Raw genomic sequence first — 98,448 nt, forward strand, 5'->3', positions numbered from 1 at the left:
CGCGCACCATCGAACTGCTCGGCAGCGAGGTCGCGCCGCGGGTTCGCGAGTTGCTGGCAAAGGAGCCCACCAATGTCTGACCTTCTGTTCGGCCTCGACACGTTCGGCGACGTACCGCAGGACGACTCCGGCAAGCTCGTCTCCCACGCCGCGGCGATCCGGCAGGTCGTCGACGAGGCGGTGCTCGCCGACGAACTCGGCGTCGACGTCATCGCCCTGGGCGAGCACCACCGGCCGGAGTATTCGGTGTCGACACCGGAGACCGTGCTGGCCGGCATCGCCACCCGTACCTCCCGGATCCGGCTGGCCTCCGGCGTGACCGTGCTGAGTTCGGACGATCCGGTCCGGGTGTTCCAGCGCTTCGCCACCGTCGACGCGCTGTCGAACGGCCGGGCGGAGGTCATCCTCGGTCGCGGCTCGTTCACCGAGTCGTTCCCGCTCTTCGGCTACGACCTGCGCGACTACGACACGCTGTTCGAGGAGAAGATCGAACTGTTCGTGAAGTTGCTGGACGAGAAGCCGGTGACCTGGAGCGGCACCCTGCGGGCGCCGCTGGAGAACGCCGACGTCTTCCCGAAGACCGAGTCGGGCCATCTGAGCACCTGGGTCGGCGTCGGTGGCTCGCCGCAGTCGGTCGTCCGCACCGCCCAGTACGGCCTTCCGCTCATGCTCGCCATCATCGGTGGCGCCCCCGAGCGGTTCGCGCCCTACATCGACCTGTACCGCCGGGCTGCCGACCAGCTCGGTACGACCGCGCACCCGGTCGGGATGCACTCGCCCGGCTTCATCGCCGACACCGACGAGGAGGCCAAGGAGATCTTCTGGCCGCACTACCGGATCATGCGGGACCGGATCGGCAAACTGCGGGGTTGGCCGCCGATCCGCCGCCAGGAGTTCGACTCCGAGGTGGAGAACGGTTCCCTCTACATCGGTTCCCCGGAGACCGTGGCCCGCCGGATGGCCCGTGCGATCCGCAGCCTCGGCGTCGGCCGGTTCGACCTCATCTACTCGGCCGGAGCACAACCGGCGAGCGCCCGGATGCGCGCCGTGGAGCTGTACGGCTCCAAGGTGATCCCCATGGTCCGCGACATCCTGGCCTGATCAGACCAATCAGCACCGAGAGGACGACATGAACGACAACGACCGGAGCCGGCCTGTGACCCTTGGCGTCCTCGGGGCCGGCAAGGTGGGAACGGTGCTGGCCCGGCTCGCCGTCGCCGCCGGCTACCGGGTGTTGGTAGCCGGCTCCGGCAACCCTGCCAAGATCGCGCTCACCGTCGAGGTCCTCGCCCCGGGGGCGGAGGCCACCACGGCGGTCGACGCGGCGGCACGTGCCGACGTCGTCATCCTCGCCCTGCCGCTGGGCAAGTACCGCAGCGTCCCCGTCGACGCTCTGCGCGGCAAGCTCGTCGTCGACGCCATGAACTACTGGTGGGAGATCGACGGTGTTCGCGACGACCTCACCGACCCGCGTACCTCATCGAGCGAGGTCGTCCAGGCCTTCCTGTCCGGCTCACGCCTCGTCAAGGCGTTCAACCACATGGGCTACCACGATCTCGAGGACGAGGCCCGGCCGGCGGGCACGACCGACCGCAAGGCCATCGTGATCGCTGGTGACGACACCACCGACGTCAGCGCTGTCGCGTCCCTGGTGGACGCGCTCGGCTTCGACCCGGTCGTCGCCGGCGCGCTGGGCGAGGGGGTACGGCTCGAACCGGGCAGCGAGTTGTTCGGCGCGAACGTGAGCGCCGACGACGCGCGCGCCATGCTCGACCGCTTTCCCGAGTCGGAGCGTGGGCGGATCATCGCCGCCGCCCGAAAGCCGTCCCAGTAGTCCAGCGGCACGTCGCCAAGATCCACGCGACATCAGGGATGTGGGTGTCTCCCGCATGTCGGAGGCAGCAACATCCGGGCGGTTGCGCGGCTCTTGGAGTGGGCGCAGCACGGACGGGCGGCCAGGGGTTCGCCTGCGGTCAGCGTTCGTCGTACCCGAAGGCCGTCTTCGGTTCGAGGCGCTGGCCCACGGCGTACTCCTCGTCGAACGCGGCGGGGCCGAGCGCCTCGGTCGCGGCGGCCCTCATCCTGGCGAGATCGGCCGCGTCGTCCGGGTCCGGCACCTGGCCGACAGCCGCGAACGCGGCGTCCGCGACACCGATCATCCGCGCCGCCCGCGAGTGGTCGCCCTCGGCCGACGCGAGCGCGGCGCCGGCGACGCAGACGTACGGCACGAAGTCGGCCCAGGCGTTGCGGAACACCCGATCGCGGTTCTCGGCGAACAGTGTCCTCGCCGCGTCGAGGTTGCCCAGCCCCAGCTCGCAGAACGCCAGGTTGTGATACTCGGAGTTGACCGTCTCGGGTTGGCCGAGCGCCTCGTTGAGCGCGATGCTCTCCCAATACAGGTCCCGAGCGCGAAACAGGTCGCCGGACATACGCGCGACGGCGGCCAGCACGTGCCGCGGCCGCTCCTCGAGGCTGCGGTCGCCGGAGCGCTGCGCCACCTCGAGTGCCTCCCGCGCCCGGGCTTCCCCGCCCGCCAGGTCACCGCCGCGAATGGCGACCCGGGCGAGGCTGTACCGGGCCTCCACCTCACCTGCCGGATCGCCGGCCGCCTGCGCCCGCTTGATCTCGGCCTCGCTCATGCGCACCACGGCGTCGGTCTCGCTCCGCCGGAAGGCCGAACGCACGTTCTCACTGAAGCCCATGGCCCTCTCCTCCATCAGGAATCGGTCGGTCGCGCCGTCACCGTGCCGCGAGCATGGTCCAGGTGTCCACGAGTACGAAGCCCATCGACTCGTAGAGCGGCCGGCCCATCGGGCTGCTGTGCAGGTAGGCGGCGTCCGCGCCGGCCGCGATGCCGTCACGCAGCACCGCCTCGGTGAGCGCCCGGCCGAGGCCACGACCCCGGGCGGACGGTACGACACCGATGTTGAACACGCCGATCACGCCGGGGGTCCGCAGTCCGAGGGCGGTGCCGACGGGACGGTCGGACTCCTCGGCCAGGTAGCCGGTCATGCCGTCGGTGTCGAGCACCGCACCGCCCATCAACGAGCCGAACGCGCCGTCGGGCGTCTCGAAGCTCTCGGTGAGAGCGTTGGTGTACCTGTCGTTCTCGGCGGCGCCAACCCGGCGTACCAGGGTCCGCTGGGTCGAGCCGGACCGGAACACGATGTCGTCCGTGGCGCAGGCCAGAAACGGTAGGACGCTGCGTTCGCGCAGCCCGTGCCGGGCCGCGAGGTCGACGACCGCGGCGCTGGCCGCACCCCGAACCATGATCGACCAGTGCGGCACCTGCCGGGCGACCTCGGTCGCCAACTCGTCGAGCGCGCCGAGATCCGGGTCGGTGGTCAGGTCGAAGGCCGCGTTGAGCGACGCGACGCCGGCGTGGGTGATCCCCGCACGAGCGGTGCCCCGTTCGGCGTACCAACCCTTCGGGGTCACCCGGCAGAGTGCCTCGATGGCGTCGACGTACGCCGTCGCCAACCGGTCGGCGGTCGTGCTCATGTCTGCTCTCCCCCGTGGAACGGTCGTCCTGCCAGAGACGTCAACCTAGTCAGCGACCTGTACGTGCGCAAACGTGACGATTCGGGCAGCCGGCGGTGCTCCGCACCGATCAGGAATCGAGAAGCCCCGGGACCGGCGTCCGGCCTAGCCTTTTCCCAGGTAGCCGGCAGCACGCCGAGCCTGACGAGAGGGAGCCGGAACATGTCCGCGAAGACCACCACCAACACCGAGTCCGACGGCTTCAGCGCCGAAGAGCGGGCCGCGATGAAGGAGCGGGCCAACGAGCTACGCGCCGAGGGCAAGAAGGGCGCCAAGAAGGCCGACGGCCTGCAGGCTGTCCTCGACCGGATCGCGCAGATGGAACCTGAAGATCGCGCGCTCGCCGAGCGCGTGCACGTGACGGTGACCGCCGCCGCCCCGGACCTGTCGCCCAAGACCTGGTACGGGATGCCCGCCTACGCGAACGCGGACGGCAAGATCGTCGTCTTCTTCCAGGACTCCGGGAAGTTCAACTACCGGTACTCGACGCTGGGCTTCCAGGACGCGGCCAACCTCGACGACGGAGACCTGTGGCCGGTGGCGTACGCGCTGCAGAAGTGGAGCCCCGCGGTGGAGAAGAAGATCACCGCCCTGGTGCAGGCAGCGGTTTCCTGACCTCCCGCCGCCACACATCGGGCCCAGGTTCTCCCTGGCACGGCCGGCCTGAGGTGAGCGATGATCGGGATCGGAGCTGAGGGAGGCGCACAGTGCGGACAACGTGGCGCAGGCGAACGGTGAGACGAGTCGCGCGGTGACGGCCAGGGCAGGTCAGGCGTTCGACACCGGTCGGACGGTGTCCGACATCGAGTCGCTGCTCGCCGCCGAGTTGCCCACGGCCGGCGATCCGGTCAGCGAGGGAGACCCGGCCACCGGGGAGTGGACCGGCACCCGGGGGGCAGGCTTTCGGATCATTCCGCTGTGGGAGGGCGACGACCTCACGGGTGTGTACGGCACCGAATGGAACGAGGCCGAGGAAGCCGCCATGGCGAACCTGGCCCTTGTCGTCGGCGAGGTGGACCGCCGCTGGGGCCCGCACCGCACGGTGTCCATGCACGTACCGCTGTTCCGGAAGCAGGCCGGCACGGCCATGCCGGCGCTGTTCCAATCTCTGAGCGACATGGACTGCTACGGCGACCTCACGGTCTGGGGACCGACGGCGGCCGAAGGCCGGTGGGTCGCGGTCTCGGTCAACCAGTGCGACGGCGACGCCCCGATGATCATGACAGCGGTCGTCAGTCAGTTCGCGATCACCGAACTGCCGGAGTGACGAGTGCCCATCACCGATCATGCCTTGGCCATCGCGGCGGCGGAGGCCGGTGCCACGGTCGTCCGCGCTCGATACGGGTCATCGTTGACACGCTTCACGAAGGTCGGAAACGACTTCGCCACCTCCGCCGACATCGAGGCGGAGCAGGCCATCCTCGACGTCCTGCGCGAGGCGCGTCCGAAGGACGTCATGGTGGGCGAGGAGAGCGGACGCACGGGCACGGGCGAAAACGGACGCACCTGGCTGGTCGACCCGCTCTGCGGCACGTTGAACTACGCCGCCGGCACCATGCTGGCCTCGGTCAACGTCGCGCTTCACACCGGGACGGACATCGCCGTGGCCGCGTCGGCGGATCCGTTCAGCGGTGAGGTGTTCTGGACCGACGGCAGCGCCGCGTACGTCCGCTGCGCGGGCACGGACGAGCGACTTGTCCCGTCGGCCGAGTCGAAGCTGGTCGACGTCAACCTCGACCCGCCGTTTCCCAGCAAGGATGTCTTCCGGGCCGCCCGGATGCTCGCCGACGAGGACTTCACCGAACAGTTCCACCCACGAGTGGTCTCCACCAGCCTGGCCGTGGCGTGGGTCGCCGCCGGTCGCCGCGCCGCCTACCTGACAGACCGCCACGACCTGGGCCGCAGCGTCCACTTCGCGGCCGGAATCGCTCTCTGCCAAGCAGCCGGTTGCGTGGTCACCGGACTCGAGGGCCAACCACTGCACACCGGTGGGAATGGTCTCGTGGTCGCCGCCGACCAGCTGACACACGCCGCCCTGCTGACCCTCGTCCGGAAGCAACACCGAGCAACGGCGCGACCCTTGACATGAAGTCCGGTTGAGGTCTTAACCTCCCGTCCGTCACCACAGCCTGCTGTCGGAGGGAATCTGATGCACCTGCCCCGCCTTCTCCGCCCACGTACCGTCGCGAGCGCACACTGCGACCTGCCCTGCGGCGTCTACGACCCGGCCCAGGCCCGGATCGAGGCCGAGTCGATCAAGGCGATCTCCGAGAAGTACCAGGCCAGCGACGATCCGGAGTTCCGGACCCGAGCGTTGATCATCAAGGAACAGCGCGCCGAGCTGGTCAAGCACCACCTCTGGGTCCTCTGGACCGACTACTTCAAGGCACCGCACTTCGAGAAGTACCCCCAGCTGCACGGTCTCTTCAACGAGGCCACCAAGCTGGCCGGCGCCGGTGGCGCGAAGGGTGCCGCCGACCCGGCGGTCGCCGAGCAACTGCTCGTGAAGATCGAGGAGATCTCGAAGATCTTCTGGGAGACCAAGCAGAGCTGACCGAGCGGAACCGGGTGGCACCGGCCACCCGGTTCGGCGCACCGCGATCTCAGGAGGACCACATGGCGTCGCGCACCGACCTCGTCGAAGAGTTGATGGGCCGATTTCCCCACGTGCCACGCGAGGCGGTCATCAAGGAGGACCTGCTGCGCGGTGGCCTCGCCTTCGACGACGCGGCGCTGACCGACAACGAGAACGGCAGCGTCAAGCCGAAGTCGTACTTCATCTTCTCCTTCGACCACCGCACGCTTCCGGAGTTGGGGACGGCCGCGCTACGTCGGCCGCCCGAGGAGATCGTGCTCACCGGGGGTCCGTACGAGCTGCGTCGTACCGTCGTGTCGGTCCGTACCAACCCCAGCTCGCCGTACCGCGTGGGAACCGACAGTGACGGTCGGCTGCGCCTGTTCCTCGATGGACGGGCGATCGCCGACGTCGGGCTACCACCGATGCCGGCCTACTACCGCCACACGCTCACCAACGGAAAGTCGGTGATGGAGGTCGCCCCGACCATCCAGTGGGGCTATCTGATCTATCTCACCGCGTTCCGGGTGTGCCAGTACTTCGGCGCGAAGGAGGAGTGCCAGTACTGCGACATCAACCACAACTGGCGGCAACACAAACAAGCTGGCAGGCCCTACACCGGCGTCAAACCCGTCGACGAGGTGCTGGAAGCCCTGGAGATCATCGACCGGCACGACACCGACCGCGCCTCGCAGGCGTACACGCTTACCGGCGGCAGCATCACCTCGCAGGTCAACGGGCTGGCCGAGGCGGACTTCTACGGCCGGTACGCGCAGGCGATCGAGGAGCGGTTTCCGGGCCGGTGGATCGGCAAGGTCGTCGCCCAGGCGCTGCCCCGGGCCGACGTGCAACGCTTCCGCGACTACGGGATCCGCATCTACCACCCCAACTACGAGGTGTGGGACAAGCGGCTGTTCGAGTTGTACTGCCCGGGCAAGGAGCGCTACGTCGGCCGGGAGGAGTGGCATCGTCGCATCCTCGACTCCGCCGAGGTGTTCGGCCCGCGCAACGTGATCCCGAACTTCGTCGCGGGCGTCGAGATGGCCGCCCCGCACGGCTTCACGAGCGTGGGCGAGGCGATCGACTCCACCGCCGAAGGGCTTGAGTACTTCATGTCGCGCGGGATCACGCCGAGGTTCACCACCTGGTGCCCGGAGCCCACCACGCCGCTCGGCCGGGCCAACCCCGAAGGCGCACCGCTCGAATACCACGTCCGCCTACTGGAGGTCTACCGGGCGACCATGGACGCCCACGGCCTGTCCAGCCCACCCGGGTACGGCCCGGCCGGACCCGGCCGAGCCGTCTTCTCGGTCAGCTCCTTCATGGACACCCTGCCAACCGAGGCATCCTGAAACACCTGGACGAGTAAGGCCGAAGTCTGGTCAGTAGTCGTAAGTCCTGACTCAAGTCGGGGCTGCGGGCGCAGCGAAGGCACCAGCCATCCGCTGCGGCTGGCCCATGCCGATGTGCTGGTGAGCGATATACCTCAGCGTCATAGTTATGACTCTGAGGTATATCGCTCACTGTCGCATCCGCTTCCAGGCAGGTGACCGACGGTCACCGTGGGCCGCCAACAGCCCGAGCCAGGGTGGAGGACCTACTCGCCTAGCTGGCGTACGTCTCGAACTCGGCGACCCGTGGCGTACCACCGGAGCTGTTGATCTTGAAATTGATCTTGCTCAACGTGGCCGCGGAGAAGGTGATCGAGCCCGCCCCGCTGCCGGAGGCCAGGACGGCCCCGTTGTCGTTGTTGACCAGTTGCCAGGACCCGATCGAGCCCTGCGTGCCGGATGGCTCCCGGATGACCACTCGGGACACCCGGGTGGCGGAGCCCCATTTGATCGAGATCGTGCCGGTCGATCCGGCCGGCGACCAGTAGGTGTCGATGTCGCCGTCGCGCACGTTGCCGTAGCTCGTTCCGCTGGCCTTGCTGGAGCCGTCGGCACCGGCGCCGAGGCTGAGGTTGGTGCCGCCGGAAGGCGGGGGCGTGGTCGGCGGGGGCGTGGTCGGCGGGGGCGTCGTGGGCGGCGGAGTGGTGGGCGGCGGAGTCTGCGGCGAGCAGCTGCCGTTCGACACCCGCAGACCCGTGTTGGCGCCCACCGTCTGCCGGACGATGTCCGGGACGCAACTCGCTCCGTCGAGGCTGTACGGGTACGGGATGCCGACGGTGGTGGTGGACGTCAGGTTGGGGCCGGCGGGATAGTTCTCGCTGCCGGCGCTGGACCAGGTCACATTGTCAAGGATGTTGCCGCTGACCTGCCAGAACCCGCGCTCGCTGGTGTAGAAGGTGCCGAGGACGTCCTTGGAGTCGCGGAAGTAGTTGTTCTCCACCTTGGCCTTGGCCCCGGCCCGGGAGTTGATCCCGGACTCGTGCAGGCTCACGTAGTGGTTGTTGTAGATGTGCGCCGTGCCACCGCGCAGCAGCGGCGTGCGGGAGTCGATGTTCTCGTAGAGGTTGTGGTGGTAGGTGATGAAGCCGTTGGACAGGTCGCTCTCGCTGGACCCGACGAGGCCGCCCCGACCGGAGTTGCGCAGGATGCTGTAGGACAGCGTCACGTACTGGGTGTTGTCCTTCATGTCGAAGAGTCCGTCGTACCCCTCCGACTCCCCACCCGAGGCTTCCAGGGTCACGTGGTCGACCCAGACGTTGCGGACCGAGCTCTCCATGCCGATGGCATCTCCACCGTTCGAGGTGGGCGAGCCCGACTTCTTGACGTTCCGGATGGTGACGTTCTGGATGATGATGTTGCTGGAGTCACGGATGTGGATGCCGAGCTGATCGAAGACGGCTCCGCTGCCGACCCCGATGATGGTGACGTTGCTGATCTGCTTGAGCTCGATCACGCCCGCCGCGGTGTTGCAGCTCGACCCGGACACCTTGCTGGTGTTGCCGTGGTTGATGGTTCCGGTGACCTCGATGACGATCGGGGTGCTGCTGCTGGCCCGCCCACACAGCGCGGCATGGATCGCCGTCCCCGTGGTGGCCCGCACCGTCTGCCCGCCCGCGCCGCCGGTGGTCCCACCGTTCTGGGTGGCGTAACCGGTGGCACTGCCGGCTGCCGCCGATGCCTGCGGGGTGGGCAGTGCCACCCCGATCGCGATGCCCACGGCTGCCGTGGCCAGCGCCGCCTGAAATCTCCACGCAACTGGTCGTCTCATCTCGCCTCGCTTCACATTTGTCTGACCCTCGGGACGCAAAGCGACGACCGTCGCGACCGGCCGCACCACGCGCGTCTCTGCAATTGACGGCAGTCAATTACTGCGCCGCCTTCGACACTCACGAGACCCTGGTGGGCGCGGTGGAGCGTCGCACATTCGCCACCCACTGGCGGCATGCACGAAATGCGATCATCCGGCCTCATGAATGAAACATCGATGTGACGCAATGGTAGGAAAGCGGTTTCCCTCGAGGCAAGGGTTGGCGCTTGCAGGTTTGTTGCAGTGCCGAGCGAGGCGGCAGCCGAGTGGGCCAGGGCGACACAGCCGCCCACCTCCGGCCAGTCGGGCGGCCGGTATTGACACGACAGGGCCCGACGTCGATGCTCTGCTAAATCAGTTTAGCGACCCTCTCCGTCCCGCTACGAGATCGCTGGCTGAGCGCACCACCACCGAGAAAGGACTCGCATGAGACTCCGAAACGGACTGATCCCGCTCGCCGCCACCCTCGTGCTGGCCAGCGCCTCCGGCACGGCGTACGGCAGCGCGAGCGGCAAGCCCGGCACCGCGGACGGAATCCGCAGCATCACCCCGATCACCACCGTCTACACGTACGGCCAGAAGGTCTCGGCGGTCGCGATCGAGTACGGGGCAACGGTCAATCCCCGCACCCTCGACACCGACACGTTCTCGGTGAGCGACACCGTCTACAACTTCCGCTTCAACCCCATCGAGGACCTGCCGAAGCTGGCCGACCGGACCGTCACCCACACCTACACCAACGGGGTGCCCGGCACGCGGACCGACCACCGGTCGGCACCGGGCAGGTACGTCATCGTCGAACTCGACCCCGCCGACACCGGTGGCTCGACGGTCATCGTCTCCAAGTGCCCGACCTTCCTCTGCACGGTGAAGGTCAACCCGGAGCTGCCCACCCGGGTGGTGCAACGCAAGGACGTGCACGCCCAGCCCGGCCGAGGGTCCGGCAAGGGGCCGGTACTCGCCCGGGCCACTCCGCGCGAGTCCCGTCCGGTCACCGAGAAGCCGGCCAACGGGCTGGTCGACGAGTTCACCTACGGCTCGTACCTGAGTGGCGGGATGGTGCTGCCGTACCACTACCACCTGCCGAAGAACTACCAGCCCGGCCGCAGGTACCCGCTGATGGTCGTCCTGCCCGGTCACGGAATGGGCTGGGACGGTGACAACCTCGGTGTCCAGCTCGCCGCCGACATCCCGGCGACCGCCTGGCTGCAACCGCAGTGGACCGGCACCTCCGAGGACGTCATCGTCCTGGCACCACAGCACCAGCGGGTCGGCGGGGCCGCCGAGGCGGATCTGCTGATCAAGCTGCTCGACCAGTTCGTCGGCCAGTTCGCGGTGGACACCCGCCGGGTGTACGCGACCACTGTCTCGTACGGCTCCCAACTGCTCTGGGCGGCGTTCGCCAAGCGGCCGGACCTGTTCGCCGGCGGGCTGGTGACCGGTGGCTTCCCGGTCAACGCCACGCAGGCGACCGCCATCGCAACGGCCGAGGTGCCGGTGTGGATCACGCACGGCGAGCACGACCACCTGCTCAACGTCTCGGGCGCGCGCAACTCCACGACGCTGCTGCGGCAGGCGTACGAGGCCCGGGGTAAGAGCCCCGAGCAGGCCGCCGATGTCGTGCGCTACACCGAGTACGCCGACGCCGCGTTCTCGTTGCCGGACTACCACGCGGCGTTCGGGCCGACCTACGAGGACGCCAGCATCCTGCGCTGGCTGCTGGCCCAGTCCAAGCCCTGAGGCCGCGGACCGGGCGACGCCTCGCCGCGATCCGCCAGCGCGACTCCCCCGCGCCGACGGATTACCGGCGGGCGTCGCCCGCGTCGGGCTCGACAGCAGCGGGCGCGCCCCCGACGAGCACGGACTCCTGACCCTCCTGCCGGCCCTCCTGCCTCGCGCGGGCGAGCAGCCCGGCCAGCCGACGCCGCCGGTGCCGGACCATCGCCCGCAGGCCCAGGAGCAGAGCGGCGAGAAGACACAGGAGCGCGAGCTGCGCCCACGGCACGGCCCAGGTGGTGACGGTGGCGGACGCCTGTCGCAACTCGGCGCCGGCCTGAGCGTCACCGAGCAGGGTCGGTGACGTGCTGACGGTCGTCCGGACGCGGCCCAACGCCCAGACGCCGTCGGCGCGGGTCTCGATCTGCCGCCTACCGCCCGGAAGTAACTCCTCGACCTGGGCGGTGGCGTCGTGGTTGGTCCGGCCGAGCGGGTCGGACACCGCGACGCGGCTCGTCCCGCTGACCCAGACATTGCCGTCGTTCTCCACCGTGTAACGGACCCGGACGGTGCCGCCGGCGAAGGGGTTCCACGACGAGGTGTACGTGGCGCTGAGGTCTCGGACGGCCAGCGCGGCCTGAGCGGTCCCGTTGACCCGCACCATGACCCGGAACCCGACCCTGCTCTCGACGTTGACCGTGCCCCCGGTGCTGGTGACGGTCGCGGCGATGCCGGCCGGGTGGTCGCCCGGCGTGGCGCCGGTGGGCACCGTGATCGTGAACGGCACCACCCGCGTCTCGTTGGGGCCGACGGTGACCCTCTCCTGGACGCCGATCCAGGTGCCACCGTCGACCGAGGGTCGGTCCGACGACAGCATGTTGAAGCGGCCCTTGTCGGTGAGGTAGCCGTCGGCGGCCTTCAGCGAGAACGCGACAGCGCTGCGGCTGAAGTTGCGGACCGCCAGGTGCTCGGTCACGGTCTGCCCCGGGTCGAGGCTGGCGTTGACCCACCGGCGTTGGTCCGGCCCGGTCGGGCTGGCCGGCTGCACCGTCCAGGTCAGGGCCTTCGGGTCCGGCTCGGCCACCGCCGGCACGGCCGGCGTGGCCGCCACCGTGAGGGTCGCGACGGCGAGGACGGTGAGCGCCCGGCGCAGCGGGGTGACGGTCATGGCGACGGCCCTTCGGCACGGGGATGGCGGGGGCCTGGTCCAGGCCCCCGCCACACCACTATTCGAACAGTGAGAGCGTGAGCGTGGAGCTGTACTCGCCGGCGGCGACCTCCGCGGGGGTCCGCAGATACAGGTCGGCGTTGACGGAGTACGAATCGCTGGCGACCGCCTCGGAGTCGAAGGCCGAGACCAGCAACTCCTGGTCGACGAGACCGACGTTGTTGCCCGGCTGGGTTGCCTCGTCCAGGCTGGTCACCACTTCCTCGCCCTCGGTGACCAGGCCGGTCTCCCCGCCGTCGAGCAGTCGGGGCTTCCAACCGAAGTGGTCGGCGGTGATCGGCGCCTGACCGGAGTCACCCGTGAAGGCGGTCGCGCTGCCGAGCACCGCCCAACTGGCACCGTCGGGCACCTCGTCGGCGACGCGGGTGTCGGTGACCGTCACCGTCGGCAGCGTACCGACGAACTGGCGTACCAGCAGGGTCGAGCCGTCCTCGGACAGCGCGATGGCGTCCCCGGCGATCGACAGGGCGAGTACGCCCGGTTCCCTGATCTCGTCGATGTCGACGGTGACCCGCACGCTGGCGTCGTCTCCGGGCTCCGCCACGGCGGGCGACGGTAGCACCGCGGCCCCGCCCAGGACGGCGCCGACCGCACCGGCCGCGAGCATCTGCCGCCGTTTGTATGTGTTCATCTGATCTCCGTTCTCATTCGTGAGGGGTTAGCCACCGCAGGTGCCGGCGGGGTGTTGCACGGTGCGGACGGTCGTCACGTCCTGTCCGCCGATCGCCCCGGTCACCCGGACCGTCGCCGAACCCGCCGGCACCGACGCGGCGCGCGTGTTGAACGACTGGTAGGCGCTCGCCCCTGGCGCGACCGCCGCGAACGACCGCTGTCCGTACGAGGTCTCCAGGGCGATGCCCACCGGCGCGTCGTGGTCGTTGCGTGCCTGCACGGCCACGTACGCCTTGCCACCCACGCACCGCGTCGACGCGGTGACCGTGACGGGCAGTTCGGGCTGGGTGGCCGCTGTGAAGGCCCAGTTGTCGATCTCGAAGAGGTCGACACCGGACGGGCCGCTGTAGGTGAAGTAGACGTCGTGCACACCGCTGACGCCGTCGAGTTGGGCGGTCACCTCGGCCCACTGGCCGACGGGGGTGTCGACGGCGACCGTGCCGACGACGGGACCGGCGACGTCGTCCAGCCGGACCTGGACCTGACCGCCGGCGGCGAGGGCTCGCACCCGTGCCGTCACGCTCTGCGCGCCGTTGTCGCCGAAGTCCACCGACGACAACGCCGTCCAGTCGCCGTTGTCGATGTCGCGGACCGCCAGGTTCGGCGTGGTGTCGCCGAACTGGGCGGAGCTGCCGTCGATCTGCACGGTCGCGACGCCCTTGCTCCAGCCGAAGGTCTCGGCCTCGAAGACGCGGTACGGGTCGAAGTCGCGGACCTGGTTGACACCGGCGTACGTGCCGACGACCTGCTGGATGGTGCCGTCCGGGTTGAAGGCCAGTTCCTGGATGTGCGGGCTGCGGTACCCCTGGGTGGTGTTGCCGTTGATGCGCTTGTTCAACGTCGGGGCGTGGTAGGTGAAGTAGTACTTGCCCTCGAACTCGAACACCGACTGGTGGTTGTTACCACCGGTGCCGCTGCCGAAGAACTGCGACTGGTTCGGGAAGAGCACACCGGCGTAGGTCTCCTTCGGCCACGACATCGGGCCGTCGGAGATCATGTAGCCGATCTGGCCGCCGCCGGGGTAGCCGGGGAGCGGCTGCTGGCTGCCACCGAAGTCGTTCCCGCCGAAGTGCGACGAGTACGAGAAGTAGTACTTGCCCTGGCGCTTGAAGACGTGGCCCGCCTCGAAGGCGACCGGGGCGTCCACCACCGCGGCCGTTCCCTCGGTCGAGACCATGTCGTCGCCGAGTTCGATGGACCGGATGTTCTTCGGGTTGTTGAAGCGCTCGGCCGGCGGCATGCTCGTCGCCGCGGGACCACCACCGAAGTAGAGGTACGGCTGGCCGTCGTCGTCGACGAACGGGGCCGGGTCGAACTTCCACGCGACGGCCTCAGCACCGGGGGTGCGGCCGTCGATCAGCGTGCTGGTGCGCTCGCTGGTCCACGGCCCGAGCGGCGACGCACCGGTGATCACGTTGCTGGAGCCACCGCCGTTGGCGTAGTAGAGGAAGAACTTCTCCACGCCGTTCACCACCTTCTTGGTGATGCCCGGAGCCCACGAGTTGGCGGTGAATGGGGCCACCCCGTTCGGGCCGGCGACCTGGATCTCACCGTGGTCGGTCCAGTTCACGAGGTCCTCCGAGGAGATCACCGTGATCTGGTTGATGTCGCCGTAGTTGATCCCCGGCGAGACACCCGTGCTCGGGTTCGGGGCGTACCCCTGGGTGTCGTTGGTCAGGTACATGTAGACCCGGCCGTCGTGCACGAAGCCGAAGCCGTCGGCACCGAACTTGTGCCCGATCAACGGGTTGTGCTCCCCGGGCAGCTTTCCGACGACCTCGATGGTCTTGGAGGCCGGCGCGGGCGGGGCGGCGCCGACCACCGAGACGTCGTCGAGCTTGAAGTCCATCAGGTGCAGGTCCGGGTCGGTGGACGGGGTGCTGGTCCAGGGCGTCTCGAAGAACAGGCGAGCCGTCGACACGCTCTGCGTCGACGGGATGGTGAACGTGCCGTTGAACTGCGCCCACTGGCCCTTCGTCGCCGTGACGCTGACGAGGTTGGTGTAGGTGCCGCCGCCGTAGTGCATGGTGGCGAAGAACTGCTTCGTCGCCGGGCCGCTCGCGTTCTCGTACTTGATCCGGGCGGTGAGGGTGTACGCCTGGCCGGCCTGCACCTTGCCGCTGAGGTCCTGCATCGGCCCGGACCCGGTGGTGGCCCGGCTGGTGACGAGGACGGCGTTCGTTCCGGAGTAGGCGTCCGACGTGGCCGTGAGCTGGGCACCGTCGGTGGCGTTTCCGTTGTTGACGAACCAGCTGGCCAGGCCGTCCTCGAACCCGCCGTTGACGACGAGATTCGTGTCGGCGGCCTGGACCGGTGCGGCCGCGGTGCCGAGCCCGGCGGCCAGCATCAGGCCGACCGTCGCGAGCGCCGCGACCCGACCTCGGGTCGCTCGTCGCATTCGTTGTTCCACGAAACGTCCTCCTTCATCTCTGACGTGCGGTCATCGGTGTACGGGGGATCGATGGGTGCGCTTCCGTGGGTGGTCCGGACATCGGGGGCCGACTGCCGCCACCGGTCCGACCGCTGGCCCGGCGGCGCGGGACGGATCCGCTGTTCCGCGCCGCCCGGCCGGTCGCCGCTGGTGCTGGTCGGTGAGCCGAGGGCTCGTGGTGGGGTTATCCGCCGCAGGCGTTGGCGGGGTGCTGGGCGGCGTGGACGGTGGTCACGTCCCGGCCGGCGACCGCCCCGGTGACCCGGACCGTCGCCGACCCGGCCGCCACCGACGACGCGCGGGTGTTGAACGACTGGTAGACATTCGCCCCCGGCGCGACGGCCGCGAACGACCGGTTCCCATAGGGGGTCTCCATGGTGATGTCGACCGGCTCGGCCGAGTCGTTGCGCGCCTGCACCGCCACGTACGTCCTGCCGGCGAGGCAGCGCACCTGGGCGGTGGCCGTCACCGGCAACGCCGCGAGCACTCCGAGGCGGGCCAGTTGGTAGCTCAGTGCCCGCTCCGGCGCGTCGATCTCGTTCTGGGTGCCCAACTGTCCGGCCCGTGCCGACGTCGCCGCGGCGAGGGCGGACTGCGTCGTCGCCCAGGCGTCGGCCGGGTAGTGCCGTGCGTCGAGTGTCCGCGCGTGGGCGATGGCCGCGTCCAGAGCGGTGGTGTCGAACGGCCGGGCCTGCGCGGTCAGCACGTCACTGAGCAGGTAGTCGTCGAAGTCGACACGTCCGCCGGTCTCCTGTGTCGCGTAGTTGAACAGGCCGACCCGGTGACCCATGAAGTGCGCGAGGCTGCCGTCCAGCGTCTGCGGGCCGACGCGGTCGCCCAACCGGGTCCACTGCACGCCGTCCAGGCTGTAGTAGAACGTCGTCCACAACTGGCCGACCGGCGAGGCGAAGTCGAGGTCCGCCTTCACCTGCACCTCGGTCGCGTCCCCGAGCGCCACGGTCGTGCCCGGCAGGAAGTTCTCCAGCGTCGACTGGTCGAGGTCGACCGCGAAGGGCTGCGACCGGTTGACGACGCCGAGGGTGTTGACGCCGTCGACACGCTTGACGGCCACGTACGAGAAGCCACGGTTGTAGGCCGCCAGGCCCGCGACGTCGCCGTTGCGCATCCCGGAGATGTCCATCCGCGTCTGCACCGACTGCCGTGGCCCGAACGTCCGTTGCGAGAGCGTGTTGCGGGCCTCCTCGAACCAGGCCAACTCGGCCCGGTTGGACAGCTTCGTGTAGACGTACTGGCCGGTGACCACCTTGCCGGTCGTCAACCGCAGCCAACCCTCGCGGTCGGTGAGCGACCAGTACCTGTTGTCCGGGGCGTGGTTCCACTCCCACGCCAGGTCCAGCCGCGAACCGTTGGGCGCGACCTCCGCTGGGTCGAGCGGCGCCGGAACCGTCCACTGCTCGTCCTGGTACGCCCTGTGCGGCGCGTCGTTGGCGAAGTCGTCCGAGGCGACGATGCTCTTCTGTCGCTCGAACGCCTCCTCCGCCGGGCTGAGTTGGATCGGCTTGTCGAACAGGCCGTTGACCGGCACGACCCCGTTGGTGCCGAAGGTCGGCCACCCGTTCTGCCAGGTGGCGGGGATGAGCGCCGGGATCCGCCCGATCGGGAACGTGTCGCGGAAGAACATGCCGTGCCAGTCGGTCCGGCCGTCCTCGCGACTGATCGGCACCAGGCTGCCCTGCGCGAAACCGTTCGAGTTGAGCACCCCGCGCGCCTCGTAGGTGTTCACCCCACCGGCCGAGGTGTAACGCCCGAGCAGGTCCTTCGAGCGGAACATGACGACCTGGCGGCCCTGCCCGGACGGCCAGGTGATGATGACGGCGTAGTACCAGCCGTCGATGTGGTAGAACTGCGCGCCCTCGAACAGACCGCCGATGAACGGCTGTCCGGCGTAGTTGCTCGCCGTGAAGATGTTCGGGTAGTCCTGCTCGATCGCCGTCAGGTTGGCGTTGAGGCGTACGGCGCTGGTGCCGCCGGAGCCGTAGAAGATGTACGGAGTGCCGTCGACGTCGAAGAAGAGCGAAGGGTCGTGCAGGCCACGGCCGAGGGACGTCCGCTGCCACGCGCCGTTCTCGATGTCGTCGGTGCGGTAGAGGTAGGCCCCGTTGAGGTTGTTGGTGTTGAAGGCGACGTAGAACATGCCGTCGTGGTAGCGCAGCGACGACGCCCACTGGCCCTGGCCGTACGAGTTCTGGCCGTTACGCAGCGAGAAGGAGTCACCGATGCTCGCGCGGTCGAAGACGTAGTTGACGATCTCCCAGTTGACGAGGTCGTACGACTTCATGATCGGCGCGCCCGGGCTCAGGTGCATCGTCGTGCTGATCATGTAGTAGATGTCGCGGCCCTCGTCGTTCTCGGCGGCCGGCACACGCTCGACGCTGATGTCCGGCACGTCGGCGTTGAGCAGCGGCACCGAGTACGTGCCGGCGCCGGTGTCGGTCGAGGTGTACGACGAGCGGGGCGACCACCCGTCGGCGGCGTACGCGGCGGCGGGCGCGACCACCAGGCTCGCGCCGACGAGGAGGGCCGATGCGAACGCGCACAGTGGACGCGAGCGGCTCACGACCACTGTGGACAGCATCCGGGGCAGGGTGCTCGCCACGTGCTGAGCGACTTCGTTCAGGCTGTTCACAGTGAGTCTTCGGGCGGAGTTCAGGACACGCGAGCGGACCGACACGGCCAAGGCGAGCTCCAAACACGAGAGCGGCGTGAAAGCCATCGTGTTATCGCTAACAAAGCCTGTCAAGACCATCGATGAAACCTGCCCGAAGTGTCCCCGTAACACCGCCGCCACTCCACAGTGGACAGTCCTGCCCAGCTCCTACCCCAGCTCCCACCCCGGTGATCATGAGGTTGTCGTCACCGATCCCGGCGTGTCGGGGCGACAACCTCATGATCACCGGGGTGGGTCCGGCCCGGACCAGGCTGGCGGTCGATTCAGTTGGGCAGGCAGGTGCGGAGCGCGGCGGTCAGGCGGTTGGCGCGCTCGTCGCCCATCCCGCGCATCTGGTTGACCACGTACCCGAACCCGACCTGGTGCTGCGCGTCGGCGAAGGCCAGGTTCCCGCCCGCGCCGTCGTGGCCGAAGCTGCGCTCACCCAGCAGTGGCCGGGCCGGTGGTGAGTGCAGCAGGAAGCCGCTGCCCCAGCGCTGCCCGGTGTCCGGCGGGCCGTGCCGCTGCTGGCCCCGCGAACGGACGGTGACCGCGTCGTCCACCGATGCGGCCGTCAGCAAGGGTCCACGCTGGACGTCCGACACGCAGGCCGCGTAGAGACGCGCCAGGCCGTCCGCGGTGCTCACCGCGCCCGCGCCGGGAACGCCGGCGGCCCGGATGGCCGGGTCGTTGAAGCTGACCAGACCATCGTCGTCGGCGGGGAAGGCGAAGGCTCCTCCCATGGTGATTCCACGTTCGGCGACCGGATCCACGAACGGGTCGGCGTCCGGAGGTGGCGCCAGCCCCCAGGCGACGGTGTCGCTCTCGGCGGCGGGAAGCCCGAGCCAGGTGTGCAGACCGAGCGGCTCCGCGACGGTGTCGCGGAAGTACGCGCCGGGGAGCTGACCGGTGACGCGACGGATCACCTCGCCGACCAGCCAGCCGTAGGTCATCGAGTGGTAGCCGTGCGCGGTGCCCGGCTGCCACAACGGGGTCTGCGCCTCGATCGCCTTGATGACCGGATCCCACGCCAGGACCTCGTCGAGGGTCAGGGGCCGGTCCAACGCGGGCAGGCCGGCCTGGTGCGTGAGCAGCCAGCGCACGGGGATGTCCGCCTTGCCGTGCTGCCCGAACTCCGGCCAGTAGCGCGTCACCGGAGCATCGAGGTCGAGCCGGCCCTGCTGGACCAGGAGGTAGGCGCAGATCGCCAGGATTCCCTTGGTACACGAGAAGACGACGACCGGCGTGTGCGCGTCCCAGGGCCGCCCGGTGCGGGTGTCGGCCACCCCGCCGTACAGGTCGACGACCTTGCGACCCCGTACGTAGACGGTGGCCGCGGCGCCGACCTCACCCTGGGAGGCGAAGTTGTCGCGGAACACGTCGGCGACGCGGCCGTAGCCTTCGTCGGCATGGCCGTGGATCTTCGGCTGTGTGACCACTGCCTACCCCTTCACTGATCCCTGGATCAGGGCCTTGATGAACTGTCGCTGGAAGATCAGGAACACGATGAGCGTGGGCGTGAGGATCAGCAGCGATCCGGCGCAGAGCAGCACCAGGTCGGTGCCCCACTGACCCTGGAACGCGCCGAGCGCTCCGGCCATGGTGCGTTTGGTGGCATCGTCGACGAGGACGATGGCCAGGAGGAACTGGTTCCACGTCCAGAGGAACATCAGGATCGTCAGCGAGGCGATGGCCGGCCGGGCCAGCGGCACCTGGACCCGCCAGAACATCTGCCACGTGCTGCTGCCGTCCACCCGGGCCGCCTCGGACAGCTCGACCGGCACGTTGGTGAAGTGCGCCCGCATCCAGAACACCGCGAACGGCATGTAGAGGCCGATCAGCGGCAGGATGATGGCCCAGCGGGTGTTGAGCAGGCCGAGATCCTGCATCTGATAGTAGAGCGGGGTGACCACGGCCTCGAACGGCAACGTCAGCCCGAGCAGGAAGAGGCCGAAGACGAGTCGTCCGCCGGGCACCCGCAGCTGACCGAGCCCGAACCCGGCCATGGTGGCGATGAGCACGGACACCGGCACGACACCGGCCACGATGATCAGGCTGGAGCGCAGCAGGGCACCCATGTTGGCGGCGGTGAAGGCGTCGGCGAAGTTCCCCCACTGCGGGTCGGACGGCCAGGCCAGACCGGTGGGCACCGTGCCGCGTGGCTGCAACGCCGCCGAGAGCATGCTCACGAACGGCAACAGGGTGACGAGGATCAGGGCGATCAGGAAGACACGACCGGTCACCTGTTCACGGCGGCTCAGGTTCACGGCTTCTCCCCTCGGGTCAGTCGCTGGATCGGCAGCACACAGGCCAGCACCAGCAGCATGAGCACGACGGCGAGCGCGGAGGCGAGCCCGACCTGACGCTGCGAGAAGGCCAGCCGGTAGATCTCCAGGCCCGGGACGGTGGTCTGGAGGCCGGGACCGCCGCTGGTGGAGATGTAGACGATGTCGAAGCTGGCCAGGGCGGCGATGATCGTCACGGTGAGGCAGACACCGATCTCCTGGCGCAGGCTGGGCAGGGTCACGGCGAGGAACTCACGGACCGGGCCCGCGCCGTCCAGCCGGGCGGCCTCGTAGAGCGCTGGATCGATCTTGCTCATGCCGGTGACCAGGAGGATCGTGCAGAGGCCGAGCAGGACCCAGGCCCCGATCACGCCCACGGCGGGCAGCGCCGTGTCGAAGTCGCCGAGCCACGCGCGGGCGACGCCACCCAGACCGACCGCACGCAGCACCTGGTTGACCAGACCGTTCGACGAGAGCAGCCAGCTCCACGCGATGCCGGCCGCCACCAGGGGAATGACCTGCGGCAGGAACAGGATGGTCCGCACGACCGTGCCGAACGCGCCGGTGGTGATCCGACGAACCATGCTCGCCACCAACAGACCGAGCGAGACGGGGATGAAGCTGAAGAAGACGATCAGGATGACGGCGTTGCCGATGATCTTGAGCAGGTCGCTGTCGGTGAACACGGTGACGTAGTTGTCCAGACCCGCCCAGCGGGCCACCCCGATCCCGTTCCAGTCGTAGAGCGAGTACTGCAGCGTCAGCACGAGCGGGCGGAGGACGAACACCGCGTACATCACCAGGGCGGGCAGGACGTACAACCAGCCGGTCCCGGCCGCGCGGGCCCACCGAAGTCGGTGGGCCCGCGTGGGGGTCGGACGGGCGCGACGATCGTCCCGCCCGGTTGGTGCGCTGCCGAGGGCAGACGTCATCGGGACAGTTCCTTCGCGTACTCGGCCTGGACGGCCTTCACGTACCCCTCGGGAGTCTGCTGCCCGGCGACCAGCTTCTGCATCTCCGGGGTGATCGCGGCGGCGAAGATGCCACCGGTGGCGTTCGCGGTGAAGTCCACCGCGCCGTTCTCCGCGCCGAGTTGCTGCGACGCCTTGAGGGTCTCGGCCAGGACCGTGTTCGGGGCGGCGGCCGGCACCGGAAGGTCACTCGGGCCGCCCGGGCTGGAGCCCCCGACCGTGACCGCGATCTCGCGCGCCTTCGCGTTGGTGTGGACCCAGTTCAGGAAGAAGGCGGCGGCGTCGGGGTTCTTGGCCTTGGCCGAGACGCCGAAGGTGTTCGGGGCCGACATGGCGACGTGCTTGCCGCCGGGGGCCTCCGTCGGGAACAGGAAGAAGCCCACGTTGCCGGGCATCCCCTTGTCCAGGTTGGCCGACTCCCAGTCGCCGTTGAACATGAACAGGCCGTTGCCCTTCTGGAACTCCCCCACCATGCCCGCGTAGTCGATGGCGTTGGCGTCCTTGGGGAAGTAGCCGGCCTGCGCCCACTTCTGGATGGTCTGGGTGGCCTTCAGCGCGGCCGGGGTGTCGAACGTGGCCCCCGGCTTCTGGAAGATCCAGTCAGCGACCTGGGTCGGGTCGCCGAACTGGTTCTGCAGCGCCTGGTGCGGGAAGTTGATGCCCGCCGTGTTCTTGTTGAACTGCATGATCGGCTGGACCCCGGCGGTCTTCGCCTTCGCCAACAACTGCTCGAAATCGGCGACGGTGGCCGGCGGCTGGGTCATGCCGATCTGGGTGGCCAACTTCTTGTTGTAGAAGACGCCGGTGACGCTGTAGCCGAGCCCCATGCCGTACAGCGACCCGGTGCCCCGGGTGTTGTCGCCGACGCGCAACTGCATGAGCTGCGAGGCCGGGAACTTGTCCCAGCCGTACGCGGTGAAGTACGGGTCGAGGTTCTTGAGCAGGTCGTCCTTGACCAGGTCGACCATGGTCGGGAGCCGGATGATGTCGGGCGAGTTGTCCGACGCCATCACCCGCGGCGCGTTCTCCACGATCACCGTGAACTGGTCCTCACGGATGTTGAACGTGACATTGGAGTGCTGCTTGGAGAACTCGTCGGCCAGCGCCTTGGCCAGGGGGAAGCCGGTCTCCGCGTACATCTCCAGGGTGATCGGTGCGGTCCCGAGATCGGTCTTGACGGCGGCGTCGGACTTCGGGCTCGACGACCGGTCCTCCCCTGGCGCGCTGCAGGCCGTCGCGGCCATCCCGACCGCCAGCAGCGACGCGAGGAGCACAGTTCTCCGTCGCGGGAAAGTTGTCAGCAATTCTGCCATTTCATGACTCCTCGACTATTCACCCGCCCCGCGGCCCACGACCGCGCGACGGCCCCACCGGAACCACCGCGCCGGACTGACGGCCGTGGCGTGTGCGTCGCGACCGGTGGACCGAGCACGACACCCGCGCCCGTCACCACGAGGCCCGGCACGGCCACCGAAGGCGCCTCTGGATGCACCAGAAGTGGTCGCTAAACTGATTTAGCAGAGCATGCGCGTGGCACGGGAAGCTGTCAAGGACAACCTGGCAACAGGGCGGAAACGTCGGGTTCACACCACTCCCGGCGTGACCGACGCGAGATCTCGGGCGGCGACGCATCATGATGGGCAGGAGCAGCGCCTATGGCACCGCGCCTGTGGCACCGCGCCTGATTCGGAGGACTGATGGGCAGCAACAGAGCAACACTCGCCGACGTCGCGCGGAGAGCCGGGCTGTCCAAGACCGCCGCGTCGATGGTGCTCAACGGCCGGGAGGGCACCCGACTCTCGGCCGAGGCGCACCAGCGCGTGTTCGCCGCTGCGGAGGAACTCGGCTACCGGCCCAACCTCGCCGCGCGCAGCCTGCGTACCCGCAAGACCGCCACCATCGCGTTCGTCTCCGACATCGTCGCCACCACCCGGTTCGCCGGCGACCTCATCCGTGGCGCGCTCGACGCGGCCCGCGAGCGGGACCACGTGCTGCTCATCACCGAGACGCAGGGCGACGCCACCTTCGAGCAGTACGCCATCGAGGCCGTGCTCGACCGGCAGGTCGACGGGGTGATCTACGCGGCGATGGCCACCCGACGACTGACGGTGCCCCCGGCCATCCTCGGCGGTCCGGTCGTGCTGCTCAACGCCACCAGCTCCGACGGCCTGCCCAGCGTGCTCCCGGACGACGACCGGGCCGGCCGCACCGCCGCCAACACCCTGCTCGAACTCGGCCACCGCGACGCGATCGCGCTCATCGGCCGCAACCGACTGAAGGAGGACGACCCCGAGGTCTCGCTCGCCGCCCGGGCGCGTCTGCACGGCATCCGGCAGGCGCTCGGCGACGCCGACGTCTCCCTCCTGGCCGAGTGCTTCTGCACGGAGTGGTTGCCCGAGCACGGGTACGCCGCGATGCGCGGCCTACTGGGCCGGTCCACGCGACCCAGCGCGGTCATCTGCATGAACGACCGGCTGGCCTTCGGCGCCTACCAGGCACTCGGCGAGGCGGGGCTGACGGTCCCGGAGGACATCTCGGTGATCTCGTTCGACGACGACCCGATCGCCGCGTGGCTGCGCCCCGGCCTCGCCACCACGGCACTGCCACACGAACAGATGGGGCGGCGCGCGGTCGAGCTGCTGTTGGACGGCGGCGTCACCGAGCCGTCGCTCGTGCCGATGCCCCTGCGCCGCCGAAAGTCCCTCGCCCCTCCGGCGCAATGACCACGAGCCCGCCGAGTCATCGACTCCTGGGTCGTCAGAGCACCGCGCCGGACCTGCCCAGGCCGACGCTAAAACGGTTTAGTGCTAGGTTTCCCGCCATGCTTCGTCTACCCGACCACTGGGTGTGGGACAGCTGGTACGCGCGGGACGACAACGGCCTCTGGCACGTGTTCTTCCTCCGCGCCTCCCGTGCCCTGCACGACCCGCACCGCCGCCACCGCCGCGCCACGATCGGCCACGCCGTCTCGGCGGACCTGCACTCGTGGCGCCTGGTCGCCGATGCCGTGGTCCCCGCCGACACTCCCGGTTGGGACGACCTGGCGACCTGGACCGGCTGCACGGTCCGCGGCCCGGACGGACGCTGGTACCTGTTCTACACCGGGGTCAGCCGCGCCGAGGACGGCCTCGTCCAACGCATCGGCCTGGCCGTCTCCGACGACCTGACCACCTGGCACCGGCACGGCACCGAACCCGTCGTCCAGGCCGACCCGACCTGGTACGAACTGCTCGACACAGACCTGTGGTACGAGCAGGCCTGGCGTGACCCGTGGGTCTTCCCCGACCCGGACGGCGAGGGCTGGCACATGCTCGTCACCGCCCGCGCCAACACCGGACCGACGAACACCCGTGGCGTCGTCGGCCACGCCACCTCCACCGACCTCGTCAGCTGGACCGTCCAGCCGCCGCTGTCGACACCGGCCGGCTTCGGCCACCTGGAGGTGCCGCAGGTCGCGGTGATCGACGGGCAGCCCCTGCTGTTGTTCTCCACCGACGCGACCAGTAGCGCTCGACGCGACGACCACCGGATCTGGGTGGCGACCGGCGAGACCGTCCGCGGCCCGTGGGACATCGCGTCCGCCCGGCCGTTCACGCACCCGCACCTGTACGCGCCCCGGCTGGTCCCCGGACCCGGCGACGACTGGTCACTCATCGGTTTCCTCGACCACGTCGACGAGACGTTCGTCGGGGAACTCACCGACCCCATCCCGGTACGGTACGACGCCTCGACCGGGCTGGTCGTGGACCCGGCGCGGACGCTCACCGCGAGGTGACGGCGATCCCGCGCGTGGAGAACGCCGTGCTCCGGCCCCGTCCCCCGCACCGGGTGGGGTCGGCCGACGAGCGCTGACCCGCGCAGGTCCGGGCTGGGGCGGTACCGCCCCAGCCCGGACCGTGGACAGCGCGCTGTCCGGCTCGCTACGTCAGCTCCGCACCTGCCACTGCTGGTTGGTACCACCGTTGCAGGACCAGAGGATCAACTTCGTGCCGTTCGCCGTCGCGGCGGCGTTGGCGTCCAGGCAGAGACCCGACTGCACGCCCGTGATGGTGCCGTTGGCGTTGATGTTCCACTGCTGGTTGGCCTGACCGTTGCAGTCCCAGATCACCACGGTGGTGCCGTTGGCGGTGCCCTGGCCGGAGGCGTCCAGGCACTTGGTGCCGTAGACCATGAGCTGCCGGCTGGCGGTGTGGGTCCACCGCTGGTTGGCGGCGCCACTGATGCAGTCCCAGATCTGGGCCTGCGTGCCGTTGGTCGTGCTGGAGTTGCCGATCTCGGCACAGCGGCCCGACTGGACGCCCACGATCTGCACGTTCTGCGGGTTGGTGCTGCCGCCGCTCTGCACACCGGCGGCGTTGATCACCGTCTGCGCGCCGGACGGCCAGTTGCCTCCGGAGACCGTGACGTTGCCGTTGACCACGTTGCCGCGATCACCGTTGGTCACGTTCGTGCTGTTGTTGGTCGACCAGTTGTTGGTGACCGTGTAGTTGCCCATGTTCTCCGCGTACCAGTAGTTGGCGGTGGCCCAGGTGCCGGTGGAGGAGAACACGTTGTTGCGGGCGGTGTAGTAGCGCGAACCCTCGTCGAAGTAGAGCCCGAACCAGCCGTTGGTCCGCAGGCAGTAGTTCTCGTTGATGGTCCCGCCCGGGTTCGCCGACAACGTGTAGATGCACCCGCCGTCGGTCATCTGCTGCATCACGTCGTGCACGTAGTTGCCGATGACCTGGTTGTTCGCCGCGACCGTCGCCGTCGTGTAGCGCGGCTGGTAGTTGTAGAGGCCCCGGTTCGCGTAGTGCTGGCTGCCGCCGGCGTCGTTGGCGCCCCAGCCGTAGCCGACCGACAGACCGGTGTACGGCATGTTGTAGACCTCGTTGTGCGAGATCAGCGCCGTGTTCACGTAGGTGGTCAGGATCGAGACCACACCCCGGTACTCCAGACCCAGATCGTGAACGCGGTTGTTGCTCACCGTGATGTTGCGGTTGACCATCCGCTGGTCGCTGGGGTGGTGGGCGTCGGCGCGTACGCCGCCGACCACGATGCCCCCGGCGGAGTTGCGGGCGATCTCGGAGCGGGTGACGGTGATGTTGCTGGCGCCCAGGCCGACACCGCTGGCGTGGGCGTTGGCGTCGTTGCCGATACCGATGGCCGTCTGCCCGAGGTTGACGAACTGGGAGTCGCTGAAGGTGATGGTGTTGGCGGCCGAGACCTGCACGGCGGCCGGCATCTGGTTCCAGTTCGGCCGGGTGGCCTCGAACTGGGGGCAACCGGCCTGGCAGGAGGTCAACGCGTCGGACGGACGGGACCAGGTGCCGGTGATGTGCGCGCCGGTCTGCTGGTCCGCGAAGCCGTTGCTGCTGCTCGGGCCGAGCCAACTGGTGCCGGTGAAGGTGATCCCGCTGAACGAGATGTGGTGGGCCGGCGCGTCGTAGCTGCCGCCGACGTTGACCAGGGACTGGAGCTGCGGCAACTCCACGCTGACGGAGCTCATGTTCTGCCCCGAGAGCGGGATGTAGTTGAGCTGGCCGTTGCTCGGGTTGAGGTACCACTCCCCCGGCGAGTCCAGGAACTCGTACGCGTTGGTCAGGTAGAAGGGGCCGGCGCGGTGCGGGCTGGAGAGGGTGTCGAACCCGAAGGTGTTGTTGTTCCACGCGGGCTGCTGCATGGTCAGGAAGTTCCCGCTGATGCTCTGCACCGGCGAGTACCGGTCGGTGAACGAGCCGACGCTCTCCACCTCGACCCGGTTCTGGTTGCCGAGGTTGTTGAGGTAGTTGAGCGCGCTGTTGCTGAACCGCATGCCGCTCGTGGTGAAGGTGAAGTCGGCGCGGTTCACGGCGGCGCGCGCCCGCGTCGCGACGGCCCCGTTGACGTAGAGCTGACGGGAGTCGAGGCCGGCGCCGACGTTGGCCCGCCAGATGTTCTTCCCGGAGTCCACGAGCGACCACCCGGTGACCGCCCGAGCCCCGGTGATCGTCGGCCGGGCGCCGGTGGCGGCCCGCCAGATCACCTGGTAGCCGTTGTTGCCCGAGTCGGCCGCGGTGAATCGCATCGGCGACGAGAGCCGGTAGGTGCCGTTGGCCAGCTCCACGACGATGTCACCGGACATCGCGCTGTTCTGGGCCCGGACGGCGGTCTGGGCCGCGGTCAGCGAACACGGCTGGCTGGCCGTGCAACTGCTGCCGGTGCCCGAGGGCGACGCGTAGAGGGTGGTGGTGGCCGCGGCGGCCGGGGACGCCGAGGCGGCGACCGCGACCAGCGCGGTCAACGCGGTCGCGGCGGCGCCGGCCAGCAGCCGGCGTGGCGACGGAGGTGACGAGGACACGGGACGGTGCTCCTAACAAGAGGGGGTGGGTGGTTGCGCTGTGCCTCGACGGACGCGGGCCACGCGGTTATCCGAGGATCTCCCGGAGGTAGCGCAGGCCGTCCGTGGCGAGGCGGTCCTGCGACGGTGCCAACGGACGCCAGATCGCCGCGGCGGTGGCGATGGTCTCGTTCTCCGCCGTGAACGACTCGATGCAGATCGCACCCTGGTAACCGGTGTCCCGCAGGACGGTGAAGAACCGGGGCCAGTCGAAGTGGTCAGCACCGGGGGCGCCCCGGTTGGTGCCGCTGACCTGGACGTGCTTGATGTGCCGGCCGGCGACGGCGAGAGCCGCGTAGGGGTCGGCCTCCTCGATGTTCATGTGGTACGTGTCGATCATGATGCCGACGCTCGGGGGTAGACCGTCGATCAGCTCGACCGTCTGCTCGATCGTGTTGACGACGCTGGTCTCGTAGCGGTTCAACGCCTCGACACCGATGCTCACCCCGCACTTGCCCGCCTGCTCCGCGACCGGCGCCAGGGCACGCCGGAAGTCCGCGTAGCAGGCGGCGCGAGCCGTCGGCGACATCCGCCAGGTGCGACCGACCGAGGCGTACACGGGACCGCCGACGCACGGAGCGCCGACGGCCGCCGCGTTCGCCACACAGCCCTTGAGGTACGCCACCGTCGACTCGACGACCGCTGGCGCGGCGTCCACCAGGTCCCGCCCGGGCGGGGTGACCGCGCAGACGCCGGCGGCGACGAGACCGTGCTCCGCCAGCAGGTCCCGGGTGCGGACCGGATCCCAGTCACCGGGCTGCTCGATCGGCAACTCGACCGCGTCGAAGCCGAACGACGCGATCCGCGGGATCAGCTCGGCCAGGGCCTTGTCGTCGACCGGCGAGGCCCACACCCACGGGTTGACGCCGATGGCGTACATCGGAACCTACTTCCAGCGCTGCGGGTAGCCGGGCAGGTCGGTGCAGCCGCACATCGCGTAGTGCAGGGGCGGCATGCTCGTGTCGAGGTACCTGTCCAGGTTGTCCTGCGTGACGGTCGGCTGCGGCAGCTTCCACGGGTTGGACACCTGCTCGCCGTCGAGGATCCGCAGCGCCGCGATGATCGGCGTACGCCACTGGTAGGTCGGGTAGGTGGGCGCGATCGCGGTGAGGTTCTTGTCCTTCCAGATCTTCAGGAAGTCGAGCTGGTCCTCGCCGTTCATCGGCGGGACGGGCTTACCCGCGTCCTGGAACGCCTCGACCGCCGCGACGGCCACCGCGCCGGCGTCCATCCAGACACCGTCGATGGTGCCGTACCGCTGGATGTAGTCGTCGACGATCTTCTTGGTCTTGGCCGGGTCGCCATCGGTGAACTCGACACCCACGACGTCGACCTTCGCCTTGTCGAACGCCACCTTCGCCGCCGACCAACGGGTCTCCAGGACGTCGACGCCGGGCAGGATCCGCAGGGCGAGGACCTTGCCACCGGGCTTCATCTTCTGACTGACGAACTCGGCTCCGACGTGACCGAACCCGTAACCGCCGATCGGGTTGATGAACGTCACCGGGCACTTCGTGTTGACGCCGCGGTCGAAGACGACGACCGGCAGCCCGGCCTGGCAGGCCGCCTCGACGGCCGGGGTGAGCGTGGCGGTGGTGTTCGGCGAGACGATGAGCGCGTCGCAGCCCTTGCCGAGCAGGTCGTTGATGTCCGCGATCTGCTTCTGGTCCTTGCCTTCGGCGTCGACGTGCACGAACTCCTCGATGCGGCTCTTCTGCGCCTCGACCTCGGCCTGCATGGTCTTGAACCCGACCTGCCGCCACGGATTGTTCAGGGCCGCGTTGGAGAAGCAGATCTTGTGCGGTCCGCTCTTCTTGAACTTGGCGGTGTCCACCATCTTCGGGTTGAGCACCTGTTCCCACGGCTTGTCGGCCGGGCCGGTGGCAGCCGCGTCGAGCAGCGCCAGCTCGGCGTCGTAGTCGGCCTGCACGAAGAACTTCGACTGCTCCCCGGTGCCCGAGCCGGCGGCGGAGGCGCTGCCGGACGGGCTCGCGGTCGGCTCGTCGGTCGCACAGGCGGTGAGGGACAGCAGGGTGACAGCGGCCAGCGCCGCTATGGAACGTCGCACTATGGCTCCTCTTTATCTCGACGAAGAACGCGTTGCGGAGACCGCCACGGCGAGCAGGATGATCCCGCCCTGGACGGCCGACCTGAGGGCGCCGGAGACGCCGTAGAAATTCATCAGGGCGAACAGCAGTTCGAGGGTCAGCGCGCCGAGCATCGCGCCGACGACCGCGCCGCGCCCTCCGCCCAGAGCGACGCCGCCGAGGACGACCGCGGTGATGGCGCCGAACTCCAGGCCCGCGCCGGCCTGGAACGACACCCCGCTGTAGCCGCCCAGGAGGATCGCCGCCACCGCCGCCGCGAGCCCGCTGAGGACGAAGGCGATCGTCCGGGTACGCCAGACGCGTACTCCGCTCAGCTCGGCGGTACGCGGGTTGTCGCCGACGGCGACCAGGGTCCGCCCGAAGTCGGAGCGCATCAGCAGCACTGCCACCACCGCCAGGACCAGCAGGACCAGCAGCGCGTACGGCACGCGGCCGAGCAGCGGCACGTCCTCGAAGGCGCGTCGGCCGAACCGGCGGAACTCCTCGGAGAGACCGCCCTTCGGGGCCCCGTCGGACCAGAGGTAGACCGCTCCGACCAGGATCAGGAACATGCCGAGCGTGGTGATGAACGACGGCACCCGCAGCCGTGTCGTGACGAGGCCGTTGACCAGCCCGACGAGTGCTCCGAAGGCGAGCAGGAGCAGCACCACCGGCCAGGTGCGACCCGGGTCGCTGTCGATCAGCCGGGCGGCGACGACGACCTGCGCGGTCACCAGGGAGCCGACGGAGAGGTCGAACTCGCCGGCGACGATCACGAAGTACTGGCCGGCGGCGAGCAGGATGATCGGCGCCGAACGACCGAGGAACGACATCAGCGACGGCGGGGACAGGAAGTCGGGCTGTCGAATGCCGACGAGCACCAACAGCACCGCGAGGATCGCGAGGATCGGCAGGATGCCACCGGGACGCACCCGGGGGAGCCGCAGCGGCAGCGAACGGGACTGGACGGTCTGCATGGTTAGGACGCCTTTCGCAGGGCCCTGCGGGCGTAGACGGCGACCGCGGCGATGATGATGACGCCCCGGATCACCTGCTTGAAGAAGGCGTCGACCTCGAGCTGGTTGAAGATGGCGTCGATGCTGGCGAGCAGCAGCACCCCACCGACCGTGCCGATCACGCCGCCGCGACCACCGGCGAGGGCGGTCCCGCCGATCACCACCGCGGCGATCGACTCCAGGTCGTAGAGGCCCTCGGTGCCCACCCGGGGCGCGCCGGAGCCGAGTCGACTGGCGAGGTAGATGCCGGCCAGCCCCGCGCACATCGAGCAGAGCACGTGTGCGGTGACGAGGATCCGGTCGTTGCGGACGCCGGAGAGCCGGGCCACCTCCGGGTCACCGCCGACCGCGATCAGGTGATGCCCGAAGCGGGTCCGCGAGAGCGCGAACCAGGCCGCGGCGGTCACGGCGATGAGCAGCAGGAACGACACCGGCACCGGGCCGATGCGCTGGTACCCGAGGGACTGCACGAGTGTGGGCGAAGTGGTGCCGGCCGGGCCGTCGTAGCCGTTGTCGAGGTATCCCTTGAGCAGTAGCCCGACGCCGAGCGTCGCGATGAACGCGTTGACCCGGAACTTGGTGACGAGCAGCCCGTTGAGCAGCCCGACGCCCGCGCTGACGGCGAGCGCCAGGCCGATGGCCGGCACCAGCGCGCCATCGCTGCCGTTCATCGTCTCGGCGGCGACGAGGGTGCTGAGGCTGATCACGTACGCCACCGACAGGTCGAGCGAGCCGCCCAGGATGACCAGGGTCTGACCGACGGCGACGAGCCCGAGCCCGGCGGCGACGTGCAGCAGACTCACTGTCGTGGACTGGTTGAAGAGCTGACCGCCGTCGACGAGGACGACCAGCCAACCGATCGCCAGGGTGAGGGTCAGGGCCACGAAGACGCCCGGTACGGGACGCCGGGCCGGCAGGAGCGACAGGGCACTCATGCGGCAGCCTCCCGCGTGGTCCCGACCGCCAGGGCGACGACGTCCTCCTCGCTCGCGCCGGCGGGCAGTTCGCCCGCGACGCGGCCGTCCCGCATGACCACGATCCGATCACTCATCCCCAACAGCTCCGGCAGGTCGGACGAGATCATCAGTACGGCGGCGCCGTCACGTGCGAGGCGTCGGACGAGGTCGTGGATGGCTGACTTCGCGCCCACGTCGATGCCCCGGGTGGGCTCGTCGAAGAGCAGGATCCGCGGGTTGAGCGCCAGCCACCGGGCCAGCACGACCTTCTGCTGGTTTCCCCCGGACAGGTAGCGGATCTCCTGGTCGTCGCCGGCGCCGCGGACCTCCACGGCGGCGAGCAGCTCGCGCGCCCGGACGGTACGGGCGGCATGCCCGGAGCGAATCGCGAACACGGCTCGGCTGGCGAGCAGCGCGTTGTCGAGCACCGACTGCCGGGGGACGATCCCCTCGCCCTTGCGGTCCTCGGTGACGTAGGCGATGCCGGCGCGCATCGCGGTGCGCGGTGAGCGCAGCCGGACCGGCCGGTCGTCGAGCGTGACGTCACCGGTCGTGAACGGGGACACCCCGAAGATCGCGCGGGCCAGCGCCGAGCGGCCGGAGCCCTGTAGGCCGCCGATGCCGAGCACCTCACCGGCGCGCAACTGGAGGTTGACGTCACGCAGCTTCCGGTTTCCCACATCGCGAAGGTTGAGCCGCACCGGACCGCGGTCCTCGGGGGCGGCCCGGTCCGGGTAGTAGCTGGACAGCTCCCGCCCGACCATGTGCCGCACCAGCTGGTCGGCGGTGGTGTCCGCGGTGTCGACAGTGGTCACGCGCCGGCCGTCCTTGAGGACGGTGATCCGGCTGGACAGGTCGAAGACCTCGGCGAGCCGGTGTGAGACGTAGAGCAGGCCGATGCCTCGCTCCTGCAGTCGCCGCACCAGCCCGTAGAGCAGCTCGACCTCGTGGTCGGCCAGCGCGGCGGTCGGTTCGTCCATGATGAGGAGTCGGGCGTCCAGGGCGAGCGCCTTGGCGATCTCGACGACCTGCTGCTGGGCGACGCCGAGCTGGCCCACCCGGGCGTCCGCCGGCAACGTGGTCTCCCCGATCGAGGCGAGTAGTCGGCTGGTGCGGTCGAGCATCGCCCGACGGTCGACCAGACCGCGGCGGACCGGCTCGTGCCCCAGGTAGACGTTCTCGGCGACGGTGCGCTCCGGGAGAAGGTTGAACTCCTGGTGGATGATGCCGACGCCGGCCCGCTGCGCGTCGCGCGGACCACGGAACGTGCGGGGTTCACCGGCGAACTCGACGGTGCCCTCGTCCGGGGCGTAGCCGCCCGAGACGATCTTCATGAGGGTCGACTTCCCGGCGCCGTTCTCACCGACGACGGCGTGCACCTCGCCCGGTGCCACGTCGAGGTCGACACCGTCGAGAACGCGTACGCCGAGGAAGGACTTGCCGATGCCCCGGAGGGTGAGTAACGGCACCGGCCGCGGGTCTGACATTCCGAAAGCCCTCACAGACAGTAGTCATCAACAAGGTTCGATCAAACGCTACGGTGGCTTCGAGGTGTCAGCCATCGAACTTTCGTAGGTAGCGGCGGATGTTTACGTTCTTCTATCGCGAACATTCTCTTGACATCGACGAAACATCACACGTATGAAGATAGATGTTTGGATGCTGGTCCGCAATCCTCGACCGGGGCCGATTGCCAAGGCCGGCAGCCAGATCGGCAGCGATGCCGCAGCGAGGAAGCCGATGGCGGCCGTCGTCAACCGGGCAGGACGTCGGACGTCACTCCATTAATTGACAGTCATGGATCTCTAGCTCATCCTGACCTCGTGGACCACGGGGCGGGAACCACCGCCACCGTCACACTGAGTGACGTCCTGCGGGTCTGACTGCCGTTTCGGCGGACGGCATGAGGACAGGCCAGAACAGTCGTGCCCACCAACGCGTCCAGGCACAACCTGACGCAGCGTGGTGCCCGTGGTCACACCCCCCACGCCCGCCCAACCTAGGAGACGGCATGCGCCGCAACACATTGCTCATCTCAGTGATCGCCGGCCTGTTGCTGGCGCTCGGACTCGCTCCACCCGCCTCAGCGGCCCCGGCCTTCCGCGCCCTGTTGTTCACCAAGACCGCCGGCTACCGGCACGACTCGATCCCCGCCGGGATCAGCATGTTCCAGCAGCAGGCCGCCGCGAACAACTTCGAGCTGGTGGCGACCGAGGACTCGAGCGTCTTCACCGCCGCCAACCTGGCGACCTTCGACGTCATCATCATGTTCCAGACCTCCGGCATGGTCTGGACCTCGGCGGCCCAGCGCCAGGCGGTGGAGGGTTATCTCGCCAGCGGCAAGGGCATCGTCGGCATCCACAACGCCACCGACATGGGCATCGAGTCCGAGTACCCGTGGTGGGACCAGACCATCAACGGCGGCGCCCACATGCCCGAGCACTCCCCCGGCGTGCTGCCCGGCACCGCCATCGTCGCCGACAAGCAGCACCCGTCGACGGCCGGTCTGCCGGATCGGTGGAACCGCAGCGAAGAGTGGTACAACTTCGACACCAACCCGCGCGGCAACGTACACGTGCTGGTGACCGCCGACGAGCGCACGTACAACCCGGGATCCCGGGCGATGGGCCCGGATCATCCGATCTCCTGGTGCCGCAACGCCGGCGGCGGGCGGGTGTGGGCCACCGCGATGGGCCACGCCATCGCCTCCTACAGCGAGACGAACTTCCGCAACCACGTCCTCGGCGGTGTCCAGTGGGCCGCTGGCAACGCGCCCGGAGACTGCGGCGGCACGGTCTGGGGCAACTTCGAGAAGCGCACCCTCGACGACAACACCGTCGACCCGATGGCGATGGGTGTGGCCCCGGACGGCCGCGTCTTCTACGTCCAGCGCGGCGGCCAGGTGAAGATCTTCAAGCCCTCCACCAACAGCACCGTCACCGCCGGCACGCTCAGCGTCTACACCGGCGGCGAGGACGGCCTCACCGGCATGGCGCTGGACCCCAACTTCGCCAGCAACGGGTACATCTACCTGTACCACTCGCCGGCCAGCAGCAGCACCGACGTCAACCGGGTCTCCCGCTACACGGTCAGCGGTGACACGCTGAACACGTCCAGCGGTGTGACGATCATCGACATCCCTGCGTACCGGGACCGCACCTTCCCCGAGCCCGGCCACACCGGCGGGTACATCAAGTTCGGTCCGGACGGCAACCTCTACATCGGCACCGGCGACGACACGCCGCCGAACCTCGACCCCAACTGGCAGGGCTACGCCCCGCTGGACTGGCGCTCGGGCAAGTCCAACCTCGACGCCGCCCGCAGCGCCGGCAACACCAACGACCTGCGCGGCAAACTGCTGCGCATCCGGCCCTCGGCCAGCGGGGGCTACACCATCCCGACCGGCAACCTCTACGCCCAGGGCACCGCGCAGACCAAGCCGGAAATCTACGCGATGGGCTTCCGCAACCCGTTCCGCTTCTCGATCGACCCGGCCAACGGCTGGGTCTACCTCGCCGACTACGGGCCGGACCGGAACCCGCCCACCACCAACCGGGGCCCCGAGGGCCTGGTCGAGCTCAACGTGATCAAGCAGGCCGGCAACTACGGCTGGCCGTTCTGCCACGGTGACAACCAGGCGTACGCGCCGTTCAACCCGGACACCGGCGTCGTCGGCTCGAAGTTCAACTGCAACGCGCCGGTCAACAACTCACCCAACAACACCGGCCTGACCAGCCTTCGCCCCGTCGTCGCACCCAACATCTGGTACGGCTACGGCACCTCGCCGACCTTCCCGGAGCTGGGCTCCGGCGGCTCGGCGCCGATGGGTGGACCGATCTACCGGTACGACCCGGCGAACACCTCCGCGACGAAGTTCCCGCCCTACTACGACGGCGTGCACTTCTTCTACGAGTGGGCGCGTAACTACATCAAGGAGGTGCACTTCGACTCGTCCTCGGCGGTGACCCGGACCAACCCGTTCCTGCCCGGCACGCGGTTCAACAAGCCGATGGACATGGAGTTCGGCAAGGACGGCTCGCTCTACCTGCTGGAGTGGGGCACCAACTTCGGTGGCGGCAACAGCGACTCCGGGCTCTACCGGATCGACTACATCCAGGGCGGCCGGTCGCCGATCGCCAAGGCCACCGGCACGCCGACCAGTGGTAGCGCGCCGCTCACCGTCCAGTTCAGCAGCGCGGGCACGGCCGACCCGGACCCGGGCAACACGCTGAGCTACCAGTGGACGTTCGGCGACGGGACCACCTCCACCGCGGCCAACCCGTCGAAGGTGTACACCGCCAACGGCAACTACACGGCGCAGCTGAAGGTCACCGACAACACCGGTAAGACCGGCTTCGCCAACGTCCAGATCACCGTCGGCAACAGCGCCCCCGTGGTCACCATCACCACCCCGCCCAACGGGGGCATGCTCACCTTCGGTGACCGGGTGCCCTACCAGATCACCGTGACCGACCCGGACGGCGGCACTGTCGACTGCTCGAAGGTGTTCCTCAACCCGGCGCTCGGTCACGACGACCACGCCCACGAGACCACCGAGTATCCGGGCTGCTCGGGCACCATCTCCACGGACCTGCTCGGTGGGCACCCCGACGGCGCGAACCTGTTCTACGTGCTGAACGCCCGGTACACCGACAGCGGCGGTGCGGGGGGCGCGGCCCCGCTGACCGGCACCGCGCAGGCGATCCTGCAACCGAAGCACAAGCAGTCCGAGTACTTCAGCGGCCAGTCCGGCATCCGGGTCGTCGACCAGGCCGCCGCGGAGAGCACCAAGCGCGTCGGTGACATCTCCAACAACGACTGGATCTCGTTCAGCCCGATGAGCCTGTCCGGCATCTCGACCGTCAGCTACCGGCTGTCGTCGCCGTCGGGTGGCGGCACGATCGAGCTGCGGTCCGGCTCGCCCACCGGGACGCTGCTGGCCACCACACCGGTGCCCAGCACCGGTGGCTGGGACAACTACCAGTCCACGGCGCCGGTGAGCGTCGCCTCCAGCAGTGGCACGCAGACGCTCTACATGGTGTTCAAGGGCAGCGGCAACAACTGGTTCGACCTGGACTCGCACACCTTCGGCGGGAACGGCGTCGGGACACCCACCAACGGCGGCGGGGGTCTGGCGGGCAAGACCTACACGGTCACCGCGCAGCACAGCGGCAAGCTGATGGATGTCAGCGGGGTCTCCACCGCCGACGGCGCCCAGATCACCCAGTGGGCCTCCACCGGCGGCAACAACCAGAAGTGGCAGGCCGTCGACGCCGGTAGCGGTGCGGTCTACCTCAAGGCGGTACACAGCGGCAAGTGCGTCGAGGTGGTCGGCAGCTCGACCGCGGCGGGTGCCTTCCTCCAGCAGGCCACCTGCAACAACGGCAACCAGCAGAAGTTCACCGCGACCGCGACCGGAACCTCCGGCGTGTACACGGTGCGCAACGTGCTGAGCGGCCTCTGCGTGGACGTCAACGGCGCCGCCACCGCGGACGGTGCCCGTCTGTTGCAGTGGACCTGCCACAGTGCGGCCAACCAGCAGTGGCGCTTCACCGCGCTGTGACCCGCGGCTTGTCGCGGTAACGAATGACGTCCCGGTCGGGACCGGTGTCCGATGAACGGAGCCGGTCCCGACCGGGACGTCTTCTTGTCAGCCGCGTCCGGCGGCGTCGTACTGGCCCGGCTACGCGGCGAGCAGCCCCGCTGTCGCCAACGCGTCCCAGAGCTCGTCGGGCACGGCGGTCTCGAACCGCTGCACCGTCTCGGTCACCTGCGCGCCGTTGCGCACACCGACGACCGTCGACACCACTGCCGGGTGCCTGCGCACGAAGGCGAGCGCCGCCTGCGGCAGGGTCACGCCGTACGTCTCGCAGACCGCCGCGATCCGTCGCGCCCGCTCGATCAGGTCTGCGGGAGCCTGCTGGTAGTTGTAGACGGCGTCGGCCGGTGGCCGCTCCCGTGACAGCAGCCCCGAGTTGTAGACGCCCGCGATGACCACGCCCACCCCCCGGCTCTCGGCGACCGGCAACAGGTCGTCCGCCGCGCCCTGCTCCAGCAGGGTGTACCGCCCGGCGCACATCAGCACGTCGACGTCGGTCTCCCGCACGAACCGCGCCAGCATGGCCGACTGGTTCATGCCGGCGCCGATCGCGCCCACGACGCCCTGGTCACGCAGCTCGACCAGGGCGGGTACGGCTTCGCGTGCCGCCTGCTCCCAGTGGTCGTCCGGGTCGTGCAGGTAGACCACGTCGACCCGGTCCAGCCCGGTACGGTCCAGGCTGGCCTCGATCGAGCGGAGAACGCCGTCGCGGCTGAAGTCCCAGACCCGCCGGTGGCTGGCCGGGACGTCGAACCCGCCGGAGTCCCGCAGGTGCGCGTTCTGCGGCGACGGCACCAGGAGTCGGCCGACCTTCGTCGACACCACGTACTCGTCACGTGGCCGCTCACGCAGGGCAGCGCCGAGCCGACGCTCGGACAACCCCAGCCCGTAGTGCGGCGCGGTGTCGTAGTACCGGACACCCGCCTCCCACGCCGTGTCGACCGCCGACGCGAACTCCTCGTCCGTCGTCGTCCGGTACAGGTTGCCGCCCTGGGCCGCGCCGAAGCCCAGCTCGGTGAGGCGTACCTCCGGTCGGAGCGCCAGTGCCCGCGCCCTCACGCCGCCTCCAGCCCGTAGACCCGGCGTGCCGTGTCGCCCCAGACCGCCGCCTGGCCGGCCGTGTCGTGGTCTCCCAGCAGCTCCGCCAGCGCCTCGACCCACCGAGCGTACGAGCTGGCGAGCAGGCAGACCGGCCAGTCCGAGCCGTACATCAGTCGGTCCGGCCCGAACGCGTCGAGCGCGTCCTCGACGGCCGGTCGGAGGTCTCCCGGCGTCCAGGACGCCCCATCCACCTCCGTCACCAGCCCGGAGATCTTCGCCGTCGTGTTGGGCGCGTCCGCCAACGCCCGCAGGTCGCGGGTCCACTCCGTCATCTCCGGACGGCCCAGCGCGGGCTTGCCCAGGTGGTCGAGGACGAAGCTCACCTCCGGCAGGTCGTGCGCCAGGCGCGCGGCCATCGGTAGCTGGTGCTGGCGGACCAGCAGGTCGAACACCAGACCCGCCGCACCCACCGCGGCGATCCCTCGCCGGACGTCCGGACGGTCCAGGTACGCCGGGTCGGTCTCGCTCTGCACGAGATGACGGATGCCGACGAGGCGTTCCCCGCCCGGTGCCGCCCGCAGCCGGTCGATGCGGGCGGCGACGTCGGCGGCGGTCAGGTCCACCCAGCCGACGACCCCACGGACGAGGGTGTCCTCGGCCGCGATGCCCAGCAGGTCCACCGTCTCCGCCTCCGACGCGATGGACTGCACCACCACGGTCGCGGTGACCCCGGCGGCCCGGGCCAGCGGCGCGAGATCGGCGGGCTCGAAGTCGGCGTCGATGGCCGCCATCGTCACCGGGTCGATCCACGACTGTGGGTGCCGTGCGCGGACCCAGAGGTGGTGGTGCGCGTCGACGATCCCGGCTCGCCCGGGCCCCTGTCCGCCGGTCATCGGCCCAGCCAACCGCCGTCGACGGGCAGCACGATCCCGTTGACGTAGTCGGACGCGGCCGAGGCCAGGAACACCGTGGCACCGCCGAGATCGTCGGCCCGACCCCACCGGGCGGCCGGAATCCGACCGAGGATCGCCTGGTTACGGTCGGGATCGTCGCGCAGCGCCTGGGTGTTGTCGGTGGCGATGTAGCCCGGGGCGATCGCGTTGACGTTCACCCCGTGGGCCGCCCACTCGTTGGCCAGTGCCTTGGTGAGGCCGGCCACGCCCGACTTCGACGCGGCGTAGCCGGGGACGGTGATACCGCCCTGGAAACTCAGCAGCGACGCCGTGAAAATGATCTTCCCTCGGCCGCGCTCGACCATCGTCCGGCCGATCTCCCGGCTCAGGACGAACTGGCTGCTGAGGTTCACCTCGATGACCTGGTCCCACATCTCGTCCGGATGCTCCGCGGCCGGAGTGCGGGCGATCGTGCCACCGTTGTTGACCAGGATGTCGACCGGCCCGAGAGCGGTGAGGTCCCGGGCCAGCCGGTGCACGGCGGCCCGGTCACCGAGGTCGGCCCGCAGTCCGGTGAACCGGCGGCCGGCGGCCTGCACCCGGCGTTCGACCTCGCTGCCGTTCGCTTCGAGCTGGGCGGAGACGCCGACGATGTCAGCGCCGGCCAGGGCCAGGGCCTCGGCCATGGCGAGGCCGATGCCGCGCCGGGCCCCGGTCACGACGGCGGTCTGTCCGGACAGGTCGAACAGTGCTGTCACTGGTTGCCTCCCTGCAGATCGAGCAGCACCTTCATGACGCCGCCACCTTCGAGCGCCGTGAAGGCGGCGGCGGCCCCGTCGATCGGCTCGACCCGGGAGATGAGCTGTCGTGCCGGGATCGCACCCGAGGCGACCAACCGGATCGCCTCCACCATGTCGTCTCGCTGGTAGAGCCGGGCGCCGAGGAGTTCCAGCTCGCGCCAGAAGAACCGGTGCAGATTGACCTCGCGGGGCTTGGGGTGGATCGCCACCATCACCAACCGTCCCCGGGTGGTGAGGACGTCGACCGCCGTGGTGACACCGGCGGCAGCGCCGGACACCTCGAAGGCGATGTCGGCGCCCGCTCCGTCGGTACGGTCGTTGACAAGTGCCACGACATCGGTCGACCCGGGGTCGACGGCCTCGATCCCGACGCCGCCCGCCACCTCACGCCGGTACGGGTCCGGCTCGACCAGGAGCACCCGCGCGCCACGGCTCTGCGCGACGGTCGCGATGAGCACCCCCACCGGCCCACCGCCGACCACGACCACCTGGTCGTCGGCGGACACCTTGCCCCGCCGGACGTCGTGCACGGCGACCGCGACCGGCTCCACGAGCGCCGCGTGGTCGAGCGGTAGTTCCTCGGGCAGTGGCAGGACCAGCTCCGCCGGCACGTTCCAGGACGACTGCATGGCGCCCGGTGAGTCGATACCGAGGAAGTTCATGGCGTGGCAGATGTGCGAGGTGCCGCGCTGGCAGGCCGCGCACTGTCCGCACGGGCGGGTCGGCATCACGGTGACGGGCTGGCCGACGCTCCAGCCGTCGACGTCCGCACCGACGGCGGCGATCCGCCCGGACATCTCGTGCCCGATGATCGCGGAATCACCGACCCGGGCGTCCATGTCCCCGTGGTAGATGTGCAGGTCGGTGCCGCAGATTCCGGTGTAGGCCACGTCGATCCGCACCTGTCCTGGACCGGGTGGCGCCGGTTCACGGTCTTCGATTCCGAGGTGACGCGCCCCCCGGTAGACGACTGCCTTCATCGATCCTCCGTCTCGACGGTCGGTACGTCGGTCGTGCCGACCGTGCATGGGCGTGGGTGCACCGCCGCGGCGGTGCACCCACGTTCCTCCTGATGTGGTGCTCAGCTCGCTACCGCCCGCTGGACGCCACCTCGTTGTGCGAATTCAGCGACACGACGGGCACCTGCCGGCCGGCGACGATACCGTCGACACCGGCCAGCAACCGGCGGCCGGCCCGCTCCGGCCGGACGTTGGGACTGTCGGCCGTCTGCGCCTGCGGGCGGCGGTTGGCGGCCCGGATCAACTCCTCGTCGACGCGGACACCCAGCCCGGGTGAGTCGCCGAGGATGAAGGCGCCGTCCTCGACGTGCAGGTCGATGGAGACACCGACCGGTCGGTGAAGGTCCTGCAGCTCGCTGGTCAGGTGGTTCGGCACCGAGGTCGCGGCGTGCAGCAGCCCGACCGGGCTGTTGCCGATGGGGCTGACCGGCAGGTCGTGGGCGTGGGCCAGGGCGGACACCCGCAGGAAGTGGGTGACCCCCCAGACGGCGGCCATCTGGACGATGTCGACCGCGCCGGCCGCGATCAGCGGGCGGTACTGCTCGAGCCCGGTGAGGTTCTCCCCGGTGGCGACCGACGCGCACACTCCTCGGCTGACGGCGGCGTGGCCCTCGGCGTCCCAACGTCGGACGGGCTCCTCGATCCAGATGAGGTCGAGGGCGCGTTCGAGTTCGCAGACGTGCCGCACGGCCTGCTTCCGGGTCCATGCCTCGTTGACGTCGAGCATCAGACCTGGCCGCCGGCCGTGCCCGGCCTCGGCCAGGACGTCTCTGACCAGGCCGAGCCGGTGCCGGTCCCGCTCGATGTCGAGGCCGCCCTTGAGCTTGGCGGCCCGCAGGCCATAGCTGGCGTAGACCTCGTACGCCGAGACGAGCTCGTCGTCGGTCAGACCGATGTCCAGACCGGAGGCGTAGGCGTTGACCCGCCGGTCACGTCCGCCCAGCAGCCGCCACAGTGGCTCACCGGCAGCCTGCGCCTTGATGTCCCACAGTGCGGTGTCGAGAGCACCGATGGTGCCGAACACCGGCCCCGCGTGGCCGGCCTTGAAGGTGTGCCGCAGCATGCGGTCGTACAACGTTGTCACCGCACGGGGGTCCTCGCCCTCGATCGCGGCGAAGATCCGCTCGATCTCGACGTGCGGCCCGAGGCCGACGCCCGTGATGCCCTCGTCGGTGTCGACGAGGACGATCGAGACCGGGACGACCCCGTCGGCGAACACGCCGTTGGCGTCGCCGACGGGGCGCCCCCATTCCTGGACCGTGGTGAGCGTCCGATAACCCGTGATCCGCATGTCAACCCTTCGTGGAACCGGCGGCGACGCCGTCGGCAATTTGGCGCTGGAGGAACAGGTAGACCAGAAGGACGGGTATCGCGGCGATCAGCACCCCGGAGGCGAAGGTGGGGATGTTGTCGGAGTACTGCCCTCGCAACGAGGTCACCCCGATCATGAGCGTCCGGTTCTCGGCCGACGGCATCATCACCAGCGCCATGAGGACGTCGTTCCAGCAGAACAGGGCGTTGAGGATGCCGACCGACAGCAGCGCCGGGCGGCCCAGGGGCAGCATGATCCGGCGATACACGCCGTAGACGGTGTTGCCGTCGATCCGGGCGGCATCGATGATCTCCGGTGGGATGCCCTTGTAGTAGCTCGTCATCAGGAAGACGGTGAAGGGCAGGAACTGGGCCACGTAGACGAGGACCAGACCGGGGTACGTGTCGATCAGCGCGGTGTCGGCCATTATCCGCGCGAGCGGCACCATGATCACCTGAAACGGGATGAAGAGTCCCGCGAGGCAGCCCAGGAACAACGCCGACGAACCACGGAACCGCAACTGGCTCAGGGCGAAGCCGGCCATCGACCCGAGCAGGAGCAGCAGCAGCACCGACGCCGTCACCACGATCAGTGAGTTGACGAAGTAGCGGCCCATGCCGACGCTGGTCCACGCCGTGCTGATGTTCTCCCATTGCAGGGTGCTGGTCAGGGAGAACCGGTCCAGGATGTAGTCCCGGCGGGTCTTCATCGCGACGTTGGCGGTGAAGAGCAGGGGGTAGATCGTCGCCACCGCGAGCAGTGACATCGGGATGGCGAGCATCCACCATCCCAGACGGACGCGGGGCATCAGTCCACCTTTCCCGATCGTTCGAGCAGTTTGATCTGCAACATCCCCACCACGAGCATGATCGCGAAGAGAATCGTCGATGCGGCGGACGCCAGCGCCGGGCGGTTCATCTGGCCCTGCTGGATCCAGATGTAGTACTCCGGCAGGTACGTCGAGCCCTCGGGACCACCGCTGGTCATGACGAACAGCAGCCCGAACATGGAGGTCAACATCCCGATCATCGTGGTCACGAAGACGAACTGGATGGTCCGCGAGAGGCTCGGGATGATCACGTGCCAGACGACCTGGCGCAGTGACGCGCCATCCACCCGGGCGGCGTCCAACAGCGCGGCGTCGAGCGTGGCGAACCCGGCGAGGAACACCACCAGGGCCATCCCGAAGGTGGCCCAGATGTGGACGCCCACCACCACGAACATCGCGACGTCCGGGTCACCGAGCCAGTCCACCGGGCCGACCCCGACCGAGCCGAGGACGGCGTTGACGGGGCCGTCGAAGGCGAGCAGCAGGTTGAAGATCGCCCCGACGATGACCGGTGAGAGCACCGCGGGAAAGAAGTAGACGCTGCGGTAGAAGCGGTGGCCCGGCACCCGGAGGTAGATGAAGGTGGCGAGGAGACCGGGGATCGCCACCGCCACCGGAAGCAGCAACACCAGCAGGCCGACGTTGCCCAGCGCGGTACGGAACAGCGGGTCACCGAACAGCTCCTGGTAGTTGCCGAACCCGACCGCTTCTCCGTTCCGGTCACCGTCGCCGGTGAAGGAGAAGTTGACTCCGAGGATCAGCGGGTAGAGCCGCAGCGCCACGATGATCAGGACGGCCGGAGCGACCAGGATGTAGGGGGCGAAGCGCTCCGCCCCGAGGCCGCTACGGGTGCGACGGGGACGGGTGCCACCCCGATGTGCGGAGGATGTGGCCGCCGGACCGCCGGCCCGTCCGGCCGAAGCCAGACGGACCGACGGTTGCGTGTTTCCGATCGGCACGAGGTCAGCCCGCCTGGTCGGAAGCGGCCAACTGCTTCACCACCTCGTCGACGGTGATCGAACCGCTGAGCAGCTGCTGGGAGAGCCGTCCCATCAGGTCGATCGTCTTCGAGGAGAGCGCGACGTGCAGAGCGGGCTTGCCGGTCTTCAGCTCACCGACGATCGTGGTGGCGGCCGGGCCGGCCTGCGACACGTCGATCGTGGTGTCGGCTGCGATCGCGCCGGCGTCGGCATAGAACGCCTTCAGCGCGTCGGCCGAGCTCAGCGAGCGCACCAGGTCGGCGGCCACCTTCGGGTCCTTGGTCCACTTGGCGACCGCGTAACCGATGCCACCGTCGTACGGAAGACTCGGAGTGGTGCCTGCGGTGACGACCGGGGCCTTCATCACGCCGAGCTTCTCCGGGGTCAGGAACTCGTTGAAGTCCTGCCAGTGCCCCACGTCCGACATGAGGCCCATGACGTGGGCGGCCTTGCCGGACTGGAAGGCGGCGAAGGAGTCGTTGAACATCGCGGTCGAGTTGGCCCCGTCCGTGTTCATCTTCTTGTCGCCGGTCTCCTTCCAGAGCTCGAAGATCCGCTTCACGTTGGGCGAGTTCCAGTCGCGCTTGCCGGTGATCCAGGCGTCGTACTCCGCAGCGGGGAGGGTGACCGACCCCATGCTGGAGAGCCAGAACTGGATGCCGACGCCCTCCTTGTTACCGAGGGCGAAGCACCTGGAACTGGCCTTGGCGATGGCGGCGCAGTCGGCGACGAACTTGTCCCACGTGGTGGCAGGGCTCGCCGGGTCGAGTCCGGCCTTCTGGTAGATCGCCTTGTTGTAGTAGATGGGGTAGCCCTGCAGCGTCACCGGGGCGGCGTAGACCTTGTCGTCCTTTGTGAACGCCTCCCAGCCGGCCAGCCGCTGCTTGTCCTCGGCCACGTAGTCGTTGAGCGGCACCAACGCGTCCACCCGGTCGCGGATCTGGCCACCCCCGTTGAACAGCATGACGTCCGGGCCCTTGCCGGACTGGATCGCCGCACCGAGCAACGTGTAGTACTGGTCGAAGGGTTGCGCGACGAACTCGACCGTGACGTCCGGGTGCTTCTTCTTGAAGTCGGCCTTCGTCTTGTCCAGATACGATTTGGCGAAGGGCTCACCGGACTTCCAGTCCCACACCACCAACTTGCCGTCGGAGCCCTTGGACGAGCTCGAGTCGCTAGCACTTCCACAGCCGGTCAGGGCCAATCCAACAACGAAGACGGCCGACCATATTGCGCGCTGTCTCATGAGTTGTCACCTCTGAAAGTGGGGTGGCCGACGACCCTGCCGTCTGCCATCGTTGATCGGAAAGTAACTCGTATGACGTGTGACGTCAATACTCGGCCGTAGACTGGTCGGGACGTCGTGCCACGGCGAGTCATTCGGAGGGGACATGACGCCAGCTCAGGAGACAGCGCTGAACAATCCGCCAACCCCGGCGTGGGTACGTCGACCGACAAACCTCGCCCGGGCGGTCACCGCCGAACTCGTGCAGCGCATCGTCCGTGGCGTACACCCGTCGGGGACGTCCCTGCCTCCCGAGCCGATCCTCTGCGAGACCTTCTCGGTGAGCCGGACCGTCGTCCGGGAAGCAGTCAAGATCCTTCAGGAGAAGGGGCTGGTGCAGGTCCGCCAGGGCGCCGGCACCATGGTCACCCCGGCGTCACAGTGGCACATGCTCGACGAACTGGTCCTCGCGGCCACCATCGCCGAGGACGACAGCCTCGCGATCCTGGACGACCTGGTCGTCACCCGACGGGTGCTCGAGTCCGACATGGCGAACGTCGCCGCCCGGCTCGCCGACGCGGAGACCATCGACCGCCTGCGGGCCATGGTCGACAGGATGGACGAGCTGGTCGACGACCACGTGACCTACCACGAGCATGACCGGGCCTTCCACGACACGATCATGCAGGCCTCCGGCAACCGCATCGCCCGCGGTGTCGTACGCGCACTGGAGAGCCAGGTCATCAACACCGCCAGCTACATGGGCCGCACCGAGCGCTCCCTGTGCGTGGCGTCCAACCAGGGCCACCGGCGGATCTACGAGCGCATCGCCGCCCACGACTCCGAGGGCGCCGCCGAGGCGATGTTCACCCACATCACCGAGGCCTGGCTGGTCCGCCGCAGCGGTTCGGGCAAGCCGGTTCGTCTGCAACGCTGAGCGGCAGCGCCACACTCCCAGGCACGGGAGCGGACGCTGCCGCCGACGTCAGCGCCGGCCTCGCCGGCGACCAGGGTCAGGAGAACTGCGCGAAGAACCTCCAGATCTCACCCTTGGTCCAGGTCGTGATGCCACTCTCGGCGTAGGTTCCGTCCACCGGGCCGGGCATGTGGCCGTTGTCGTACGCGGCCCACTGCACCGGGTAACCGGACCGGCAGCCCGAGTAGGTGGTCGTGATGTGGGTGCGGCTACCCGCCCCCGGCTCGGGCGGGTTCTGGGCGGTGCACCCGTTGTTCCGGACGAACGTGTCGCGCAGCGACCGCCCCTGGGAGATGCTCAGGACGTTGTCCGAGATGCCGTGCAGCCCGAAGTACGCGATGGGCTGCGTCCCGCCGCTGCACCCGCTGATCTGCCCACCGGAGATGACCGCGACGGCCCGGAAGACGGTGGCCCGGGCGCAGGCGATGGCGTAGCTCATGCCGCCGCCCCAACTGAAGCCGAGGGCGAACCGCTGCCGCGGGTTGACACAGAGGCTGCTCTCGATCCGGCTGATCATGTCATCGACGAAGGTGATGTCCTCACCGCCGGAGTTGCCCCAACCATTGCCGAATCCCTGCGGGGCGACCAGGATCGCGCTGTTGTTCGACTGCTCCTGCTGCCCGTAGTAGGACCACGGCGTTCCGCTGGTGCCGCCGGACGAGACGTCCTGCATGGTGCCGCCCCGCCAGTGGAACGCGAAGATCAGCCGGTAGGGGTTGCTGTTGTTGTAGTTGGCCGGCACGCGCAGGGTGAAGGTTCGGCTCTTGCCGTTGCTCTGGATCGTGTGCGTGCCGCTGGACAGCGTCGGCGCCTTGCCACATCCGCTGCCACCGGACGGTGGCGGGTCGGTGCCGCCGTCGGTACGGATGAGCTGCCACTGCTGGTTGGCGCCGTTCCAGTCGGCGTACTGCACGATGTTGCCACCGTCGGTCGTGGAGGCTCCCTGCACCTCCACCGCCTTACTGCTGTGCCGGCTGATCAGTCGGACGTGGCCGCCGTCCGAATCGGCCAGGCGGAACTGCTGGTTCGTCCCGTTGAGGTCGGACCACTGCACGATCGCGCCGCCGTCGGCGGTCGAGAAGCCGCTGACATCGAGGACCTTGCCGGAGTGCCGGGACTTCACGCGGTAGTAGCCGCCTCCCGAGTCCACGAACTGCCACTGCTGATTGGCGCCGTTGTTGCGGGTCCACTGGCTGATCCGCGCGCCGTCGTTGGTGGCCGAGCCGTACAGGTCCAGCGCCTTGCCGCTGTTGCGGTTGACCAGGACGTACCAGGCGTTGGTATCCACGGTCGCCGCCGCCGCGGGCGCCGGGTTGACCGCGACGAGCGCGCTGGCCGCCATGACCGCGGCCGCCGCCGTGGCCAACCCTGACCGCCAGCGATGTCTTGGTGGAGAGGCGGGACGAGCCTCACCGATGACCTTCATGGTCCACTCCTTCGATCGGGGTCACCCACGAGCAGAACGCACGCGCGTGCCCTGGCGTGCGTGCTGGCGACTGGTGGTGGCGTCAGCACGTCTGGGGTTTCGAGATTCGGCCGCCGCCGAGCGACCTTGGACCCAAGCCACGGACCGACCGGGGAGCAGGCCCGCGCCGGGTGTGCGGTGCCCGTCTGGCTCCCGGCAGCCACATGGCCCGCGGGTGAAAATTAGCGCTAAAGACGTCATACGTCAAACGATTGGCATCTATTCTTCGAGGTTCCCCACGGCCACTGGCATGGGCGCTGGTAGCGGCCCCTCGGGTCTTCGAGTCTCGACGAAGCAGTGACTTGACGTACCTGTTGTTATCGCTCACAGTCGATGAACGATGGGGCGGCGCTGATCGGGCGAGCGGCACTTCCTCAGCGGGCACAAACAGCGGCCCGCCCCGGGTGGGGGCGGGCCGCCGTCCTTGCCACCTGTCTCGTCCGGTCGCTATCCGATCCGGACCAACTGCCACTGCTGGTTGTTGCCACCCCAGTCGGCGTACTGGACGACGTTTCCTCCGTCCGCGGTGGACGCGCCCTGCACCTCGACGGCCTTACCGCTGTTGCGGTTGATCAGACGCAGGTATCCGTCAGCCGAGTTGGCGATCCGGAACTGCTGGTTCGTGCCGTTGAGGTCGGACCACTGCACGATCGCACCGCCGTCGGCGGTCGAGAAGCCGCTGACATCGAGCACCTTGCTGGAGTGCCGGGACTTCAGCCGGTAGTAGCCGCTCCCCGAGTCCACGAACTGCCACTGCTGGTTGGTGCCGTTGTTCCGCGACCACTGGCTGATCCGCGCACCGTCGTTGGTGGCCGAGGCGTACAGGTCCAGGGCCTTGCCGCTGTTCCGGTTCAGCAGCACGTACCAGGCACTGGTGTCCACCCCGGAACCCGGCGGAGGCGTGGTGGGCGGAGTCGAGCCGCCGTTGAGCGCGTCCAGGACGGCGGTGTACGCGGCCTTCTTGTTGCCGTTGCAGTCGAACAGCAGCGCATTGTCCGACCCACGCCACGAGTCACAGTCGCGCACGCCCCACGTGGTGATGCCGGTGCAGCGCGAGACAGCCAGGCAGGCGCGGGTGACCGCACCGAAGATGTTCGCCTGGTTGCCACCCGTCATCACGTCCAGCTCGGTGATCTGCACATCCACGCCGAGGTCGGCGAAACGCTGCAGGTTCGCCTGGTAGTCACCGGCCAACGAGGTGCCCAGGTGCGACTGGAACCCCACGCAGTCGATCGGCACACCACGGGACTTGAAGTCCCGCACCATGTTGTAGATCCCCGTCGACTTCGCGTTGATCCCGTCGGTGTTGTAGTCGTTGTAACACAACTTCGCACCCGGATCCGCAGCCCGCGCCGCCCGGAACGCCGCCTCGATCCAGTCATTACCCGTACGCTGCAGATTCGAGTCACGCCGCCCACCCGAACCACCATCGGCGAACGCCTCGTTCACCACATCCCACGAGTGGATCTTCCCCCGGTAGTGCGTGGCGACCTGGGTGACGTGGTTGATCGCGGCGTTGCGCAACGCGCTGCCCGACATGCCCTGCGCCCAACCCGGCTGCTGCGCGTGCCACAGCAGGGTGTGACCCCGTACGCTCATGCCGTTGGCCTGCGCATGGCTGACCAGGCGATCACCACTGGAGTGGTTGAACACGCCCTGCTGCGGCTCGTTGGAGGCCCACTTCATCTCGTTCTCGGCCACGACATCGTTGAACTCACGGTTCAGAATCGTCGTGTAGGCGCTGGTGGACAACTTGTTGACGGCGACAGCCGCGCCGAAGTAGCGACCCTTCTCGGCCGCTGCCGCCTTCAACGTCGTGCCGGCGCCGGCTGCGGGAGTCAGCGCCACGGTCATGCCGGTGGTGAGGGCGACGGCGAGGGTCGCCGCCGCCAGCAACGTTCTGCGTGATTTCATGTCGTTCCTTTTCAGTGGGTGCATCGGTGGTGGTGATGTGCCACGTCGATCAGGACGGCCGCCTGGTGCGGCGCACGCGGTTGGGGAAGGCGTTCGCCGGCACTGCCGGGAGCCCTGAGGTGACGTCCGCCTGCCCGGAGGGGACGCCGGATTCGAGGTACGACCCGCAGGGCTCGCCCGGTGAACCCAGCGAAACGATAAACCTCGATATCGAGGGTGAGCGATAACATGCCGTTCGTCAAGACGAAACGAGCCGTTCACGCCCACGCGCCGGAACACCTCGTATCGCCTACCATCGGCTGCCTGCGAGGATCGCTGCCATGCGGCACGCAGTCCGTGGACGGGCCGGACCGCCGGGAGACGCCTGACGGTGGTCCTGTTATCGCTCACAGCCAGGAGAGACTGGGTGGCGACTGCGCGCACCAGCCGCAGCAGCGGGCGGTCGTCAGCCAGCAGACCCGCCGGGCCCCCGCTCCGCCAGGCTCGCCTCGACACGAACTCCGGCAAGCATGTCGGCGGTGGTGTGCGCCCGGATGCCGGGCTGCGTGCTGTCGGTGAACCGGGCGACGACCGCCCGAACGTGCCGCTCGGCGGGCGCGGCGAGGCCGTCGTAGACCGCCGCGAACAACTCCTGTGCCGGCCGCCGGAGCCACCCCTCCGGGAGGAGTTCCACGGGCAGCTGCGGATCGAGTGCGGGGAACCGCCGGAAGGTGTCCATCACCTCGGTACGCGCCCGTACCGCGGCAACACCGTCGACCTCCCCGGAGACCACCCTGGGCAGCAGCGGCGTCCAGCGTCGGAGGAACGCGTCGTAACTCCGGCTGATCGCCTCGATGTCCCAGGCCTCGATCGGGGCACGATGAATCGCCGACCCGAGCGGGGCCTGCCGGCCGCGAAACACCGTCACGGCACCGAGGGTGAGCTGTTCGAGACGGGCCCGAGCCGGGGCGTTCAGTTCGCGTGGCGAGATCCACAGCCCGTCGTACAACGGCGCGTAGCCGAGCCACCGCAGCTGAGCCCGTAGGGCTCGCCGCTGGGTGCTCAACTCCTGCGGCAGCGAGAAGGCGACGACCGTCCAGCACCCGTCCCATCGCACCGTCGAGGTGGTGGAGGTGAGGATCCAGTGGGCGCCGGCGGAGAGGCTGGCGGCCGCGGCGCGGCTGAGCCGGTACGAGCTGCGGCGTCCCAGTCGACTGCCCTCCAGTACGCCCCGGCGAGCCAGCCGGCTGATCGCGGTGCGCGCCCCGGCCGTCGTCACGCCGGTCTCTCCGAGCAGCGCCACGATGGCGGCGGACGGGAGGGAGACACGAGTCCGCAGGGTGTAGTCCGCCAGCAGGGTCACGGCGACCCCCTGGGGCGAGTTGCCCACCTGCCGCCGGGGCAGCCGGAGTTCATGGTCTCCGTCGTCCGGATATATCTCGTCGATGTCGAACGGGCTTGCCACAGGCGCTCCGTGCTCTTCAGGGACGGTGTGACGACTGTAGACGGATCGCCGCCCCGCCGACCCCCGGGATCACGCGCAAATCGAGATGCTTCGATTGACACTTGCAGGGCCGAGGGGAACACTAATTGCCATGCAACGCCGTCCGGAGCCGGGCAGGGCAAGCCACAGGTAGCGGGCAGGCGCGATCACGCGGGCGTCGGGCGCACCCGCCACCGGATCGCGCGACCAATCCCAGCCGTACCGGCAATCGAAGGAGTCGTCCGTTGACAATCAAGAGAAAACTGCTGCTCGCCCTCGCCTTGCCGCTGGTGACAGCCGGCCTGGTGGTGCCCGCGCTCCGACCCGCGTACGCGGCGTCGCTGACCGAGGTGACCAGCTTCGGGGACAACCCGGGGCGGATGCGTATGCACGTCTACGTACCGGACAACCGCCCGGCCAAGCCGGCGACGGTGGTGGCCATGCACGGCTGCGGAGGGTCCGGCCCGGGCTTCTACTCCGGGAGCGAGTTCGCCAGCCTCGCCGACCGCTACGGGTACATCGTGATCTACCCCTCGGCGACCCAGCAGGCCGGCTTCGGCAACTGCTTCGACACCTGGTCGGACGCCGCCAAGCGGCGTGGTGGGGGCAGTGACCCGGTGTCGATCATCTCCATGATCCGGCACGTGCAACAGCAGTACGCGGCCGACCCGGACCGGGTCTACGCCACCGGCAGCTCGTCTGGCGGCATGATGACCAACCACATGCTGGCGCTCTACCCCGACGTGTTCAAGGCCGGAGCCGCGTTCATGGGCGTGCCGTTCAACTGCTTCGCCAACGCGGCGGACTACCCGCCCGGCAGCAGCCAGTGCACCGGTGGGAACATGAACCGCACCCCGCAGCAGTGGGGCGACGCGGTGCGCCAGGCCTACCCCGGCTACTCCGGCCCCCGGCCGCGAGTGCAGGTCTGGCACGGCACCAACGACACCCTCGTGCCGTACTCGTTGTTGCAGGAGACGATCGAGCAGTGGACGAACGTGTTCGGGCTGAGCCAGACACCCACCTCCACCGACACGCCCCAGGCCAACTGGAACCGGCGTAGGTACGCCGACAGCAGCGGCACCGTCCAGGTCGAGGCGTACAGCATCCAGGGTGCCGGGCACAGCCTGCCCTCTGGCGGTATGGCCGCCGCTGCCGTGCAGTTCTTCGGCCTGACCAACCCCACGACGCCGCCGCCGACCACCCCGCCGCCCACCACGCCGCCGCCCACCACGCCGCCCCCGACCACGCCGCCGCCGACCAACGGCGCCTGCCGGGTGGCCGTCGCCGTCAACGCCTGGAACAACGGCCTGACCGAGAACATCACCATCACCAACACCGGCACCAGCGCCGTCAACGGCTGGTCCCTGGTCTTCACCCTGCCGAGCGGGCAGACCATCACCTCGGGCTGGAACGCCACCTACTCGCCCAACTCCGGGCAGGTGACGGCCCGGAACGCCTCCTACAACGGCGGCATCCCCGCCAACGGCTCGGTGACCATCGGCTTCCAGGCCACCCACAGCGGCAACAACGGCCGACCGTCCTCGTTCACCCTCAACGGCGCGTCCTGCACGATCGCCTGAGACCAGGCTGGCGTCGACGAAACCGTGCGCCGGTCACCACCTTCGTGGTGACCGGCGTACGACTCCGTTTCGGGCGTGGTCGGGGTCAGCGGTAACCGGCGCTCACCACGCTGGCCTGCACCGCGTTCTCGGTCGCGTCGGACGGGTAGCCGGCGACCATGGCCCCCTCGTAGAAGGTGCCGGCGCTCAGGTTCGCGCCGCCGTCGGGCTTGCAGCAGTCACCACCACTGCCGAGGATGATCGCGCCCTGCTTCTTCATCGGGCTGTATCCCGGCGGGAGCGAGCCGTCCCACAGCGTGTAGAGGCTGCCGGACTGGGCGTCGCTGCCCTTGATGGCGAAGCGGGAGACGCCGTTGTTCTTCAGCGTCGCGGTGACGAACTTGCTGGTGAAGGCACGCTGGTTCGGGTTCCAGGAGCTGCTGCCGCCCGGGAAGAGACCCCATTCGAGGTCGGCCTGCACCCAGGGGCCGGTGCCGGAGCAGCCGCCGAACCAGCACTGCTTGCCGAAGTTGATGGCGTCCATCGCCCCGGCCGCGTCGGCCTTCCTGGTCGTCTCGCTGTTGCCGTAGTCGAAGCAGCAGCCGCTGTTGACGTGGGTGCCGCTGGTGACCATGTACATGCCCTCGGGAGCCGCTCCGGTCGGCACGCCGGTGAGGTGCCCGTCGCGCCAGTAGCTGTTGCCCGGGTTGATGTAGAGCGAGTACGCCTTGGCGCCGCCGACGGTCAGCGACTCCGACGTCGCGATCGCCGGCTTGCTCTGCGGCGAGCCCGGGACCACGCTGGAGCCCTGGTACCAGAGGTCGTTGCCGCGCCCGGACTGGTCGAAGACGACGGTGATCACGCAGGTCGTGCCGGAGCAGAAGGAGTCCTGCGTCGCCGCGACGGCGGTGCCGCCCGCGCCGGACACCCCGATGTTGCGGGTCGTGTTGTCCGACGAGCGCCGCACCTGGTAGAGGTTGCCGGCGTACGCCGCGTAGAGAGCACGCGTCGTGCTGTGCGCCGCGATGCACGGGGTGCCACCGGAGGCGTAGATGTCACACGGGCGCGCGCCGCTCGGCGGCGGGGTGGTGGGCGGTGGGGTGGTCGGCGAGGTCCACTGCTGGTTGGTGCCGCCGTTGCAGGCCCAGAGGATGAGCTTGGTGCCGTTCGCGGTGGCGGCGGCGTTGGCGTCGAGGCAGAGCCCGGACTGCACGCCGGTGATGGTTCCGTTGCTGTTGACGTTCCACTGCTGGTTGTTCTGGCCGTTGCAGTCCCAGATGATCGCCTGAGTGCCGTTGGCGGTGCCTCGGCCCGAGGCGTCCAGGCACTTGTTGCCGTACACCGTGAGCTGTTTGCTCGACGTCCAGGTCCAGGTCTGGCCGGCGGCACCGTTGCAGTCCCACAGTTGGGTCTGGGTGCCGTTGGTGGTGCTGGAGTTCGGCACCTCGACGCATCGACCGGACTGGGTGCCGACGATTGTGGTGCTCTGACCCGGCTCGATCGCCGCGGACACGGCTGCGGCGGCTTCGGCGGCGAAAGGTGAGGTGGCGGGCGTGACGCCGTAACCGACGAGGACGCCGACCAGGGCAGCGGCCAGAACGCTCAGACGTCGGACGCGACGGCGTCTCGGGACGGGATCGGGGGCCATTCCTGGCCCACCGGGGGACGGAGTTCGCACGAGGTCACTCCTCGGAGTCGCAGAAGCGGGGGATGGTCGATGCGCCACGGGCGGCGGTGGGGTCGGCGAATCGATTCGCATCGAATGGTAGGATCTTTGTTTCATTCATGTCAATGAATGCTCTCGTCGGGTGACGCGCTGACCGTCGGGCGGGCGGTCAGCGCGTCACCTCCCCCGAGGGCACCTACCGGCCCAGGACCCGCCACGTCTGGTTCAACGGGCTGCCCTGGTTGGCCGCCCGGCACGGCCACTGGTGGACCAGCGCACCGGCCGCCGTGGACACCGTGCTGACATCGACGCACTTGCCACTGTGCCGGGCTACCAGTTGGTAGTCGTGCGAGTCGTTGCCCGAGTAGGTCACCTTGCGCAGGGTGAACTGCTGGTTGAGGCCGTTCAGGCAGGTCCACTGGTGCACGGGCGCGCCGTCGGCGGTGGACACGCCGCTGACGTCGAGGCACTTGCCGCTCTGCTGGTTGACCACGGTGTAGGTGTTGGCCACGCCGGCGACCGGCCGGAAGTTCCAGAGCTGCTGGTCACCGCCGTCGCAGTAGTTCTGCTGCTGGACGTTGCCGTCGGCCGTGCTCAGGCCGGCGTTGTTCAGGCACTGCTGGGAGTGCTGCGCCACCGCCACCGACTGGAAGCCACCGTCCGAGGGCGGCAGCAGGGTCAGCGTGTAGGTGTCGGTCTGGTTGGTGTACGGCAGGGTCACGGCGACGTTGTTGCTGGACACGTTCAGCACGCTGTTCGAGACCGTGATCGGCCCCTGCACGGCGCCGCCGTTGTTGTGCGGAATGCGCTGGGTGAGCACCCGGACCTGGCTGTTCTGCACGATGCCGCTGGTCGTGTCCAGGCCTTGCAGGTTGACGGTCAGGTTCCCGGTGGTACGACCACCACCGACCAGGACCTTCGCCGTGCCGGTCGCCTTGGTGGCGTACGCGTCGAACGACTGGCTCGGGGTCACCCCGACGATCTGCCCGGTCTGGGAGGCGTAGAAGCGGTAGTTCCACCACTCACCCTTGGGCTGGTGCTGTCCGGCCGAGTTTCGGATCAACAGGTTGCCGAGGTCGTTGTGCAGGCTGCCACCGCTGGCCCAGTTCGCCCGTAGGCCGTCCGCCCGGGCCCGCTCCAGACGCGCGATGTACCAGGCGCCGTCGGCCGGGTTCTGCTCGTCGGGGGCGCCGTACTCGTTGATCTGGTACGGACGCGGGTGGGCGATGCCGCGCGGATCGAGGGTGGCGTTGGCGGCGGCGACGTTCGCGACCGGGTCACCTGGCAGCGAGTGCCAGCTGATGATGTCCGGCACCGTGTTGGTCGAGCGGACGAAGTCCAGGTACTGGTTCCAGAAGGTGTGTGTGGTGGACGGTACGCAGGCACAGCTCGGCCCGACGATGAGCTGGTTGGGGAACTCCGCCCGGATGCGCTGGTAGGTCCGGCGCCACAGTTCGAGGTACTGGGAGATCGGGCGGTTCCAGAAGATGGTGATGTTGGGTTCGTTCCAGATGTCCCACTGCACCGACAGGCCGGACGCCCGGACGTCGCCGATCAGGCGGGTCAGGAAGTTGTCGTAGTCGGTCCAGTTGCCGTTGTCACCGGGGAAGCGGGAGATCCCCGCGCCGTCCGCACCCCACAGGTCGTGCGGCAGGATGATGAACTGCCCGCCGAGGGCGTTGGTCCGACGCGCCTGGGCGACTGTGGAGTTCCAGCGGCGGTCGTAGGTTCCGCCGACCCAGCCGCTTCCCGGGAGCTGTGCACCGCCGGCGCGCATGTACTGGAACTTGACGTCCCGGTAGAAGTGGTCGGCCGGACCGCTGGCGTTCTCGGTCATGCCGTAGATCCAGCCGGAGGCGCGGTAGGTCGGCGCACCGCTGGTCGAGGAGAAGTTGACGCTGATCGTCTCGTTGGCGGCCTGGGCGGGGGACGAGGCGACGGTTACGGCGGTCGTGGCGGCGAGCAGGCCGACCACGAGTCGGGCGACGATCGCACCGGCTCGTCCTGACCTGCCGCGGGACGGGGTTTTCACGGGCGGCTCCTTGGTGGGGCGTGGGGGACGCTCTCCGGAGGCAGCACTTGCGAATCGATTCGCACGGATCGTAGAACCGGACACTGAACCGTGTCAATGAATCGACAGCCCGATTAAGGCTATGTTTCCGCGCCCGGCCGCCTATCTCTTGACCACCGGTTACGGACCGCCTTATCTTCGTGCGAACCGATTCGTCGAATCGATTCGCCTCATGGCCGGGCTCCGCCCGGCCCGCGACTGTCACACCACCCCACCCCTGACGATCGACTTGAAGTGAGGCACCACATGACCGGACTCAGCCGTCGGCGGCGCCTGGCCGCCGTCGCCGTGATAGCCCTCGCCGCAGCGGCCGGCAGCGCCTGCTCGTCCTCGGACAAGCCCGCCGACGGCGGCGCCTACCTCGTCTGGGATCCGTATCCCCAGTTCACCGACGACTCCGAGTGGGTCGCGCTGCTCAAGAAGTGCGGCACCTCCGCGGGCGTGACGGTCGAGCGGACCGGCTACGACACCACCGACCTGACCAACAAGGCGCTGCTCGCCGCCCAACAGGGAAACTCCCCGGACGTGCTGATCGTCGACAACCCGGTCATCTCGACGCTGGCCGAGGCCGGCGCGCTCACCACCACCGACGACAACAAGCTGGACGTCTCGGCCATGGAGAAGAACCTGCTCGGCGCGGGCCAGAGCGAGGGCAGGACGTACGGGGTGCCGATCGGAGCGAACACCCTCGCCCTCTACTACAACCGGGACGTGCTCACCGCGGCCGGTGTCGACCCCGCCGCCGTCAAGGACTGGGCGTCGCTGACCGAGGCGCTGGGCAAGGTCAAGGCCAAGGGGAAGAAGGGCATCACCTTCTCCGCGATCGGCACCGAAGAGGGCAGCTTCCAGTTCCTGCCCTGGTTCTGGGGATCCGGCGCCCAACTGACCAGTCTGGACTCGCCGCAGGCGGTGGCCGCGCTGACCCTCTGGACGGACTGGCTCAAGCAGGGCCACGCCCCGAACTCGGTCATCAACAACACCCAGACCACGAGTTGGCAGGAGTTCGCCACCGGTGACTACGCCTTCGCCGAGAACGGCACCTGGCAGCTCGCCAACGCGGAGAAGCTCGGCTTCGCGTACGGCACCATCGCGATCCCGGCCAGCGCGGGCGGGCCGGCCCCGGCGCCCACCGGCGGCGAGTTCGTCTCCATCCCGGTGCAGAAGAACACCGGACGGTACGACACGTCGCAGAAACTCGTCACCTGCCTGACCAGTGCCGACAACCTCCTCACCACCGACACCACGCTCTCCTACGTCGCACCCGTCGCCGCCGTCCAGGACCGGCAGGCGACCGCGGACCCCAAGCTCAAGGTCTGGGTCGAGGCGGTCCGGGCGGCCAAGGGCCGCACGGGCGACAACCTCGGCACGAAGTACCCGAAGATCTCCGAATCACTGTGGACCGCTGTGCAGGCGGCCCTCAGCGGCGGGAAGTCGCCGGGAGAGGCGCTGGCCGCCGCGCAGGCCGCAGCCACGAGCAAGTAGGCGAGCCGAAGCGACCCCATGGTCCCCACGACAGAGACCTCCACCGCCGTACGAGGCCAGGGTGGGGCGGCGACCGCCGCCCCACCCGGGTCTCCCCCGTCCCGACAGCGCCGGTCCGGCCGATGGCTGGCGTGGGGCTTCCTGGCACCCGTGACCCTCTACCTGGCGGCCTTCTACGCCTACCCGCTCTACCGCAACGTCGAGTTGAGCCTGCGGGAGTACACCGTCCGCTCGTTCGTGCAGGGCGGCGCGCCCTTCGCCGGTCTGGACAACTACCGGACGGTGCTGACCGACCCGGCCTTCGTGCCGACGCTGACGCACACCCTGGTCTTCACCGGCGCGTCACTCGCCTTCCAGTTCACCATCGGCATGGCTCTGGCGCTCTTCTTCCACCAACACTTCCCGCTGTCACGCACACTGCGGGCGCTGTTCCTCGTACCGTGGCTGCTGCCGTTGATCGTCTCGGCGTCGACCTGGTCGTGGCTGCTCAACAGCGACTCGGGACTGGTCAACGCCGCGCTCGGCGTGGTCGGCGTCGACCCGGTCAACTGGCTCACCTCGCCGGGCTGGTCGCTCACCTCGGTGATCATCGCGAACATCTGGATCGGCATCCCGTTCAACCTGGTGGTGCTCTACAGCGGCCTGCAGGCGATCCCGGCCGAGGTGTACGAGGCGTCCGCCCTCGACGGCGCGACGGGGTGGCAGCGGTTCTGGTCGATCACCTTCCCGTTGCTGCGCCCCGTCTCCGCGATCACGCTGCTGCTCGGGTTGATCTACACGCTGAAGGTGTTCGACATCATCTGGATCATGACCAGAGGCGGACCGACCGGCTCGTCCGCGACGCTCGCGACCTGGTCGTACCGGCTCGGCTTCGGCAACCTGCTGCCCGAGTTCGGGCCGGGCGCGGCCGTCGGCAACCTGCTCATCGTGATGGCCCTGGTCGCCGGGCTCGTCTACATCCGGATCGAGCGGAGGCAGCACCTGCGATGACCAACTCGACGCCGCGGGCCTGGTGGAAGACCGGCGTCGGCCTGGTGCTGACCGGGCTGATGCTCTTCCCCGTCTACTGGATGATCAATGTGTCGTTCACCCGGGACCAGGACATGCGGGCCAGTCCCCCACACCTGATCCCCACCAACGGCACACTGGACGGCTACCGGGCCGTGCTCGACCAACAGTTGCCGTACCTCGGCACCAGCTTCCTGGTCGGCCTCGGCACGGTCGCGCTGACCGTGGCGCTGGCCGCCCCCGCCGGATACGCGCTGGCGAAGCTCCGACCGCCCGGCGGCCCGGCGCTGAGCTTCGTCCTGCTGATCGCCCAGATGATCCCGGGCATCATCATGGCGATGGGCTTCTACGCCATCTACCTCAGTCTCGGCGTCCTGAACACGTTGCCCGGCCTGATCCTGGCCGACACGACACTCGCGGTGCCGTTCGCCGTCCTGATCTTCACGGCCTTCATGTCCGGTATCCCCGACGAACTGCTCCAGGCCGCCGTGGTTGACGGTGCCAGCCGGCTGCGGACCTTCTGGTCCGTCGTGCTGCCGGTCAGCCGCAACTCGATCGTCACGGTGTCGCTGTTCGCGTTCCTGTGGTCCTGGTCGGACTTCATCTTCGCCTCGACCCTCACCGGAGGCGGCGACCACCAGCCGATCACCCTCGGCATCTACCACTACATCGGCAACAACAACCAGCAGTGGAACGCCATCATGGCCACCGCTGTCGTCGCCTCCGTCCCCGCCGCCGTGCTGCTGGTCCTGGCCCAGCGCTACGTCTCGATGGGCGTGACCGCCGGCGCCGTCAAGGACTGACCACCCGCACCACAGAAAGGCACCCGCCACCCATGACCGTCGCCCCGTCCGGTCCGGAGTTCGGAATCCAGGACATCCCGTTCAGCTACCGAGGATCCTGGTTCAACATCTCCCCGGTGGTAGCCGAGAAGACGTACGCCGACGACCTGCACCTGGTCTCCCACCAGACCGGGCTGCACCCCGTACTGCGTCTCGCCCCCACGGTCGCCGACACCACCGTCGTCGCCACACCCGCGCTGCTGACCTGGCGCCTCGGCGCCGACCGGATCGAGGCCGTCTACGACGGGCCGGACACCCTGCGGATCCGGGGGCGACGGCTCGGTCTGCGGGTGGCCGCGGCGGCCGGCACCCTGACCCCGTTCAGCGGCACCTACCTGTACCTCGATCCGGTCGACGGGTCCCACGTGTTCACCTCGTACGAGACCGGTCGCCGCTACCGGGTCACCGTGCTCTCCGGCGCTCTGCGGCGCACCGACGGCGTGGAGGCGCTCGGCACCGCCGACCGGTCCCTGGACCTCGCCGCCGACCAACCCTGGGAAATCGCGATCGAGGAGTACGCGACCGCCCGCCGCCCGTACGACGGGTCCGTCCCCTTCGAGCAGTTGTGTCGCGACCGGAGCACGGAGTTCACCGCGTTCGTCGACGCGATCGCCCCATGGCGTGGCCCGGACACGCCGGCCGCCGAGCTGGCCGCGTACGTCCTGTGGTCGGCCACCGTCGCCCCGGCGGGCTTCGTCAGCCGCCCGGCCGTCCTGATGTCCAAGCACTGGATGGACAAGGTGTGGAGCTGGGACCACTGCTTCAACTCCATCGCCCTGGCCGCTGGCGAGCCGGAGCTGGCCTGGCACCAGTTCCACCTGCCCTTCGACCACCAGGACGAGGCGGGCGCCCTACCCGACTCGGTCACCCACTCCGAGGTCCTGCACAACTACGTCAAGCCCCCCATCCACGGCTGGGCGCTGCGACACCTGCGTCGACACCTCCCCCAGCCGCCGGACCGGGCGGCGCTGGCCCAGACGTACGACCGGCTGTCCCGCTGGACCCGGTTCTGGCTCGACGCACGACGAGCGCCCGGCCAGGACCTGCCCCACTACCAGCACGGCAACGACAGCGGCTGGGACAACGCGACCACCTTCGACGGCGGCCGCGTCCTCCAGACGGCCGACCTCGCCGCGTTCCTGGTCTCGCAACTTCGCTGCCTTGCCGACCTCGCCGCCGAGTTGGGTGAGCCCGCCGAGCAGTGGTCCGGGGAGGCCGACCGGATCTGCGCGGCCATGCTTCACGACCTGTGGGACGGCGAACGGTTCATGGCCCGCAGCCCGCACACCGGTCGTCTGCGGGCGAGTCGCAGTCTGCTGGACCTGATGCCCATCGCACTCGGAGCCGACCTGCCCGCGCCGGTCGCCGCCGCCCTGGCGCGAGGGGTCGAAACCCACCTCACCACGCACGGGCTGGCCACCGAGCCGACCGACTCGGCCCACTACGTGGCCGACGGCTACTGGCGTGGCCCGATCTGGGCGCCCTCCACCGTCCTGGTCGAGGACGGCCTGCGGCGGGCCGGGCAGACCAGGATCGCCGACGACATCAGTCGACGGTTCCTCGCACTGTGCGAGAAGTCCGGGTTCGCGGAGAACTTCGACGCGGAGACCGGTGCCGGGCTGCGGGACCGCGCGTACACCTGGACTGCCAGCAGCTATCTCATCCTGGCCGCCGCCCAGGAGCAACGGCGAGGCACCGTCGGGTAGGCCGGACGGACTCAGCGGGCCGGGACCGGACCGGTGCTGGAACGCAACGAGATGGGCGGAGTGTAGAGGCGGTGTCGTGGCACGGCTCCGCGCTCGGCGATGGTCTCCAACAGCAGCGACACCGCCTCGGCACCCATCTCGACCATCGGTACGTCGGCAGCGGTCAGCGGGGGGCGGAAATCCTCCGCCCAGTGCTGGGCGGCGACCCCGGTGACCGAGAAGTCACCCGGCACGGACATCCCGGCACCGGTCAACGCACGCTGCATTCCGGGCAGTGCGGCCTCGTTGATGGTCGCCACCGCGGTGACGTCCGGATGCGTCGCGAGCAACTGTTCCACGCACGCCTCGCCGGAGGCGGTGTCGTCGCCGCAGCAGACCTCCACGCCGGTCAGGCCCCGTTCCGCCGCAGCCGCCCGGAAACCGGCCAGCGCGCGATGGCTGGGGCCGTAACCCGCGGCCACCAACTCGGCGGAGCGGTTCACGAGTGCCACCTGCCGGTGCCCCAGATCGGCCAGGTGGTGCACGCACCGGGCGATCAGGCCGGCGTAGTCGATGTCGATCCAGCTCATGCCGTGCGGCTCGGCCGTCCGACCGATCGTGACGAACGGCAGGCCGGCCTTGGACAACCGAGTCACCCGGTCGTCCTCCAGTCGGATCTCCATCAGGATCACGCCGTCGACCCGACGCCCCGTGACGATCCGCTCGAACGACCGGTCGTGATCGCCACCGGACGGGGACAGCAGCACATCGAGGTCGTGGCGGGCGGCAGCCTCCACCACACTGGCGACAAAGCCCAACTGCATGTCGGTCAGCCGCTGGCTCGCCGGAGGGATCACCAAGCCGAGGGTGCGGGTGCGGCCCTCCTTCAACGCCCGGGCGCTGGCGTTCGGCCGGTAGTCCAGCTCGTCGATGACCGCCTGGATCCGCTGCCGGGTCGCCTCCGACACGGCCCGTTTCCCGCTCAGCACGTACGACACGGTGCTGCGGGAAACCCCCGCCCGGCGGGCGATCTCGCCGATGTTCATGGACCGCCCTCGAATCGACTCCTGCCCCGACACTGGGACGCACCAGGCACTGCCGACGAGCATATCCACCGTGAGCCAGCCACCTGTCGAGCCGGGCGGGTACGGCGGAGGTTGGCCGCCGTCAGCGCGTACTCGGCGGCGTGGAGGTCGCCCCACCCGGTCGCCCGGCCCCACCGGCGCCAACAGACTTGCCCCGTTCATTCGTCATGGCGTTTCTCTGCCCGACGTGCGGGTTGCGCAAACGGGCCACCGGCGCGATGCCCGCATCCCGACCGGGGGCCGGTAGCTTTCACCCGTCGGGGGAAGGGGATGCCTCATGGTCAAGGGGTGGCACGGCTGGCTCGGTACTTTCAACGGCGTCGTCCTCATCACGATGGCCGTGCTGCCGTTGGCCGCGTTGGTGGTGTGGGCGCTGACCCGCCGTCGCCGTGCCACCGATGTCGCGGCGTCGCGGACGTCGCTGGCCGAGGTCGGCATCGTCTACGGCACGGTGCCGTGGATCTGGATGATCATGTTGCCGGGTGACCAGGCCGGCGTCGTCCCCGGTCGGGTGAGCCTGGTGCCCCTGCGGGACCTGCTCACGATCGTCGCCGACGGCGGGCCGCTGACCGCGACGGTCCAGGTAGTCGGAAACCTGCTGGTGTTCGCGGCGCTGGGATTCTTCGCCCCGCTGCGGTTCGCGGCGCTGGCGTCGGTGCCGCGGATTCTGGGGCTCGCGGCCTCCTGCTCGGTCCTGGTGGAGGCCGCCCAGTTCGTCCTGCGGCTGGACCGCGTGTCCTCGGTGGACGACGTCCTGCTCAACGCCGCCGGGGCGGGGCTGGCCGCGCTGGCGTCGCGGCGCTGGTGGCGCACCCGGCAGAGCGCCCGATCGACGAACTCAACCGGCCCCGGCACCGGAACGCTGAGCGTCGGGCACGGCGGCCGTGCGTGACTCGTATAGTGCCGGGGTGGACAGGGACAAGGTCCGGCAGGCGTACGCGTCGGTCGCGGATCTGTACATCGGGCTGTTCGGCACACGCGAGCAGGTGAACGCGGACGACCTCGCCTTCATCGGTCGGCACCTGGCAGCCCGGACGGGCCCGGTGCTCGACCTGGGCTGCGGTCCCGGCCATCTCACCGGTCATCTCTGTTCGCTCGGCGTCGACGCGACGGGGATCGACCTGGTCCCCGAGTTCATCGCCCACGCGCGGGCGGCCCACCCGGACGTCGAGTTCCACCTCGGGTCGCTGGAGAGCCTCGACGTCGAAAGCGGCTCGGTCGACGGCATCCTGGCCTGGTACTCGTTGATCCACCTGCCGCCGGAGGAGCTTGACGGGGTGCTCGCCGAGTTCCGGCGAGCACTGGCCCCGGGCGGATCGTTGGTGCTGGGCATGTTCGACCACGACGAGGTCGGCCCCTTCGACCACAAGGTCGTCACCGCCTATCGCTGGCCCGTCGACGAGATCTCCGAACGACTCAGCCGGGCCGGTTTCGTGGAGGTCGAACGCCTCCGACGGCCCCGGGAGGGCGACCAACGCCCGCATACCGCCTTCGCGGCGGTCGCGGGAAACGGATAGGCCTAACCGCTCTCCCGATCAGCCGAGCTGCCAGGCCTCCTGATCAACGAGTCGGTGATCACCGGCCTGCTGGCCCGGCTCGTCGTAGGGAAGACTGGCCGGCATGGCTGACCTGGGCGATGTGAAGGCTGCGCTGCACCACTACCTGAAGGAGAACCGCGAAAACCTGATCTGGAAGCTGGACGGGTTGAGCGAACGCGACGCCCGGCTCCCCCGCACCGCGACCGGCAACAACCTGCTGGGTGCGATCAAGCACTGCCTCAACGTCGAAGCGGGCTACTTCGGGCCCACCTTCGGGCGCGAGTTCCCGACACCTGAGGACCTCGTGCCCATGTCGGCGTTCGACGAGGACCCGCAGGCAGACTGGTACGCGCGCGAGGACGAGACGAAGGACGGGCTCATCGACCTGTATCGCCGGGTCGGGGTCTTCGCGGACCAGACGATCGAAGAGCTGCCGCTCGACGCCCCTGGACAGGTGCCATGGTGGCGGCCCGGCGCACAGGCCGTGACGCTGCACCGGATCATCATCCACGTGACGTGCGACATCGCCCGCCACGCCGGTCACGCGGACATCATGCGCGAACAGCACGACACGGCAGTCGGCCTGCGGCGAGACAACAGCATCATCCCCGACGGCTACGACTGGCCGGCGTACGTCACGAAGCTGACGAAGCTGGCGGACCGCTTCGGCTAGGCCGCCTGTCGAAGTCCTCGGTCGAGCCGAGACGGAGTCCAGGCAGGCCGGCCAGGGCTGTGACCACGGCGTGCAGCGGGAGCCGGTCTATTCGTCGCGGGCGCTGCGGGCGCGGGCGCGGTAGGCGGCGACGTTCGTGCGGTTTCCGCACCTCTCGTAGGAGTGCCAGCGCTGGGTGCGGCTGCGGGTCGTGTCGTAGAAGACGTGCGAGCACATCTCGTTGCCGCAGATGCGCACCCGCGACCAGGTGTTCGCCGGCCGAACCGGTCACGGTCGCGGCGGCGGCCGGCGCGGCGACGACCGCGAGGGTCAGGGCGGGGCGGGCGCGGAGAATCGTCATGGGAAAGGTCCTTCTGCCATCGAACTGAGCGGAGGCGGCGCGGCGGCGCGCGTCCGTGGACGGACGCGGCGCGGCAACGCGCCGTGGGTGCGGCGCAGCGTTACGCCACAGCGGCTGGTCGGCGCGTACGACCGAAGTGCCCGGCTCGGGATGGACCTGTCAGTCGCCGACGGCCCGGTCACCCGAACCTCGGCGGCGCCCGACCTCAATCTATTCACGGAGCTCTATATAATCAAGCGGCTGAAGCCTCGATCGTCGCCTCGTGCAGCTCACAGACCTCGGTCGTGATCGACTGAAGGGGTGACCGAACCCCTCGCTGCCCCACCGCCGGACGTCCAGGCACGCCTGTCGCGGGAGTCGAACGTCTGGCTCTGCACCCTGCGACGCGACGGCTCCCCGCATCTGACGCCGGTCTGGTTCGTCTACGTCGCCGGGGCGTGGTGGATCGGCTGCAACGGCCGCAGCGTCAAGGTTCGCAATGTCGCGGCCGACCCACGAGTGTCCCTGGCGCTGGAGGGCGGCAACGCCCCCGTGGTGGCGGAGGGCACCGCCCGGGTGCATCGAACCGACTTCCCGAACACGATCGTCGAGGCGTTCGCCAACAAGTACGACGGTTGGGACGTCGGCAGGCAGGTCAGCCCAGCGGGCGAGCGAGTGCTGCTGGAGATCCCCGTCCGGCGGTGGCTGCTCGCCGGCACGGCGCAGTAGGCCGCGTCCCACGAGCCGTGGCCCTCGCGATTTGGCACCTCATGTGACAGTGATGAACCTCAAGGCCGCCGATGGGGAGGTTTCGTGGACCTCGCTCAAGCGGGTGCCGCTGCCGTGACGACGCTGCTCGCCGTCATCCTCGGCGGCGGGCGCGACGGCCCGGCTCACCGGATGAGGTCGACGCCCGTCAGGTCGGCCGACAGCGCCCAGAGTCGGGCGGCCTCACTGCTGTCCGTGGGGCTGCCGTCGGCGATCCGGCAGTCCACACAGTAGTCGCCGCCGCCCCCGTCGAGGTGCGGTGACGTGGCGGCCCAGACCTGCGTCGCCGCGCCCTGGTCGGCGGTCTTGAACAGGCCTGGCGTCGGGTTTCCGTCCGCGTCGATCCAGCCGGCGGCGACCATCTCCTCGACGGGAAGGTGTCGTTGCAGGGGCGTACGGATCCAGCCGGGGTTGACGGAGAAGGCGCGGACGCCGTGCGCTCGGCCGAGCAGGTCGAGGTGGCGAGCGAACAGGATGTTCGCCAGCTTGGACTGGGTGTAGGCCTCCCACTTGTCATAGCCCTGCTCGAACTGCACGTCGTCCCAGCGGATGCGCCAACCGGGGTTGCGCCCCGAGGTGACCGACACGACGCGAGCCGCTTCGGGAGCGGTGAGCACGGGCCACAGCAGGTTCACCAGCGCGTAGTGGCCGAGGTGGTTGGTCGCGAACTGGGCTTCCCAGCCGGGTCCCACCCGGGTTTCCGGGCAGGCCATGATCCCCGCACTGGTGATCAGGATGTCGAGGGCGGCATGGCTGTGCAGAAAGCGTTCGGCGAACGCACGGACCGAGGCGAGGTCGGCGAGATCGAGCTGGTCGACCTCGACCCCGGTGACGCCGGCGAGCGTCTGCTGCGCCGCCTCGGGCCTGCGGGCCGGGACGACGACCCGAGCCCCGGCCTGGGTGAGCGCGAGGGTCGTGGCGAGACCGAGGCCGGAGTAGCCGCCTGTGACGACGGCGGTCTTGCCGGTGAGGTCGATTCCGGCGAGGACGTCTCCGGTCGTGCTGTGGGCGCCGAACATGGTGTGGGTCGTGTCGCTGGTCATGCTGCGGACGCTAGGTGCTAGACCGAGGTCTAGGTCAAACAGATACGGTCGACGTCATGGCGGACCAGGGGCTGAGCATCGGGCAGGTGGCGCAGCGCACCGGGTTGAGCGTGCACACCCTACGGCTCTACGAGCGTGCGGGTCTGCTGGCCGGCGAGGTGCAGCGCGACGTGTCCGGCAGGCGCGTCTACAGCGCCTGGGACGTCGAGTGGCTGACGAACTGCGTGAAGTTCCGGACCTCCGGGATGCCACTCGCGACGATCAGCCGCTTGGCCCAACTCGTCCGCGAGGGCAACGGCAACGAGGCCGAACGACTCGATCTGCTGCGCGAGCACCAGCGCCGCATCACCGAGCAGCTCGCGCAGCTGCGCGACTGCCTCGATCTCATCGACCTCAAAGTGGCCAGCTACGAGCAACACCTCGCCGCCGGGGTCTCCGGGGATCCTTGGCAGCAACCCCAGCCCGCACCAGAAGAGCGCAGACACCGGGTGGGTTGACGAACCGTCGATGCCGCAGAGTGCCGGCGACCGACCCCGGCCGGCGACACCTGCTGCCTCACCCGGTGCCGAGCTGGCCCAGCATGTCGGCGGCGCGCAGCACCGTCCAGGGGGTGTCGGGGGTGCCGGTCACCGTCACGACCGTCGAGCCCGGAGCCACCGGCTCCGTGGCACCGACACGGGGAACCAGTCGATCGAGTGCCTCCAGGTCGACGGCACCGGCCAGGACCGTGCGGCCGGTCAGGTCTGGTAGCTCCCGCATCTCCCCAGTGTCCGCCGCCACCACCGCTCGAATGGCAGCCAGGTCCGCCGGTACCTCGGTGTAGGTGCGGTCGGCGTGGCCGACCAAGATCCGATCGGCGCGTCCGGCCGCGTGCCACGCCAACAGATCGAGGATCGTGGGGCGGTGGCCGCCGAGGAAGTGCTCCCACTGGTCGGCGGCTGCCCGGGCAAGCTGGTCGCAGTGCCGGCCGACGCTGTGGTTGCCGCCGCGACCGTTGAGGGTCAGGTCGGTCCAGAGCAGTCGTCGGGTACGCAGGTCCACGACCATCGGCAGCAGCAGGCGGGCGTTGCCTCGCAGGTCGAACCGCTGCGCCACCCGGGAACCGTCGAACTGCTCCCCGTCCCTGAGGGGCAGCATGACGCCGGCGATCGCCTCGGCGAGACTCTCGAACGGCACGGCGTTGTAGCTGAGCAGGGTCGGCGCGGCGTAATGGACGCCGTGCTCGACCAGACGGGTCAGGCGGAGGTCGAGGTATTCGGTGGCCCCGAGCGGCGCCGGGGCGGAGGTGAGGTCGCCGGAGTGGATCGCGCCGTCATCGGCGAAACGCAGCTGGGTGAAGTCGCAGTGGCCGACCCGTTGCCAGTCCTGGTCGAAGAACACGCAGGACAGGTCGAGGTCGACCCGGGTGGCGTCAGGTTCTTCCCAGTGCAGGAAAAGTCGCAGCACCTCGGCGTCGGGCAGCGCCCGCACGCTGCCCCGTGGCCACCCTGCCAGCTGTGTCGAGGCGGCCCGTTCCCGCATCGGGGCGGGCACCTCGGCCAGGGCGGCGTCGAGCACGGCCACGTCGAACCGGCCGAGTCGGGCGGCCCGGGTGGTCAGCTCGTCGTCGACCAGCTCGCGTACACCGGTGATCGCCGCTGTCGGCAGCGTTGGCCGCCGTTCGGGCTCGGTCCAGGTCGTGACGACGCTGCCGCGGGGGAAGAAGACGCGCCGGGGCATTCCAGGGGCCCGGCCGGCCACCGACGATGCCCGTGATCGTGGCGCACACCCGACACCGAAGCGCGCGGTAGCCGACTGTGACCATCGCGTCACCAGTCGCACACTCCTCCCCGACATGTTCCCGTCCCAATGGAGGAACACATGCGTCTCCGATCGTTCGTCACCGCAACACTGGCCGCCGTCCTGGCCGCCAGCGCACTCGCGCCGACGGCACCGGCCGCGGCGGCCACCGCCGACCGCTGGGGGTTCGCGTACGTCAAGGACCCGACCGTCGCGGTCTGGACCGTGCTGGACACCAGCCGACAGTGGGGTAGCTGGAAGACCGCGTTCCCGGCCGCCTGGGCCGACGGCATCAAGCTCGCGCCCGGCCGGTTCCAGGTTCGTTTCCCGCAGGTGGGCGCCGGCTCGCGGGGCGTGCCGCACGTGACCCCGGTGAACCGGACCGGGCACTACTGCGAGGTGGTCCGCTGGTTCCAGTCCGGTGCCGACGAGATCGTCGACGTGCAGTGCCACAAGCCCGGCGGCACGCGCGACGACACCCCGTTCACCGTTCTCTGGACGACCAGTTCCGGTGTGCTGCCGGCCGGCACGTCCCACGCGTACGTGCAGTGGGGCGGCGGAGCGCTGGTGCAGTCGTACAACTCCACGGGTGCGGTGAACATGGTCGGACCGGTGGGCGTCGGGCAGTACCTGGTGCGGCTGCCCGGGGTGGGGCTGGCCGCGCTGCTCGCCGGCAACGTGCAGGTCACCGCGGTGCAGCCGAACGCGGGTCCCCGCCGGTGCAAGGTCTACTCCTGGGGCGCGGTCGGCACCGACGTGCAGGTGTACGTCTTCTGCTACGACCAGGCGGGCGCGTTCGTCAACACCGACTTCGCCCTCTCGTACCACCGTCGGCGGCCGGTGATCGGCTCCCTCGGCCCGCCGTCGCACTTCGGTTACCTGGGCACCGCCGTCGGCGGTCCGACCAACGACAACTCGGTGCTCGGCGTCGGCGCGAACACGGTGGCGCCACTGGCACCCGCCGGCCGGTACCTGGCGACCTTCCCGCAGATCGGACTCAAGGAGACCCACGCTCAGGTCGTGGCGCAGGGCGCCGGCAGCAACTACTGCCACCTCACCCAACCGTGGCCGTACACCACCAACGCCGACGTCGACGTCATCTGCTTCGACAACGCCGGCGTGGTCACCCCGCACCGTTTCCTGGCCACCTTCACCTCCCGGCTCTGACGCGGGGCCGAGCCGGCGGCGGCCGCAACCAGGTCGCCGCCGGCACGGTGGGACGCGTAGCTCAGCCTTGCCGCAGCACACCGTTTCGGGGTTGCCGAGCACGGCTGGCCGTCAGCTCATGTCGACGAACTCCACCGTAGGTCCGAAGTGCCGGACCGCGGCCTCGATGCTCGGGCGGTGCAGCCGCCAGGAGTTCGCCGGTCGACTGTCGGCCAGGACGGCGCGCGGCACGTGCGGTACGGCTGCCTGATTCAGCAGCCGCAGGCCGCGCGAGCGCGCCGAGCCGGGCAGCGGCGGCAAGCCGCGACGTCGTTGAAGGCCGACGTACGGGATGGTGGCGAAGCCGACGTGTTGCGTCCACAGCACCACCGTCTCGATGTCGGACCACGGCACCACGGCAGTCGACGATGACGGCCAAGGCGGTGTCTGGCCGAGAGTGACACCTGCCGCGTCGACGCGCAGCGCGACACGGCGGCCCAGCACCGAAACGAGTCGCAGCAGCAGGAAGCACGGCGGGAACAGTACGCGAGGCTGTCCAGACCGCTAGACGAGTAAGTCCGATGCTGGTCGGTGGCCGTAGGCGATCAGGCATCTGGTCACGGGTCGGCCGGTAGTCCGCCTGTGCCAGATCGTGGCGGTCGTCGCGAGGGCGTTGTGTGCCGCGTGCCGTGACGTCTTCGGGGCGGGGTTCGCCGTGTGGTTCGAGGTCGAGTCGGTCCTTGCCTTCGTCCATCTCCACGAACCAGGGTCGTCAGGCGCAGCGAGGGGCGCTAGCCATCCGCTTCGGCTGGCCCGCCATCGATGTGCTGGTGAGCGATATACCTCGGAGGCATATCTATGACTCCGAGGTATATCGCTCACTGTCGCATCCGGCCCCACGGCGGTGACCGACGGTCACCGCCGGCCGCGCCCACAGCCCGACCGGCCGCGCCGCAGGCCAGCCAGGGGCCTTGACGCAGGCCCTAACCCCGTGCGCCGTCAGCTACCTCACCGAGAAGGGTTTGGTACCGGTCGAGGTAGAGGGGCCACCCGGTGTCGGTGTCGACCCCGTCTCGGACCGACTCCCAGCCAGGGCCGTGCCGGTCGATGTGCCGGTGCTCCAACTCGACCCTGGTCTGGTCCGGCGTCTCGGCAGTGAAGGTGACCTCGACCTCGCTGGTGAGGTCCAGGTCGGTTTCGATCTGCCAGGTCGGTCCGATATCCCAGCTGAAGACGAGCCGGGTCGGCGGCTCGTACGCGAGAATGCGGGCCCACCGGCATTCACTGCCGTCGGTTCCCCGGTCGTAGATGAACCCGCCGATCCGGGGCTCGAAGACGGTTTCGGCGATCGGGACGTGGAGCAGGTTGTGTTCGCGCGGCTTGAAGTCACCGAACCGCTCGGTGAACACAGTGAAGGCGTCCTCGATCGTTGCCTTGACGACGATCTGGCGGCGAACCACCGCCGTAGCTGCGTGCGTCATGAGCTCTCCTCGGTCTCTTCAACGACGTCCTGATATCCGTCCAGAGCCCGACGCCAGAACGTGTCAAGCTGGTCCCGCAGAGCGGCCAACCCCACTGGACTGAGCCGGTAGACGCGCCGCGTTCCCATTGCCTGGTCGACGACCAGGCCGGCGCTCTTGAGCACCTTGAGGTGCTGCGACACGGCTGGCCGGCTGATCGGCAGCTCATCTGCCAACTCCCCCACGGCGAGGGGCCGCTCCGCCAAGCGCTGAACGATGGCGAGTCTGCTGGGATCTCCCAGCGCTTCCCACCCTGGGTGCACTCCGTAAGTCACCACGAACGTAAGTTACGACTTACGGTTGCCGTCGTCAAGGCGAATCGCCCAACGGCCTGCGGCCCTGGAGGATTAGTGGTGACCGGCCGGAACTCAACCCGTCGTGCGGGTGCGTCGCGCGGCGACGTAGCGGCGGATCTTCTCGGACGTTCCGCAGTCGTCCATGCTGCACCAGCGGCGACTGCGGTTCTTGCTCTCGTCGTTGAAGAGAAAGCGACAACCTCCGCATCCCTTGATCCGGTCCAGTGCGCCCGTGGTCAGAAGCTGGACCGCCGCGTGGACCACCGGTCGCAGCGGCCGGGCAAACGACGCGTCGTCTCGCCAGGTCCATCCGAACGTGCGTCCTCGATCGAGACGGGCGTGGCCGAGCGCGTCCGCCTCGTCGTCTCGCAGCCGGGCCAGCACGGACGTGCTCGGGCTACGGTCGGCAGCCACCGCCCGGAACACCTCGTCGAGATCGTCGCGGACGCGCAGCGATCGGGCGAAGGCGGCCTGAGCGCCACCCGGATCGCCGTGGGACAGCCGGCGCAACGCCTTCGCCTCCGACTCGCTGAGCGCGCCCGCGTACGCGCCCCAGGCGACCAACTCCGGGTAGCCGGTCAGCACATCGTCGTCCGGGGACCCGACGGGCGGACCGGTGCGGGTGTTGACGAAGTCCAGGGCGAGGTTGCCGCCGACCAGGCGCATCCGCGTGACGCCCGCAAGTGTTTCCATCGAAACTCACTTTACCAGTTGACCTGCATCGAAGGACACCACTAGCCTGTTTCCGGCATAGCCAGTTTTACCGGTATCGACGGGGGTGGTCTGATGGAACGCGGACGGGCAGTGGGGGCGCTGATCGGCTTGTCCGGCGGCACGTTCCTCTACACCACCGCCGAGGCGCTGCCGATCGGGCTGCTGCTCCCGATGGCGGTGGACCTGGCCGTCTCGCCGCCACAGGTGGGCATGCTCGTCACCGTGTACGGCGCGGTGGTGATGGTCGCCTCGGTTCCGTTGACGGCGCTGGTCCGCCGGGTGCCTCGCCGATGGCTACTGTCGGCCCTCCTGGTCGGCTTCGTCCTCAGCACCGCCGTCACGGCGCTGACGAGCACCTTCACGCTGCTCCTGGCGGCCAGGATGGTCACCGCAACGACCCATGCGCTGTTCTGGGCCGTAGTGGTGCCTGCCGCGGCAGAGCTGTTCCGGCCCGCACTGCGCGGGCGGGTGGTCGCGGTCGTGTTCGCCGGCGGCACCGTCGCGTTGGCCCTCGGGGTGCCCGCCGGCACCTGGCTGGGCGAGCGCGCCGGATGGCGAGCCTCGTTCCTCGCGGTGGCCGGGCTCGGCGCGGTCGTGCTCGTCGTGGTGGCCGCGCTGCTGCCCTCGACACGGCCGGAAGAGGGACACGCCGCCCGAGGTGCGACGCCCGACGCCCGACGCTTCTGGTTGCTGGTGGCGGTGGCCATCCTGGCGACCGCCGGCGCCATCGCCGCCTACACCTACGTCGCCCTCTTCGTCACCGAGGTCAGCGGATTCTCCGCATCGTCGGTCGGGGCCATCCTGTTTGCGCGTGGCATCGCCAGCGTGCTCGGCATCCTCGCCGTCGGCGCACTGCTGGACCGCAGCCCGTGGCTCGCTCTACTCACGACTGTCGCACTGCAATCGGCGGCACTGCTCGGGCTCTTCACGTTCGGCCGACAGCCGTTGGTGTCGGTCGGCCTGATCGCACTGGCCGGACTGGCGTTCGCCGCGTTCACCGCAGCGCTCGGCGGCCTCGTGCTGCAGGTGGCGCCCGGGCGCTCCGACCTCGCCGCCGCCGCGGTCTCCGCCGCGGTCAACGTCGGCATCACCGCTGGCGCGTTCGTTGGCGGGCTCGCCCTGCCGAGCCACGGCGTGCGCGCCACGGTGCTGATCGGCGCCCTGCTCGGCGTCGTCGCTCTGGTGCTGGCCGTCGGCGAACGACTCATCCGACCCGCGCCCGGCGCGCTGGAAGGACAACGCCGGGCAGAGCCGATCGGCCTGGCGCAGTAACTACCATCGCCAGAATGCCGATCACGGCCGGTCGGTGATCAGCGCCTGACGCCGTCGGGGGTCGCCGACGTGTGAGGGCGCGGATGGTCGGCTCAGCGAAGCGGTCGGAGGAAGGCACGGAGGTCCGCGATCAACAGCTCCGGCACTTCGAGCGCCGGGTAGCGCCCCCACGGTCTTCCTTTCTCCGCCCTACTGCGCACCGCCCGCGCCCCGGATCTTCGCCAGCGCCGCGGCGTACTCGGCGTCGGTGAGCGCGCCACGCTGATGTTGCCGGGCCAGCGCGTGGAGGTCCCGCCGCTGATCATCCATCGGGCCACCACGGGCGGTCCGGGGTCGACCCACTCCGGCGGACAGGCTCGTCGTGCCGACACCGCCGGTGAGCGGCCGCGCCGGCCCACCGGTCTGCGCGGTGCGCCGGGGTTGCGCGTCGCGCTGGTGAGCCCACAGTGTCGTCAGGATCTCGTCGTAGTGCTCCGGCCAGGTAGCCAGCCGCCCCAACTCGGGCCGGAACGTGAACGGCCGCAGCAGGTCACCCCGCTGGAGCGCGGTCTGGACCAACACCCCGTCCGTCCGCTCGATGATGATCGCGGAGCGGCCCATGTCCAGACCCGCGATCGTGGCGATACCGCTGTGTATGGACGCCACCGACGCCCAGGGCACCGTGGTCGTCCGCAGCAGGGTCCTGGACCGGACACCGGACGCGCTGACGTAGACCCCAAGCATCGCCTGCCGTACGCCGACGGCGAAGCAGACGGCCAGCCACGCCCCGAACAGGATCGCGACGAGCAGGGGGAACGGCCGCTCGCGTACGTACATGATCGACAGGAACGTGGCGAAGCCAGCCACCCGACCAGGCCCACCATCGTGAAGCCGGTCGCGGCGTCCAGAGAGTACGGGCGCTGCCATCTACCCATGTCGCCATAGTGTCCTGCGGCGTCCAGGAGAGGCTGCGGCAGGTGAGCCAAGCGACCGTTCTGCGGCAACACCTGCCGCGCCTGACCGAACCACAGACCGTCGCCGCTCCCGCGACCAGCGCTGGACACCGAGTCACGGCCCCGCCTACGGGCTCACCCCAATTGCTTGACGACTCAACTTTCCACACGGTAGCTTCTACATCCATCCATTGTTATCTATGGAGGTAGGTAGACCGTGCCGTTGAGATCCATCGCCCTCGCCGCAGCCGTCGCAGGCGTGCTCGCCACCGCCCCCGCCGTCTCGGCGGCACCTGCCCAAGCAGCAGACGGAGTCTGGCCTGCCGGGAACTGCCCGCAGGGCACGTTCTGCGTCTGGCCCAACTGGGACCACCCGGCGGAGGGTCCGACCGCGACGCCGTCCCTGGTGACCAGCGGCGAGTGGTCCGGCAGCGTTCCGGCCTTCAACTTCTACAACCACACGTCCCGGAACGCCGAGATCACGTGGTCCTACAACTACCTCGGGACGATCCACACCGGCACTGAGTGTGTTCGCCCCGGCGGGGGCAACTTCTACGTGCCCATGTTCGTGACGAAGGTGACGTGGCAGCCGCGAACCTGCTGATCCTGCACCACCGCCCTGCGCCGGCGGACCGCCCGGGCGACGGTCAGGATGGCTGGACCTGGTCGAAGAGGGCGAGCGCTTCGGCCGGGTCCGGGCTCACGAGGCGTTCCAGGCCGGCCGTCGTGATCGCCGCCCACCTACCGGCCCGCTCCCACATTTGTTCCTCGAAGGCGCGGACGACCTCGTCCAGGTCTTCTGACCCGGTGGCGATGGACTCGGCGAGTTCGGCGCCTTCGCGCATCGCGAGGTTCGCGCCCGCCCCCAACGGGGGCATCAGGTGGGCGGCGTCCCCCAGTAGCGTCACCCCGGAGGTGTGGGCCCAGGTGTGGGACACGGGCAGGACGTAGAGGGGCCGGTGGACGAACGCCGACCCGTGGCGGACGAGGTCGAGCGCGGGATCGGCCCAGCCGTCGAACAGAACCAGCAGGTTCGATCGCACGGCCTCGACGTCGGCCAGGTCCAGGTTCGCGTGCCAGTCCAGCGGCGCGCGGAACTGGGCGTACACCTTGACGTGCCCGCCACTGTTGCGCTGGGCGACGAGGGCGCGGTTCACGCCGTACACACCCACGGAACCGTCGCCGATCAGCCGGGCGAGGTCGGGGTGGCGGGTGTCGACGTCGTCGAGGGAGGTCTCGACGAAGGTGACGCCGGTGTAGTGCGGCGTCGCCGGTGAGACCGCCGGGCGGACCCGGGACCAGGCGCCATCCGCTCCGACCACGAGGTCGAACGTCTCCTCTCGCCCGTCGGCGAATTGCACCAGTACGCCGCCCCGGGTTCCTGGCACCACCTGGGTCACACCCCGCCCCCACTGGACGTCCAGAGGGCCGAGCAGCAGGTCGCGGAGTTGTCCGCGGTCGATCTCGGGATTGGCCCGGTCGTCCGGACGTGGCCGCCAGTCGCGTAGGACGGTGCCGTCCGTGTCCAGGATGCGCATGGCCTGCCCCTCGGGGCGAGACAGCGCCTGGAACTCCGCCCGCAGCCCCGCCTTGTCCAACGCGAATTGGCCCAGCCCTTCGTGCAGGTCCAGCGTGCCGCCCAAAGGGCGGGCGTCCGGGGCGGGATCGCGTTCGAGGACGGCGACGGGGTAGCCGTGGCGGTGCAGGACACGGGCGAAGGTGAGGCCGCCAGGGCCGCCACCGACGACGGCGATACGGTGTCTCATGGCGATACACCGTATCGCCCCCTACGATGCCTGGCAACAGAACGGGTGTGATCATGACTGTGTGGGACCGGCCGGAGCCGCCGAATCGACTCGTACCGCTCGACCGGGAGCGGATCGTCGCCGCCGCCATCGCGCTGGCCGACGAGGGTGGCCTCGACGCGGTGTCGTTGCGCAAGGTCGCCGCCCGGCTGAACGCCGGCCCCATGCGGCTGTACGGATACATCTCCACCAAGAGCGAACTGTTGGACCTCATGGTGGACGAGATCTACGCCGAGATTCTCCCCACGGAGCAACCCGGTGACTGGCGGGAGGCGCTGCGCATCCTCGCCAACCGCACCAGGCAGACCGCGCTCCGGCACCACTGGCTGGCCGACCTGCTCGGCGGCCGCCCGACGCTGGGCCCGAACGGGCTCGCCGTGGCCGAGGCAACGCTGGCCGCCCTCGACGGCCTCGCCGACATCGATACCGTCATGCGCGCCGTGGAGACTGTCAGCGCCTACTTCACCGGCGCGATCAGGCGCGAAATCTCGAACCTGCGGGCCGAGCGCGCCACGGGCCTGTCCACGCACGACTGGCAACGCGCCTCCGGCCCGCATGTGACGAGAATGCTCGCCACGGGCCGCTTCCCGGCGTTGACCAAGATGGTGCACGACGGCACGGACGTGGATTCCGAGACGTCCTTCGCCACCGGCCTGGACTGGGTGCTCGACGCCGTAGCGACCAGACTCACCCCACCGCGAGCGTGACGCTCAGCCCCGTACCCATCGGGAGGCCGGGGCCACGTGGGCAGGCGGGCCGCCGGGTCGATGTGTGGTGGAACGCCTGCTGAGCGTTCCGCGCGAAAAGTGCGCTGGTGAGGGGACGGTTCGCTGGGAGCGGTACCAGTCAGGGCGGAAATTCAGCCCTCCCGATCGCTACACTCGCCGCAGCGCCGGCACCGCCGCCGACAGACCTCAGCCGGCGCCGATCCGATCGAATGGAGACGCCTGTGACCCGCGACAAAGCGGTCCCCCCCGGCATCGACCCTCGCATTCCCAGCGTGGCACGGGTCTATGACTTCTTCCTGGGCGGCAAGGACAACTTCGAGGTCGACCGGAAGGTCGCCGAGCACGCGCTGCGGATCACACCGGACGGTCCGGCAGCCGGCCAGGCCAATCGGGCCTTCCTGCGTCGAGTGGTTCGCTTCCTGGTCAGCGAGGCGGGCATCGACCAGTTCCTCGACATCGGATCAGGGCTTCCCACCCAGGGCAACGTGCACGAGGTCGCCACCGAGCGGAACCCGAAGGCTCAGGTGGTCTATGTGGACAATGACCCGATCGTCCTGACGCACGGGCGGGCTCTGCTCGCCGCGGAGGGCACCGCAACGGTGATCCAGGCAGACATCCGGGCACCACAGGAGATCCTCAACCATCCGGACGTACGACGGTTCCTCGACTTCGACCGGCCGATCGGGTTGCTGCTCTTCGCGATCCTGCACCACCTCGGTGACGAGGAAGACCCGCGAGCGGTGGCGGCGGCCTTGATCGACGCGCTGCCCTCCGGCAGCTACGTCGCGATCTCACACTTCCGCGACCCGGGTGAGCGGGACCCGGAGGGCTCCCGCAAGGCCCGCGAGGTCGAGCGGGTCTTCAACGAGTCGTTGGGCACCGGCCGCTGGCGTACGGACGAGGAAATCCTCTCGTTCGCCGACGGGCTGACAGTGCTGGAGCCGGGGCTGGTGCCGCTGGCCGAGTGGCGTCCAGAGCCGGACGCACCCGCTCCGACGCAAACCGACACCTATCACACCTTCGTCGGGCTCCTCGCCCGCAAACCGTAGGCGCTCCGCCCGCCGGTGACGACCGTCGGCCGGCGCCCCGGAAAGACGACAAGCACCAAACCCTCCTGAGCAGGCATTCTTGGCATATGGGCCAGCCAATGAACCTACCTCTGGAGGTACCACGATGTTCACCACGAAGTTCTGGAAGGCCACCGCCGAACGGGCGGTGAAGAGCGCCGCGCAGGGTCTGCTGCTCTACTGGGGCGCGGACGTCGTGTTCAACGCCTGGCACGCGGACTGGGCCGCGGCCGGTGGCATCGCATCCGGTGCGGCGGTGCTGTCGGTGCTCACCTCGCTGGTGAGTGCGAGGGTGTCGGGCGAGGGCGACTCGCCCAGCCTTGTCGGTGCCGAGCAGTAACCTCGCGTGGCTGCGAACGGTCACGTCCCCGCTGGCTTCGGCCGGCGGGGGCGTTTCAGCGCTCGAACGCGGACCACAGGTCGACGTTCAGCAGAGGCCCGCACCGATGCGCGACAGGTCGACCCCCGCGCCGAACCGCTCCTCCACCACATCCAGCAGCGTGCCGCAAACCCGGCGAAGGCCCAGGTTGCCAGCGGATCTCCACGGCATTAGGTTGAGGTTTCATCGATGAGCGTCTACATCGCAAGGTACGGGGGCCCGCATGTCCACGTCTGTCACTCGCCGCACCGTCCTGGCCGGAGGCGCCGGTGCCGCCATCGGCCTGGCGCTGCCCGGCCCCGCCGCCCACGCCGGCGGCCACCACCACCCCACCAGCGTGAGCTTCACCCTCGACGCGAAGACGCTCGACGGTGGTGAGCAGGTCACCTCGGTCACCCTCGACACCGGCCGGCTCGGGCCGATCGACCCCGCCGAGCTGACCCCCGGCACGTTCAGCGTGCATGCCAAGGCCACCAGCCCGATCCCGATCGCACCCGGCGATCTGATCTTCAGCGAGTACGACCTGGACCGCACGGTGACCGCGGCAAGGCTCGACCGACACGGAAACATCGTGCTGGAGCTGAGCCACGCCGAAGGTCAACCCGGCGGTGGCACCCTCGGCTACATCGTGAGCAGGGGCCGCAACGTCCGGCTGGACCTCGACTACACCATCAGGCAGAACACCCCGCTCGTCCGGCGCCACGGCTCGCCGGTCACCATCACGCGCTTCGTGCAGGGGCGGCTGTCGAACCCCGAGGTGGACGCCTTCAGCCATCACGTCTCGGGCTCGGGCCTGAAGTACCGGTTGTACTCACCGGAGCGGTCGCCCCGCCACGGTCGGCTGCCGCTGATCCTGTGGCTGCACGGCGGCGGCGAGGGTGCCTCACTGCCCGACGACTACTACGACAACGAGACCACGCTGCGCGCCAACCGCGGCGCGCTCGGCTTCGCCACCCCGGAGGCTCAACGGATCTTCTCCGGCGCGTACGTCGTCGCTCCGCAGAGCACCTCGTACTGGATGGAGGACGGTCCCCGGTTCGCCCCGCTGATCCGCGAGATCGTCCAGGACCTCGTACGCCGCAAGCGTGTCGATCCCGACCGGATCTACGTGGCCGGTTGCAGCAACGGCGGCTACATGTCCCTGGAGATGACGGTTGCCTATCCCGACCTGTTCGCCGCGTCGGTGCCGATCTGCGGCGTCGTCGAGCCGCTCGGCGGGGACGGCCCGCCGCTGATCACCGACGCGGAACTGGCGGCGATCCGCACCCCGACCTGGCTGGTCACCTCGCGCGACGACGACACGGTGCCACCCGAGACCAACACGATCCACGCCCACGACCTCATCCCGGGATCACTGATCACCCTGTACGACCACGTCGTCCGGGACGGCTACCAGTTCCCCGGTCACTGGTCCTGGATCTACGTGGCCCGCAACGACCCGAGCCGCAACGGCACCCACATCTGGCAGTGGATGGCCCGCCGCCGTCGGTGATCCGCCGTCCGGGTCGAAGGATCGGGCCGCACCATCGGCACCGGCCGAAGAATCGCTGGTATCGAACCAGCGACCTCTCGGCTATCGTGCGCGGTGGCACAAACCTTGCGAGGTGCCCCGCGCGAGTGGGGAGAATCGGGAAGCCGGTGTGAATCCGGCACGGGCCCGCCGCGGTGACCGGGGAGCTGCCACCCACGCGTACCAGACGCAGCCACTGGCCCTGATCGGCTGGGAAGGCGGGTGACCAGCGTAGATCCGGGAGTCCGAAGACCGGCCTCGCATCATCGGCCCTGCCAGGGGCACGAGCGCAGCGGGAGCCTGCCGTGAACACCGGACTCTACGAGACCATCCACCGCCGCCGGGACGTACGCGCCCAGTTCACCGGGGCGCCGATCCCCGACGAGACGTTGCACCGGATCCTCACGGCGGCACACGCCGCGCCGAGCGTCGGTCTCACCCAGCCCTGGGACTTCATCCTGGTCCGCGACCCCGATCTGCGACGGCAGTTCCACCGACACGTGGAGCGGGAACGGGACACCTTCGCGGCCACACTCGACCGTGACGCGGCGGAACGCTTCGCCCAAATCAAGATCGATGGCGTACGCGAGTCCACCTTGTCGGTCGTGGTCACCTACGACCCGGAGCGGGGTGGACCGGCCGTGCTCGGTCGTCACGCGATCGCCGACGCCGGCCTCTACTCGGTCTGTCTGGCGATCCAGAACCTGTGGCTGGCCGCGACCACCGAGCAGCTCGGAGTCGGTTGGGTCTCGTTCTACCGGGAGCCGTTCCTGCGCGACCTGCTCGGCATCCCGGCCACCGTCCGCCCAGTGGCGTGGCTCTGCCTCGGCCCGGTCACCCATCTGGAGCAGACGCCGGACCTGGAGCGGCACGGCTGGCGCCAGCGACGCCCGGTGTCGTCGGTGATCCACCACGATCGTTGGACGACCGCGTGACCGAGTGACCGAGTGACCGGGTGACTGGCGGGGCAGGGCCGCGCCAGTCCACCCACGTGTCACCGTGCCGCCCGAGACCAACACGATCAGCTCACCAGGTCACCGGCGCGGTACACGGCGAGCGGGCGGCGCAGCACCCTGATGTCGCTCGTCGGATCGCCGTCGACGATCAGCAGGTCGGCCTCGTACCCGAGGCGGACGCGGCCCTTGCGTCGTCCCAGGCCACACACCTCGGCGCCGATCGAGGTGGCCGCAGTGAGGGCGGCGGTGGCGGGAATGCCGTAGGCCACGTACTCGACGAGTGTCTCCGGCAGGATCCCGTGCGGCTTCGCAGGGCCGAGGCCCGCGTCCGAACCGGCCACCAGACGTACCCCTGCACGGTGCAGGGTGGCAGCGCCCTCACCCAGCGCGGCCTCGCTGAGCCCGGCCCGCGCCGCCATCGCCACCACCTCTGGTGGCGTGACCACCGCCGGATCGGTGCCGAGCGTGGCGCAGACCGCCATTCCGGACGCGGCCAGGCGGTCCGCGAGTTCGTCGGGGACGCGGGCCCCGGTCGCGGTCACGCACGTGCAGTGCTCGATGCCGTCCACACCGACGCGCAGCGCCTGCTCGACCGCGCTCAGCGCGTGCGCGTGCGCGGTCACCGGCAGGCCCAGGTCGCGCGCCTCGTTCAGGGCGGCGGTCAGCTCATCGTCGGTGAACTGCGGCGCGGTGGTGTCCGTGCCGGGGGTGAACACCCCGCCGCTGGCCATGATCTTCACCAGGTCGGCCCCGGCCGCCACCCGCAGCCGTACGGCCTCCCGCACGCCGTCGACACCGCTCGCCTCGCCCCCCAACGACCAGCAGTGCCCACCGATGCTGGTGACCGGCGCACCCGACCCCAGCACCGTCGGCAGGTAGTCACGCACCCCCCGAACCCGCCATCGGAGCACCGCGCCGCGTCGGTCGCCCAGGTCCCGTACCGTCGTGACCCCGGCCGCCAGATGCGCGCGCAGTGACGCCTCGACGACCGCGTCGAGGTCCGTCTCGGCGCGCTCGGCGAGCCGGCCGAGCGCGTCGGGCCCGGCATCGGCGCACAGGTGCACGTGCGCGTCGACCAGACCGGGCAGCAGCGTGCCGCCCGGCTCCTCGCGCACCGGCCAACCCTCCGGCGCCTCGGCCCGACCCCGGCGCACATCAGCGATGCGCCCTTCGTCGAGCAGGACCAGCACCCCGCCATCCACGAGCCGCTCGCCGTCGAACATCCGTTCCGCCCGGACAGCATGCTTGGTCATCGTCACCCCAGCCCTGGCCTGCGCGGCCACAGTCAGCACCGACGCCGCGGCGTCCTCGGTCTCCGGCGACCATCGGTCATGACCTGACCATCGCAGGGCCACCGGGTGTACGGCCTCCCTCGCCAGGGTGATCCCCCCTCCCTCTGGCGGGTCAGCCGGCGGGATGCCCTGCGCGAACGGGGAATCAGCGCTCAAGCGATGTTTCCCCTTCAGCTACCGTCGGTAGATGCCCGGTGCCCGAACCGCCGTGACCGCCCTGGTCGCCGTCACGGTCGTTGACGTCTTCCACACCATCGTCGCCCTCGCAGCGTACGAGCACCGGATCGGCGTAGTGACCCACGACGGGTCCGGCACGGTGGACATGCTCGACACCATCGTGCCGCTTCGTGACCTGTCCGCGGCGACGTTCTGTCTGCTGCTTCTCACGCTGCTTACCGCCTGGGCCAGCGTCGCCAACTGGGCCATCCGGGCCCGGAGCACCCGACCACCTGTCGCACCCACAGCGCCAGCGGCGCGGTGGCGGATGAGCGCGATCGTCGCCGTACCCCTCAACCTGATCGCAGCCGTGCAGTACCTGTCCGCCAGCGCGAACGGGGGCGAGTACATGCGCACCGTCCTGGCCGTAACCACCGTGCTGCTGGTGGCCGCGTCCGTGGCACTCGTGACCACCACGACCGCCGGTATCCAGGTCATCCGGCACACCGCAACGCACCAGCACACCGCCGGTGCCCGAGCCACAGCGGCTTAGTCGTCCACGTGACGCACCGTCGGCTGCAGTTCCATCGGTGTTGACCTGTCAAGACCGTCCATGAAGGTCGTGCTGCCGCCGCAGTTTGAACCTAACGGCAGCGCCGATCCCGGACGCCGGGACGTGTTACTCCCACAGATCGGCACCCTCTTTGCCGGCCGGGTCCGTCGCCAGCAGAGACTCATGAAGCCCTCCGATCTCGCGGCCCGTCGGGTTGCACTCCGCGTCCGTCTCGACCAGGTGCCAGCCGGGGTCGCTCTCTCGCGCCTCCGGGTCCCCGCCCTCGTCGAGGATGTGCACTGCGGCGGCGACCGCCTCGTACGCTCCGGCTCGCGCGACCAGCAGCACATCGTGGGGATCCGCGCCTGCCTCAATCAACCGCTGCGCGGCGGCCACGTCGCACAGAGCACTGGTATCCATCCACGGAGATATCGCCTGCCGCCACAGGGCGCGCAGAACCATGAACCGAGCCAGCTGCGGAATGTTCTCGCTGAGCTCCGACCTGGCCCACTCCTCCGGGTCTTGGGCTCCAAGCTCCTTGAACCTCTCCGCGAGCGACACAGCAGCATCGCGGACATCCGGCGGCAGGGTCCCCAACCAATCGCCCCACGTAGGCCACAAAATCACCACGTGATCATGCCGCTTCGGGCCAGAGCCGGATGAGGTACTGCGGCGGGTGCCGGGAATGGGGAATGCCTGAAAGGCCGCCAACCGAGCTTCGAAGTTGTCGGCATCGACGTCCCGGACCAGGAAGAGTCCGTTGTCGCTGGGGATGACAGCATCAGCGACGACCGCATGGCTTAGCTCCTTTGGAACCGCGCTGAGGGTCCCCACCTCTATACGAGCTGGGGATCCTCAGCGCACATCCTTGCCGGCGTGACACCGGTTTCTACTAATAGTCGCGAGGCCCGAACCTGGTCGGGTCCGGCCAGTCGACGCCCCCGGAGGTCCGGGACTCGTGGAGCACGAATGCTCCTGCCGAATCCCTGCTGATCAGGCCATCCCCGGGGTGTTGGCCGAAACTGAGGGCGGTGAGTTCGGTCCGGTTGGCCCAGTCTGTTCCAGTGCCGGTGTCGACGCTTGGGTCGAAGGTGGTGCCAGCGGCGTTGCCCGCGTAGAGGACCAGCTTGCCCGACGAGGACTGCACCGTGAGCAGATCGTCGTAGCTGTCACCGGTGAACTCACCCAAGGTGAGCTGCTTGCAGCACCCCCACGCCGCACCGACCTGCACACCAGCGTTGAACGAACCACCAGCGGCATTGCCCGCGTACATCAGAAGCTGCTGAGTGGAGCTCTTGACGGTGAGCAGATCGTCGTAGGCATCCCGATTCACCTTACCTACGGCCAGGTCACGAAGATCACTCGTCCAGCCGGCACCAATCTGAACCCGCGCACCGAACGCCCCGCCGGCGGCAGTGCCGGGATACAGCCACAACACCCCGCCACTGTCGATCAACGCGAGATCGTCATAGGCATCCCGGTTCAGACGACCGACGACGAACTCCCGATAGCTGCCCCAGCCGGTACCGACCTGGATGGGCGGGCCGAACGTGTCGCTGGAGGTTCCAGGGTGCAGCCACGGGACTCCGGCCGCGTCGACGCCAATGATGTCGGTGTAGGTGTCCCGGGTGAATTCGCCAGTGACCAGTTGGTTCAGTTCGTAGGGCTGGGGTGCCCACACCTTTCCGGCCGGCTGGACTCGGTTTGCCCAGGTGCTGTGATCGGTCCGGGGGTGGATCCAGGTCTGGCCCGTTGCGCTGTCGACTGCGAGTAGGTCTTCGGGGCCCGTACCGTCGAGCTGCCCTGCGGCAAGGTAGGAGGTGCTGTTCCAGGTGGTGCCGGTGCCGGTGTCGACGCTTGGGTCGAAGGTGGTGCCAGCGGCGTTGCCCGCGTAGAGGACCAGCTTGCCCGACGAGGACTGCACCGTGAGCAGATCGTCGTAGCTGTCACCGGTGAACTCACCCAAGGTGAGCTGCTTGCAGCACCCCCACGCCGCACCGACCTGCACACCAGCGTTGAACGAACCACCAGCGGCATTGCCCGCGTACATCAGAAGCTGCTGAGTGGAGCTCTTGACGGTGAGCAGATCGTCGTAGGCATCCCGATTCACCTTACCTACGGCCAGGTCACGAAGATCACTCGTCCAGCCGGCACCAATCTGAACCCGCGCACCGAACGCCCCGCCGGCGGCAGTGCCGGGATACAGCCACAACACCCCGCCACTGTCGATCAACGCGAGATCGTCATAGGCATCCCGGTTCAGACGACCGACGACGAACTCCCGATAGCTGCCCCAGCCGGTACCGATCAGTACGCGGTGGGCCCACACGTTGGGGGTGGAGGTGCCCGGGTAGAGCCAGAGCTTGCCTGCCCCGTCGACTCCGACCAGGTCTTGCAGGCCATCGCGGTTGAATTCGCCGGTGACCGGCTCCCGCAGCCGGCTGGGCTGCTCGGCGACGGTCGTGCGGATCCAGTTGGCCAGGTCGTCCGTGCGGGCCTCGACAGCGAGGTCGCGGGTTTCCGTCTCGCCGAGGCAGCCCTTCTGCCATGACGTGTCGTTGATTCCCATCAGCTCCACGCGGCCCTGCGTTTCGCGGAAGGCCGGGCCTCCGCCGTCACCCTTACACAGGGTGGCTCCCGCGGAAGCGCCGCGGAGTTGGAAGGAGGCGGGCGCCACCGACTCGACGGTGAACGAGCCGGCATGCAGCCGGCTAGGTACCCACTCGGTTGCCGTGCGGCCGTACCCGGCGACCCGCACCACATCACCTGCCTGCGGCGCGCTCCCGCCGAGCGACACAGGCGCAATGTTGGTCACTGGCGCCGACAACTCGGCGAGCGCGAGGTTGCGCTCCGGGTGCGACACTACAGACTGCACCATCAGACGGTGGCCGGTCACTCGCGTGAGATCAGTCCGTCCCAACAGGACGCTGGTAGGCCGCGCTGGCGCCCCGGCGGCAATCGGCGTGGTGCCATCTGTGAGGCAGGACTTGGCCGTCACGATCCAGCGGGCATCTACCAACGCACCAGTGCACGCGCGAACGTCGCCGAAGGAAACCTTGGCCACAAAAGGATAGGTTCCATCGGCCACCTCTTCGGCGCCAGCGATCGCCGAGGCACTACTAGCGGCGAGCAGACCGGCTACGGCGGTGGCGGCGATCAAACTGAGGCCCCATAAACGTATGCGTTTTCCCATTGCATCCCCCGTTGAAAATGAGCTTCCGAGCGGCATTGAGGCCGGTAGACGGGGAATTTAACGATCTTGGCGAGTCTTTTGGTGTATGGATCATGAACGTGGGGCCACAGTCGTCTATACAGCGGATAGAGCGAGCTAGCGATCGGATAGGGTTTCGCCGGATTCGGCTGGGAATAAGATGAGGCGATCGGCACGAGAAAGCAGCCACCTGAAACCGCTTCCTTCGGCGAGCGGAGTGCCCGGTGCCATCGGCATGACATGCACGAAGAATTGCTGGACATCGGATGCGTCTTCGGCTATGTTTTCGCATCTCGGATAGCAGATTGGCACGCACGGGACGCATGCGTTGTCGCAAAGCGACACCTTCCATCCCGGCGCATTACCCGCTGTCACAAAGAGCTTCAACACCTGCTGTTCACCCGCCGGCCCACCAGATGCGCCGGGAACGTCATCCCGGCAGAGCTACCGTGTGCTCCGCAACCCCACCCCTCCCTGGAGTCCGTCATCACTGCGAGTTGGCCGCTGCACCGTGCCGGCACCATTGCCTCGCCGCAAGATCTGACGTCCGTGTCCGCGGCCCCCGATGCGTCGAGGCCACGAGACGGCGAGGCCGAGCGACGACGCCATGCGACAGGGGTGTTGTTGTGGATTGCGCCCACCGTGCTCGCTGCTGGCCTGGGCCTGTGGCGGCTCACGGGGGCGTCGTTGTGGGCAGATGAGCTGGCCACCTGGGGCGCAGTGCGGATCTCCTGGTCGCAGCTGTGGCAGCTGTGCGGGTCGGTGGACGCCGTACTGTTGCCCTACTACGCGCTGATGAAGCTCTACACCACAGTTGCGGGGACCGGCACCGTGGCGTTGCGGCTGCCTTCAGTCGTCGCGATCACCATCGCGACGCTGGTCGTCACCGCCCTCGGTCGACGCGTTGGTGGGTCCGCGGTGGGCCTGCTTGCCGGGCTGATCTTCGCGATCCTGCCGGTGACATCGTGGTACGCACAAGAGGCACGGTCCTACGCCTTCGTCATCTGCGCGGCCGCGCTCGCCGTGCTGTGCCTGATCCGCCTGCTGGAGCGACCCACGCTCGGCCGGCTCGCGGGATACGCCGCCGCCGTCGCCACCGCAGGACTCCTGCACCCGCTCAACGGCCTGCTGATGCTCGCCGGCCATGCCGCCGCGGTCGCCGCCTGGCAGGTTACTCAACGCTCGGACGGATGGCGTACCACGTGGCGCTGGCTGGCTGCGGCGGTCGTCGGCGTCCTGCCGGCCGCGACGCTGTCGGTGCTCGGCTCCGGGCAGACCGCCCAAGTCTCCTGGATCCAACTGGTCGACCTCTATGCCCTGCAAGTCTTTCCCGAGCGGCTCTTCCTCTCACCAGCGGTCGGCGGAATCGTCCTCGTCCTCGCACTCGTCGCCGTGCGCCGCAGCGCCGCGTACCTCTGCCTAGCCGGAGCCGCGTTCGTCCCACTCGCCCTACTCCTGCTCGCCGGCACACAGCTGCCGGTCTGGGTCGCCCGATACGTCCTAGTGGTGCTGCCTGCCCTGGCCATCCTTGCCGCATCCGCTCTGATACGGATCGGGAAGCCGCAGGCGATCATCGTGACCGGCCTCGCCGGCATCTTGGCCTTCCCCGTGCATGTCACCATCCGGGAATCGCCCGGCCATACCCAGGACTCAGCCAAGATCGCACAGGTCATCGGCCCTCGCTACCGGCCCGGCGATGTCGTCGTCTTCTCCGACACCCACCCCAGCATCCCGTGGTCACCACGCGACATCTACGAACGCTACCTGCCCAGCCCACGCCCCCCGGACGTGCTGCGAATCGCACCGCAGCGCACCAACGGACGGTTCCTGGCCCAGGAATGCCCAGACGCCGCCTGCCTCGGCACCCCGCCACGCATCTGGGTCATCCGCGCCGACAACTCAACCGACGCGCTGAAGGACATGCCAAACGGCAAGCGAGAACGGATCAACAACGACTACAAGACAATCCAACGCTGGCAGTACCGACTTCTCGGCATCACCCTCATGGAACGCAGCCAGAACTGACGGCCCGCACCGAGGTGCCACGCCGCCGATTTGTGGCAAACAGCAGGAGCAGGAGGTTGAGCTGAGGGCGCCGAGAGCTGATCGGCTGAGCGGAGCAGCAGCCGCATCGGATGTATGCGCCCGGCCGTTCACCTTCGTCGCCGGTATCGGGCCGGCCCTGATCTTCGCTGCCACCCGGCCACGAGCGAACGCGCGCGGACCGCCGCAAGATGCAGTCCGGGGCAAGGCCACCTCGTCTCTCGCCCCAGTTCAGGCCCACGGCGGGAGGAGTCGCCGGAGTAGCCCTCCAGAAGGATCGGATCCAGGTACCGGACCGGGACGCGAACCTGAACCGTGATTCTGCTGGTGCGGTCGCAGGTGACCAGGAGCATGATGTCCAGGATTTTGCCGGTGCTGGCGAGGCCGGAATGGAAGTCGAGGCAGCGGAACGCGAGCAGGGGAAGGGGTGTGGGCGGAAGGGTCCAGCACGGAACGATATGAGGACGCGTAGACATGATCCCTCTAAAAGACCTGACGGAAGGCATGGGAAAAGAGCCGACGGCGAGGTCGGCGACCGATGCACGGAGAAGGTGTCAGGTCTAAAGAGCAGGCGGCGTCACGCGGCGTGAAGTCCTCTCGTGAGTGGGTCGGAGAACAGAGGTCCACTTGCAAGGTAGGGCGGCACGGGCTCGCGGGGCCATTCATTTTTGTCCCTGGACACAAGCCGCGAGACGGCCGATCTATCCCAACGGGCGTACGCGATCCTCGGTGACGGTCTTGGAGATCACCTCGACCTTGTCGAATCGGCTGGCAGCTGCCGGTCCAGTGCACGTCGGGGATGACCCCGTGACGTTACGGTTGAGCGGGATGTTTCTCGGTCCGGACGGGATGCGAGGCTGGACGCGTGGCTTCCGGATCGACGTACACGTGGACGACCCCGGCTGCCCGGCGGCTTGGTACGCACCTTGGACGCGTCGGTGTTTCTGAAGCCCGGCGACAGCGCGGTGGAGTATTACGGCGCCGGGCTCACCCTGCGCAGGTCGATGACATCCTCGCCCAGGTGGAGTTTGTCGCCGGGTTTCTCGACTCGTCCGCCCCGGACGCCCGCCAGTCCCTGAGCCGGCGCGACGCCGGCCGCCGGTGACGCCCACATGAGCTTGGTGTCGGCGTTCGCACCGATCTGGATCATTACCGCGGTCGGCTACGCGGCCTGTCGTTGGGGCCTGCTGGGCGAGGCGGTGGCGTCGGTGCTCGGCCGATTCGTGTTCCATCTTGCGATGCCGTCCGCCCTGTTCCTAGCCCTGTCCCGAATGCCGCTCTCCGGGTTCGCCGGCCGCCCACTGCTCGCCTTCGGGGTGAGCACGGCTGCGGTCGTCGGGTTCGGCTGGGTCGGCGCGAGCTGGCTGTTCGGTCGCAAGCCCGGCGAACGGCCGATCTGGGGCATGGCCGCCGGATACGTAAACTCGGCGAACCTCGGCATCCCGATCGCAACGCAGGTTCTCGGCAACGTGTCGTTCCTGGCGGAGGTGGTCCTGCTGCAGGTGTTGGTGGTGACGCCCGTGATCCTGGTCGCCCTGGACCGGCACAGCGACCCGGCGGGGCGGGTACGGATCCGCCGAATCGCCTCCCTGCCGGTACGCAACCCTGTGATCCTGGCGTCGCTGCTCGGTGTCGCGTTCTCTGCTGCCGGCCTGCATCTGCCGTCGACGGCCGGCGCGTCGCTCACCCTGTTGTCGGGCGCCGCGGTCCCGGCCGCCCTGGTCGCGCTCGGCGCGTCGCTGCACCACACGGCGCCGTCGCGGGCCGAGCCGGCCGAGCCGGCCGAGCTGGCCGAGCTGGCCGAGCTGGCCGTGATCACCGCGCTGAAGCTCGTCGCACAGCCGGTCATCGCGTACGCGGCCGGGCTTGCCTTGCACCTGTCCGCGCCGCAACTGCTCGCCGTGGTGGTGTGCGCAGGTCTGCCGACAGCGCAGAACACGTTCATCTACAGCCAGGAGTACGGCGTCGGCGAGGCGGTGGCCAACCGGGCGGTGGTGGTGACCACGACGCTGTCGCTGGCCACCCTGGCCACGGCGGCGGCGCTGCTCGGGTAGGTCCGTCAGCTGACGGGTCGGCTGCGCCGGGCCGTCCAAGCCACCCGGACGATCCCATCCGAATAGTTCCACAGGTACGTCAAGCGGCGCCTCGACGCCGATGACCTCGATTCCGGCGACGAACGGCAGAGCGTCGATGAGGCGTCAGAGGTGCAGCAGGCAGCGCGGGTTGGCGTCGAGTGTGGAAAAGAAGCTGGGGACGCTGTGCCAGCCGATGGCGAACGAGCCGAGCGCGGGTGACCAGGCGCCGTACGCGCGACTGGCGTTTCGTACCCGCTGGGTGATGCCCGCGTCGGTCGGGACGTCCCAGGACTCACTGACCTGGCTGAGCCGGGGGTCCGACCAGTACGGCGGCAGAATGTACTGCCGCAGGTCGCCGAACCGGTTCGGATTGCCATCGTGCAGCGCACGGGCGGCGCGGCCGGCGGCGATATGGTCCGGGTGGTTGTCGACGATGTGCGAGTGCGTCTTGATCCGCACCGGACCACCGGGCGCGATCCGGTCGGCGACAGCGACGATCGCCGCCTCCGCGTCGGCCTGCGTGATCGCCCCGTCCTGCAACCCGGCCTCGTGCAGGGTAAGCGTCCCCACCGTGCCAGCCGCCAGACACCGTACGGCGGCGGTCCCCTCGGCGATCCGAGCCGCTCCGAACTCATCCACCCCCAGCGGTTGATAGCCCTCCGCGGCGGGATCGTGCGCGACGCCCCACCAGGCCGACAACGCGGTGCCATTGAGCTGGTCACGAGCGCCGGACGCCGTCCCCCTCGACAGCCACAGCAGGTGCACGTCCTGCCCGGCCGCCAGGTGCTCGGCGAGAGCGACGCCCATCCCCAGGACCTCGTCATCCGGATGGGCCACGGCGAACAGGGCAGGAGATAACGCAGAGGCCCCGGCCGCGGAGCCTACGAAACCGGTCACGGCCACGCCTGCGGCGCCAGCGAGTACGTGTCGACGAGAAACCCCAGTCACCGTTCCCACCTACGTCAGAAGCGAACTGGCCGTCACCATAACGCGCGCCCGCCATGACCAGCGTCCAAGTTGAGGCGCGATCGCTTCAGCACACTGCCCTGCGGCCGAAGAAGTTCGGCGGCCACATCGTCGCCGCGCAATTCGACGGCCGCCACCAATCGAACCACCGCCGTGCACGTAAGGCTGTACGGCCCTGCGGTGAGCGGCGGCCTCCGGCACCGGGCCGACGGCGAGCTCACGATCGCCGTGCCTTGTCAGCGGCAGACGCGCGCACCGATCGTGGTGGAGAACCCGTGGATACACTGCATGACCATGCGCTCCGCCGAGATTCTCGACCAGCTCGACACCGCGGCCGCAGACTTCATGTTTCCTGACCTGGGCCACGGCTACTACTACGCGGTCGATGCCCGACTTCACGCCTACCGCGACGCGCAACGGTGGGCCCTCATCGTGGAAGCGTTGGGATACTCGCCCAGGGCCGGCAACCTCATCGACGTTCTTCACATTTTCGGCAACTGTCTGACCCAGGGCGAACCCGGCTACGGCAACGAGGACTTCCTCAGCCGGATCGACAACTGGGACGAGATCGAGGACGTCGACCAGCCCGAAGTCTATGATGGAGCGTCGATTGTGGTGCGAGGCCGGCGGATCGCGGTAGCCGCTGATCGGGGCGAGGAACTGGTGGACGTGTTTCGCCGGCTCGTCCCGGGCCACCGGGAGTTGCTCCTGGCCGACGAAGTCGAGCTGCGACAGCGCATCCCGGCCGACATCCCAGAGATCATGCGGCTGGATCAGTGGCACCATCCAGACCTTCTCCAGGACACACTCCCCAGTCAGTCAATGACCTTCCGCCAACTCGCCGACGTGCTGACGACAGGAGACGTGGGGCGATACGCACCAGACATGCCGCCCAACACGCACTGGTCCAACTGGCCAGAGTCCGGGAACCTGTAGCCCGGCCGATCGCGCACCGACAGTGGCAGACCCGGCGACCGGTACACCGCTTCCCAGCAGCTATGACCGAGAGACGGTGAGAGAGTCCTCGATCGGGTTAGACGTGGCCGGTCCAGGGGTGTCCCACGCCCGCGCGTACCACGCTGCGCCCGCGTGGCAGGTCAAGAACATCGATCAGGCTGGGGTCCTCGTCAGCGGCATGGTGCAGGTGCCCGACTTTGCCGTTGCTGCCGCTCGCGTCGGAGGCGCCGATCAACTGCCAGACTCCGTCGTCCGCGTCGTGACTGACGAACAGAACAGGCTCACGGCGTTCGAACACTTCAGGGGTCTGGATACAGACGGTGCCCAGCAGCCAGTGCCGCATCCACCAGGCTCGCCGGTCGTGCTGCACGACGTGGTCGGTGACCCACCAGACGAACGGCAGGTCCTCGTGGGCACGCGACTGCTCCGCTGTCAGGTCCGGACCGCCCTGCGGGACCCGCTCGAACGGCTCGTCGACGAGGGAGAACGCGTGAGAACCGTCGTTCGCGAAGACGACGGCATGGAAGGTGCCACCCCCAGGATTACCGGCACCAATCCCTACGGACAGACGGGCAACGTGCGGGTCCGAGCCGGTCGTCCAGCCGAACGCGTACGAGGCCAGCTCGCCATGCGGCCCCACGAACTCGCCGAACGCCCGCCGGTCCACGCCTCTGGCGTCGGCCGTCGGCACCTCAACGAGCGCACCTTCCAGCACCTGGATCTCCACGCCGGCAACCTAACTGATCGAGAACATCGTCCCGCGGTCGCACGCCACCCACCACTCACCACTCAACCTCGTACGACGACCGGGCCGACTGCGTGTTCTCGGTCCGTAGCTGCCGCGCCGGCACTTAGCAGGATCGATCGGTCGGAGAGCGCCCTGACAAATGGGGCGTCAGCGGTAGACGTGCGTGGAGCAGGCAGCCTCCAGGACGGTCCGCCGCCACCGGTGCCAGGCCGACGGAGCTACAGGCTCGGCGCTGCTCGTCGCCGTGGCGGTCCTGTTGGCGGTCGGCACGGCCACGGCCTGGGGGGCGGCGACACGCTGGGACTGAGCCACGCCCCGGCGCCGTGCCGCGCGAGGACGCCGGCGCGGACGCCCGCGCCGGTCCCGCCGTTGGCGTCGCTCGTCGTACCCGACGAGCCGCGCGTCGCGGACCTGTCGGCGGTGAGCACGCTGCGGGCGGGCTGACCACCCTCAGCGGGACGCCCGAGTCGTACCGGCGCTCGACGTGCGCGGCACGGGAGCCCGCTCATTAGGGGCGGGCTCCCGAACACACCCCGCTGGGCTTCCAGTCCTTGGTAACCCAGCATTTGCCTGATCAAAGCCCCTCGACCAGCCGGGCTCAGTCGAGCGGTCGGTTATATTCGTGGAAGCCGACGACCTTGCCGTTTCGAACCATGAAGTGGATGCAGTGACGGGCCGCGTACGGCTCGTTGAAGAAGACACCCCGAGCCCAGTCCTCGAAGACGACGCGATCCTCGGCTACGGTCCTGGAAATCACCTCGACCATGTCGAAGCGGCTGGCACCAGGTGCGAACACGCTGAAGAAGCCGACCAGTTTCTTGCGCCCCTCGACCCCGGTGAAGTGACCGGTCTGCGGGGCCGGGAGGATCACGTCCACCTCATCGTCAAACAGGTCGAAGAAGCTCTCCCACGAACCGGTCTGGAACCCTTGGATCAGGGCGTCGTACGCCATGTCGGCGATCACTCGAACATCGTCGCTCATCGTCTATTTCCTTTTGAGTCTGCTCTTGCCAGATCGGTGCGCAGGGGGATGTGTCCACTATCGGATGCCGTGCGACCAGCACATGAGACCGTCCGCTCACCGACCCGAGGGGGCGGCTGTGGGCGTGACCGGTACCGCTCAGGCCCACAGCGTCAACAACTGCCGCATGGATGTTTCGTACGCCCACCAGCACCGCCACAGGTCATCAGTCCGTGGCAGCAATGGGCGCCCGGGGGGTCAGGTGACGTTGCGGATGTGGCCCCCGTCGACGCGGATGTTGGCGCCACTGATGTATCCGGCCAGCGGGCTGGCGAGGAACGCGACCGCCGTGGCGATCTCGTCCGGCCGGCCGAGTCGCCCGACATCGTTGGGCACCAACTCGTTCGTCGCGTCCTGCTCAATCTGCTCCCAGGTCTCGCCCCAGCCCCGCTCGGGAGCAATCTCGATCAGCAGGTCCTTGACCGCCTCGACGAGGATCGCGCCGGGCGCGACGATGTTGGACGTCACGCCGGTACCCCTCAGTTCCCGCGCGAGTGAGACCGCCAGGTTGTGTCGGGCGGCGAGGGTGGCGTTGTACTGCGGGTGCTGGAACAACGGCTGGGTCGCGAGGCCGCCACCAATGGTGATCACACGCCCCCAGCCACGCTCGCGCATGGCAGGCACAAGTCGCTGGATCATCCGTACGCCGGAGATCACGTTTCCCTCGTAGGTCTCGCGCCAGGAGTCCGCCGTGGCGTCGGTCCAAGAGAGGTGCTTGTAGGCACCGGCGTTGTTGACCAGGATGTCGACCGGGCCTCCGGCCAGCGCCGCCGTGGCTACCGCGTCCGCACCCTCGTCCGTGGTGAGGTCACCGAGGGCGATGTCGGCTTTCCCGCCGACTGCGCGGACCGCTTCGGCCACCGCCGTGGCCCGCTTCTCACTCCGTCCGTGCACGATCACCTGAGCGCCTTCGGCGGCGAGCAGTCGCACCATCGCCTCACCGAGCCCGGAGCTCGAGCCCGTCACCAGGGCACGCTTGCCGTTCAGTTGCAGGTCCATCGCTTCTCCTCTTCCTCACTCGTCAGGCTGGTATGTCTACGACTGTAGACATGACCAACCCCGAGTAGTCTACACTCGTAGACGTGACGGTAGACACAGACGAATCCGGCGTCGGCCCGCGACGGCGCAACGCCAGCGCCACCCGCGAGGCGATCCTGAACTCAGCGATAGAGGCATTCACCCGCCTCGGCTACGACGGTGCCGGCGTACGCGAGGTCGCCGGGGCCGCCGGAGTGACCGCAATGCTGGTCAACCGCTACTTTGGCTCCAAGGAACAGCTGTTCGCCGAGGCCGTCGACCGCGCGTTCGCGCCGCGAACCGTCATCAGCAACGACCCGAGCGAGCTGAGCGAACGGACGGCCACCAGGCTTGCTGAGCGGACCTCACCAGACGCAGACGACCTCGACCCGTTCCTGCTGATGTTGCGATCCGCAGCCAATCCACGAGCCGCCGAGATCATCCGCACGGGCATCGAAAATCACGTCGGGCGGCACCTGACCGACATCCTGCCCGGGCCCGATGCCGCCCCACGCGCGGAACTGCTTCTCTCCCTGATCGCCGGAGTGTGGCTGATGCGAAAGGTCATCGCGACCCCGGCACTCGCCGGCATGGATCAAGACGCTCTTACCCGACAACTGCACGATCTGATGGAGGTTCTCGTCAACGCACCGCCGGCCACCAGCGACGGCGAAGCCGCACCCGGTGCGATCAGCCCCAGTTGACGGCACCGACGCAGGGCGGCTGGCTGGACCACCGCCACCGATACCGGTTCTCTGCGAACCGGGAAGCGGCCTCTGACCTGTAAAAACTGAGAGTGGGCGATGCTGGTATCGAACCAGCGACCTCTTCGGTGTGAACTCTCGGCAAGCCGGTCGGCTCGGGTTTGATGCGAGGTCAGACGGCCTGCTCGCGCGCTTCTCGGCTCGGTTCGGCCGGGACCGTTGCTGTACTTCGCTGCTGTACTGCTGGCATCAAACGAGGCGTTGGACCCGCACCTGCGAATGCACGTTTCTCAGGTGTCCATGCTTGTGTTGGCGGACCTGCTCGTCCCAGACCTCCTGGTCGTAGTCCGGGTCCGGGGCGATCCACTTATGGGAGCCGTCGCTGTAGTGGAACTTCTCGTCACCGCGTCGCAGGATGCTCATCGGGTCCAGCCGAGGAAGCGGTAATGCAGGTGACCGGCGGGAACGTGGGCCAGGTCTTGGGCGGCGTCGACGAGTTGGGCAGCCAAGTAGAGGGCCAGTGACACCGGGGCTCGGTCGTACTCGGCTCGCAGCTCTTGGCACCGGGTCGGGCATGGCCACTCCCCCGGACAGCCGCCGCACGTCCAAGCCGGCAGGATCGGGTGGTGAGTCGTCACTGCGGGCCATCCTGGCTCGGCCAGTGGCCGCGGTTGATCGGGATGCGATGGCGACTTCGACATGGCAACTCGCCTCCGCAGCGGCAGATACGCCGCCAGTGTCGCCAGGACCAGACTGGCCGATGACGGCGAGCGAGAGTCAGCGCCACCGCCAGCACGTATTCGTCGTACGAAACTCGCTTCACTGGCTCGCCTCGCCCGCTCGCGCCAGGGCCTGCCCCTGTCCTTGCCGAAGGGAGCACTGCCGTCTCCTTGTGCCAGAGCAATCTGGAGGCGTGGATGCCCGAACGCGGGGGACGCGCCGAACATCCACGCCGGCGAGGACGGCCCACAGCGCCAACCGAGGGAATCGACCTCCTCGGCAACCTCCCATAGGTACCGTTGGGTAGTCAAGGGCTGACGTAGGTGGTCTACTCGTGTTGCCAACCGAGGAGAACCACGTGCCACCGCGTTACCGCTACGAGCAGATTGCCGACGACCTCGCCGAACGCATCGCGTCAGGCGAGTTCCAGCCCGGCTCCAAGCTGCCCAGCCGGCGAGAGCTGATCGAGCACTACGGGGTCACCGAGCCGGTAATCGACCGTGCCATGCAGGTCCTACGGATCAAAGGGATGACCGAAACGCTACCCGGCGTTGGCGTCTTCGTCGCTGAGTAGATCTCTCGCAGAGCCGGCCGCCACGCCCGCGACATCTCGCTTACAAGCTCTGTTCATCTCGTCCGGTGGCGTCCGTCTGTGTCTGTAACCTCGGGCGACCGCCCGCGCCCGGTCGTTGCCGGCTGTCCACGTCCGGGCCGGTTGCTGTCGCCGTTGCTGCCGACAGCACCAGGACGACCACCCAGGAGCAGAGAAGTCAGGGAAGGCTCTCTTCCTGCCCGGCCTCCAATCGGTCTGCCCGACTGTGAAGCTCCGCAGCTTTGGCATCCCAGTCGGGACCGAAAGCATGTAGGTCGCTGGCCGCCACACGCAACAGTTCGGCATCCTCCGGCCGTTGAAGGCAGGCCAGCCGGAACGCGAGGTTTCGCGCCCAGACCGGAAGACCTATCCAGTCCTCCTCCAGCGTCACCTCCAGCATCGCCACGATTTCGTCAGCCGATGCGAAGGTCACCACCTCGACATATGCACTGGCAACTCTCTCGCTGTACTCCCGACCAGCGAGCAGCCGGGCCAACTCAAGCAGCGACATGCACTCCGGTGCGAAGGGCTCGGCGTCTGCGGACTTCTCGGGACGATCCCTGGTACCCCTATCCAGCAACGCCCGCAACCAACCCGTCCTATTCACGACTTAGAAGCTAACCCTCCCCACCTGGCGAACCCAGCACGGCACAAACGCCCGGCGGCGGCTGGACGCAGGTGAGTTGAAGCGGACTGGGCGCCGCTGCCGCGCTACCAGCGGCGATGTTGTCCGACACCTGTTCACAAGCTGTCTCGGGCTGCCATGGCCGCTCGCTGCTTGACGACGTTCACGGTGTCTTGTGCCCCCTGTGTGCCCCACGGCCCGGCACGGCGTGGTTAGCTGCCGGCACCCGGCAGCCGACCGCAAGGGGATCGACATGGCGTTGACCAAGAAGGGCTCACGGCTCATCACGGTCGATGGCATCGTCTTCAAGTGGCGAGTGCGCGGGAAGCCAACCTACGCCCAAGCGCTCTGCGAGCGACCACTAACACTCGCCATCGAGCAAGCCGACTGCAAGGGCAGCGTGATGCTGGTCAGCATGCCTCAGGACCATCCGAGCAACTGGATTGGTGGCCAGTCGGTCCCTGTACTCCGTCGACGGTTGCGGCGGTCGTCCGCAAGGCTCTGGCTGAGGGATGGCAACCTAGCCAGCCAGCGGCGGCCTTCCACATGACTGCGCTCGACGTATCGCCAAAGCCGCGGACTCCTTGACCCCCAGGCAACCAACACGGCTCTCTGACCTGCCGCCGTTCCCGGGCTAAGCTGCTGCGACGATCCTCAGCCGTGCATGTTTGTCCACCGGCGTCCGTCGTGGTCGTCACTCAGTTAGTCA

Annotated in this window: 87 protein-coding genes and 1 riboswitch (1 of these 88 only partly in view); of the genes, 37 read left to right on the top strand and 50 right to left on the bottom strand. The window is 68.9% G+C overall.

The window, feature by feature from the left end:
• The 3 genes in view from ABGB10_RS23425 to ABGB10_RS23435 are tightly spaced (at most 28 nt apart) and all read left to right on the top strand, a layout consistent with a single transcriptional unit that may run on beyond the window.
• Positions 1 to 80, top strand: the 3' end of a protein-coding gene (locus ABGB10_RS23425; RefSeq protein WP_347663096.1) for an LLM class flavin-dependent oxidoreductase. The gene continues 970 nt to the left of window position 1, outside the view; the window shows 80 of its 1,050 coding nt (coding positions 971-1,050); the start codon falls outside the window, past its left edge; it ends in the stop codon at positions 78 to 80.
• On the top strand, positions 73 to 1,101 hold the full coding sequence (locus ABGB10_RS23430; RefSeq protein ID WP_347663097.1) for an LLM class flavin-dependent oxidoreductase: 1,029 nt from the start codon (positions 73 to 75) through the stop codon (positions 1,099 to 1,101). The genes ABGB10_RS23425 and ABGB10_RS23430 overlap by 8 nt, the downstream gene beginning before the upstream one ends.
• A gap of 28 nt (positions 1,102 to 1,129) precedes the next feature.
• Entirely contained in the window at positions 1,130 to 1,834 is a 705-nt protein-coding gene (locus ABGB10_RS23435; RefSeq protein WP_347663098.1) for an NAD(P)-binding domain-containing protein, read from the top strand.
• A 139-nt stretch (positions 1,835 to 1,973) separates the two neighbouring features.
• Here ABGB10_RS23435 and ABGB10_RS23440 read toward each other — a convergent pair whose 3' ends face one another.
• On the bottom strand, positions 1,974 to 2,702 hold the full coding sequence (locus ABGB10_RS23440) for a tetratricopeptide repeat protein (protein ID WP_347663099.1): 729 nt from the start codon (positions 2,700 to 2,702) through the stop codon (positions 1,974 to 1,976).
• A 37-nt stretch (positions 2,703 to 2,739) separates the two neighbouring features.
• Positions 2,740 to 3,501 (bottom strand): GNAT family N-acetyltransferase, encoded by a 762-nt coding sequence (locus tag ABGB10_RS23445; RefSeq protein ID WP_347663100.1) that lies wholly within the window; start codon positions 3,499 to 3,501, stop codon positions 2,740 to 2,742.
• A gap of 201 nt (positions 3,502 to 3,702) precedes the next feature.
• On the opposite strand from ABGB10_RS23445, the gene ABGB10_RS23450 reads away from it, so the two are divergent.
• The 5 genes from ABGB10_RS23450 to ABGB10_RS23470 all read left to right on the top strand — a co-directional run bounded on the left by ABGB10_RS23450 (position 3,703) and on the right by ABGB10_RS23470 (position 7,467).
• Entirely contained in the window at positions 3,703 to 4,155 is a 453-nt protein-coding gene (locus ABGB10_RS23450; protein ID WP_347663101.1) for a hypothetical protein, read from the top strand.
• A 136-nt stretch (positions 4,156 to 4,291) separates the two neighbouring features.
• Positions 4,292 to 4,807 carry a hypothetical protein gene (locus tag ABGB10_RS23455; RefSeq protein ID WP_347663102.1) on the top strand — a complete coding sequence of 172 codons (516 nt, stop codon included), beginning with the start codon at positions 4,292 to 4,294 and terminating at the stop codon, positions 4,805 to 4,807.
• A gap of 3 nt (positions 4,808 to 4,810) precedes the next feature.
• Positions 4,811 to 5,629 (top strand): inositol monophosphatase family protein, encoded by an 819-nt coding sequence (locus ABGB10_RS23460; RefSeq protein WP_347663103.1) that lies wholly within the window; start codon positions 4,811 to 4,813, stop codon positions 5,627 to 5,629.
• Between the two features lie 60 nt (positions 5,630 to 5,689).
• Entirely contained in the window at positions 5,690 to 6,094 is a 405-nt protein-coding gene (sodN, locus tag ABGB10_RS23465) for a superoxide dismutase, Ni (RefSeq protein ID WP_347663104.1), read from the top strand.
• A gap of 62 nt (positions 6,095 to 6,156) precedes the next feature.
• Positions 6,157 to 7,467, top strand: a complete 1,311-nt coding sequence (locus ABGB10_RS23470; RefSeq protein WP_347663105.1) for a radical SAM protein — start codon at positions 6,157 to 6,159, stop codon at positions 7,465 to 7,467.
• A 253-nt stretch (positions 7,468 to 7,720) separates the two neighbouring features.
• Here ABGB10_RS23470 and ABGB10_RS23475 read toward each other — a convergent pair whose 3' ends face one another.
• Positions 7,721 to 9,274 (bottom strand): polysaccharide lyase family 1 protein, encoded by a 1,554-nt coding sequence (locus ABGB10_RS23475; RefSeq protein WP_347663107.1) that lies wholly within the window; start codon positions 9,272 to 9,274, stop codon positions 7,721 to 7,723.
• Positions 9,275 to 9,739: 465 nt separating this feature from the next.
• Between ABGB10_RS23475 and ABGB10_RS23480 the strand changes: the two genes are divergently transcribed.
• A complete protein-coding gene (locus ABGB10_RS23480; RefSeq protein WP_347663108.1) occupies positions 9,740 to 11,053 on the top strand; it encodes a hypothetical protein in 1,314 nt (437 codons plus the stop codon).
• Positions 11,054 to 11,114: 61 nt separating this feature from the next.
• On the opposite strand, the gene ABGB10_RS23485 is transcribed toward ABGB10_RS23480, so the two are convergent.
• From ABGB10_RS23485 to ABGB10_RS23520, 8 genes are all read right to left on the bottom strand, one after another.
• Complete coding sequence (locus ABGB10_RS23485; RefSeq protein WP_347663109.1) at positions 11,115 to 12,197, bottom strand: hypothetical protein; 1,083 nt, start codon at positions 12,195 to 12,197, stop codon at positions 11,115 to 11,117.
• Positions 12,198 to 12,255: 58 nt separating this feature from the next.
• A complete protein-coding gene (locus ABGB10_RS23490) occupies positions 12,256 to 12,888 on the bottom strand; it encodes a hypothetical protein (RefSeq protein WP_347663110.1) in 633 nt (210 codons plus the stop codon).
• A gap of 27 nt (positions 12,889 to 12,915) precedes the next feature.
• On the bottom strand, positions 12,916 to 15,339 hold the full coding sequence (locus tag ABGB10_RS23495; protein WP_347663111.1) for a family 43 glycosylhydrolase: 2,424 nt from the start codon (positions 15,337 to 15,339) through the stop codon (positions 12,916 to 12,918).
• 205 nt (positions 15,340 to 15,544) lie between these two features.
• The gene (locus ABGB10_RS23500; protein ID WP_347663112.1) at positions 15,545 to 18,007 is read right to left on the bottom strand and encodes a glycoside hydrolase 43 family protein; all 2,463 of its coding nucleotides are present in this window, start codon (positions 18,005 to 18,007) and stop codon (positions 15,545 to 15,547) included.
• Between the two features lie 305 nt (positions 18,008 to 18,312).
• Positions 18,313 to 19,467 (bottom strand): serine hydrolase domain-containing protein, encoded by a 1,155-nt coding sequence (locus ABGB10_RS23505; protein WP_347663113.1) that lies wholly within the window; start codon positions 19,465 to 19,467, stop codon positions 18,313 to 18,315.
• A gap of 3 nt (positions 19,468 to 19,470) precedes the next feature.
• Positions 19,471 to 20,295 (bottom strand): carbohydrate ABC transporter permease, encoded by an 825-nt coding sequence (locus tag ABGB10_RS23510; protein ID WP_347663114.1) that lies wholly within the window; start codon positions 20,293 to 20,295, stop codon positions 19,471 to 19,473.
• On the bottom strand, positions 20,292 to 21,245 hold the full coding sequence (locus ABGB10_RS23515; RefSeq protein ID WP_347663115.1) for a sugar ABC transporter permease: 954 nt from the start codon (positions 21,243 to 21,245) through the stop codon (positions 20,292 to 20,294). The genes ABGB10_RS23510 and ABGB10_RS23515 overlap by 4 nt, the downstream gene beginning before the upstream one ends.
• Complete coding sequence (locus ABGB10_RS23520; RefSeq protein WP_347663116.1) at positions 21,242 to 22,597, bottom strand: ABC transporter substrate-binding protein; 1,356 nt, start codon at positions 22,595 to 22,597, stop codon at positions 21,242 to 21,244. The genes ABGB10_RS23515 and ABGB10_RS23520 overlap by 4 nt, the downstream gene beginning before the upstream one ends.
• 384 nt (positions 22,598 to 22,981) lie before the next feature.
• Here ABGB10_RS23520 and ABGB10_RS23525 point away from each other — a divergent pair, with 384 nt between their 5' ends.
• Both ABGB10_RS23525 and ABGB10_RS23530 read left to right on the top strand, forming a co-directional pair.
• Positions 22,982 to 24,007 (top strand): LacI family DNA-binding transcriptional regulator, encoded by a 1,026-nt coding sequence (locus ABGB10_RS23525; RefSeq protein ID WP_347663117.1) that lies wholly within the window; start codon positions 22,982 to 22,984, stop codon positions 24,005 to 24,007.
• Positions 24,004 to 25,059, top strand: coding sequence for a family 43 glycosylhydrolase (locus ABGB10_RS23530; RefSeq protein WP_347663118.1), 1,056 nt, complete (start codon positions 24,004 to 24,006; stop codon positions 25,057 to 25,059). The genes ABGB10_RS23525 and ABGB10_RS23530 overlap by 4 nt, the downstream gene beginning before the upstream one ends.
• A 150-nt stretch (positions 25,060 to 25,209) precedes the next feature.
• Here ABGB10_RS23530 and ABGB10_RS23535 read toward each other — a convergent pair whose 3' ends face one another.
• The 6 genes from ABGB10_RS23535 to ABGB10_RS23560 form a co-directional block, all read right to left on the bottom strand.
• Complete coding sequence (locus ABGB10_RS23535; RefSeq protein ID WP_347663119.1) at positions 25,210 to 27,603, bottom strand: RICIN domain-containing protein; 2,394 nt, start codon at positions 27,601 to 27,603, stop codon at positions 25,210 to 25,212.
• Positions 27,604 to 27,670: 67 nt separating this feature from the next.
• Positions 27,671 to 28,522 (bottom strand): sugar phosphate isomerase/epimerase family protein, encoded by an 852-nt coding sequence (locus tag ABGB10_RS23540; RefSeq protein WP_347663120.1) that lies wholly within the window; start codon positions 28,520 to 28,522, stop codon positions 27,671 to 27,673.
• A gap of 6 nt (positions 28,523 to 28,528) precedes the next feature.
• A complete protein-coding gene (locus tag ABGB10_RS23545) occupies positions 28,529 to 29,710 on the bottom strand; it encodes a substrate-binding domain-containing protein (protein WP_347663121.1) in 1,182 nt (393 codons plus the stop codon).
• A 12-nt stretch (positions 29,711 to 29,722) separates the two neighbouring features.
• Entirely contained in the window at positions 29,723 to 30,706 is a 984-nt protein-coding gene (locus ABGB10_RS23550; RefSeq protein WP_347663122.1) for an ABC transporter permease, read from the bottom strand.
• Between the two features lie 2 nt (positions 30,707 to 30,708).
• Positions 30,709 to 31,680, bottom strand: coding sequence for an ABC transporter permease (locus ABGB10_RS23555; RefSeq protein ID WP_347663123.1), 972 nt, complete (start codon positions 31,678 to 31,680; stop codon positions 30,709 to 30,711).
• On the bottom strand, positions 31,677 to 33,188 hold the full coding sequence (locus ABGB10_RS23560; RefSeq protein ID WP_347663124.1) for a sugar ABC transporter ATP-binding protein: 1,512 nt from the start codon (positions 33,186 to 33,188) through the stop codon (positions 31,677 to 31,679). Before ABGB10_RS23560 ends, ABGB10_RS23555 begins: the two co-directional genes overlap by 4 nt.
• Before the next feature lie 524 nt (positions 33,189 to 33,712).
• Between ABGB10_RS23560 and ABGB10_RS23565 the strand changes: the two genes are divergently transcribed.
• Positions 33,713 to 37,264, top strand: coding sequence for a ThuA domain-containing protein (locus ABGB10_RS23565; RefSeq protein WP_347663125.1), 3,552 nt, complete (start codon positions 33,713 to 33,715; stop codon positions 37,262 to 37,264).
• Between the two features lie 120 nt (positions 37,265 to 37,384).
• On the opposite strand, the gene ABGB10_RS23570 is transcribed toward ABGB10_RS23565, so the two are convergent.
• From ABGB10_RS23570 to ABGB10_RS23605, 8 genes are all read right to left on the bottom strand, one after another.
• Positions 37,385 to 38,359, bottom strand: coding sequence for an aldo/keto reductase (locus ABGB10_RS23570; protein ID WP_347663126.1), 975 nt, complete (start codon positions 38,357 to 38,359; stop codon positions 37,385 to 37,387).
• A complete protein-coding gene (locus ABGB10_RS23575) occupies positions 38,356 to 39,234 on the bottom strand; it encodes an amidohydrolase family protein (protein ID WP_347663127.1) in 879 nt (292 codons plus the stop codon). The genes ABGB10_RS23570 and ABGB10_RS23575 overlap by 4 nt, the downstream gene beginning before the upstream one ends.
• Complete coding sequence (locus ABGB10_RS23580) at positions 39,231 to 39,992, bottom strand: SDR family NAD(P)-dependent oxidoreductase (RefSeq protein WP_347663128.1); 762 nt, start codon at positions 39,990 to 39,992, stop codon at positions 39,231 to 39,233. The genes ABGB10_RS23575 and ABGB10_RS23580 overlap by 4 nt, the downstream gene beginning before the upstream one ends.
• Entirely contained in the window at positions 39,989 to 41,014 is a 1,026-nt protein-coding gene (locus tag ABGB10_RS23585; protein ID WP_347663129.1) for an alcohol dehydrogenase catalytic domain-containing protein, read from the bottom strand. The genes ABGB10_RS23580 and ABGB10_RS23585 overlap by 4 nt, the downstream gene beginning before the upstream one ends.
• Positions 41,015 to 41,123: 109 nt before the next feature.
• Positions 41,124 to 42,344, bottom strand: a complete 1,221-nt coding sequence (locus ABGB10_RS23590) for a mandelate racemase/muconate lactonizing enzyme family protein (protein ID WP_347663130.1) — start codon at positions 42,342 to 42,344, stop codon at positions 41,124 to 41,126.
• A gap of 1 nt (position 42,345) precedes the next feature.
• Positions 42,346 to 43,173 (bottom strand): carbohydrate ABC transporter permease, encoded by an 828-nt coding sequence (locus ABGB10_RS23595; RefSeq protein ID WP_347663131.1) that lies wholly within the window; start codon positions 43,171 to 43,173, stop codon positions 42,346 to 42,348.
• Positions 43,173 to 44,153: a sugar ABC transporter permease gene (locus ABGB10_RS23600; RefSeq protein ID WP_347663132.1), complete on the bottom strand. Its 981-nt coding sequence runs from the start codon at positions 44,151 to 44,153 to the stop codon at positions 43,173 to 43,175. The genes ABGB10_RS23595 and ABGB10_RS23600 overlap by 1 nt, the downstream gene beginning before the upstream one ends.
• A 4-nt stretch (positions 44,154 to 44,157) precedes the next feature.
• On the bottom strand, positions 44,158 to 45,309 hold the full coding sequence (locus ABGB10_RS23605) for an extracellular solute-binding protein (RefSeq protein ID WP_347663133.1): 1,152 nt from the start codon (positions 45,307 to 45,309) through the stop codon (positions 44,158 to 44,160).
• Positions 45,310 to 45,565: 256 nt separating this feature from the next.
• Between ABGB10_RS23605 and ABGB10_RS23610 the strand changes: the two genes are divergently transcribed.
• Complete coding sequence (locus tag ABGB10_RS23610; RefSeq protein ID WP_347663134.1) at positions 45,566 to 46,336, top strand: FadR/GntR family transcriptional regulator; 771 nt, start codon at positions 45,566 to 45,568, stop codon at positions 46,334 to 46,336.
• Positions 46,337 to 46,412: 76 nt separating this feature from the next.
• Here the strand turns inward: ABGB10_RS23610 and ABGB10_RS23615 are convergent, their stop codons facing one another.
• The 3 genes from ABGB10_RS23615 to ABGB10_RS23625 form a co-directional block, all read right to left on the bottom strand.
• Positions 46,413 to 47,801, bottom strand: coding sequence for an RICIN domain-containing protein (locus tag ABGB10_RS23615; RefSeq protein WP_347663135.1), 1,389 nt, complete (start codon positions 47,799 to 47,801; stop codon positions 46,413 to 46,415).
• Between the two features lie 486 nt (positions 47,802 to 48,287).
• Complete coding sequence (locus tag ABGB10_RS23620; protein ID WP_347663136.1) at positions 48,288 to 49,754, bottom strand: endo-1,4-beta-xylanase; 1,467 nt, start codon at positions 49,752 to 49,754, stop codon at positions 48,288 to 48,290.
• A 445-nt stretch (positions 49,755 to 50,199) separates the two neighbouring features.
• A complete protein-coding gene (locus ABGB10_RS23625; protein ID WP_347663137.1) occupies positions 50,200 to 51,198 on the bottom strand; it encodes a PaaX family transcriptional regulator C-terminal domain-containing protein in 999 nt (332 codons plus the stop codon).
• A 263-nt stretch (positions 51,199 to 51,461) separates the two neighbouring features.
• On the opposite strand from ABGB10_RS23625, the gene ABGB10_RS23630 reads away from it, so the two are divergent.
• The gene (locus ABGB10_RS23630; RefSeq protein ID WP_347663138.1) at positions 51,462 to 52,796 is read left to right on the top strand and encodes a PHB depolymerase family esterase; all 1,335 of its coding nucleotides are present in this window, start codon (positions 51,462 to 51,464) and stop codon (positions 52,794 to 52,796) included.
• A gap of 85 nt (positions 52,797 to 52,881) precedes the next feature.
• Here the strand turns inward: ABGB10_RS23630 and ABGB10_RS23635 are convergent, their stop codons facing one another.
• Positions 52,882 to 54,453, bottom strand: a complete 1,572-nt coding sequence (locus tag ABGB10_RS23635; protein WP_347663139.1) for an arabinofuranosidase catalytic domain-containing protein — start codon at positions 54,451 to 54,453, stop codon at positions 52,882 to 52,884.
• A gap of 184 nt (positions 54,454 to 54,637) precedes the next feature.
• Positions 54,638 to 56,473, bottom strand: a complete 1,836-nt coding sequence (locus tag ABGB10_RS23640; protein WP_347663140.1) for an RICIN domain-containing protein — start codon at positions 56,471 to 56,473, stop codon at positions 54,638 to 54,640.
• Positions 56,474 to 56,758: 285 nt separating this feature from the next.
• On the opposite strand from ABGB10_RS23640, the gene ABGB10_RS23645 reads away from it, so the two are divergent.
• The 4 genes from ABGB10_RS23645 to ABGB10_RS23660 are packed head-to-tail and all read left to right on the top strand — an operon-like array spanning position 56,759 to position 61,550.
• Positions 56,759 to 57,994 (top strand): extracellular solute-binding protein, encoded by a 1,236-nt coding sequence (locus tag ABGB10_RS23645; RefSeq protein ID WP_347663141.1) that lies wholly within the window; start codon positions 56,759 to 56,761, stop codon positions 57,992 to 57,994.
• A gap of 18 nt (positions 57,995 to 58,012) precedes the next feature.
• Positions 58,013 to 58,984, top strand: coding sequence for a sugar ABC transporter permease (locus tag ABGB10_RS23650; RefSeq protein WP_347663142.1), 972 nt, complete (start codon positions 58,013 to 58,015; stop codon positions 58,982 to 58,984).
• Entirely contained in the window at positions 58,981 to 59,805 is an 825-nt protein-coding gene (locus ABGB10_RS23655) for a carbohydrate ABC transporter permease (protein ID WP_347663143.1), read from the top strand. The genes ABGB10_RS23650 and ABGB10_RS23655 overlap by 4 nt, the downstream gene beginning before the upstream one ends.
• A 32-nt stretch (positions 59,806 to 59,837) precedes the next feature.
• Positions 59,838 to 61,550: a trehalase family glycosidase gene (locus ABGB10_RS23660; RefSeq protein WP_347663144.1), complete on the top strand. Its 1,713-nt coding sequence runs from the start codon at positions 59,838 to 59,840 to the stop codon at positions 61,548 to 61,550.
• A gap of 11 nt (positions 61,551 to 61,561) precedes the next feature.
• Here the strand turns inward: ABGB10_RS23660 and ABGB10_RS23665 are convergent, their stop codons facing one another.
• Complete coding sequence (locus tag ABGB10_RS23665) at positions 61,562 to 62,575, bottom strand: LacI family DNA-binding transcriptional regulator (protein WP_347663145.1); 1,014 nt, start codon at positions 62,573 to 62,575, stop codon at positions 61,562 to 61,564.
• Positions 62,576 to 62,891: 316 nt separating this feature from the next.
• Here ABGB10_RS23665 and ABGB10_RS23670 point away from each other — a divergent pair, with 316 nt between their 5' ends.
• The 3 genes from ABGB10_RS23670 to ABGB10_RS23680 all read left to right on the top strand — a co-directional run bounded on the left by ABGB10_RS23670 (position 62,892) and on the right by ABGB10_RS23680 (position 64,825).
• On the top strand, positions 62,892 to 63,506 hold the full coding sequence (locus ABGB10_RS23670; RefSeq protein ID WP_347663146.1) for a VanZ family protein: 615 nt from the start codon (positions 62,892 to 62,894) through the stop codon (positions 63,504 to 63,506).
• Between the two features lie 16 nt (positions 63,507 to 63,522).
• Positions 63,523 to 64,131: a class I SAM-dependent methyltransferase gene (locus ABGB10_RS23675; protein WP_347663147.1), complete on the top strand. Its 609-nt coding sequence runs from the start codon at positions 63,523 to 63,525 to the stop codon at positions 64,129 to 64,131.
• Between the two features lie 103 nt (positions 64,132 to 64,234).
• On the top strand, positions 64,235 to 64,825 hold the full coding sequence (locus ABGB10_RS23680) for a DinB family protein (protein WP_347663148.1): 591 nt from the start codon (positions 64,235 to 64,237) through the stop codon (positions 64,823 to 64,825).
• A gap of 87 nt (positions 64,826 to 64,912) precedes the next feature.
• On the opposite strand, the gene ABGB10_RS23685 is transcribed toward ABGB10_RS23680, so the two are convergent.
• Entirely contained in the window at positions 64,913 to 65,062 is a 150-nt protein-coding gene (locus ABGB10_RS23685) for a CGNR zinc finger domain-containing protein (protein ID WP_347663149.1), read from the bottom strand.
• Positions 65,063 to 65,465: 403 nt separating this feature from the next.
• Between ABGB10_RS23685 and ABGB10_RS23690 the strand changes: the two genes are divergently transcribed.
• Positions 65,466 to 65,873, top strand: coding sequence for a pyridoxamine 5'-phosphate oxidase family protein (locus ABGB10_RS23690; protein ID WP_347663150.1), 408 nt, complete (start codon positions 65,466 to 65,468; stop codon positions 65,871 to 65,873).
• 164 nt (positions 65,874 to 66,037) lie between these two features.
• On the opposite strand, the gene ABGB10_RS23695 is transcribed toward ABGB10_RS23690, so the two are convergent.
• Positions 66,038 to 66,955, bottom strand: a complete 918-nt coding sequence (locus tag ABGB10_RS23695) for an oxidoreductase (RefSeq protein WP_347663151.1) — start codon at positions 66,953 to 66,955, stop codon at positions 66,038 to 66,040.
• A gap of 56 nt (positions 66,956 to 67,011) precedes the next feature.
• On the opposite strand from ABGB10_RS23695, the gene ABGB10_RS23700 reads away from it, so the two are divergent.
• Positions 67,012 to 67,452: a MerR family transcriptional regulator gene (locus ABGB10_RS23700; protein WP_347663152.1), complete on the top strand. Its 441-nt coding sequence runs from the start codon at positions 67,012 to 67,014 to the stop codon at positions 67,450 to 67,452.
• A gap of 58 nt (positions 67,453 to 67,510) precedes the next feature.
• Here ABGB10_RS23700 and ABGB10_RS23705 read toward each other — a convergent pair whose 3' ends face one another.
• The gene (locus ABGB10_RS23705) at positions 67,511 to 68,674 is read right to left on the bottom strand and encodes a TerD family protein (protein WP_347663153.1); all 1,164 of its coding nucleotides are present in this window, start codon (positions 68,672 to 68,674) and stop codon (positions 67,511 to 67,513) included.
• Between the two features lie 141 nt (positions 68,675 to 68,815).
• Between ABGB10_RS23705 and ABGB10_RS23710 the strand changes: the two genes are divergently transcribed.
• On the top strand, positions 68,816 to 69,901 hold the full coding sequence (locus tag ABGB10_RS23710) for a hypothetical protein (RefSeq protein ID WP_347663154.1): 1,086 nt from the start codon (positions 68,816 to 68,818) through the stop codon (positions 69,899 to 69,901).
• A gap of 111 nt (positions 69,902 to 70,012) precedes the next feature.
• On the opposite strand, the gene ABGB10_RS23715 is transcribed toward ABGB10_RS23710, so the two are convergent.
• The 4 genes from ABGB10_RS23715 to ABGB10_RS23730 all read right to left on the bottom strand — a co-directional run bounded on the left by ABGB10_RS23715 (position 70,013) and on the right by ABGB10_RS23730 (position 72,389).
• On the bottom strand, positions 70,013 to 70,297 hold the full coding sequence (locus ABGB10_RS23715; protein ID WP_347663155.1) for a hypothetical protein: 285 nt from the start codon (positions 70,295 to 70,297) through the stop codon (positions 70,013 to 70,015).
• A gap of 566 nt (positions 70,298 to 70,863) precedes the next feature.
• Positions 70,864 to 71,361 (bottom strand): SRPBCC family protein, encoded by a 498-nt coding sequence (locus ABGB10_RS23720; RefSeq protein ID WP_347663156.1) that lies wholly within the window; start codon positions 71,359 to 71,361, stop codon positions 70,864 to 70,866.
• A complete protein-coding gene (locus ABGB10_RS23725; RefSeq protein WP_347663157.1) occupies positions 71,358 to 71,678 on the bottom strand; it encodes a metalloregulator ArsR/SmtB family transcription factor in 321 nt (106 codons plus the stop codon). Before ABGB10_RS23725 ends, ABGB10_RS23720 begins: the two co-directional genes overlap by 4 nt.
• Before the next feature lie 90 nt (positions 71,679 to 71,768).
• On the bottom strand, positions 71,769 to 72,389 hold the full coding sequence (locus tag ABGB10_RS23730) for an ABATE domain-containing protein (protein ID WP_347663158.1): 621 nt from the start codon (positions 72,387 to 72,389) through the stop codon (positions 71,769 to 71,771).
• 93 nt (positions 72,390 to 72,482) lie between these two features.
• On the opposite strand from ABGB10_RS23730, the gene ABGB10_RS23735 reads away from it, so the two are divergent.
• Entirely contained in the window at positions 72,483 to 73,682 is a 1,200-nt protein-coding gene (locus ABGB10_RS23735) for an MFS transporter (RefSeq protein ID WP_347663159.1), read from the top strand.
• A 189-nt stretch (positions 73,683 to 73,871) separates the two neighbouring features.
• On the opposite strand, the gene ABGB10_RS23740 is transcribed toward ABGB10_RS23735, so the two are convergent.
• On the bottom strand, positions 73,872 to 74,528 hold the full coding sequence (locus tag ABGB10_RS23740) for a hypothetical protein (RefSeq protein WP_347663160.1): 657 nt from the start codon (positions 74,526 to 74,528) through the stop codon (positions 73,872 to 73,874).
• Positions 74,529 to 74,831: 303 nt separating this feature from the next.
• On the opposite strand from ABGB10_RS23740, the gene ABGB10_RS23745 reads away from it, so the two are divergent.
• Positions 74,832 to 75,218: a hypothetical protein gene (locus tag ABGB10_RS23745; protein WP_347663161.1), complete on the top strand. Its 387-nt coding sequence runs from the start codon at positions 74,832 to 74,834 to the stop codon at positions 75,216 to 75,218.
• Positions 75,219 to 75,261: 43 nt separating this feature from the next.
• Here ABGB10_RS23745 and ABGB10_RS23750 read toward each other — a convergent pair whose 3' ends face one another.
• Positions 75,262 to 76,380 (bottom strand): NAD(P)/FAD-dependent oxidoreductase, encoded by a 1,119-nt coding sequence (locus ABGB10_RS23750; RefSeq protein WP_347663162.1) that lies wholly within the window; start codon positions 76,378 to 76,380, stop codon positions 75,262 to 75,264.
• Positions 76,381 to 76,433: 53 nt separating this feature from the next.
• On the opposite strand from ABGB10_RS23750, the gene ABGB10_RS23755 reads away from it, so the two are divergent.
• From ABGB10_RS23755 to bluB, 5 genes are all read left to right on the top strand, one after another.
• Positions 76,434 to 77,126, top strand: coding sequence for a TetR/AcrR family transcriptional regulator C-terminal domain-containing protein (locus tag ABGB10_RS23755; RefSeq protein ID WP_347663163.1), 693 nt, complete (start codon positions 76,434 to 76,436; stop codon positions 77,124 to 77,126).
• Between the two features lie 230 nt (positions 77,127 to 77,356).
• Complete coding sequence (locus tag ABGB10_RS23760; protein ID WP_347663164.1) at positions 77,357 to 78,196, top strand: SAM-dependent methyltransferase; 840 nt, start codon at positions 77,357 to 77,359, stop codon at positions 78,194 to 78,196.
• A gap of 124 nt (positions 78,197 to 78,320) precedes the next feature.
• Positions 78,321 to 78,554, top strand: a complete 234-nt coding sequence (locus ABGB10_RS23765) for a holin (protein WP_347663165.1) — start codon at positions 78,321 to 78,323, stop codon at positions 78,552 to 78,554.
• A gap of 262 nt (positions 78,555 to 78,816) precedes the next feature.
• Positions 78,817 to 80,085, top strand: a complete 1,269-nt coding sequence (locus ABGB10_RS23770; RefSeq protein WP_347663166.1) for a PHB depolymerase family esterase — start codon at positions 78,817 to 78,819, stop codon at positions 80,083 to 80,085.
• A gap of 93 nt (positions 80,086 to 80,178) precedes the next feature.
• Positions 80,179 to 80,379: riboswitch (cobalamin riboswitch) on the top strand.
• A 29-nt stretch (positions 80,380 to 80,408) separates the two neighbouring features.
• Positions 80,409 to 81,038, top strand: a complete 630-nt coding sequence (bluB, locus tag ABGB10_RS23775; protein ID WP_347663167.1) for a 5,6-dimethylbenzimidazole synthase — start codon at positions 80,409 to 80,411, stop codon at positions 81,036 to 81,038.
• An 86-nt stretch (positions 81,039 to 81,124) separates the two neighbouring features.
• On the opposite strand, the gene ABGB10_RS23780 is transcribed toward bluB, so the two are convergent.
• Positions 81,125 to 82,312 (bottom strand): amidohydrolase family protein, encoded by a 1,188-nt coding sequence (locus ABGB10_RS23780; protein ID WP_347663168.1) that lies wholly within the window; start codon positions 82,310 to 82,312, stop codon positions 81,125 to 81,127.
• A gap of 226 nt (positions 82,313 to 82,538) precedes the next feature.
• Between ABGB10_RS23780 and ABGB10_RS23785 the strand changes: the two genes are divergently transcribed.
• On the top strand, positions 82,539 to 83,060 hold the full coding sequence (locus ABGB10_RS23785; RefSeq protein ID WP_347663169.1) for a hypothetical protein: 522 nt from the start codon (positions 82,539 to 82,541) through the stop codon (positions 83,058 to 83,060).
• Between the two features lie 126 nt (positions 83,061 to 83,186).
• Here the strand turns inward: ABGB10_RS23785 and ABGB10_RS23790 are convergent, their stop codons facing one another.
• Positions 83,187 to 83,894 (bottom strand): hypothetical protein, encoded by a 708-nt coding sequence (locus ABGB10_RS23790; RefSeq protein WP_347663170.1) that lies wholly within the window; start codon positions 83,892 to 83,894, stop codon positions 83,187 to 83,189.
• A 58-nt stretch (positions 83,895 to 83,952) separates the two neighbouring features.
• Positions 83,953 to 86,220 carry a S1 family peptidase gene (locus tag ABGB10_RS23795; protein WP_347663171.1) on the bottom strand — a complete coding sequence of 756 codons (2,268 nt, stop codon included), beginning with the start codon at positions 86,218 to 86,220 and terminating at the stop codon, positions 83,953 to 83,955.
• A gap of 600 nt (positions 86,221 to 86,820) precedes the next feature.
• On the opposite strand from ABGB10_RS23795, the gene ABGB10_RS23800 reads away from it, so the two are divergent.
• Both ABGB10_RS23800 and ABGB10_RS23805 read left to right on the top strand, forming a co-directional pair.
• Complete coding sequence (locus ABGB10_RS23800) at positions 86,821 to 88,296, top strand: glycosyltransferase family 39 protein (RefSeq protein WP_347663172.1); 1,476 nt, start codon at positions 86,821 to 86,823, stop codon at positions 88,294 to 88,296.
• A 1,130-nt stretch (positions 88,297 to 89,426) separates the two neighbouring features.
• Positions 89,427 to 90,368, top strand: coding sequence for an AEC family transporter (locus ABGB10_RS23805; protein ID WP_347663173.1), 942 nt, complete (start codon positions 89,427 to 89,429; stop codon positions 90,366 to 90,368).
• Between the two features lie 144 nt (positions 90,369 to 90,512).
• Here the strand turns inward: ABGB10_RS23805 and ABGB10_RS23810 are convergent, their stop codons facing one another.
• Complete coding sequence (locus ABGB10_RS23810; RefSeq protein WP_347663174.1) at positions 90,513 to 91,226, bottom strand: PIG-L family deacetylase; 714 nt, start codon at positions 91,224 to 91,226, stop codon at positions 90,513 to 90,515.
• A 309-nt stretch (positions 91,227 to 91,535) separates the two neighbouring features.
• Here ABGB10_RS23810 and ABGB10_RS23815 point away from each other — a divergent pair, with 309 nt between their 5' ends.
• Positions 91,536 to 92,291 carry a hypothetical protein gene (locus ABGB10_RS23815; protein ID WP_347663175.1) on the top strand — a complete coding sequence of 252 codons (756 nt, stop codon included), beginning with the start codon at positions 91,536 to 91,538 and terminating at the stop codon, positions 92,289 to 92,291.
• Positions 92,292 to 92,388: 97 nt separating this feature from the next.
• Here ABGB10_RS23815 and ABGB10_RS23820 read toward each other — a convergent pair whose 3' ends face one another.
• From ABGB10_RS23820 to ABGB10_RS23830, 3 genes are all read right to left on the bottom strand, one after another.
• On the bottom strand, positions 92,389 to 93,039 hold the full coding sequence (locus tag ABGB10_RS23820; RefSeq protein ID WP_347663176.1) for a hypothetical protein: 651 nt from the start codon (positions 93,037 to 93,039) through the stop codon (positions 92,389 to 92,391).
• Positions 93,040 to 93,658: 619 nt separating this feature from the next.
• A complete protein-coding gene (locus tag ABGB10_RS23825) occupies positions 93,659 to 94,042 on the bottom strand; it encodes a nuclear transport factor 2 family protein (protein WP_347663177.1) in 384 nt (127 codons plus the stop codon).
• Positions 94,043 to 94,279: 237 nt separating this feature from the next.
• Complete coding sequence (locus ABGB10_RS23830) at positions 94,280 to 95,080, bottom strand: SDR family NAD(P)-dependent oxidoreductase (RefSeq protein WP_347663178.1); 801 nt, start codon at positions 95,078 to 95,080, stop codon at positions 94,280 to 94,282.
• A gap of 83 nt (positions 95,081 to 95,163) precedes the next feature.
• Here ABGB10_RS23830 and ABGB10_RS23835 point away from each other — a divergent pair, with 83 nt between their 5' ends.
• The gene (locus ABGB10_RS23835; protein WP_347663179.1) at positions 95,164 to 95,802 is read left to right on the top strand and encodes a TetR family transcriptional regulator; all 639 of its coding nucleotides are present in this window, start codon (positions 95,164 to 95,166) and stop codon (positions 95,800 to 95,802) included.
• 249 nt (positions 95,803 to 96,051) lie between these two features.
• Here ABGB10_RS23835 and ABGB10_RS23840 read toward each other — a convergent pair whose 3' ends face one another.
• Entirely contained in the window at positions 96,052 to 96,225 is a 174-nt protein-coding gene (locus tag ABGB10_RS23840; protein WP_347663180.1) for a hypothetical protein, read from the bottom strand.
• Positions 96,222 to 96,440: a flavin reductase gene (locus ABGB10_RS23845; RefSeq protein WP_347663182.1), complete on the bottom strand. Its 219-nt coding sequence runs from the start codon at positions 96,438 to 96,440 to the stop codon at positions 96,222 to 96,224. The genes ABGB10_RS23840 and ABGB10_RS23845 overlap by 4 nt, the downstream gene beginning before the upstream one ends.
• A gap of 440 nt (positions 96,441 to 96,880) precedes the next feature.
• Between ABGB10_RS23845 and ABGB10_RS23850 the strand changes: the two genes are divergently transcribed.
• Complete coding sequence (locus ABGB10_RS23850) at positions 96,881 to 97,096, top strand: GntR family transcriptional regulator (RefSeq protein ID WP_233578732.1); 216 nt, start codon at positions 96,881 to 96,883, stop codon at positions 97,094 to 97,096.
• A gap of 196 nt (positions 97,097 to 97,292) precedes the next feature.
• On the opposite strand, the gene ABGB10_RS23855 is transcribed toward ABGB10_RS23850, so the two are convergent.
• Positions 97,293 to 97,625, bottom strand: coding sequence for a hypothetical protein (locus ABGB10_RS23855; protein ID WP_347663183.1), 333 nt, complete (start codon positions 97,623 to 97,625; stop codon positions 97,293 to 97,295).
• Between the last annotated feature and the right edge of the window lie 823 nt (positions 97,626 to 98,448).

The sequence above is a fragment of the Micromonospora sp. B9E7 genome (genome assembly GCF_039871815.1).
In the GTDB taxonomy this organism is placed as follows: Bacteria; Actinomycetota; Actinomycetes; order Mycobacteriales; family Micromonosporaceae; genus Micromonospora.

What these genes read in the sequence shown, in the direction of transcription:
- ABGB10_RS23595 (WP_347663131.1), bottom strand. Translation starts at nt 43,173, where the DNA reads ATGCCCCGCGTCCGTCTGGGATGGTGGATGCTCGCCATCCCGATGTCA.
- ABGB10_RS23770 (WP_347663166.1), top strand. Translation starts at nt 78,817, where the DNA reads ATGTCCACGTCTGTCACTCGCCGCACCGTCCTGGCCGGAGGCGCCGGT.
- ABGB10_RS23700 (WP_347663152.1), top strand. Translation starts at nt 67,012, where the DNA reads ATGGCGGACCAGGGGCTGAGCATCGGGCAGGTGGCGCAGCGCACCGGG.
- ABGB10_RS23825 (WP_347663177.1), bottom strand. Translation starts at nt 94,042, where the DNA reads ATGAGCGACGATGTTCGAGTGATCGCCGACATGGCGTACGACGCCCTG.
- ABGB10_RS23785 (WP_347663169.1), top strand. Translation starts at nt 82,539, where the DNA reads ATGCCCGGTGCCCGAACCGCCGTGACCGCCCTGGTCGCCGTCACGGTC.
- ABGB10_RS23445 (WP_347663100.1), bottom strand. Translation starts at nt 3,501, where the DNA reads ATGAGCACGACCGCCGACCGGTTGGCGACGGCGTACGTCGACGCCATC.
- ABGB10_RS23760 (WP_347663164.1), top strand. Translation starts at nt 77,357, where the DNA reads ATGGAGACGCCTGTGACCCGCGACAAAGCGGTCCCCCCCGGCATCGAC.
- ABGB10_RS23855 (WP_347663183.1), bottom strand. Translation starts at nt 97,625, where the DNA reads ATGTCGCTGCTTGAGTTGGCCCGGCTGCTCGCTGGTCGGGAGTACAGC.
- ABGB10_RS23575 (WP_347663127.1), bottom strand. Translation starts at nt 39,234, where the DNA reads ATGACCGGCGGACAGGGGCCCGGGCGAGCCGGGATCGTCGACGCGCAC.
- ABGB10_RS23670 (WP_347663146.1), top strand. Translation starts at nt 62,892, where the DNA reads ATGGTCAAGGGGTGGCACGGCTGGCTCGGTACTTTCAACGGCGTCGTC.
- sodN (WP_347663104.1), top strand. Translation starts at nt 5,690, where the DNA reads ATGCACCTGCCCCGCCTTCTCCGCCCACGTACCGTCGCGAGCGCACAC.
- ABGB10_RS23665 (WP_347663145.1), bottom strand. Translation starts at nt 62,575, where the DNA reads ATGAACATCGGCGAGATCGCCCGCCGGGCGGGGGTTTCCCGCAGCACC.
- ABGB10_RS23615 (WP_347663135.1), bottom strand. Translation starts at nt 47,801, where the DNA reads ATGAAGGTCATCGGTGAGGCTCGTCCCGCCTCTCCACCAAGACATCGC.
- ABGB10_RS23830 (WP_347663178.1), bottom strand. Translation starts at nt 95,080, where the DNA reads ATGGACCTGCAACTGAACGGCAAGCGTGCCCTGGTGACGGGCTCGAGC.
- ABGB10_RS23655 (WP_347663143.1), top strand. Translation starts at nt 58,981, where the DNA reads ATGACCAACTCGACGCCGCGGGCCTGGTGGAAGACCGGCGTCGGCCTG.
- ABGB10_RS23440 (WP_347663099.1), bottom strand. Translation starts at nt 2,702, where the DNA reads ATGGGCTTCAGTGAGAACGTGCGTTCGGCCTTCCGGCGGAGCGAGACC.
- ABGB10_RS23550 (WP_347663122.1), bottom strand. Translation starts at nt 30,706, where the DNA reads ATGCAGACCGTCCAGTCCCGTTCGCTGCCGCTGCGGCTCCCCCGGGTG.
- ABGB10_RS23765 (WP_347663165.1), top strand. Translation starts at nt 78,321, where the DNA reads ATGTTCACCACGAAGTTCTGGAAGGCCACCGCCGAACGGGCGGTGAAG.
- ABGB10_RS23805 (WP_347663173.1), top strand. Translation starts at nt 89,427, where the DNA reads ATGAGCTTGGTGTCGGCGTTCGCACCGATCTGGATCATTACCGCGGTC.
- ABGB10_RS23610 (WP_347663134.1), top strand. Translation starts at nt 45,566, where the DNA reads ATGACGCCAGCTCAGGAGACAGCGCTGAACAATCCGCCAACCCCGGCG.
- ABGB10_RS23435 (WP_347663098.1), top strand. Translation starts at nt 1,130, where the DNA reads ATGAACGACAACGACCGGAGCCGGCCTGTGACCCTTGGCGTCCTCGGG.
- ABGB10_RS23750 (WP_347663162.1), bottom strand. Translation starts at nt 76,380, where the DNA reads ATGAGACACCGTATCGCCGTCGTCGGTGGCGGCCCTGGCGGCCTCACC.
- ABGB10_RS23515 (WP_347663115.1), bottom strand. Translation starts at nt 21,245, where the DNA reads ATGACGTCTGCCCTCGGCAGCGCACCAACCGGGCGGGACGATCGTCGC.
- ABGB10_RS23530 (WP_347663118.1), top strand. Translation starts at nt 24,004, where the DNA reads ATGACCACGAGCCCGCCGAGTCATCGACTCCTGGGTCGTCAGAGCACC.
- ABGB10_RS23555 (WP_347663123.1), bottom strand. Translation starts at nt 31,680, where the DNA reads ATGAGTGCCCTGTCGCTCCTGCCGGCCCGGCGTCCCGTACCGGGCGTC.
- ABGB10_RS23705 (WP_347663153.1), bottom strand. Translation starts at nt 68,674, where the DNA reads ATGCCCCGGCGCGTCTTCTTCCCCCGCGGCAGCGTCGTCACGACCTGG.
- ABGB10_RS23710 (WP_347663154.1), top strand. Translation starts at nt 68,816, where the DNA reads ATGCGTCTCCGATCGTTCGTCACCGCAACACTGGCCGCCGTCCTGGCC.
- ABGB10_RS23585 (WP_347663129.1), bottom strand. Translation starts at nt 41,014, where the DNA reads ATGAAGGCAGTCGTCTACCGGGGGGCGCGTCACCTCGGAATCGAAGAC.
- ABGB10_RS23560 (WP_347663124.1), bottom strand. Translation starts at nt 33,188, where the DNA reads ATGTCAGACCCGCGGCCGGTGCCGTTACTCACCCTCCGGGGCATCGGC.
- ABGB10_RS23520 (WP_347663116.1), bottom strand. Translation starts at nt 22,597, where the DNA reads ATGGCAGAATTGCTGACAACTTTCCCGCGACGGAGAACTGTGCTCCTC.
- ABGB10_RS23565 (WP_347663125.1), top strand. Translation starts at nt 33,713, where the DNA reads ATGCGCCGCAACACATTGCTCATCTCAGTGATCGCCGGCCTGTTGCTG.
- ABGB10_RS23730 (WP_347663158.1), bottom strand. Translation starts at nt 72,389, where the DNA reads ATGGAAACACTTGCGGGCGTCACGCGGATGCGCCTGGTCGGCGGCAAC.
- ABGB10_RS23470 (WP_347663105.1), top strand. Translation starts at nt 6,157, where the DNA reads ATGGCGTCGCGCACCGACCTCGTCGAAGAGTTGATGGGCCGATTTCCC.
- ABGB10_RS23430 (WP_347663097.1), top strand. Translation starts at nt 73, where the DNA reads ATGTCTGACCTTCTGTTCGGCCTCGACACGTTCGGCGACGTACCGCAG.
- ABGB10_RS23780 (WP_347663168.1), bottom strand. Translation starts at nt 82,312, where the DNA reads ATGACCAAGCATGCTGTCCGGGCGGAACGGATGTTCGACGGCGAGCGG.
- ABGB10_RS23540 (WP_347663120.1), bottom strand. Translation starts at nt 28,522, where the DNA reads ATGTACGCCATCGGCGTCAACCCGTGGGTGTGGGCCTCGCCGGTCGAC.
- ABGB10_RS23620 (WP_347663136.1), bottom strand. Translation starts at nt 49,754, where the DNA reads ATGAAATCACGCAGAACGTTGCTGGCGGCGGCGACCCTCGCCGTCGCC.
- ABGB10_RS23720 (WP_347663156.1), bottom strand. Translation starts at nt 71,361, where the DNA reads ATGACGCACGCAGCTACGGCGGTGGTTCGCCGCCAGATCGTCGTCAAG.
- ABGB10_RS23590 (WP_347663130.1), bottom strand. Translation starts at nt 42,344, where the DNA reads ATGCGGATCACGGGTTATCGGACGCTCACCACGGTCCAGGAATGGGGG.
- ABGB10_RS23660 (WP_347663144.1), top strand. Translation starts at nt 59,838, where the DNA reads ATGACCGTCGCCCCGTCCGGTCCGGAGTTCGGAATCCAGGACATCCCG.
- ABGB10_RS23840 (WP_347663180.1), bottom strand. Translation starts at nt 96,225, where the DNA reads ATGAGCATCCTGCGACGCGGTGACGAGAAGTTCCACTACAGCGACGGC.
- ABGB10_RS23680 (WP_347663148.1), top strand. Translation starts at nt 64,235, where the DNA reads ATGGCTGACCTGGGCGATGTGAAGGCTGCGCTGCACCACTACCTGAAG.
- ABGB10_RS23450 (WP_347663101.1), top strand. Translation starts at nt 3,703, where the DNA reads ATGTCCGCGAAGACCACCACCAACACCGAGTCCGACGGCTTCAGCGCC.
- ABGB10_RS23755 (WP_347663163.1), top strand. Translation starts at nt 76,434, where the DNA reads ATGACTGTGTGGGACCGGCCGGAGCCGCCGAATCGACTCGTACCGCTC.
- ABGB10_RS23485 (WP_347663109.1), bottom strand. Translation starts at nt 12,197, where the DNA reads ATGACCGTCACCCCGCTGCGCCGGGCGCTCACCGTCCTCGCCGTCGCG.
- ABGB10_RS23490 (WP_347663110.1), bottom strand. Translation starts at nt 12,888, where the DNA reads ATGAACACATACAAACGGCGGCAGATGCTCGCGGCCGGTGCGGTCGGC.
- ABGB10_RS23475 (WP_347663107.1), bottom strand. Translation starts at nt 9,274, where the DNA reads ATGAGACGACCAGTTGCGTGGAGATTTCAGGCGGCGCTGGCCACGGCA.
- ABGB10_RS23525 (WP_347663117.1), top strand. Translation starts at nt 22,982, where the DNA reads ATGGGCAGCAACAGAGCAACACTCGCCGACGTCGCGCGGAGAGCCGGG.
- ABGB10_RS23480 (WP_347663108.1), top strand. Translation starts at nt 9,740, where the DNA reads ATGAGACTCCGAAACGGACTGATCCCGCTCGCCGCCACCCTCGTGCTG.
- ABGB10_RS23650 (WP_347663142.1), top strand. Translation starts at nt 58,013, where the DNA reads ATGGTCCCCACGACAGAGACCTCCACCGCCGTACGAGGCCAGGGTGGG.
- ABGB10_RS23735 (WP_347663159.1), top strand. Translation starts at nt 72,483, where the DNA reads ATGGAACGCGGACGGGCAGTGGGGGCGCTGATCGGCTTGTCCGGCGGC.
- ABGB10_RS23645 (WP_347663141.1), top strand. Translation starts at nt 56,759, where the DNA reads ATGACCGGACTCAGCCGTCGGCGGCGCCTGGCCGCCGTCGCCGTGATA.
- ABGB10_RS23695 (WP_347663151.1), bottom strand. Translation starts at nt 66,955, where the DNA reads ATGACCAGCGACACGACCCACACCATGTTCGGCGCCCACAGCACGACC.